Source organism: Paracoccus methylarcula, from assembly GCF_003007735.2.
Lineage (GTDB): Bacteria > Pseudomonadota > Alphaproteobacteria > Rhodobacterales > Rhodobacteraceae > Paracoccus > Paracoccus methylarcula.
The window spans coordinates 1-113,200 of sequence record NZ_PXNQ02000005.1 but is presented as its reverse complement, the minus strand read 5'-3'; the positions used below and the strand labels follow the sequence as shown (position 1 = coordinate 113,200).

Genomic DNA, 113,200 nt, shown 5'->3' with positions numbered 1-113,200 from the left:
AGGCGGGGATGCCGCTTTACGGGCATGACATGGACCAGGCGGTGACACCTGCCGAGGCTGCACTGGACTGGTCGATCCAGAAAATCCGCCGCAAGGGCGGCGAACGTGCCGGTGGCTTTCCCGGTGCGGAACGGATTCTGACCGAATTGGCGGATGGCCCTTCCGTTACCCGCCGTGGCTTGCGCCCCGAATCCCGCGCGCCGATCCGCGAGGCAGTGACCATATTTGCCGGGGAAAGCGGAGGCGAGCCCATCGCACAAGTGACCTCGGGCGGTTTCGGCCCTTCCGTGGGCGGACCCATCGCAATGGCGATGATCGATTCCGCCATTCCGGACGGAACCATTCTTTATGCCGAATTGCGTGGCAAGCGCCTGCCTGTCGCCGTGACCGCGCTGCCCTTCATCACGCCGTCCTACAAACGCTGAGGAGCAACCTATGCTGAAATATACCGAGGACCACGAATGGCTGCGCGCCGAGGGTGACGAGATCGTGGTTGGCATCACCAAACATGCCAGTGAGCAACTGGGTGACGTGGTGTTCATCGAACTGCCCGAAGAGGGCAGGGAGGTCGGATCCGGCGAAGAGATCGTCGTGATCGAATCGGTCAAGGCGCCTCCGACATCACCGCTCCGGTCGCAGGCGTGATCACGGCGGTGAATGGCGATCTGGCCGACAATCCGGGCAATGTGAACGAGGATCCGATGGCGGCCTGGTTCTTTCGGATCAAGCCCGCCGATTCAGGCGTTCTGGACGGGTTCATGGATGAAGGTGCCTATAACGAGCTGATCGGGTGACGGTTTGCCGGGCCATTCGGCCCGGCGATGGATGGGGGCTGCCTGTCCCCGTCGCCGGCAGGTCTCTCGAACCAGCGGCACCCCCGAAGGTATTTTTGCAAAGAAGAAGCCGGATGATCCTTGGCCATTATTCAGTGTCAGGGCGCGTAATTGGAGTTGAAGGCACGCATGACCCGTTGGAATCCCACCGACTATAACCCCGACGATTTCGCGAACCGCCGTCACATCGGCCCATCGCCCGCCGAGATGGCGGAGATGCTGCGGTCGGTCGGGGCCGACAGCCTGGATGCGCTGATCGACCAGACCGTGCCCAAGGCAATCCGGCAAGCGGAGCCGCTCGACTGGCCTGCCTTGTCCGAGGCAGGCTTGCTGGCGCGGATGGAAGAGGTCGCGGCGAAGAACAAGGTCATGACCAGCCTGATCGGGCAGGGCTATTACGGTACCGTGACGCCCCCGGCGATCCAGCGGAATATCCTGGAGAATCCGGCGTGGTACACGGCCTATACGCCCTATCAGCCCGAAATCGCGCAAGGGCGGCTGGAGGCCTTGCTGAATTTCCAGACCATGGTGGCCGACCTGACCGGCTTGCCGGTTGCCAATGCCAGCCTGCTGGACGAGGCGACGGCGGCGGCCGAGGCGATGGCGATGGCCAAGCGGCAGTCGAAATCCAAGGCGGGTGGCTTCTTTGTCAGCGAGGATCTGCATCCGCAGACCATCGCAGTGATCGAGACGCGGGCGGCGCCATTGGGGATCCGGGTGATCCGGGGCAGGCCGGATGACCTGGATCCGACGCAGGTTTTCGGCGCGATCTTCCAGTATCCGGGGACATATGGCCAAATTCGCGACCTGTCCGCCGAATGCACAGCCTTGCATGAGGCCGGGGCGCTGGCCATCCTCGCGACGGATCTGCTGGCGCTGTGCCTGTTGAAAGAGCCGGGTGCGATGGGGGCTGATATCGCCGTGGGATCCGCGCAGCGCTTCGGCGTGCCGATGGGCTATGGCGGCCCGCATGCGGCCTTCATGTCCTGCCGGGATGAGTTGAAGCGGGCGATGCCGGGGCGCATCGTAGGCGTTTCCGTCGATGCGTCGGGCAACAAGGCTTACCGGCTGTCGCTGCAAACGCGCGAGCAGCATATCCGGCGCGAGAAGGCCACCTCGAATGTCTGCACGGCGCAGGCATTGCTGGCGGTGATGGCCTCTTTCTATGCGGTGTTCCACGGGCCGGAAGGGCTGCGCGCCATCGCGCAGCGCGTGCATCTGAACGCCGTGACGGTGGCGAATGCCCTGCGCGCAGCCGGGGCCGAAGTCGAGCCGGACGCTTTCTTCGACACCATCACGGTGCGGGTCGGCGTAGGGCAGGCGGGTATCCTCGCGGCGGCCGAACAGCGCGGGATCAATTTGCGCAAGGTGGGGCGCGACCGGGTCGGGATCTCGGTCGATGAGACCAGTGATGCAGGGGTGATCGCAGGGCTGCTGGACGCTTTCGGAATTGGGGAGGCAGCGGAATCCGCCACCGTTCCGGCGATCCCGTGGGAATTGCTGCGCGAAAGCGACTACCTGACCCATCCGGTCTTTCACATGAACCGCGCCGAATCAGAGATGATGCGCTATATGCGCCGCCTTTCGGATCGGGACCTGGCGCTGGACCGGGCGATGATCCCGCTTGGCTCCTGCACGATGAAGCTGAACGCGGCGGCCGAAATGATGCCGATCACATGGCCGGAATTCGGCGCCTTGCATCCCTTTGCGCCGCGTCACCAGGCGGCAGGCTATACCGAGGCCATCTCCGATCTGGATGAGAAGCTGTGCCAGATTACCGGCTATGACGCCTTTTCCATGCAACCCAATAGCGGCGCGCAGGGCGAATATGCGGGCCTGCTTACGATCCAGGCTTATCACCGCGCCAATGGCGACGATCAGCGCGATATCTGCCTGATCCCGGTCAGTGCGCATGGCACCAACCCGGCCTCGGCCCAGATGGCCGGGATGAAGGTCGTGGTGGTGAAATCGGCACCCAATGGCGATATCGACCTTGAGGATTTCGCCGACAAGGCCGGCAAGGCGGGCGACAGGCTGGCGGCGGTGATGATCACCTATCCCTCGACCCATGGCGTGTTCGAGGATACCGTTCGCGACGTCTGCAAGATCACCCATGATCATGGCGGGCAGGTCTATATCGACGGTGCGAACATGAATGCGCTGGTCGGTCTGGTGAAGCCCGGAGAGATCGGCGGCGATGTCAGCCATCTGAATCTGCACAAGACTTTCGCCATTCCCCATGGCGGCGGCGGTCCCGGCATGGGTCCCATCGGGGTCAAGGCGCATCTGGCGCCGCATCTGCCGGGCGATCCGCGCGAAGATGGATCCGGCGCGGTCAGCGCGGCACCCTGTGGCAGCGCCTCGATCCTGCTGATTTCATGGGCCTATTGCCTGATGATGGGCGGCGAGGGGCTGACACAGGCGACGCGGGTGGCGATCCTGAACGCGAATTACATCGCCAGCCGATTGTCGGCAGCTATCCGATCCTGTTCATGGGCAACCGGGGACGGGTCGCCCATGAATGCATCCTGGATACCCGCCCCTTCGCCGAGCATGGCGTGACCGTGGACGACATCGCCAAGCGTTTGATCGACAACGGTTTCCACGCTCCGACAATGAGCTGGCCGGTGGCGGGAACGCTGATGGTCGAGCCGACCGAAAGCGAAACCAAGGCCGAGATCGACCGTTTCGTCACCGCCATGCTCGCGATCCGCGACGAGATCACCGAGGTGGCCGACGGGCGAATCGCGGTCGAGTCCAGCCCATTGCGCCATGCCCCCCATACGGTCGAAGATCTCGTTGCCGAGTGGGACCGGCCCTATAGCCGCGAGCAGGGATGTTTTCCGCCGGGAGCGTTCCGGGTGGATAAATACTGGCCCCCGGTTGGCCGGGTGGACAATGTCTTCGGCGACCGGAATCTGGTCTGCACCTGTCCGCCGCTCGAAAGTTACGCGGCGGAATAGTTCCGTGTCGAAGCCGACAGATCGATAGGTAGCACCAGTTTTCGCGCCGAAGAAGTGGCATCCGATGCAAGAGCCGGGAACTGCTGTGCCAGCCGCAGTATGAAAAACATACTTGATTGGATCGGAACGGGAATGACCCGATCCTTCTTTTTCATGCAGGAAGGGGCATGCGCCCGCTTGGCAGGCAGCAACCGGCGATTCCGGCAAGGACCGGAGTTGTTTACGCGATTGCCGATCATTCCCGGCCACCCTGCCAAATAGCCATCAGACTTTAGGGGCAAGTGGCAGGGCGGCAGATTGACGCAGGCGTGCCCGCGTCCAAAACTGGCTTCATGGACGAGCTGCGGGGGAGGACTTGACCGTGGCGGATGATCCAGAAGCGGAGGAATACATCCATGAAACGACTATTGAACAGCGCTGCGGTCGCGCTGCTGCTTTCGGGCGCAGCGGCCTATGCGAATGAAAGCGTCACGACCGCGATTGGCGATACCGGCCAATGGGCGATCCAGACCGGCGATTATGCCAATACCCGGTATTCGGAACTGGACCAGATCACCAAGGACAATGTCGGCGATATGCGCGTCGCCTGGACCTTCTCGACCGGTGTGCTGCGCGGCCATGAGGGCGGTCCGCTGATCATCGACGACATCATGTATGTCCACACACCCTTCCCGAACAATATCTATGCCCTGGATCTGAATGATGAGGGCAAGATCCTGTGGAAATACCAGCCGCAGCAGGATCCCGAAGTCATAGCGGTGATGTGCTGCGATACCGTCAGCCGCGGCGTGGCCTATGCGGATGGCATGATCCTGACGCATCAGGCCGACACCACCCTTGTTGCGCTGGATGCCAAGACCGGCGAAGAGAAGTGGAAGGTTAAGACCGGCGATCCGGCGGTAGGCGAGACCAATACCGCCACCGTGCTGCCGGTGGGCGACAAGGTCATCGTCGGCGTGTCGGGCGGTGAATACGGCGTGCGCGGCCGGGTGACGGCCTATAGCCTTGCCGATGGCTCCGAGGTCTGGAAAGCCTATTCGACCGGTCCGGACGAGGAAATGCTGGTCGATCCCGAGAACACCACTGTCCTTGGCAAGCCGATCGGTGCCGACAGCTCGCTGAACAGCTGGGAAGGCGATCAGTGGAAGATCGGTGGCGGCACCACCTGGGGCTGGTACTCCTATGACCCCGAACTGAACCTGATCTATTACGGCACCGGCAACCCCTCGACCTGGAACCCCTCGCAGCGTCCGGGCGACAACAAGTGGTCGATGACCATCATGGCCCGCGATGCCGATACCGGCATGGCCAAGTGGTTCTACCAGATGACGCCGCATGACGAATGGGATTTCGACGGCGTGAACGAGATGATCCTGACCGATCAGGAAGTCGATGGCGAGATGCGCAAGCTTCTGACCCATTTCGACCGGAACGGTCTGGCCTATACCCTCGATCGCGAATCCGGCGAGCTTCTGGTGGCCGAGAAATACGACCCGGCGGTGAACTGGACCAATGGCGTCGATATGGATCCGGAATCCGAAAACTATGGCCGTCCGGACGTGATCGCCGAATTCTCGACCGAGCAGAATGGCGAGGACACCAATACCACCGGCGTCTGCCCGGCGGCACTTGGTTCCAAGGACCAGCAACCGGCGGCCTATTCGCCGGATACCGGGCTGTTCTACGTGCCGACCAACCATGTCTGCATGGATTACGAGCCGTTCCGCGTCGCCTATACCGCCGGTCAGCCCTATGTCGGCGCGACCCTGTCGATGTATCCCGCGCCCGAAAGCCATGGCGGCATGGGCAATTTCATTGCCTGGGACAACATCAATGGCGAGATCAAATGGTCGCTGCCCGAGCAGTTCTCGGTCTGGTCGGGGGCCTTGGCAACCGCTGGCGGCGTGGTCTTCTACGGCACGCTGGAAGGTTATCTGAAGGCTGTGGATGCCGAGTCGGGCGAAGAGCTTTACAAGTTCAGGACTCCCTCGGGCATCATCGGCAATGTCACGACCTACATGCATGACGGCAAGCAATATGTCGCGGTGCTGTCGGGCGTTGGCGGTTGGGCCGGGATCGGCCTTGCGGCTGGCCTGACCAACCCGAACGATGGTCTGGGCGCCGTGGGGGGCTATGCCTCGCTCAGCGACTATACCGAGCTCGGCGGTCAGTTGACCGTGTTCGAGGTTCCGGGTGACGTGGCAGAGGCTCCTGCCGACGAAGCCACGGAGGAAGAGACGAACGAAGGCTAATACTTTCGTTCCGATTGAGCAAAAGTGATCTGTGAAAGGACCGCCCCAGCGATAGACTGGGGCGGTTCTGTCTGAGGAGAGCAGACATTGATTTTTGGAGGACGTCCGACAATGAAAACCATCACCAGCCTTGCGGCGCTGGTCCTTGGCGCAACCGTGGCCGGCTTGGCCTTTGCGCAAGAGGGTACCGGCGAAAACGCTGCGCCAGCCGATGAGGAAGTCGAAATCAAGGAAAACCAGTCCGTCATGCCAAGCGGTCATGACATCACCCCGTCCGAAATGATGGATGGGCGCTGGTACAACGAGGAAGGCATACCGACTTTCAAGATCGAGGATGACGGCACCGTCGACTACGCCACCTTCTCGGGCTTCCGCCGTTACCATGCCGAATGCCATGTCTGCCACGGCCCGGATGGCGAGGGTTCGACCTATGCGCCGGCGTTGAAGAAATCGGTTCTGCGGATGGATTATTACGATTTCCAGGAAATCGTCGCGTCCGGCAAGCAGGAAGTCAGCAATTCCGCGAACCAGGTGATGCCGGCTTTCGGTACCAACAAGAACGTGTGGTGCTATATCGACGATATCTATGTCTATCTGCTTGCGCGTGGCACCGATTCGATTCCGCGGGGGCGTCCGGCGAAAAAGGCGGAAAAATCGGACGATTTCATCGCGCAGGAAGATTCCTGCATGTCGATGTAGCATGAGGTTCGTCGCCTCATACGCTTTCATCGCCTGGCTCTGCGCATCCGGGCTGGCAACCGCGCAGGTGGCCGATCTGCGGTCGACGACGCAGTTCCGCGTCTGCGCGGATCCCGCCAATGCACCGATGTCGGTCAAGGATGGCACCGGTTTCGAGAACGAGCTGGCCGATCTGTTCGGCCAACTCCTGGACAGGCCGGTGACCTATAGCTGGTTTCCCTCGGGCATGGGCTTCATCACCAGGACGCTGCGGGCGGGAACCTGCGACGTGGTGATGGGCTATGCGCAGGGCGACGAGCTGGTGCAGAACACCAATCACTACTACACATCGGTCTATGGGATCGTCACCCGCAAGGATGGCGATCTCGCCTCTGTCGATCACCTCACCGATCCGGCGCTGAAGGATCACCCCATCGGGGTGGTCGCGGGGACGCCGCCGGCCACGATCATGGCGCGGGCAGGATTGGCCAAGGATATGCACGGTGCCGATCTGATGGTCGACCGCCGGGTCGAGGATCCGGTCGGCGATTTGCTTGAGGATGTCCGCAACGGCACGCTGGATGCAGCCGTGTTGTGGGGGCCCATGGCCGGACCAAGGATCAAGGACGATCCCGAGATGCGGTTCATGCCGCTCCTGAAGGAGACAACGGGCCCCAGGATGTTCTACCGCATCACCATGGGCGTGCGTCCCGGCGAACAGGAATGGAAACGGGAACTTAACAGCCTGATCCGCCGCCACCAGGAAGAGATCAACGCCATCCTGAAAGAGGCGGGCGTGCCCCTGGTGGATGATTATGGCAAGGAACTCCTGCCATGATGCGCTGGATGGCCGTTTTCGCGCTTGCCGCCGTCCCGGTTCTGGCCGAGGTGCCCGAGCCGGCGGAATACCGGGGCGCGCCTTACAGGGCCCCGGTTCCGGATACGCTGGCGGGGGCGGAGGTGATCGATGCCGAACGCGCCATCGAATTGCAGGCCGATGGCACCGCCTTCGTCGACGTGCTTCCCCGGACCCGAAAACCCGACAACCTGCCCGAGGATTCGGTCTGGCGGGAACCGCGCCACGATACGATTCCCGGCGCAATCTGGCTATGGGATACCGGTTACGAAGAACTGTCCGAAACCGAGCAGACGCGGCTGAGGGATGGCCTGGAGCGGGCAACCGGCGGCGACAAGGCCGCGCCGGTCGTCATTTTCTGCCGCGCGGATTGCTGGATGAGCTGGAACGCCGCGAAGCGGGCCGTGTCGATGGGTTATAGCCGGGTCATCTGGTTCCCCGGCGGTACGGATGACTGGCAGGCGGCGATGGGTCCTGACCTGGTCAGGGCTGAACCTGTCGCCCCGTGAACTGGCCGAAGGCGCGAGGACCTGCAGGCATCTCGATCTCGGCATTTGTCTTGAGCTTTTTCGCGTCCACCAAGGTCACCGTATCGGAATCCCAATTGGCAACCACGACACCGCTGCCATCGGGCAGGGGGGCTATACCCTCGGGATAATCGCCGGTCTCGATCTCGTCCAGGACCTCCAGGTTTTCCGGATCGAATACGGTCAGGGTGCCATCATATTGATTGCTGATGAAACCGCGCCCTTGCGCGAAGGCGATCCCATAGGGATGCCTGCCGGTTTCGACCCGTCCGACCAGCTTTCCCCCGATTGGATCGATGACGGAGACGACATCGCTCATCACATCGGCGGTCCAGAGCCGTCCATTGTGGAAGGTAATGGCGAAGGGATGCTCGCCCGCGGTTCCGATCCTGCGGATCAGCCGCCCCGTTCCGGCATCGAAGATGCTGACCTGGTTGTCGTCGCGATCCGCGGTGGCGACCAGCAGGCCGTCATGGCTGACGGCGACTCCCGCCGGTGCGGCGCCGGTCTCGGCGATCCATGCCTGTTTCAGCTCGCCATCCAGGCGCATCAGCTTGCCGCTGAACCAGTCGGTGACGAAAACCCCGCCATTCGGCGCCACTGCGACGCCAAAGGCGCCTTCGCCCAGTTCCCTGCGGTCGACGATCCGAGCCTTTTCGTCCAGCACACTCAATCGTCCGGTGTCGGCGGAAATGACATAGGCGCGTCCGGTCTGGGGATCATAGGCGACCGGGGCGGGCGCGCCGTCCAGAGGGGTCTGGGCAACGATCTCGTGGCTGTTCAAATCGAGAATCGAGACCGCATTTCCGTTCTGCGAAGTGATGAAGGCGAGATCCGCGGCCAAGGCGGAAGAGAGCGGCAAGAACAGCGCCAGTATCGAGATCATCGCCCTGCGTATCGTCACAGCCAGTGGCTTGCGCCCTGCGACGGTCGCGGGCCAACCAGCGGCAATCTGCCGCCAGTAGCAGTGCAACGCGGGCTGCCTGCGCCGGGATTGTGTATGCCCTGTGCAGGTGCGGTATGCGGATGTCACGGCCGGGTTCCCAGTGAATGCTCGTCAAGAACGGCTTGCTATTCCATCCGCTGCACCGGCGCAACGCATGATGGCGCAACGCCGCCTATCGGGGCTATTCGAGCTTGCCGAATCGTTCGGCCAGCGCGTCCATACCGGCTTGGTAGATACCCTCGACCGCAGCGACCGCAGCCTCGTCATTCAGTTCCGCAGGAGGGTCATTATTCGGAAAGCCGCGATAGAAGCCCGCTTTCCAGATCACCTCGGCCTTGCCGTCCTTGTCCTTGACCTGCAGCGTCGAGGAATAATTCGTCACCGGCAGAACCTCGACCGCGACATCGGTGATCATGTATTTGTACATGCGCTTTTCCGGATCCCATCCGATCAATTGCTCGGTGATCGTCGGATCGCCCTCATCGGCCTTCAAATGCAGCATGCGGATGGATTCGTCAGGAATATCAACCGGCGCACCCTCGGGTATCATCTCGGTCGAGGCGATGGCGGGGTGCCAGCCCATGTCGTCGAAATGCCCGATCGCCTCCCAGACCTCGTCTGGGCTGGCATCCAGTGTCACGCTCATCTGCGCCTTCTGCCGTGACGGACCATGCGCATTTGCCATCCCCGCCAGGGCGAGAAGCGCGCCAAGGGTGACGGCAAGCAGTTTCAGCTTCATATTCCCAATTCCTCCCGCGAAAGCCCGCGCCACGGGCGGGCGTCTTGATGGGGCAACCATGCCCTGCGCCGCTTTGCCACGTCTATCAGACGAAAGCTGTAGACAAATCTTCCCGCCTGGACCGGGAAGATAATACGGGTTGCCGAAGGACGTCGCGACACTCAACATACGGGCCGGGAGAGGAAAGAAATGTTCAAGGGAATCATAGTACTTTTGGCTGGTATCTGGCTGATCGCCAGCCCGGCCCCGGCGCAGGAACGGCCAGAGCCGACGGTGATCGGCGCCGCGGTTCTGCGCGTGGACAGGCCCGGCCTGCCGCCGATATCCCGGTTGGAACTGCCGGCGGAGGATCTGGGCTTCGCAGGCGCGCGGCTTGCGATCGAGGACAACGACACGACCGGCCGGTTCATGGGCCAGGATTTCGAGGCCGAGGAGGTCGTCGCGACGCCGGAGACCGCGGTGGAGGAACTGGAGCGCCTGATCGGCGAGGGTGTCGCGTTCATCGTGGTCCTTGCCGATGACGAAACCATGCTGGCCCTCGCGGATCAGGCGGGCGACCGGGCGATGCTGTTCAATGCCGCCGCCCGGGGCGACAACCTGCGGGGCGTGGATTGCCGGGCCAACACCATTCATGTCGCACCCAGCCATGCGATGCTCGCCGACGGTCTGGCGCAATTCCTGATGTGGAAGAACTGGCCCCGCTGGTTCCTGATAGAGGGCAGCCATCCCGAGGACGCGGCCTTCGCGGCAGCCCTCAAGCGATCTGCCGTGAAATTCGGAGCCCGGATCGTGGAGGAGCGTGTCTACGAGGATACCGGCGGCGCCCGTCGCACCGATTCAGGCCATGTGCAGGTGCAAAGGCAGATGCCGGTCTTTACCCAACGCGCACCCGGTCACGACGTGGTCGTCGCCGCGGACGAGGCGGATGTCTTCGCCGCCTACCTGCCTTACCAGACATGGGATCCCCGCCCGGTGACCGGCTCCGCCGGGCTGGTGCCGCGCACATGGCATCCGGCGATGGAGGCCTGGGGTGCGACCCAGTTCCAGAACCGCTTCGAGGAATTGGCCAACCGTCCGATGCGGGAAGAGGATTACCAGACATGGCTGGCGCTGCGCATGATCGGAGAGGCAGCGACGCGCAGCCAGTCCGCCGATCCCGAAGTGCTGAAGGAATTCATGCTGTCCGAGAATTTCGAGGTGGCGGGCTTCAAGGGCCAAAAACTGACCATGCGTGACTGGGACCATCAGCTTCGCCAGCCGATCCTGCTGACGACGGGCCTGCTGTTGGCCTCGGTCAGCCCGCAAGAGCAATATCTGCATCGGATCAGCCAACTCGACACCCTGGGGATCGACCGCCCCGAAACCGAATGCGAATTCCGGGAGCCGACATGAAACATATCCTGACCCTTGCCTTGTGCCTTGCCGCCACGCCGGTGCTGGCCAACCGTGTCTTTGTCAGCAACGAGAAGGGCAATGATGTCACCGTTCTGGACAGTGAGACGCTTGAGGTGATCGGCACCTATCCGGTCGGCAACCGCCCGCGCGGCATCACCATCAGTCCCGACGGCAAGGAACTGTATGTCTGCGCTTCGGATGACGACCTGGTGCGGGTCTTCGATCCCGAGACCATGCAGGAACTGCACACGCTGCCATCCGGCCCCGACCCGGAACTGTTCGTGCTGCATCCCTCGGGCAATCCGCTCTATATCGCCAATGAGGACGACAACCTGGTGACCGTGGTGGATACCGAAACCCATCAGGTGCTGGCCGAGATCCCCGTGGGGGTGGAGCCCGAGGGCATGGGGATCAGCCCCGACGGCAAGGTGGTCATCAATACCTCGGAAACCACCAATATGGCGCATTTCATCGATAGCGAAACATTCGAGATTTTCGCCAATGTGCTGGTCGATTCCCGTCCGCGCTTTGCCGAGTACAACCACGATGGCAGCAAGCTTTATGTCAGCGCCGAGATCGGTGGAACGGTCAGCGTGATCGATCCGCAGGCGCAGGAGATCGTCCACAAGATCAATTTCGAGATCCCCGGCGTACTGCCCGAGGCGATCCAACCCGTAGGGGTTCGCGTGACCTCTGACGGCAAGAAGGTCTTCGTGGCCCTCGGCCCTTCGAACCGTGTTGCCGTCATCGATGGAGAGACGGACGAGGTGCTGGATTATCTTCTGGTCGGGCAGCGTGTCTGGCAGATGGCCTTCACGCCGGACGAGAAATACCTGTTCACCACGAACGGCAACTCGAACGACGTCTCTGTGATCGATGTCGAGGCCACGGAAGTGGTGAAATCCGTGCCCGTTGGCCAGCAGCCCTGGGGTGTCGTCGTCGCACCGGAGTAATCGGCGGCCAGCAAGAAATCGAGGAGGAGAACAATATGATCCGTTTGCTGACGATCCTGATGATCATGGCCGGTTTGGCGGTCCCTGCCGCCGCGCAAGAGGCAGCCAGCAATGATGCGAGCGCATCCGAGGCCACTGAAGCCGGGGCCGTCGCGGCCGAAGAGGATGATGATGACGAGGAGGAAGCCGCCGGCGGAGAAGGCGCCTACGAGGCTGCGGGCAAGTATGACTACGGCTTCGCGGGCGTGCTGGCGCGCGACAATCGGACCGATCTGGCGCCGCTGACGCTGGCCTCTGGCCAGCCGGTCGCTGGTGGCGAATATACGTTGAAATCGGGTGGCTATTACCGCATCGACATCAACGCCGATGGCAGCCAGGAACTGGCGCTGTCGGGTGGCGATTTCTTTCGCGCGGTCTGGGTCAACGAGGTTGTCATCAACGATATCGAGATTCGGCCGATAGGTGTGCATAGCCTTGAATTCGACGATGCTGGCACCGCCAGCATGAGCTTTATCGCCATCGTTCCCGGCCGTTACACCTTGTCGATTCCCGGATCCTCTGGCGAAACCCAGCAGGCCGTGTTCAACATCCAATAGGTGAAACAGGTATTTGGACAAAGAAGAAGCCGTGACAGCCGCGCTGGAAATAGATCGGGTCAGCCATAATTTCGGACGCGTGCAGGCGCTGAAGGAAGTCTCGCTGACCGTGCCGCGTGGCGGGTTCACGGCGCTGCTGGGGGTCAACGGTGCGGGCAAGACCACGCTGTTCTCGTTGATTACCCGGCTATACGACAACAGTTCAGGGAGTATCCGCGTTGCGGGCTATGATCTGCGCCGCCAGCCTGCGCAGGCACTGGCCCGCTTGGGCGTGGTCTTTCAAAGTCGCGCCATGGATGCCGATCTGACCGTGCGCCAGAACCTTGCCTATCATGCGAGCCTGCACGGGATATCGCGCCGGGATTCGGCTGCACGGATCGAAGAAGTGCTGGCGCAGGTCGGGCTGAGTGGGAAATCGGGCGATCGCGTCGCGGCCCTTTCGGGTGGGCAGCAACGCCGGGCAGAGATCGCCCGCGCCCTGATCCACAGCCCCGATATCCTGCTTCTGGACGAGGCGACGGTGGGGCTGGACGTGAAGTCCCGCTCCGAGGTGCTGGACCTGACCCGTCGCCTGATCGCCGAAAAAGGGGTTTCGGCGCTTTGGGCGACCCATATCATGGACGAGATCCAGCCCACCGACGATCTTGTGATCCTGCATCAGGGGCAAGTCTTGCGGCAGGGGCGTGCATCGGAGATCACGGAGGGGCAGGGACTGACCCAGGCATTCCTGGATCTCACGGGAGTCGCGATATGAGCGACATCGCCTTCCCCCTTCGAAGTTGGATCACGGCCTTTCTCGGGATCGCTCGCCGCGAAACGCTGCGCTTCGTCAATCAGCGCGGCCGGTTTCTTGCCGCATTGGTCCGTCCCCTGGTCTGGTTGTTCATCTTTGCCGCCGGTTTTCGCGCGGTTCTCGGCCTGTCGATCACCGAACCCTACCAGACCTATGTGCTTTACGAGGTCTATGTGACGCCCGGTCTCTGCGCGATGATCCAGCTTTTCAACGGCATGCAGTCATCGCTCTCGATGGTTTACGACCGCGAAACCGGGGCCATGAGGACGCTGCTGGTAAGTCCCTTCCCACGCTGGTTCCTGCTGGGCTCCAAGCTTGTGGCCGGCGTGGTCGTATCGGTCATCCAGGTCTATACCTTCCTTGCCATTGCATGGTTCTGGGACGTGAGTCCGCCCGCATTGGGTTACCTGACCGTCCTGCCAGCCCTGATCCTGTCGGGGTTGATGCTGGGTGCGATGGGGTTGTTCCTGTCCTCGGCCATACGGCAATTGGAGAACTTTGCGGGCGTGATGAATTTCGTCATCTTCCCGATGTTCTTCGCCTCTTCCGCGCTCTATCCCCTCTGGCGGATGCGGGAAAGTTCGACGCTTCTGCACGATATCTGCGCCGTGAACCCGTTCACCCATGCCGTCGAACTGATCCGTTTCGGGCTCTATATGCAGGTGAACTGGCTGTCGCTGGCCGTGGTCCTAGGCTGTTTGGCGGGGTTCTTCGGGGCCGCCGTGTTCATGTATGATCCGGCCAAGGGGCTTTGGGCCCGCAGAAAGGGAGTGGCATGAAGCATGTCCTGACATTGATCCTTCTTCTGGCCGCGGGACCGGCGCTGGCAGCCAGCGGGACCGATCCGACCTGGCCATGTATCCAGCGCAAGCAGCCTCATCTCTCTCTGGGACAAATCTGGTCCGGTCCGGTTCCGGACGAGACGGCCGGGGAGCTGGCCCGCGACCCGGAGATCGCCGCTCTGGCCGACCGGCTGGAGCAGCGCCGCCTGCCGCTGGAAGAGGCCGAGGCCGAGATCGCCGAATTCGCGAAAGAGGCCGATCCCGAGCAACTCACGGCGCTGATGCTGGCAATCTTCAACCGGATCGAACCGGATCGCAGCGCGCTCATTGCCGGTATCGCGCGCTATGGTCAGAAACAGGTCGAACTGTCCGAAAAGATCGAAAGCCGCCGCGCGAAGATGGCCGAGCTGGAGGCCGCCGACAATCCGGATTTCGATGCGATCGATGCCGAGGAGGAAGCGCTCGATTGGGATCAGCGCATCTTTACCGAGCGCCAGCAATCGCTGACCTATGTCTGTGAAACGCCGGTGATCCTAGAGCAGCGCGCCTTCGCCCTTGCCCGCGCCATCGCCAGCCATCTCGACTGACGGGACCCCTGCGGATTGCAGTAAAGGGAATTCAAATACTGGCCTCGTGGTGAACCTCCTGTTAGGACTCGCTGCAATGCTCATCAGCAACGAGGGCCACTCAAATGGCTTACGAAACGATTATCGTGGAAATCGAGGACGAGATTGCCCTGATTCGGCTGAATCGTCCCGAGGCTCGCAATGCGCTCAACAGCCAGCTGCTTGGCGAGTTGTCAGAGGCGCTGACCAAGGCGGACCGGAACGACAAGGTGCGCTGCATCGTTCTGACCGGAAGCGAAAAGGCTTTCGCCGCAGGCGCGGATATCAAGGAGATGTCCGAGAAGAGCTTTGTCGATGTCTATGGCGAGGATCTCTTCGGCGAAAAGATCGACGCGATCCAGCGCGTGCGCAAGCCGATCATCGCCGCGGTCAGTGGCTACGCCCTGGGTGGTGGCTGCGAACTGGCGATGATCTGCGATTTCATCATCTGCGCCGAGAACGCCAAGTTCGGACAACCCGAGATCAATCTGGGCGTCGTCGCGGGTATCGGCGGAACGCAGCGGCTGACCCGATTCGTCGGCAAGGCCAAGGCGATGGACATGAACCTGACCGGCCGCTTCATGGATGCCGCCGAGGCCGAGCGTTCCGGTCTCGTCAGCCGCGTGGTGCCGACGCCCAAGCTGATTCCCGAGGCAATGGCGGCGGCACGCAAGATCGCCGAAAAATCGGCCATCACCATCAAGGCCGTGAAGGAATCGGTCAATAGATCCTATGAAACCACGTTGCGCGAAGGGTTGTTGTTCGAGCGCCGCACCTTCCATTCGATGTTCGCGACCGAAGACCAGAAAGAGGGCATGGCGGCCTTCATGGAGAAGCGCGAGGCACAGTTCCGCGACAAATAAGTCGCATTTTGACCGCGAACCCGGAGGGGGGAAACAGGGCAGGCAAAAGAATCAGCCAGCAACTGTTGACTTGGAGCGGGGCCGCGCGTAGAAGCGCGGCTTCAAGAATTTACCCGAAAACAGTCGGAACCGCATACACATGGCCAATACGCCCCAATCCAAGAAGCGCGCACGCCAGACCCTGCGCAGCACCGAGGTCAACAAAGCCCGCCGGTCGCGCATCCGTACTTTTGTGCGCAAGGTCGAAGAGGCAATTGCCGCCGGCAATGCGAGGGTGCTCGCGAAGCCCTGAAAACCGCTCAGCCCGAACTGATGCGGGGAGTCACGAAGGGTATCTATCACAAGAATACTGCAGCGCGGAAAATGTCGCGTCTGTCGGCTCGTGTGAAGGCGCTTGCCGCAGCCTGAATCGTGTGTTGCACGATACGCAAAAAGCGCTTTGATACGGCATAGTAAGACCCTGTTTCCAACAACGGGCGTGCAGTCTCCCTGCGCGCCCGCTGTTTGTTTGTGCATCTGCAGAAAGCCATTAAATCATTCATTTTGAACGGTTTTGAATTTTTCACTTATGAGTCAAAGGCCTTGCAGATTCGCTGACCAACAATGCCTGTCAAGCGCATAGTTCAGTTGCACGACGGGCTTCACTGATGCAAATTTTAGTCTGCGATTCACGTCGCTCTTTGGGGGACAGGTCGCGCCGAAAACCGGAAATTGATTCGGTATCTGTGGTGCGATCGGGCGCTGAAAGGGACCATCTCTTCTGCCCTTGGACTCGCGGCGGTCGGCTGCCACCGGCCTCTGTGCGTCCCTGTCGTTTGATTGGTACGGGTAAGGACCCGATCCGGTGACCGCGTTGCGGGCACCCGGTGTTCTATTGCCTATCAAGCTCCCCAAGGAAAAACAGGGAGTCCCGGCCTCCCGATTTGGCTGGGATCAGACAGGATAAAGGCTGGACGAAGAGATGGAAGAAATTTGGGGGCAGGCATGTATCAAACTGGAACAATCCGTCGGACCGAATAATTTCAATCACTGGATCAAGCCTCTCCGTCTGACCGCTCTGGAAGAGGGCGTGGCACGGTTTGCCAGCCCGACACGCTTCATTTCGGATTGGGTAAGCCGTCATTTCGCAAATGACATCATGGGCGAACTTTCACGCCACGGCCAGCATATCGAACGGCTGCGTTTCGACGTTATTCCGCAGGAAAGCGGCGAGCCTCGCCCCGCGAGCGAAAAGGGCGCCTCCCGCCCGGCAACGGCGAAGGCGGCGCGGAATGCCTCCGATGCGGGAAGGCCCGAACTTGGTGCGCCGCTCGACCCGCGCTTTACCTTTGGCAATTTCGTCGTCGGCAAGCCCAACGAATTGGCGCATGCCGCCGCCCGCCGTGTATCCGAGGGCGGCCCGGTCGGCTTCAACCCGCTGTTTCTCTATGGTGGTGTGGGCTTGGGCAAGACCCATTTGATGCATGCAATTGCACATGATTATCAGCAGCGCGATCCCTCGGCGCGAGTGCTGTATCTCTCGGCCGAGCAGTTCATGTATCGTTTCGTGCAGGCGCTGCGTGAAAGCACGATCATGGATTTCAAGGGCATGTTCCGGAACGTGAACATGCTGATGGTGGACGATGTCCAGTTCATTGCCGGAAAGGACAGCACGCAGGAAGAATTCTTCCACACCTTCAATGCATTGGTAGATCAGGGAAAGCAGATCGTCATTTCGGCGGACCGCACGCCGGCGGAAATCAAGGGCCTGGAAGAGCGGATAAAATCACGCCTTTCCTGTGGCCTGATCGTCGATCTGCATCCCACCACCTACGAGCTGCGCCTGGGCATCCTGCAATCCAAGACCGAGGTATTTCGCCAGCAGCAGCCGGATCTGCAGATCGGCAACGGGGTCCTGGAATTCCTTGCAAATCGAATCACCACCAATGTCCGCGTGCTCGAAGGCGCGCTTCAACGGCTGTTTGCCCATGCCAGCCTTCTGCGCCGCGAGATCACGCTGGAAGTGGCCCAGGAATGCCTGACCGACATTCTGCGCACCAATGACCGCAAGATCTCGATCGACGATATCCAGCGTAAGGTGGCCGAGCATTACAATATCCGCCTTGCCGACATGATGGGCCCCAAGCGGGCGCGGAACGTGGCGCGGCCGCGCCAGATCGCGATGTATCTGTCCAAGCAGCTCACCAATCGCTCGCTGCCAGAGATCGGGCGCAGGTTCGGCGGGCGCGACCATACCACCATCATGCATGGCGTGCGCAAGATCGAGGAACTGGCTGGCGAAGACTCGGGGCTGGCGGAAGATATCGCCCTTCTCAGACGGCAACTCGAAGCCTGAAGCAGACAGTGTCATGAAATCCTTGTGACCGCCACGGCAGGCGGTTACAAATCAGGTCCGTGGAATGGGCCGCATGGCCTGAAGGGACAGGGAAGAGCGATGAAATTCTCGATCGAGCGCGCCGTTCTGGTCAAAGCCGTATCGCAGGCCCAATCGGTCGTTGAGCGGCGCAACACAATCCCCATTCTCGCAAATGTCCTGATAGAGGCGAAGCCAGACGGGGTCAGTTTCCGCGCCACCGATCTCGATGTCGAAGTGGTGGACCGCGCGCCCGCTCAGGTCGAGCGGCCCGGCGCGACCACCGTCAGCGCCATCATGCTGAACGAGATCGCCCGGAAGCTGCCCGATGGCGCATTGGTCCAGATCACCTCGGACGATGCGGCGGGGCGGCTGACCGTCGAGGCCGGACGGTCGAATTTCAGCCTCGCCACGCTTCCGCGCGAGGATTTCCCGGTTCTGGCAGCGACCGAATACAGCGCCAATTTCACAGCTCCGGCTTCGGTGCTGCGGCGGCTGTTCGACAAGGCGAAATTCGCCATATCGACCGAAGAGACGCGTTATTACCTGAACGGTGTCTATATGCATGTGGCGCAATCCGAGGATGGTCAGGTGCTGCGCTGCGTGGCGACCGACGGTCATCGGCTGGCCCGTATTGATGCTTTGTTGCCCGAAGGCGCGGCGGATCTGCCTGGCGTGATCGTTCCGCGCAAGACGGTGGGTGAATTGCGCAAATTGCTGGATGACGACGAAGCCGATATCGCGGTGTCCGTCAGCGAGACCAAGATTCGCTTTGCCACGCCCGAGATCACCCTGACCTCTAAGGTCATCGACGGCACTTTCCCGGATTACTCCCGTGTCATTCCCGCGAACAACACCCGCAAGCTCGAGGTCGATGCCAGCGATTTCGCCCGCGCCGTGGATCGTGTGGCGACGGTCAGCAGCGAACGCTCGCGCGCCGTCAAGCTGGCGCTTGAATCCGATCGGCTGGTCCTGTCGGTGAATGCGCCCGATTCCGGTGCCGCCGAGGAAGAGCTGATCGTGGCCTATTCCGATGAACCGCTGGAGATCGGCTTTAACGCCAAATACCTGCAGGAAATCGCCAGCCAGGTCGATCGTGACAATGCGGTGTTCATGTTCAACGGCTCGGGCGACGCCGCGCTGATCCGCGAAGGCAGCGATCAAAGCGCGATTTATGTCGTCATGCCGATGCGGGTGTGACGGTCAGGGATCTGTCGCTGGCGCAGTTCCGGTCCTGGCCACGGCTGGATCTGGAACTTGACCGGCGCCCCATGGCGATCTTTGGCCCGAACGGATCAGGCAAGACCAATATCCTGGAAGCGGTGTCCATGCTGGCCCCAGGGCGCGGGCTTCGGGCGGTTCCCGCCCCCGACCAGGCCCGGCAGGGGCGTGATGCCGGCTGGCGGATCAGGGCGCGCATCGGCGATCATGAGGTCGCTACCACGGCACCGCCCGGCCAGTCCCGCGGAGTCGTGATCGATGACAAGCAGGTGCCGCAAACCACTTTGGGGCGGTTGCTTCGGGTGATCTGGCTGGTTCCGGCGATGGACCGGCTCTGGTCCGATGGGCCCGAAACGCGCCGCAGGTTCATGGACCGGGTCGCGCTCAGCCTGTTTCCGGATCATGCCGAACATGCGCTTGCCTATGACAAATCCATGCGTGAACGGAACCGCCTGCTGAAGGACCAGGTGACCGATCCCGGCTGGTACCGGGCGCTGGAGGCGCAAATGGCTGCGGCGGGCGCTGCCCTGACCCGCAACCGGCAAGCGGCACTGACACGGATCATGGCGGCGCAGGATCAGGACGCAACAGGGTTTCCGGCGGCGGTCCTGACCCTTATGCCCGGCGAAGGGCAGGCCGACGATCCGGACGAAGAGAGCATTGCCGCGAGATTGGCCGCCATGCGGGCGCGAGATCTAGCGGCGGGGCGCAGCCTGACCGGACCGCATCGCGCCGATCTGGGCGCGCATTGGGGGCCGCAGCAGATGCCTGCGGCATTGTCATCGACCGGAGAGCAGAAGGCGTTGCTTCTGTCGCTGGTTCTGGCCAATGCCCGCGCCCTGTCGGATCAGCCGGTGGTTCTGCTGCTGGATGAGGTCGCCGCGCATCTCGATGCGGAGAGGCGCGCGGCATTGTATGACCGGATCACGGCCTTGCCCGCACAGACATTGCTGACGGGAACAGGTCCGGAATTGTTCACCGATTTCGGCGCAAGGACTCGGCGGCTGTCGGTTCGCAAGGATGGCGGCGCGTCCAGCGCCGAGGAGATTGAATGACATTGCAAGCCGAGTCGATCTGGCTTTACGCCATCGCCATGGTCGGGATCTGGTTCACGCCGGGTCCGGTCTGGGTGGCAATCATCGCGCGTGCGCTCGCCTCGGGCTTCAAGGGGGTTTGGCCCCTGGCGATCGGAGTCGCCATCGGCGACGCGATCTGGCCGCTGATCGCGATTTTCGGGCTGGCCGTGATCGTTGCACAAAACGCCATGCTGATCGAGGCGATGCGCTGGATCGCGGCGGCGGTGTTTATCGGCATGGGCATCATGCTGTTGCGCAAGGCATCACAGCCGGTCGAACGCGACTCGCGCCTGACCCGCAGCGGCACATGGGCTGGATTTTCGGCGGGTATCCTGGCCATCGCAGGGAATCCCAAGGCGGCGCTGTTCTATGTCGGTGTGCTGCCTGGTTTTTTCGATGTCACGAAACTGACCGGACCGGATGTCACCACCGTTGTTGTCATGTCCTGCGCAATTCCCTTTTGCCTCAATCTCGGCATGGGTGGAGCGATCGCCGCCGCCCGTTCAAGGCTGTCCAGCCCAACCGGCTTGCGGCGGATGAACCTGGTCTCGGGCGGGCTTTTGATCGCGGTTGGATGCGTCATCGGGCTGGGCCAGATGCTGGCCGGCTGAACCCGGCCGGTGCGGTGGAAAAAACCCAGTGTTCGCCGTGACTTTCCCTTCGCGAATGGCTATATCATCATCAGATTGACAGGAACCATAGCACATGACCAACACCGCCCCGCAGCCAGCAGATTACGGTGCAGATTCCATTAAAGTTCTCAAGGGGTTGGAAGCCGTTCGCAAGCGGCCCGGCATGTATATCGGCGATACCGATGACGGCAGCGGCCTGCATCATATGGTCTACGAGGTCGTCGATAACGGCATCGACGAGGCGCTGGCCGATTATGCCGACTATGTGAAGGTCGAAATCCACGCCGATAACAGCGTCAGCGTCCGTGATAATGGCCGAGGCATCCCGGTCGAGACGCATTCCGGCGAAGGGGTCAGCGCCGCCGAGGTCATCATGACCCAGCTTCACGCAGGCGGGAAATTCGACCAGAACAGCTACAAGGTCTCGGGCGGTCTGCATGGCGTCGGCGTGTCGGTTGTGAACGCGCTCAGCGATTGGCTGGAGCTGCGTATCTGGCGCAATGGCAAGGAACATTACGCCCGCTTCGAGCATGGCGATACCGTTGAGCATCTGCGCGTGGTCGGCGATGCGGCGGAAGGTGAGACTGGAACCGAAGTCCGTTTCCTTGCCTCGGCCAAGACGAACGACCCGAACGGCACCTTCAGCAACCTGGAATACAGCTTCAAGACGCTGGAAAACCGCCTGCGGGAATTGGCCTTCCTGAACAGCGGCGTGCGGATCATCCTGGAGGACAGCCGCCACGCCGATTTGCAGCGCACCGAGTTGTTCTATGAAGGCGGCGTGCGCGAATTCGTGAAATATCTCGACCGTTCCAAGGCACCGGTTATGCCGGAGCCGATTTTCATCACCGGCGAGCGCAACGGCATCGGGGTCGAAGTCGCGATGTGGTGGAATGACAGCTACCATGAAACCGTGCTTCCCTTTACCAACAATATCCCGCAGCGGGATGGCGGCACCCATATGGCGGGTTTTCGCGGGGCGCTGACGCGGGTGATCAACCAATATGCGCAATCCAGTGGGATCGCGAAGAAGGAGAAAGTCGATTTCACCGGCGACGATGCGCGCGAGGGGCTGACCTGCGTGCTGTCGGTCAAGGTGCCTGACCCGAAATTCTCCAGCCAAACCAAGGACAAGCTGGTTTCAAGCGAGGTCCGTCCGGCCGTCGAGGGCATGGTCAACGAGAAGCTGGCTGAATGGTTCGAGGAAAACCCGAACGAGGCCAAGCAGATCGTCGGCAAGATCATCGAGGCGGCATTGGCGCGCGAGGCTGCCCGGAAGGCGCGCGAACTGACCCGCCGCAAGACCGCGATGGATGTTGCCAGCCTGCCCGGCAAGCTGGCCGATTGCCAGGAAAAGGATCCCTCCCTGTCCGAATTGTTCATCGTCGAGGGTGACTCGGCGGGTGGTTCGGCCAAGCAGGGCCGCTCGCGCAAGAATCAGGCGGTGCTGCCCCTGCGTGGCAAGATCCTGAACGTGGAGCGCGCTCGGTTCGACCGGATGCTGTCGTCGGAAACGGTCGGCACGCTGATCACGGCCCTGGGGACGGGGATCGGACGCGACGAGTTCAACCTGTCAAAGCTGCGCTATCACAAGATCGTCATCATGACCGATGCAGACGTGGACGGCGCGCATATCCGGACATTGTTGCTGACGTTCTTCTTCCGCCAGATGCCCGAACTGATCGAGGCGGGGCATCTCTATATCGCTCAACCGCCGCTTTACAAGGTCGGTCGGGGTCGGTCCGAGGTCTATCTGAAGAACGAGGCGGCGCTGGAGGATTACCTGATTCAGCAGGGTGTCGACGGCGCGGCGTTGCGGCTTGGATCGGGCGAGGAAATCGTGGGCAACGATCTTGCCCGGGTCGTGGAAGAAGCGCGCACTGCCCGGCGCATTCTGCGGGCTTATCCGACGCATTACCCGCCGCATATCACGGAGCAGGCCGCGATCGCCGGGGCGCTGATGCCGGGCAGGATCGACTCGGATGCGCAGGGCGCCGCCGATGCGGTTGCCGAGCGCCTGGACATGGTGGCCGAGGAATATGAGCGTGGATGGGGTGGGCGTCCGACCCAGGATGGCGGCATCCGCTTGACCCGGATGCTGCGCGGGGTGGAGGAAAGCAGAACGCTCGACGGCCAGATGCTGAGGAGCGGCGAAAGCCGCCGTCTGGCGGAAATGACGAAGGCCTTGCAGGATGTTTACGGCAAGCCTGCCCGGCTGATTCGCAAGGATCGCGAATTGCCGATCTACGGACCGCTCGGTTTGCTTGCGGCAATCTTCCTTGAGGGAGAGAAGGGCCTTTCCCTCCAGAGATACAAGGGCTTGGGGGAGATGAATCCCGATCAGCTATGGGAAACCACCCTCGATCCGGTTGCACGGACCCTGCTGCAAGTGCGTATCGAGGATGTTGCCGAGGCGGAGGATCTGTTCACCAAACTGATGGGTGATGTCGTTGAGCCGCGGCGGGAATTCATCCAGCAGAATGCTCTAAGTGTTGAAAATCTCGACATCTGAGACCTCGGAGGAACCAGGGTGTTGTAGAACTGTCGCTTGCGACGGCATATTCATGCCAGTTGTCGAATTTGCGGCTATTGCCAGATTGCAATTTGCATTCGCAGGGCGTTATCTGCCCTTACCTTGCCGACATGTTTGCGGGAAATGCGTGGCATGCGGCACCCTAGAGTATTGGAGATTCGAAATGCGTGGAAAATTTCTTGCCACGGTTTGTGCTGTTTCAAGTGTTACGACGTTGATCAGTGGTGTGGCATATGCTGGCGGCTTTGTTGCCCCCGTGATCGAACCAACCCCGGTGGTCGTCGAGCCGACTCCGGTTTCCGATTGGGCTGGTGCATATGTCGGTGGATCGCTGGGCTATGTGCTCGGCAGTGATGATTCTGTTGGATTTGAGAACAGTGACACAGGTGCCCGTGACACGGATCTTGGTGACCTGGATTTGAAAGGCGTCAATGCCGGGCTGCATGCCGGTTATCGCTGGCAGAAGGACAAGTGGGTTTTCGGTCCGGAACTGGGTATCGAGGGTGGCAGTGTCGATGCCAGCGAGAATATCAGCCCGTTCGGCACCGACAGCGAGATCGAGTCCGAACTGAACTATCTCGTTTCGCTGCGGATGAAGACCGGCTACGAGGTCAGTCCGAACACGCTGGTTTATGGAACCTTCGGGGTTGCCCATGGCGACTTCGATTACACGCTTTCGGATGCAAGCAGTTCCCAGACCAAGGGTTTCTCGGATACCGGCGTTGCGGCGGGCTTGGGCGTCGAGCGTAAGCTGAACGAAAACCTGTCGATGTTCGCAGAGTGGGAATACCGCCATTTCGGAAAGACCGATGTCGCTTTCGATACGGACGCGGGCACGCTCAGCACGCGAGCCACTCCGAAGCACCACAATGTCAAAGTCGGTGTGAACTATCGTTTCTGATGGTTTGAACCAGGAAGATTTTGGGCCGGCCGTGTGTTCACGCGCCGGCCCTTTTTCTTGATCTGACCCCTGGCGGGTTTGTCACGGCAATCGCAGGGGACGGCCCTCGAATATGGTCTCCATCGAGAACACGCCGGTGACACGTTCGAGATTCATGTCCTCGATCAGTGCCTTGTAGCATCGGTCATAACCGCTCATCGATGTGGTCACCAGCTTGGCCATATAATCCCACTCGCCGCCGATCCGGTGAAACTCGGTGATTTCCGGTATCGATTCGACGCGGGCGCGAAAGCGATGGGCCCAGGCATCATCATGATGCCGGGTCCGGATCATCACGAACACGGTCAGATGCAACCCGGCCTGTGCGGCATCGATGGAAGCGCGGCTTCCCCGCAGGATCCCGGCTTCGGTCAGCTTTTGCAATCGCCGCCAACAGGCATTCTGCGACAATCCGATTCGTTCTGCCAATTCGCGTTGCGACAGGGAGGCGTCCTGTTGCAGCGCCTTCAGGATATCGTGGTCGATCTGATCTAAATCTGACATAACACCGATCAATTGACACAAAATTTATGAGAAAACCAGAAATAAACAGCACATCATTCGCAAGATCACGTGTCATTCTATAGAGAACGACGGAGGTGACACGTGAATTTCTTCGAAAAATTCCGGGAAGGTTTGGGCGATGTCCGGGCGCTGGATGAGGGGTTGATCGGCCGCGATGCGGTGATCTCGGGACCATTCGGTCCACGCCGATTGATCTATGCCGATTACGTCGCCTCGGGGCGTGCCCTGCGCCAGGTCGAGGAGACCATCATCGAAGAGGTGCTGCCCTGGTATGCCAACAGCCATACCGAGGCCAGCCATTGCGGCGGCATGATGACCCGCCTGCGGCGAGCCGCGCGGGCCGAGATCCTGCGCTGCACTGGCGGTGGCGATGAACATGCGGTTGTTTTTACCGGCTCCGGCGCAACCGCTGCTCTGAATCGGCTGGTTCACATATTCGGTATCGGGCCGGGATGGACGGTCCTGATCGGCCCATATGAGCATCATTCCAATATCCTGCCTTGGCGTGAAAGCGGCGCAAGGGTGGTGGAGATACCCGAAGCGCAGAATGGCGGTCCGGACCTGTCTGCCATCCAGGCGGAGCTCGATCGTGGCGGGCCTATTCTTGGCGCGTTCTCGGCGGCCTCCAATGTCACGGGGGTGGTCACGGACGTGGCTGCGGTAACGCGGCTGATGAAGCAAAACGGCGCCAAGATCCTGTGGGACTATGCGGGCGGCGCGCCATATCTGCCAATCGACATGGGGCTGGGAATGGACGCTGTTGTTGCCTCTCCCCACAAGTTCATCGGTGGACCGGGGGCATCCGGGGTCATGATCCTGCGCCGCGATTCCGTGAGAGCGACGCGGCCGACCCATCCGGGTGGCGGCACGGTTCGCTTCGTCAATGCTGCAGGCCACGATTATGCGTCGGCCGTCGAGGCAAGAGAGGAAAGCGGAACGCCCAATGTGATCGGCGATATCCGGGCGGCCATGGTCTTTGCGCTGAAAGATGCGATAGGGCAGCGGCAGATCGACGAAATCCATTCCCGTTGGCTGAACAAGGCGGCGTGCCTGGATTCGGTTGCCGAGTTGCAGATGCTTGGGCATCCGACGGCGGGGCGACTGCCGATCCTCGCGTTTCGAGTCCGCGACGGTCGGGGCGGCTTCATCCATCAGCAACTTGCGACCCGGATGCTGTCCGATCTCCATGGGGTTCAGGCGCGCGGTGGCTGTGCCTGTGCCGGGCCCTATGTCCATCGGTTGTTGAACATAGACGAGGAAACATCGGCCCGATTGCGAGCAGCGATCCTGCGGGGCGAGGAGGTGGAGAAACCCGGCTTTGTGCGCTTGAACCTGTGCTGGGCAGCCCCCGAGGCCGATATTGACGCGATCCTCGACGCTATTTGCGATCTGGCAAGAAATGCGCCGCAGTATACAAGACATTATTCCTGCGATCCGGCGACGGCGATTTTCCATCCGGTCGCGGCGTGATCGTCACGCGCGAACCGGATGCGCCTTGCGCGTGGCGGCATATTCGCGAACCAGCACCACGCGATGCGGGCGAAAGCTGTTACCCGTGCTGCGCAGGGTCTCGATGCGATTGACATGGAACACGCGAAAATCCATCCGCAAGCGGCAATAGGCCAGGAGCATCAATGTATGCTGCGAATATGACAGGCCAAGCGGCCAGATCGGCCGGCGCGTCGGTGCACCCTTGAGGTCGATATAGTCTATCTCAAGCTCCATCTCATCCCAGCATGCTGAACGGATCACGGAGAGATCTATCCGTGGCGGCGCGCGTTCCGGGCCGGTGTCAAAGCTGCGCATGACGGCGTGCAGGGCCTGCCGTGACTGGCGCTCGGGCAATGTGGCGATGATGCGGGCGAGCGCGTCATGTGCCGCCGAGTTCAGGTCCGGGTCACCGATGCGGCCGAGCGCATCGACCGCCAGCCGCAGCGCCTCGATCTCGAGACGCGAGAAGCTTTGCGGCGGCAGCGCGGGATCTTCGGTCAGGGTATAGCCCAGCCCGGCTTCGCCATCGATCAGCGCGCCGCCGGCCCTCAGCGTTGCGATGTCACGATAAAGCTGGCGCCGTGAAACGCCGGTTTCCTCGGCCAATCTTGTGGCGGTGACGGGTGCCGGAAGCCGGCGTAGCAGATCCATAAGACGCATCAGGCGATCGGTTCGGGCCATGCTGCCTCTTTCTGTCAGTGGGGGTCCGTTAATCCTTGAACATCATTTGCCAAGGAGACAACCCATGCCGACGCTCTATCATGCTCCCAACAGCCGCTCGACCGGCATCGTCCAGTTGATCGAGGAGATGGGGCTGACCGACCAGGTCGATATCGTTTCTGTCACCATCCCCCGGCAGGATGGCTCGGGCAGCCGCGATCCCCGGAACCCGCATCCCGAGGGCAAGGTGCCGTATCTCGTCAATGAAAGCGACTATATCCGGGAACGCGGTGCGATCATCGCCTATCTGACGGATATGTTCCCCGAAAGCGGGCTAGGCCGCTCTGTCGGGATCCGCAGCGGGGCGAATACCTGTCTTGGCTGTTCTATTACCAGGGGGTGATGGAGCCCGTCGCGATCCTGCATTTCGTGCAGCTCAGCCATCCCGCCATCGAGTCGTCACTGCGCGACTACGATACGATGCTGACACGGTTGGACGAGGTGCTCGGCAAGCAGCCCTATCTTCTGGGCGAGAATTTCAGCGCGGTTGACCTGCTCTGTTCCGGGCCTTTCGCCTGGTTCGGGGATCAATTGCCATCGACTCCGGCCATTGATGCATGGGTCGCGCGTTGCCAGGACCGCGAAGCGGTGCGGAGGGTTCAAGCCAGAGACAATTCCTGAACGAAAGCCGCCGCTTTCAAAGGCAGACCCCCGCAGCAAGGCTGCGGGGGTCGCTGAATACGCGTGATCGCGTTGTCTTACAGTGCGCCTTCGCGCTGTGCCTTTTTACGGGCCAGCTTGCGGGCACGGCGAACGGCCTCGGCCTTTTCACGGGCTTTCTTGACCGACGGCTTCTCGAAATGTTGCCGAAGCTTCATCTCGCGGAATACACCTTCGCGCTGAAGTTTTTTCTTCAGGGCACGAAGCGCCTGTTCGACATTATTGTCGCGAACATTGACCTGCATGTGGTTGTCACCACCTTCCTAGGTTAGAGTTGATCTGATTGCAGGAGGCGCTCTTCTAGCAGCGAAGCGCATCCTTGTCCAGATAAAGGCCCGGAAACCATGCAAACAGATCGCGAAGCCCTGCTGAATGCGGCCCTTGACCATGTTCCGTTCGAGGGAATGAACGATCGTGCCCTGCTGGCGGGGGCCGCGGATATCCATATGCCCGAATCACTGGCTCGCGTGCATTTTCCGCAAGGCGGAGCCGGGCTGGCCGCGGCTTATCACCGCCGGGCGGATGCCCGGTTGCGTGAATGGATGGAGACCATGCCACCGCAGGAGCGCTTTCGCGACCGGATAGCGGAGGCAGTCTGGCACCGTCTTTCGCTGGTGCAGCCCGAGCTGGTGCGCGCCGGAGCCGCAACGCTGGCGCTGCCGGGACATGCGGCGCTCGGGACACGCCTGCTATGGGAGACGGCGGATACGATCTGGTCCGGGCTTGGCGACCGCTCGGATGACGCGAATTGGTATACGAAGCGTGCGACGTTATCGGCGGTGATCGGGGCGACGGTCCTGTTCTGGCTGGGAGACGCATCCGCGCATCAGGCAGAGACCCGGGCTTTTCTTGACCGCAGGATCGACGGGGTGATGCGGTTCGAGAAAGCCAAGGCATCGTTGCGCAGGATTCCGGGCGCCGCGTCGCTTGGCGATCTGGCTTTCGGCTGGATACGTGCGCCACGCCGACGTAACCTGCCTGGAAAGATGCAGACAAGATAGGGAAGCGCCATGTTCTCCGACACGATGAAGCTATCGAGATCGCCACGCCGGGTGACGCGGATGCATTGCGAGTGACCGGACGGCCCGTACCGGTGCCGGGGCACGATCAGATCCTGGTCAAGATCGCCTATGCCGGTGTGAACCGCCCGGATGTCCTGCAGCGCCGGGGTGCCTATGCGCCCCCGCCGGGCGCTTCGGACTTGCCGGGGCTGGAGGCGTCGGGTGAGGTCGTCGGGATCGGTGCCGGGGTTACCCGCTGGCGCAAGGGCGACAAGGTGACTGCCCTGCTGCCGGGAGGCGGCTATGCGGAATATGCGGTCTGCAATGCCGATCATGCGTTGGCGATTCCCCGGGGCATGGACCTGCGCGAAGCCGCCTGCCTGCCCGAAACGGCTTTCACCGTGTGGTCCAATGTCGTGACCCGTGGCGGGTTGCAGGCAGGGGAGCGGTTTCTGGTTCATGGTGGCACCTCCGGCATCGGCATGATGGCGATCCAGATCGCGCGTGCGCTTGGCGCGCGCGTTTGGGCGACCGCCGGAAGCGACGAGAAATGCGCGGCGATCAGCAAGATCGGCGCGAACGCGATCAATTACCGGGAAGAGGATTTCGTCGAGAAGGTGACTGCTGAAGGTGGTGCCGACCTGATCCTCGACATGGTCGGCGGAAGCTATATCTCGCGTAATATCAGGGCATTGGCAAATGACGGCCGGTTGGTCATGATCGCCTTTCTCGAAGGTCCCAAGGTCGAGCAGAATTTCGCCCAGATCATGGTGAAACGATTGACCGTCACCGGATCGACCCTGCGTCCGCAATCTGACACGGCCAAAGCCGAGATCGCGCAAGTGCTGCGCGACCGGCTCTGGCCATTGATCGAATCAGGCGCGGTGAATGTAACCATCGACAGCGAATTCGCCCTGAAGGATGCTGCCGATGCTCATCGCCGGATGGAGAGCAGCGGGCATATCGGCAAGATCGTCCTGAAGGTTTCGGACGACTGAGCCGCTACCGTGACCAGCCGTCAGCTTGCTCGGTCCTGTCGAGATAGATGGCAGCCGCCTGTCCCGCTCTCCGCCCGGTGGCGAGGCATCCGGTAATCAGGTAACCACCGGTCGGCGCCTCCCAATCCAGCATTTCCCCGGCGACGAAAACACCGGGAAGTGCCCGCAATTGCAAATCGGCCGTTATGGCGCTTTCGGAAATGCCTCCGGCGGTCGAGATCGCCTGCTCCAACCCCATCGGGCCGTCATGGCGCAGCGGCAGGGCCTTGGCACGTTTCGCCCAATGCGATGCCGTCATGGGCCAGGGCCGACCCCATTCCAGCAACAGCGCGATCTTGACCGGTTCACCAAGCACCCGGCGCAGCCAGTTGCCGATCGAAAGCTTGCCCTTGGGCCTTGCAAAGCGCTGCTCCACGGCGCTTTCATCCAGATCCGGAAACAGATCGACTTTCGCCTCCATCCCGTCCCGGATCCGGGCGGCAACCTCGTAAACCCCGCCGCCCTCGATGCCGGAGCGGGTGATGACCCATTCCCCCCGGGAAACTTGGGTTCCGGCATGGATCGCGACCCCTTTGACGGCCGATCCGAAATGCCGGTCCATGGCGTCCGACCAATGGACCCGCAGCCCCATATTCGCGGGCTGGAACCGGGTAAGCTCCACCCCGGCGGCCTCCAGCAGGGGTTTCCAGCCAGCATCGGAACCCAAGCGCGGCCAGCTCGCGCCACCCAGGGCCAGGACCGTTGCAGACGGGTTCAGCACCCTGTCGCCATCGGGAGTCGAGAACCGGAAGCCGTCCCCGAGACCAACCCATTTCCAGCGCGTCCGCAATTCTACCCCCGCCGCGCGCAATCGCGCCAGCCAGGCGCGCAGCATCGGCGACGCTTTCATGCCGACCGGAAACACACGCCGGGTCGAGCCGGTGAACAGCTCGATCCCCAGCCCTTCGGCCCAGTGCATGACCTCGCTTGGTCCGAAATCGGGTTCCCCGGTATCCCAATATCCCAATGCCTCACGGGCACCGCCACTGAAACGCCCGATGAAATCCGGCATCGGCTCGTCCTTGGTCAGGTTGAGTCCCGATTTGCCCGCCATCAGGAATTTCCGGGCGGGTGTCGGCATGGCCTCGGCAATCACGACATGCCGTCCGGCTTCGGCAAGCTTCTCGGCAGCCATCAACCCGGCAGGTCCGGCGCCGATGACCAGCGCATCGACCTGCTCGGTCACCGCCTGCCCCGATGGCTCATCGCCAACCGGATCAATGTCCGCTCCACCAGGGCCATCTGCGGCGCCCGGCTGGAGCTTCGCAATGTCAGGTCGGTGGTCAGCAGTTGCGAAACCGCTTCTTCCAGCGGGGCCATGCCCCAGTTCTGGGCCTGACGGGCCATTCGCTCGCGCCGGGGGCCGAAAACCGGAGGGCGCATCCGTGACAGGCCGGCTCCAGGCCCTTGCGGGTCGGCCGCGGCCATATGCAAGGCCCGGAAATGCCTGAGCGCGGCAATGCACAGGCTGACCGGTGTTATGCCCTGTCCTTCGATTCGCCGCATCAGGGGGCCGAATTCGTCCGATCGTCCCTCGGCCACCACATGCAGCAACTCGTCGATTTCCGCTTCGATGGTTGCGGGCGCGCTCAGGGCGATTTCGGCGGGGGTCAAGGGCGTCGAATCGCCGTATTTGTAAAGCCCGATCTTCTCGATTGTCTGGCGCATGTCACCGGGATCCAGGGCGCGGGCCAATGTCATCAGATCGCGCATCGCATCGCGCGGCACCTCGCGCAGGCCAGAGGCCTCCAGCCACCGGGTGATTTCTTCCTCGCCGGGCGGATCGTCATAGATCGGTGCGGCGACGGCCTGCTTGTGCGGCTCGAACAATTTGCGAAGGGCCGAGGATTTCGCCAATCCGCCGGCGGTCACCACGATCACCGCGTCACCGGGCTGCCATGCCTCCAAAGCGGCGCGGATCGCTTCGGTCCCGCTATCGGGTGTGTCCTCGACCAACACGACGCGCGGGCCGGGAAAGAAGCCGACTTCCTTGATGGCGTCCATCAGGGTTGCGGGATCCTTTTTCAGCCCCGCCCCGGCCAGCCGGGTCAGCCGCATCTCTTCCTCGGCATTCTCGCCAACCAGCGAGGCAACCGCTTCGGCCCGCTTCAGGGCCACCCGCATCGCATCCTGACCGTAGATCAGCAATGCGGGCCGCGACGGATCGGGTCGCGCAAGGTACCGGGCGATTTCTCCGCCCTTGAGATTCATGTTTCGGGCAATGTGTCGGAGGCAGCCAGCAGGCGTGTGACCACCTGATCGGCGAGCATTCGGGCCAAGCGTTCCCGCGCATCGCGCTCGGCGCTGAGCGTTGCGATGGTGGTTTCGGTGGTCGAGTAAGAGGTAAAGCTGCTGACCCGTCCCGATACCAGCACCTTGCCGGATCTGTCCTTGAGCGAGAAATCCGCAGTTCCGTTCAGCGAGTAGCGGGTGGTGACCTCATCGGTCGTGATCGCTTGCGGCACCACGCCGATGCTGATCAGGTAGTCAAGATCGAAAGGCGCTTGCCCGTCCGGTCCCAGCCTTTCAGCCAATCGGCGATTGAAGGCGAAATCCTCGTAGGTCTTCGGATCGCGGGGCCGGATCTTGCCAAGCAGCCTGTCGCCGGCCCCGCCCGGCCCGTAGACCGGGGTCAGCCCGCAGGCGCCCAGGGCCAGCACCGTCAAGAGGACGGCGCGGCGGGGAAGGAGGTCAGGCGACGACATTGACGATCCGTCCCGGGACGACGATCAGCTTTTTCGGTGCGGCGCCGTCGAGGAACCGTTTCACGGTATCATCCGCCAGCACCAGCGCCTCGATCTGATCCTTGGGCATGTCCTTGGCCACGCTGATCTCGGCCCGGCGCTTGCCATTGATCTGGATGGGCAGGGTCACGGTATCATCCTCCAGCATCGCCGGATCCGGTTGGGGCCATCCGGCATCGACAACCATGCCCTGACCGCCCGCCATTGACCAGACCTCCTCGGCCAGATGCGGCACCATCGGCGCCATCAGCTGCGCCATGATCCGCAGCACCGCCTTTCGCGCCTCACCACCTGCCCGGGATTTGCCTACGGCATTGGCCAGTTCATACAGCTTGGCCACGGCCTTGTTGAACGCGAATCCCTCGATTGATTTCGTCACATCGGCAATTGCCCGATGCGCGGCGCGTGCCAGTTCGGGATCGTCACTGCCATCGCCGCTTTCCTCGGCCAGCCGATAGACGCGGGACAGGAACTTGCTGGCGGCCTCGGCCCCTGCAGCGGTCCATTCCACGTCACGCTCGGGCGGGCTGTCGGACAGCATGAACCAGCGCGCGGTATCGGCGCCAAAGCTGGACACGATATTGACCGGATCGACCACATTCTTCTTGGATTTCGACATCTTGGCCGAAGGAACGATCTCGACCTCGGTTCCATCCGCCAGCTTCCCGTCGGTCACGTCCTCGGGCAAGTGATAGACCGGGCGCCCGCGTTGGTCGTGGGTCCGGTAGATCTCATGCGTCACCATGCCCTGGGTGAACAGCGCATCGAAAGGCTCTTTCGCCGCCTCGGGCAGATGACCCGTCTTGACCATCGCTCGGGCGAAGAAGCGGGAATAGAGCAGGTGCAGGATCGCGTGTTCGATTCCGCCGATATACTGGTCCACGTTCATCCAGTAATCGGCATCCGCCCGTGCCGTCGGCTTATCCGCATGGGGCGATGTGAAGCGGGCGTAATACCACGAGGAATCCACGAATGTATCCATCGTATCGGTTTCGCGCAGGGCTTTGCCCCCGCATTTCGGACAGGTGGCTTGCCGCCATGCCGAGTGCCGGTCCAGCGGATTGCCCGGCTGATCGAAGCTGACATCCTGCGGCAGCAATACCGGCAGGTTCTCCTTTGCCTCGGGCACCGTGCCGCAAGCCTCGCAATGCACGACCGGAATCGGGCAGCCCCAATAGCGTTGACGGGAGATGCCCCAGTCACGCAGGCGGAATTTCGTCACGCCCTCGCCATAGCCGTTCGCTTCGGCATGGGCGATGGCAGCGTCGACGGCCGCCTCTCCTGTCTGATCCGTCTCGCCCGCGAAACCGCGGACATAGGTGACGGGCTCGGATTTCAGCGGGACATAGGGCGCCTTGGCGACCATCGCATCGGCCTGGGCCAGATCCATGCCGCGTTCACCGAAGGTCGCGCGGATCGGCAGGCCGTATTTGCTGGCGAATTCATGGTCGCGCTCGTCATGGGCGGGCGAGCCGAAGATCGCGCCGGTCCCGTAATCCATCAGCACGAAATTCGCGATCCAGATCGGCAGTTTCCATTCCGGATCAAGCGGGTGGCGAACGGTCAGCCCGGTGTCGAAACCCATCTTGGGCGCGGTCTCGATCGCCTCTTCCGTAGTGCCGATGCGGCGGCATTCCTCGCAGAAGGCGCGATATCCGCGTTGTCCCTTGCCAATGCCCTGATCATCGGATGATCCGGCGACAAGGCCAGGAAAGACGCCCCCATCAGCGTGTCGGGCCGGGTCGTGTAGACCTCGATGGAATCAAACCTTCGGGAGCATCCTCGGTGGCAAAGCCGAATTGCAGCCCGCGCGACTTGCCGATCCAGTTCTGCTGCATCAGCCGCACCTTGTCGGGCCAGCCTTTCAGCCCGTCCAGCGCGTCCAGCAATTCCTCGGAATAATCCGAGATGCGAAAGAACCATTGCGTCAGTTCCTTTCGCTCGACCGGCGCGCCCGAGCGCCAGCCCTTGCCGTCGATCACCTGTTCATTGGCCAGCACGGTCATGTCGACCGGATCCCAGTTGACCATGGCCGATTTGCGGGTGATCAGCCCGGCATCAAGGAAATCCAGGAACAAAGCCTGCTGCTGCGCGACATAATCGTCGTCGCAGGTAGCGAATTCCCGGCTCCAGTCGATGGACAGGCCGAGGGGTTTGAGCTGCTCGCGCATGGTGGCGATATTGCCATAGGTCCAGTCGCGCGGATGGCCGCCCTGTTCCATCGCGGCGTTCTCGGCGGGCATGCCGAACGCGTCCCAGCCCATCGGGTGCAGCACGCTGAAGCCCTGGGCGCGCTTGAACCGCGCCACCACGTCGCCCATCGTGTAATTGCGGACATGACCCATATGGATGCGCCCCGACGGATAGGGGAACATCTCCAGCACGTAATATTTCGGCCGCTCGTCGCGGATGGCGGTAAAGCTGCCGGCATCGGCCCAGGCTTTTTGCCATCGGGCTTCGCTGCTGGAGGGATCATAGGGCATATCGGACCTCGGGCGTCGTCATTCACTTGCCGCAGGATGTATACGGCAGGCGAGGTCAGGTCCAGTGGCGCAACTCGGTGCTATAGCCTGCCGTCGCGGATACGCAATTGCCGTGCCCGGGTCAGGATGGCATCCTCGACGGCCCGAACCGTTCCCGGAGCGACCGACGCGCCGCCCGGACCCTGCAGCGACAGTTTGAGCGCGCGGGCATCCATCGCCGGATCGCTGATCTTGACCGTGGCGCGATAGGAGCGTCCGCCGCCCGGCGGGGTGCCATAGCCGGTCACGATGACCCCGGTGAACGGATCGACGGATTGGATCGGCAGGAAGTTCAGCACATCGAGGCTGGCATTCCACAGGTATTTGTTGACCGCGACAGTGGTGTTGGGATTCGTCCTGTTGCCGAAGACATCCCAGATCGTGGTCTGGCGGGCATCGGCACGCATGTCCGGTTCAAGCCGGGCGTTGCTAGTGGTGCCCTGACGGTTGCCGCCGCATGCGGCAAGGCCGAGGCAAAGCGTGGAAACGATCATCAGTTGCGCTGCGCCTGTCGTCTTCATGAAATCCCCCGGTTCTTCGCGTTGAACGCAGCTTTAGCGCGGATTCCCCCCTTGCGACAAGCGCCTTGGAAAAGCGTGATCGGGCCCGCATCCGCAAGATGGCCACGGTGCAACCGGGAAGTGTGGCGCAAGTGCATCACAAAATCCGTTAATCAGTTACCGGAAACGGTGATTCCGTTGCATCGCGAATGTGAAAATAGGAAACACATTGCATACCCAAGGCGGTAATGCCGGTTTGGGCATCAGAGAGACAAGAGGGAACATGACCATGAAAAAGGCTCTTATCGCCTCCACCGCGCTGGTTCTGACCGCCGGCGTCGCCGCTGCCGACGTGACCATCTCGGGCTACGGCCGGACCGGTGTGATCTATTATGAAAACGACACGAATGAGAACGAGTCGCAGATCGTGTCGCGCCTGCGGATGAACCTCGACGCGTCGACTTCGACCGACCAAGGCGTTGAGTTCGGTGGCCGCTTCCGTCTGCAGTGGGATCAGGGAAGCAACACCCGCGGTGATCGTGCGTCGACCAACGCAGGTAAATTGTATGTCACTTCGAACGGCCTGACCGTCGAAGTTGGTAACGTCGATACCGCGTTCGACTCGAACGGCCTGCTCTACGCGACCGAGCTTGGTGCATTTGACCGTTCGGTTGGCTTCAGTGACCGCACAGGGTCGTTCTTCAGCTACAAGTCGGATGCCTATGCCGATGTCGACCGTGTTGGCGTTCGCGTCCTTTATGAAATCGACAACCTGACCGTTCAAGGGTCCTATGTTGACCCCGACCAGTCCGGTCTGAACGAGGTCGCTTTCGGCACCAAAGAAGAATATGGTCTGTCGGTTGACTACACTTGGAACGATCGCCTGGAACTGTCGGCTGCCTATGTCACCGATGGCGCAGGCATCGAAGACAATGACGTGTTCTTCGTCGGTGCCCGTTATGCGGTCATGGACAATGCTCGTATCGGTCTGAACTATGTCGATGCCAGCAACGACTCGGCTGCTGATGACGGCAACACCATCGCTCTGTACGGTGATTATGCTCTGGCCGACGGTCTGACTCAGATCGAAGCCTATATCGCCAACAACGATGCAGACTGGAACGAGACCGACAATGCTTTCGGCGTCGGCGTGAACTACGATCTGGGCGGCGCTCGTCTTGGTGCTTCGCTGCAGCGTGATTATAACGAGAACGTCACTGCCGACATGGGTGTTCGCTTCGACTTCTGATCGAAACAAACACCATTGTTACAAAGAGCGGGCCTTGCGCCCGCTCTTTTCTTTTTGTTTTGTCGCATCATGGAACTGGATGACATCAAGCGCCGCATTGCCGCGGCTGAGCAGGCGGCCGGGCGCGAACCCGGCTCGGTGACGCTGATCGCCGTCAGCAAGGTGCAGCCCGCCGAGCGGGTCGAGGCCGTGCTGAACGCGGGGCAGCGCATTTTCGGCGAGAATTACGTGCAGGAGGCGCAGGGCAAATGGCCCGGCTGGCGTGATCGTTTCAACGGTGTTTCGGTTCACATGATCGGCCCGTTGCAGTCGAACAAGGCGAAAGCCGCCGTGCAGCTTTTCGATGCCATCCATACGCTGGACCGTATCTCGCTGGCCCGCAAGCTGGCCGCGCAGATTGCCGAGCAGGGGAAAAGCCCGCAACTCTTCGTTCAGGTCAATACCGGGAACGAGCCGCAAAAGGCCGGGGTGCTGGCGGATGATCTGCCCGGATTCATGACGTCCTGCCGGGATCTGGGGCTATCGCCACGAGGGCTGATGTGCATTCCGCCGGAAGGCGAGGATCCGGTTCCGCATTTCCGCCTGCTGCGACGCCTGGCGGAAGAGAGCGGCCTTGATTTGCTGTCGATGGGGATGAGCGCGGATTTCGAGGCGGCAATTGCCGAGGGCGCGACGCATATCCGCGTCGGATCGGCCATTTTCGGCGCGCGGGATTACGGCTGAGGCATTCCCCGGCTGCAAGGAAGCGAGGCCGGCACGATCAGCCGCGTGCCGGGGATCGCGCGCTCGGCGATCCAGATGAGATGAGGGCGCGCAAAGGCGATACAGCCTTCGGTGCCGTAACGGGGGCGGCGCCATTGATGCAGGAAGATGGCGGATCCCCTTCCTGGAATTGCCTCGGGCCAGTTCCAGTCCGTGGTCAGGATCAGGTCGTACAAGGGATCGGGGCGGCGCAGGCGTTCATGGCTCGCTGCCAGCGGAGCGCGGATATGCCGATTATAGGCCGGGTGGCCGGGATCATCGCACCAGAGATCGCCGGGACCGATGGGACGCGCCCATGGCGCCGGGCAGGCGATCCGGTCCGGGCGATACCAAAGCCCCGTGATCTGATGCGTTCCGGCGGGGGTGGCGCTGTCGCCCTCGCGCTTGGTTGTCGTCAAACCCGTCTTGCCGATGCTGCATGGGAAAATGCGTCCGAGAAAGCGGAGCCCCGCAGGCGTCAGGACCAGATCCTTCGGGTTCACAGCAGATGCCCCGATTTTCGGGCCTTGGTGTCGAGATAACCGGTATTGAAGCGGTTACGTGGTGTGATCAGCGGCACCCGCTCGGTGACGCCGATCCCCTGACCTTCCAGCATCTCGACCTTGCGTGGATTGTTGGTCATCAGGCGCACGCTGCCGAAACCCAACCGCCGCAGCAATGCCGCGCCGATACGGAAATCGCGCTCGTCATCCTCGAAACCCAACCGATGATTGGCCTCGACCGTGTCGAAACCCTGGTTCTGCAGGTCATAGGCGCGCATCTTGTTGGCGAGACCGATCCCCCGTCCCTCCTGGTTGAGATAAAGCAGCACACCGGCCCCGGCCTGCCCCATTGCCATCAGCGCCGATTGAAGTTGCGGACCGCAATCGCATTTCAGGCTGCCGAGCACATCGCCGGTGAAGCAGGCCGAATGCAGCCGGGTCAGAACGGGCGCGTCACGGGGCGGATCGCCGATCTCGATGGCATAATGCTCGGTGCCGCCGTCATCGGGCCGGAATATATGGAGGCGCGAATGCTCCGCCGCCATGAGCGGCAACCGGGCGGCGGCAACCGGCGCCATCGCGGCCTCTCCGGCCAGTTGCGCGAGCACCGGCCCCGCCGCCAGAACGGTCAGGCCGGGCTGTGCCTTTGCGGGAACCATCAGCATCGCGGGCAGAAGCTGTGCGGATTTGGCCAATGCGAGCGCGGCCTGATGGGGCTGGACCTCTCCGCCGCGCTGCGTGAGCAGGGGACCCTTCATCGGGGTCATTAGGTCGCCCGCAGGATCGGCCAGTGCCCTGAGCCAGTGCAGATCGCCGTCTTGCGGCACCAGAACCCGCGCGAGACCGTCGTCATAGACGCGGGCCTTCAGGGTTTCGGCCCGGCGGCCGGTCAATGCCAGAACGGCCTGACCCAGGGCGCGCATATCAGCAAGCCGCTCTGCCGACAGCGTTTCGACGGCCGCGACAAGGTAGCCGCCAATCACGACCGGCAGCCCCATGCGCAGATCTGCGCGGGCGCGGGAGATGGTCTCGGCAAGGGTCGGTATCAGGCTCATGGCGGGTCATTTTTGAAACATTTTGAAACATAATGCCTTATTCCGACAACTCCATGTGAGAATTCTGACATGAAGCTGGACGGAGCGCAGGCTTGTCCCCACTCCTTTGCGCAATGACGCAAAGGAGGCAACATGCCTGGACTGAAAAAAATCCTGCTGGTCGATGACGAAGACGATCTTCGCGAAGCATTGGCCGAGCAACTGGCGGCCACCGATGACTTCGAAGTGATCGAGGCCGGAACCGGCGCCGAGGCGGTCGAAGCGACGAAGAACGCGATCTATGACCTGGTGATTCTCGATGTCGGGCTACCCGATACCGATGGCCGCGAATTGTGCAAGAAGCTGCGCAAGCTGAATGTCAAATGCCCGGTCGTCATGCTGACCGGCCATGACACGGATGCCGATACGATCCTGGGGCTGGATGCGGGGGCCAATGATTACGTGACCAAGCCCTTCAAGTTCCCGGTCCTGCTGGCTCGGCTGCGTGCCCAGCTTCGCACCCACGAACAATCCGAGGATGCGATCTTCCAGCTCGGGCCCTATACGTTCAAGCCGGCGATGAAGATGCTGATCGATCAGAAGGACCGCAAGATCCGGCTGACCGAGAAGGAAACCAATATCCTCAAGTTCCTTTACCGCGCACAGGACGGCGTCGTGCCGCGCGATATCCTGCTGCACGAGGTCTGGGGATATAATGCCGGCGTGACGACCCACACGCTGGAAACCCATATCTATCGCCTGCGCCAGAAGATCGAGCCCGATCCTTCGAATGCCCGGCTATTGGTGACCGAATCCGGAGCTATCGCCTGATCGCCTGATCCGAAGACGGATACCCGCGCGTGATGGCAAGGTTTCACCAATGACGGGATGGTTGGAACCGAATGGGCGATGCCGCGTTTTGCTGTCGAAGCCCAGTGGTCGGTGGATGCGGCCACATCTCCCTGTCTCTCTGATGCCCCGGTGCTCACGCGCCGGGGTTTCGCTTTTCGGGCCGAAACTTCATGGGCCAGTGACAGGAACCCGATGGGCGGGCCGGGTGTTTCCCTGTCAGGCCAAACGGGAGTCTTGGAAATGGACTATGTGTTCGGGATTATCATCTTCGTGCTGGATGTCTGGGCGATTGCACAGGTTATCAATACGGATGAACCGATGAACAAGAAGATCCTGTGGATCGCCATCATCGCGATACTGCCGATTCTGGGGCTGATCATCTGGTATTTCATGGGGCCAAGATCGAATGTCTCACTCTGAGGCGATCATTTCCGCAGATAGACGTAATAGGCACCCTCGCCGCCATGCCGGTAATGCGCGGCGGTGACTTGCTGAACGACGCTGCCCAGGGGTGCGCCGTGCAGCCAGTGCGGCACCTGATGCCGAAGAGCTCCGGGCCGCGTGGGCAGGGGGCCGTGATCGCCGCGGCCCTTGCCGGTTATGACAAGAACCAGCCGCAATCCATTCGCGTGGCATGACAGGATGAAGCGGACCAGTTCCGGTTGAGCCGCCGCCAGGGTCATCCCATGCAAATCGAGACGGGCTTCCGGGCGCAGCTTGCCCTGTGCCATGCGCTTGTAGACCTTGTGGTCCATACGCAGCGACGATTCCGCCAGGTTCTCAGCCGGGTTGGGCGCCTTGCTATGCATGGCCTTGGGAGGAGGAGGGGCGGATTGTCCGATGCGGAAATGCGGCGCCACGGCCGGTTTCGCCCTGGTGCCGGGATCCGGCTTGGCCAACGGCTCCGGCTGGGGAGGGGAGGCTTTTCCGAGAGGATGCAGGGCTTGGGCAGAGCGGGTGACGCGGGACCATAACTCCCGCTCCTCGGGCGTCAGCCCCCTGCGTCGGCGTGCCATGTCACCCGGTCGCGACAAGCTGCCAGTTCGGGTCGTCCTGCCCCATGCGGCGGCTGAAGGTCCAGACGTCCCGCTGCTTGCGCGAAGCCTTGGGATCGCCCTCGACGACATTCCCGCCGGCATCCCGGGTCGCGACGATCAGTTCTGCCACGAATTGCACCGAGATCTCGGCCGTTGCTGTCGGCCTGTCGAATTCGGCGGTTGAAATGGCCGTTTCACGCGTTCCCAGATATTGCGCTTCGACCGTCTGGCCTTGAGCATTGCGGGAGTCGATAACCGATTGGAACGCGCTCGCCACCTCGTCGGCGAGAAACGGGCGTATGTCGGAAATATCGCCGCGCTCGAATGCGAGCAGGATCATCTCATGCGCGGATTTTGCACCGGTCAGGAAATCTCCGACAACGAAGGAAGGCTCTGCACGCTTCATCGCGGCGAGGGCATCGGCATTGGGGCTGTCAGGCTCGACATGATCGTTTATATCGTGATCGATCTCGCTCGCGCTGCCATCGATCACCTCGAAGGTCCGGCGATCCGTCCGGGGAGGTTCCGGCTTGGTCTGCTCAAACCCGTCGCGCGTGCCCAGCACGTTGCGCAGCCGCAAAATCAGGAAAATCGCGATCGCGGCCAGAACAAGCAACTGGATCATCGGATTTGACATTCAGGGAACCTCAATTCTGTGCGCATCGGTTTGTATCTTCGGACTCCTTCATTATGTAGGGACTAGGCCGGGGCAAGTCCAGTTGCCGCCTCGGCAGGAAAGGGAATTCATATGTGGCTATTCGGGCTTTTCCTTGCTGTTCCGATCATCGAGATCGCGCTGTTCATACAGGTCGGCGGCCTGATCGGCCTATGGCCGACCCTGGGGATCGTCGTGCTGACCGCCGTGGCGGGCAGCACGCTCATGCGCAGTCAGGGGGCCCAGGCCTGGAACGAGGTGAACCGAAGCTTCGCGGAACTGCGTGACCCCACCCGCCCGTTGGCGCATGGGGTCATGATCGTTATCGCGGGCATGCTGCTGCTGACGCCGGGATTTTTCACCGACACGGTCGGCTTGCTGCTGTTGATCCCGGGCATACGCGAACTGGTCATGCGCAAGCTCGCCAGCCGCATTCATGTCGCGCATGTGAACTCCATGGATGGAAGAAAACACCGGGAACCGCATCGCCCGCCTTATGGCGACGGCGTAATAGATGGCGATTACGTGGTCGAGGACGAGCCGAGGCAGAACATGCCCGCGCCACCGGACATTTCGCCTGCGAATGATAAAAAGCGCGGCAGTTCGGGTTGGACACAGCATTGAGGCCGAACAATCCGCCTGCTAGAAGCGCGGCTGAGTCCGAATAGAGAGGTTTACGAATATGGCCGATGAAAGCCAGTCGAATGGCTCCGCCCAAGCGGGACAAGCCCAACAGCCACAGGTGCGGATGCAGGTCCTGGCGCAATATATCCGCGATCTGTCTTTCGAGAATGCGGTGGCCCAGAAAGGTGCGCCGACCGGGGATGTACAGCCCGAGATAAGCGTGCAGGTCAGCCTGGATGCCCGCAAGCGCGGGACCGAGCATCAATATGAAGTGATCTCGAAATTCCGCGTGACCTCGAAGAACAAGGGCGACGGACAAACCCTGTTTCTCGCCGAACTGGATTACGGCGGCGTGTTCCATATCGAAGGCGTTCCCGAAGAGCAGCTGCATCCCTTCCTGATGATCGAATGCCCGCGAATGCTGTTTCCCTTCGTGCGCCGCATCATCTCGGATCTGACCCGCGACGGCGGTTTCCCCCCGTTCAATATGGAGCCGGTGGATTTCGTCGCACTGTATCGCCAGGAATTGGCGCGACGGGCGGAGCAGCAGAAGACCGAACAGCAGGCCGTTGCGGACGGCTCGAAATCGTCCTGACGGGCGAAGGGCGATGCCTGCCAAGCAACGGCGCGCCTGGCAGCGGATGCTGTCCGGGCGCCGCCTTGATCTTCTCGATCCAACACCGGTCGATATCGAGATCGAAGATATCGCGCATGGTCTCGCCTTTGTTGCGCGGTGGAATGGCCAGACGCGCGGTGACTGGCCTTATTCAGTGGCCGAGCATTCGCTACTGGTCGAGCATATCTTCCATCGCCTTAATCCCGAAACCGAACCGGTATGGCGGCTGGCTGCCCTGCTGCATGACGCACCGGAATATGTCATCGGGGACATGATTTCACCGGTCAAGGCGGCATTGGGTCAGGAATACGGCGCCATGGACGAGAGACTGACAATAGCGATCCATCGCCGTTTCGGATTGCCGACCGAAATACCGGTCTCGATCAAGAAACGTATAAAATCGGCGGACCGCATATCCGCACGACTCGAGGCAGTTCAAATCGCCGGTTTCACACCGGGGGAGGCGAAACGGCTGTTTCCGATATCGAACGAGCGAGTTCTAAGCGATCTGGAAATAAAAATACGTCCGCCAGCAGCGGTGCGCGCAGAATTCGCATCCAGTGTTTCCCAGCTTCTTCATGATATTGATCGCGCGAAGCCAGTAAAATAAAAAGCGGTTGCGATGGATGCCGCAACCGCTTTTCTTGATCAAATCAGCAGATCGTCCAGGGATTTGCCTTGTTCCAGCGCCTCCAGAACCCAACGGGGTTTGCGGCCACGCCCGGTCCAGGTCAATGTCGGATCGTCCGGATTGACATATTTCGGGGCTACAGTCCCCGCACGCTTAGGTTTGCTGCCCGTCAACTCGGCCAGGTTGAAGCCATGCTCTCGCGCTGCATTCTCGACAGCCGTCAGGGCTTCACGCCGTTTGCGATCCTCATAGGAATTGATGGCCCGCTCCAATTTCGCTTGCAGGTCGCGCAATTCCTTCAACGACAGTTTATCGAACTCGATATCCATTTTTGTTGTTTCCACACAAATAATCCTCACAGTTTATGCACTATACGATTGAGGTTCTCAAAATCCATTCAATTTATTATCTGGGCCCTCGCTTGGCAAGAATTCGCTGCAATGTCCTTCGATGCATATGAAGTCGGCGCGCAGTTTCACTGACATTCCGATCACATTGCTCGAAAACGCGCTGGATATGTTCCCAACGAATTCTGTCGGCGGACATCGGGTTATTGGGCGGAGGAGGTAGTGCTTCCTTGGTCGAAAGCAATGCAGACGTCACGTCATTTGCGTCCGCGGGTTTCGCAAGGTAATCGGTTGCGCCCATCTTCACGGCGGCAACTGCAGTGGCGATGGCGCCATAACCTGTCAGAACGATGATCCGTGCATCCGGACGGCGTTCGCGCAGATGATCGACGATATCCAATCCGTGGCCATCTTCGAGCCTGAGATCGACCACGGCATAGGCAGGTGGCGCCTCGGCAATCATCTGTTCGGCTTCGGCTACGCTCAGGGCGGTTCGCGGCTTGAAACCGCGCTTCTCCATCGCGCGGCCAAGCCGATTCACGAAAATGGCGTCGTCATCAACCAATAGGAGAGAAGGGTCCGGTCCGATCTTGTCCGAGTTGTTATCCGACATGCGCTGCCTTTGATCGAAGCGAATGGACCCAATCGAGTTGGGCCTCAATCTAGAGACATCATTTATGTCGCGGCGTCAATAAAGCAAGCTGCGCGATCGGCCAGGGTCTCGGGGGATTCGTTGCGCGCAAAGAATTCGACTGTCTCGTTACCCGGCATGACGAGATAGGTGTTCGTCATATGGTCGACCAGGTAATATTCGTCGTCTTCCTCATCGTTCAGTTTGTAGTAATTGCGCCAGCCCTTGTTGACTGCGGCGATCTCTTCCTCGGAACCGGTCAGGCCGATCATGTCGTCCGAAAAGGCATCGGTGAAATCGGCCAATACCTCGGGCGTGTCACGGCGGGGATCGACCGTAATGAACACGGTTTGCAATTCCATGCCGCGATCTTTGAGAATCTCTGCGGTTTCCGCATTACGGGCACTGTCGAGAGGACAGACATCGGGACAGAAGGTATAACCGAAATAAAGCAGTGAGGGTTTCGAGAAAACCTCCTGATCGGTGACACGGTTGCCATCCTGATCGGTAAGCGTGAACGAGGTGCCGAAACTGTCCATGCCACCCGCAACGGTGCTGTTGCTGCATTGCGCGTAAAGATCGCCATTCTTTCCAAGGGTCAGATAGCTGCGCCCGCAACCAGAACGACAATTGCGATGGCGGTTCCCGTCAAAAGGACCTTGCGGTCTACCATTTATCAGCTCCGATCCAGATTGATGCACACATTGATTGCTTATCCGTCGAACAGTATCAAGGAGCGCATTGTCGCACCGGAAAACCTTCATGTCGCAAACCGAGCCAATAAGCATCGCGGAAAAAATTCCCCAGGTCGAGCCGATCCGAATGCGCACATTGGCATTGCTGCGCTGGTTCGCGATCGCGGGCCAATTGACCGCGGTGATCACCGCGTCGAGCATGGGAATGGAGTTTCCCGTGTTCCCGGCATTGCTGCTGATCGCGGTGGCAGGGGGCATGAATCTCTGGCTTTTCCTGCAGGCTCCGGCGCGAAACTCTCCGGATAGCGTGGTATTCCAGCTGCTTTTCGACGTGGCGCAGATCTCGGCATTGCTGGGATTGACCGGCGGCATGGCGAACCCTTTTGCGCTTCTCGTGCTTGCCCCGGTCACGATCGCCGCAACGGCGCTGAACGCCCGGCATACTTTCGCACTGGGCATCGCGACCGTCGCGCTGATCACTTTATCGGCATTGCTGGCCATTCCGGTGCTTTATCCGGATGGAAGCGCCATAGAGCCCGATCCCCTGCTGAATATCGGGCACTGGCTTGCCCTGGTCATCGGGGTATTCTTCTTTTCCGGCTATGCCCATCGTGTCACGGTCGAGCTGTCGGCAACTTCGAATGCCCTGTTTGCCACGCAGATGGCATTGGCGAGAGAGCAGCGCCTGCAGCATCTGGGCGGCGTGGTTGCAGCCGCCGCGCATGAGATGGGCACCCCCCTGGCGACCATCAAGCTCATCACCTCGGAGTTGATCGACGAACTCGACGATCGTCCCGAGCTTGCCGAGGACCTGGCGAGTTTGCGCGACTCCGCCGATCGATGCGCGCATATCCTGCGTAGCATGGGACGTGCGGGAAAGGATGACCTGCTGCTGCATTCCGCGCCGCTCGTCACGATATTGGAGGATGCGGCTGGCCCGCATGCCGATCGGGGCCCCGTGCTGGACATTCACGCCACGGATATCAATATTCGACGGGATCCGGCCATCATTCACGCGCTGCGCAACCTGATTCAGAACGCGGTCGATTTTGCGAACAAGCACGTGGTGATCGAAGCGACACATGACGATCACGCGCTTTCCGTCCGTATCCGGGACGATGGTCCGGGATATTCACCCGGTCTGCTCGCCCGGATCGGCGATCCCTTTCTGACCAGCCGCCGAGCCGGAGCGCAGAGGGAGGGCTATGAAGGGATGGGGCTGGGCCTGTTCATCGCCAAGACATTGCTGGAACGATCAGGTGCGCATCTGAATTTCTCGAATGGCGGGCCGGGAGCCGTCGTCGATGTCGAATGGCCGCTCGACCGGCTGCGCGTCGATGACCGGGCCGCGCTCGGGGAAAATCCGCACCAGCAAAGCTGACCCTTGATTCTTTACCTTCTTTCAACATAATTCATCTTATGGTTGAGTTGTGTTGTTGAAGGAAGTCTCCGTGGATACCTATAGCATCTGGATGGCCGAACTGGCTCTGGTGATCGGGACTCTATCGGTCATATTCGCCGTCGCGTTGATCCGGCTTTGGGATGGCAGGCGCCGCTCTCGCTTCGAGAAGCATGGGAACCTTCATGGAAACGAGTATCCACCAGTCATATTTCTTTTCAAAAACAAAGAACTGATTGATGCAACGCCGTCAGCACGGGGCCTGCTAAGCCATCGATGCGTCCAGGGCGGCGAATGGCATGACCTGCAACGCTGGATCGAGCCCCGTTTCCCGGCGGCAATCGAGAGATTGGCACATCCGGTGTGGCCGGGCCGGATCGAACTGATCGGAAGCAACAGGCCTGACGGTGCAGATATTCGCCTTCTGATTGAATGGTTGGAGCGGGATCTGACCCGAATCACATTGTCAAATATAGGCCGGAATGGACCGGCTCCCCGGCTCGACGCATTGTCACATGAGGCGATGATGGAAGAGCTGGGCCTGTTGCGCGATGTGCTTGACCATACGCCGACGATGATCTGGCGGCAGGATGCCCGAGATCGTGTCACCTGGGCTAACGCGGCTTATCTGGGACGTGCGGAAGAAATGGCCGGTTCCCATGTCTGGCCGCTGCCGTCCCTGTTGAATCTGCCGAAAACGGTTTCGGAAACCGAGACGGGGTTTTGCCGTGCAAAGCTGGAGATCGATGGCCGGATCCTCTGGTTCGATTGCTACAGCCATGAATACGGGGACGAGCGGATATTTTTCGCCCTGCCTGCGGATGCCGCCGTGCGGGCGGAGCGGATCCTGCGCGAATTTGTCCAGACGCTGACCAAGACTTTCGCGGCGCTCCATGCCGGACTGGCGATCTTTGATCATCAAAGAAATCTGCAACTGTTCAATCCGGCACTGGTCGAGTTGACCGGCTTGCCCGTCGAGATGCTGGCCGCACGCCCCGGACTGACCGATTTCCTGGATCAGTTGCGGGAACGGCGCATGATGCCAGAGCCCAGGGATTACCGCAGTTGGCGAAAGCGGATCAGCAATCTCGAAGCGGCTGCCGCAAATGGCCATCACGTCGAGGAATGGTCACTTCCCGGCGGACAGACCTATCGGGTCACCGGCTGTCCCCATCCCGACGGGGCCATTGCCTTTCTGTTCGAAGACATCTCCACGGAAATTTCGACGACACGGGAATTCCGGGGGGAGCTGATGCTGGGCAGGACCGTTCTGGACGGGCTGGATGACGCTCTGGCCGTGTTCGATCCGGGCGGCAAGCTGGTGCTGTCCAATCGGACATATCGCGATCTCTGGGGGGACGAGGCGGAAACGGTGCGCGAGGCCATCGAAGGCTGGAAGTCCCGGATCAAGATCGAGCCGGGATTTGACGCCCTGTGCGAATCCCTGCTGATTCCGGATGATACGAATCCGCGCAACAACGGCGCCATCTCCGGACCGGGGGGGCAACTGATCGGCTGGAGCGTTGTGCAAATCGGCGGTGGGCAGAAGATGCTGCGCTTCCGAGTGAACGAGGTGGCCCGAACGGTATCGATGGAACCCGCGGATGATCCGCTTCCCGAGGCGATCGGCGTCTATTGACGCCACCCGTCCGAGGCGGTTCGCCAGAGGTAATTACCGCTCATGGCGTTTCCGGACGCGGGACGGACGTCCGCTCTCTCCGGAAACGCGTTAGTAATCGCGCTCGAAATAGACACCGATGGTGCTTTCACCATCGCTGGCGACCGAGCCGCGCGCGCGCAGCGTGTCCGAGATGTCCAGGTTCAGGTTCAGGGTGCTCTTGCCGCCATCATCGACCGAGACATCGGTATAGAGATTGTCGGTCAGGTATTTACCGGCCCGGACCTGGACATTGCCTTCGTCATCCGTCGCCAGGTCCAGATCGTCGAGTCCGACCTGGTTGCGCAGGCGTCCGACGATACCGTCACCGGCCCGGCCCGCCAGAACGGCGATTGCATTCGCAAGCTGGGCGGCCTGAAGTGGGCTGATATTGTCCAGCCCGCGCCCGAACAAGAGCTGTGACAGAACCTCTTCCTCGGGCATCTCGGGGGAGGATAGGAAGGTGATGTCGGGGTCGCGCGCCTCGCCGTCTATGATGATCCGGGTGGTCACCCCGTCCTGCGTGGTCTCCGCGACCAGCCGTATCACCGGCACCAGGCTGCCCTGCATCTCGACCAGCCCCTCGGTCAGCGTGAAGCGTTTGCCGAGCAGGTCGACCCGGCCGCGGATCAGTTCCAGATGGCCGATGGGAATGACATTCCGCGTCGTGCCCGTGACGCGCAGATCTCCGCCCATCTCGGCATCGACGCCGCGGCCGCGGATGAATATCTGGTTCGGCGCACTGATGAACAGGTCCAGCTTCGGAGGATTGGCCGGAGGAGTAGCTGGCGGCCCTCCCAACCCGGCCTCTCGCGATGCGGGGCTGCCGAATGGCTCAAGCCCCGCTTTCGCTCGCGTCGAACGGGGTGGGCGCTTGTCGCCGATATGCTTGATATCCGGGATCGACTTGGCCCCGCCCAGCCCGGTCGAAGGTATGCGGATCTCGGTCCGGCCCACATCGATCCGGCCCGAGATCAACGGGCCGTCAGCATTGCGGCCAGCCATACGGACATTGCCCGAGAGCGTGATCTCGTAGAGGTTGGGATCGCGCGCGACGACATTGTCCAGCGTCACGCCGATATCCAGCGTCCCGGCGCGCAGATCGACCGGGCCGCTCACCGCGATCCGTCCGCCCGCGGCGACGTTACCGGCGCCATCGACCTGGATCCGCCCGTTCTGCAGATCGGCGGTCACGTCCAGCCCTTCGATCCGAAGCCCAAGGCCGGGCTCTGCGACATCCCCGTTCTGCAGATGCACCCGCCCGCTGACCGCTTCCAGCGAGGGCGGCCCATTCACTTGCAGGTCAAGCGTAATTGGTCCTTCGATGCTGCGCGTCCGAATGGCGCTGTTCGCGATCGAGGCATTGGTGCTGCCGGTGATGCCGATATCGGTGGTGGAAAAATCCCGCGCGGCCGAGCCTGCGATCCGCATCTGCGTGTTTCCCGGAGCGGTAACGCCCAGATCGACCACGAAGTTCTGGGCGGTCTCGCGCACCGTGCCCCGCATTTCGACCGGACCGGGAAAGCCCGGCTGGATCAGCGCCAGGTCGTTCAGCCTTGCGTCGATATTCAGCGCCTCGGCTGGATTGCCGGTCGCACCGATCCGAAGCTGCGGATTGGCGACATCCAGACGCTGCAATGAAATTCCGGATTCCGATTGCGTGGCGGCAAGGTCAAAGCTGGTCTGCCCGCGCAAGACCGGATCGATCTTCTCCTGCCCGATCGACAGGTTGTTCGCGCGGCCGGTTGCCGAGATCCGGCGCACCCCGCCCTCTTCGACCAGTTGCGCTTCGGCATCCACCGAGCCGCTGATACCGTTCCCCAGGAAACTCAGATCGCCCGCGTTCAACGCGGCGGCAATATCCGTCACGCCCTTTCCAAGCTTGCCCGAGGCGCTGGCATTCAGCCGTGGGTTCTCGACCTGCGCCTGGCCGATCTCGAAGATCCCGTCACGCTCGGTCCCGGTGATCTTGAGTCGCGTCTCACCGGCCAGCGCGTTATCCACCTGCGCCTGCCCAAAGGCGAGATCGCGGCCAATCCCGTTGACCTCGACCTGCCGGGCGCCGTCATCCGTATCGCGCAGGCTGGCATCGGCGCTCAACGAGCCATGCCATCCGGCAAGTAGCGGTGTCAGCGACGAAATATCGAGCCTGGCGGAAAGATCCGTGACGCCCTCTCCGTAAACGCCGGTCGCGGTGGCATCGATCTGGTCATTCGTCAGCTGCACGTCACGCAGGGTGATGACGCCGGATTTTTCCTCGGCTTTCACGCGCAGATCGGTCGCGCCCATCGATGCCGTGTCCGTCCCTTGCTGGCCGAAGCCAGATTATCGCTCTTGCCGGTCAGATCGATGAAACGGGTGCCGTCGGCTTCGGTCAACTCGGCCGTGGCGTTTAGATTGCCGGACCAGCCGGGCTGGATCACCGACAGGTCAGGGATCGAGAAATTGGCCGTCGCATCCAACGCGTTCCGGATGAAATCCCCTTCGGCCTCTGCCTTGAGCTGCGGATTGGCGAGCTGGAAATTCTTGATCACATAGCCATTCTCGACCTCGCCCGCCAGAAGCGTCAGGTTGGTGCGCCCCTGCAAGGCGCGGTCAAGCGCGTCGATGCCGATTCTCAGGTCCTCTGCATCGCCGCTTAGCGAAAGCTGGCGCTCGCCCTCGGCCCCGTTCAGCTTGGCCTCGGCCAGCAGCGAACCCGCATAGTCAGACCCGATATCGGCAAGCGAGGGCATCGAGATCTGTGCCGTGACATCGCTGGAATTGCTGTTCAGATATCCCCGTGCCTCGCAGTCAGCCCATGCGCGTTGACCGAAAAATTGCGCAGATCGATCCCCGTCTCGTCCCGGCGGGCCCCCAGGACGATTCGGGATTGCCCCGCAAGCAGGTTGTCCAACTGTTCCTGATCGACCGATATATCGTTGCCTTCGACCCTTGCATCGATATCGAAAGCCTTGGTCAGGATGGTGTAATAGCCGGAAATCGAGGCATCCGCCCGGCCTGACATCGGACGCCCGGCCAGCGTCGAGAGCCGTCCCAGATCCTGGTAACGGGCCTCCATATCCAGTGATAGCAGCAGCCCGCCGGTCAGGTCGGACAGAAGGCTATAGCCCGACAGGCCGTAATCGGCGCCGTGCACCGCAAGTTCGCTGACCTCAAGCTGACCGCCGCCATAGGTGAATACGGCGTCGCCCGTGATGGCTTCGCCCACCGCTTGCGCGAGCCCGGCATCCTCGAATTCCATCTGCCGGGCGCCGAAATCCAGCGCGCCGGTGATCTCGGACAGGGCATTGTCCTCATCCAGCACCACCTGTCCGGCGCCGTCCAATGTCAGCCGACCGATTTTCACCTTGCCCTGGTCAAGCTGGCCGACATATCCATCCAATGTCCAGCCTTGGCCCTCGGCGGCATCATATTGCAGTTCAAGCCGTCCGGATTCGACCGTGGCATTCTTTCCCCCGCCCGGCAGCTTGACCGGGACATCGCTTGCGCCCGCGTCCCTGCCAAGCGTCATCAGCAGCACCGCGCTTTGCGGCGCGCCCTGCGGATTGGTGGCGACCGAGCCGGAAAGATTCAGCGCGTCGGTATCGATCATCAGCACCGGCACGTTAAGGCGCCCATCGTCACCGCGCCAACCCTCGGCCAGAAGCTGCGTGTTCGGGCCAAAGAATGTGCGGTCGTCGGGTGGCAGAAGCGAGGCGATATCGCCGCCCAGTTCCAGGCGAAAGGCGCGGCCCGGCGCCCCGTCTTCCGAGGCTTCGGCCGTCAGCGAGGCATTCCCGGTCACGCGCGGCTGGCCGCTTGTCGCCAGCCGCAGATTGGCGGTGAACCCGTCCAGCGGCCCCTCGCCGCTGATCTGCGCCGAAACCGAGGGCTTGTCGTAAAGATCGATCAGGTTGACCAGCAGGCCATCGGCGGCCTCGTCCAGCGACAGGTTGAGGCTCAGCACCTTGGTTTCATTGACATAGCCGGCGCTCAGGACAAATGCGCCGCGCGGGCCGTCCAGCCGGTCGATGGTCAGGTCCGCCTTGCCTTCGCCACCCGCAAGACTCATGCTGCCCGCCACCGAGATCGCTGCGGGCAGGCCGATCACCGGCTCACCCAATTCCACACGGTCGGCCTGTATCTTGTCGATATTGACCGATACCGGCAATTCAGGCAGCGCGAATTCCTTGGCTTCCGCCTGGGGCTTTTTCTCGCCGCCCGCGCCGGGCAGGCGCGGCAGCAGGATTTCCGAGGCGGAAAGCTCGGCGATCTCGACGCTGCCGCGCAGCAGCGCCGACCGGTTCCACTGGATCGCCCCCTTGTTCAGCGTCAGCCAGGTGCCGTCGGCATCGGCGATGGTGATCTGTTCAAAGGTCGCGCGCGAAGACAGCGCCCCCTCGAACCCCTTGATGATGACCTGCCGGCCAGCGCCGGACAGGTTGTTCTCCAGCAACCGGGTCAGGAAGCCCCGGTCATCCTCGGCCTGTTCCGAGATCTCGGCGGCGCTTTGCGCCAGCACCGCGAGCGGAAAGAGAATGGCGAAGAGGAGGATGAATATCTTGCGCATCAGAATGCCTGCCCGAGGCCGAGATAAAGTTGCACGCCATTGCCGGTGTCGCCCCCGGTCGGGCCCGCGACGTCGAAACGCAGCGGCCCGATCGGGGTGTTGTAACGGATGCCGATCCCGGCGCCGGAATGCCAGTCGCTATCACCGCCGAAACCGCTTTCGGCCCAGACCTTGCCATAATCGGCGAACAGCACCAGCCCGATCTTTTCGCGGACTTGCCAACGAAATTCAGCGTTGAGGTTCGCAACGCTCATCCCGCCGGTCTTGATCTTGCCGTCGGGGCCGGAAATCTCGCGCACGCCGAGCGATTCATAGGGCTGGCCGCGCACCGTCCCGCCGCCGCCCGAAAAGAACAGGTAATTGCGCGGTGTTCGTTCGATCTCGGTTCCCGCGATCGCGCCAAGCCGGGCGCGGCCCGCGAAGGTGAACCTGTCATCCTCTCCGACAGAGCGGAACGCCCGCAGCTCGCCAAGCGCCCTGACACCCGATCCGGTATCGCCGAATCCCTTGAAGGGCCGTGCCTCGCCGGACAGGTAAAAGCCGTGCTTGGCATTGTTGGAATCGTCGCGCCTGTCCCATGTTCCCGCCATCGGGAAGGAAAGCACCTTGAAATCCGTGCGGCCATTGGCGTCCGTGACCCGCGAAACCTCGTATTCAACGGCGATATCGGCTGTCAACTTGTCGCTCTCCTCGTCACGGAAGATGTGATTGAAGCCCAGGGCGACACCGATATTGTCGGAATCGTAATCCTCTTCGCGCATCCGCTCGAACGTGGTCTCGACATAGGCGGTGGTGTCGGGCGTGATCGTGGCGGGCCGGTCGATGCGAAAGGTCAGTTCCTCGTCGCGGCCGCTGGTATCCGAACCGATATCGGAAACCTCGGCATCGATCCGCAGCCTCTCACCGCCGCCCAGAAGGTTGCGGTGCATCCAGTAGGCCGACACCATGGCACCATCGGTATTCGACAATTCGAAGCCCGCACCGATCCGCCGGGGCTTCTGCTCGACCACCGCAAGGCTGACATCCATCGAGTTGTCCGGCGCCAGCAGATCGGCCTCCTCCAGCGTCATGGCCGAAAAGACCCCGGTGCGGCGCAGGCGCTTGCGGACGGTCTCCAGCTTTTCCGGGTCGAACCGCTCCCCGGTGGGGAAGCCCGCGATCTTGCGCAGCCGCCGCAGGTTCATCCGCTCCTGGCCCGAGATATGGAGCTCGCCAAAGGTGACCACCGGGCCGGGGGCAAGCTCGACCTGGCTGTCCACGCTGTTCTGGTTGTGATCCGCCACGATCTCCTGCCCGCTGACATCGGCCTTGGCATGGCCGTATTCGCGCCAGCCATCGACCGCCGACAGCGCCTCGGACTTGATCACGCCCGTCCCGGCCGTCTCGCCCCGACGGTAATCGTCAGAGGCTTGTCTGCCCGGTGCCAGGGGGCCGATAGCAGCGCGCGAGAACTTGAATACCGGGCCGGGATCGACCGAAACCACCACGGATCGCACCACTTCCGGCGCGTCGAGCGGCGCGATTTCGGCCGCTTCGACCCCGTCCAGGGTGATATCGATGACCGCCGAATAATGACCCATGTCGTAAAGCGCGCCCAGGATGCGGGCATAATCGGCGCGGGCAGCGGCCAGCAGGTCCTGTCCGCTGATACGATCCTCGGCAAGCGCGCCCGACAAGAGCGAGGTGTTGCGGATGGTCTTCTCGATATCGCTCTCATCCCCGGCAACGCGGAAATCGAGCGAAACCGGCCCATCCTCGGTCTTGCCGCCGAACAGTCCCGAGAACGGCGAGGATGATTGGGCCAGCGCGATGCCGCAAAACCCCAAAGCCGAGCCTGCAACAAGCATGGCCTTCAGATATGCCCGCATCTTCACGCTCCGCCCCCGGTTCCTTGCTGCAATATGAACAGCTATAGACGTGAAGATCCAGCAATTGGCCATCGTTTTTTTGTCAACGGGACCATCGGACCAGTCACGGCAGGACCCTTACGACAATGCCGCCAGGCATCCATGCAGCGCCGCCATGTCGTCGCGGATCAGGAAAATCGGCGTGTTTTCCGGGATATGACGCATATAGGATTCGGCCAGGAAGGCGGGTTCGAAACGGTCCATGCGATCGGCAATGCTCCGCCCGACGCTGCCGGCGAGGAAAAGCCCCTCCAGCGGCATGAAGCGCAGGGTCAGTTCGCGGCACAGCAGCCCCACCAGTTCCGTGAACAGGTCATATGTCGCCACCGCTTCTGCATCGCCGCGTCCGGCGGCTTCGGCGATGGCCTCGCTGCGGATCGGATCGGTCCCGGTGCGCATCGCATGCAGCCGCGCCAGCCCGCGCCCGGCAAAGGTTTCCTCGGTCGAAAAGAACGCCTCGGCGCCTTCGCGTCCAAGCAGGTCGACCAGCCGCTGATGGATATTGGAGGGCAGCCGGGTATGGCCCTCTTCGGCTTCCATGGCCATCACAGCGCCACCGGGCAGGGCGCGGACGGCACAGACATTGAAGCCGGTGCCCAGCCCCACCACCAGGGCCTGACCGTTGCGGGCGCGATCCTCGGGTGCGTCGCGAAGCACGGACAATCCGTCCCCGCGCAGCGCCGGAGTTGCGTAACCAAGGGCGGTCAGGTCGTTGATCAGCCTGACATGATCGGCATCGGTCAGCCGCGCCAACCGGTCTTCGGAGAATCCCAGTCACGATTGGTCAGCGAGGCCTTCCCGCCGCTGACCGGGCCAGCGACGGCGATACAGACCGAGGAAATATGGGGATTGTCCTGCTCCTGCAGGAATTGCCGCACGACATCCTCAAAGCTTTGATAATCGTCGCCGCGAAACCGTGTCACCGTTGCATTGTCGATCACCCCGTTCCGCGCGACTGCCAGCCGCGCATTGGTGCCTCCGACATCTCCCAGCAGCATTGCCATCGAACCAGTCCCCCAGATCAATTCCGTCCATGATTAATCTTTAGGCGAGTTGCCGCGCTCTGGCGAGGGGTGAATGATAGCGGAAACATCCTTACCCGGGATCTCTGAGTCCCGCGATGGCCGGGGGGCGCTTGCCCCTCCCGGAGGTATTTCGGGCAAAGAAGAAGAAAGCGTTTCGTTCCGGGATGCGGTTTGTCAGCCGTCGCTTGACATCGCCGCCGCGATCAACGCCTGTCTTCCGGGTCCGCAGGCATCAAGCAGTTCCCGGTGTTCCCGGCGCGTCAGGGTGTCGGTCCTGCGTGAAGGTTCCCGCGGAAATGTCTGGGCAAGGTCGAGCCAGTTCCCGGGCGCCGATCCGGTCAGGAACCGTCCCAATCGTTCGATTTCGCTCCGTGGGTCGAGACATAAGTCTTCGTAATGCAGCACGAGGGGTGAAGCGCCTCGAAGGCCATCCAGACCAGTTCTGGTGACTGCGGACCAGAAGGCGCCGGTGTCATGGAGACTGGGCCGATATTCGAGGATTCGGGAGACACCCAAGCGCCCGCCGATGGCCGAGATCAAAGGCCAGATGCCGCCGCGCCCGAAATGATGCCGTGGATGCAAGAGATCGATGCCGAAGCGGCGCAGTTTCTTCCACATCCAGATAGCCAGCCGGGCTGCGGGGTAATCCCGCATCGACAATGCTGCTTCGGGGCCGTCGCGCAGCAGCAGGACCGGACGCGCCTCGGGGAACATCGCGCGCAGCGTGCCCGCTGCGGCGAGCGACCCGCCGGAGCGTTCGACCCACACCCTGCGTCCGCCGAACCGTTCCGAGAGATCGGCGAACATGGCGCGATAGTGATCCTCCAACCCCATCTCACCGCGCTGTCCGACCGTCGTTTCGAGATACCGGAACAAGGCATCGGGCTCGTTGCTCAGATGCGGCAGGGTGATGGCGAGGATTGGCGGGCAGAAATAGGGATCATGCTCTGGCCCGCCATACAGGAATTCCGTGGGGGCGAGGGTCGGATTGCCTACCTGCGACAGCGCGCGCGAAGGCGTTGCCAGATGCGACCAGAAGCGTGTGCCGTCCAGCTTGTCCGGACGAAAGGCCCATGGGCCGACGGTAGAGAACAGCTCGGAAATGGACAGGATATCGGGGTGACTGCGCAGGATCCGCGAAACGAGGGTGGAGCCGCATCGCGCGGAGCCCAGGATCAGCCCACCGGCCATCGGGGCGGATATGCTCATCTCCTGTCCACCTCGATCCAGTTGAGCATCCGTTCCACGGCTGAGCGGGCAAGGCTGTGCGGATCCTGCGTGGTGACCAGATCCAGCCTCTCGATGGCGGCGAGAGCGACGACTCCGTGAACCGACAGGAAAAGCTCCTCGGCCAGCAGGCGGGCCGAAGCCCGGGGCTGCAATTGCGCGATCGGCGCCGCGATCCGGTCAATCAGTTCATCGATCAGCGAGGTGTACCAGCCCGGAAAGGTGTCGGTCTGGTGTGGTCCCTCGAACAATCCGCGCCAGACAACCCGCCGCGCCAGCATGAAATCGACATAACCATCCGCCAGGGCCAGCAAGCGATCCCGGGGCGCAGCAGGTGGCGCGGCATCGATCATCTGCGCCAGTTCGGTGAATGTCCGGCGGTTCACTTCGTGCAGAACCGCGTTCATGTTGCTGAACAGGTTGTAGATCGTGCCCGGCGTCGTGCCGACCGCTTTCGCAAGCGCGCGCGCGGTCAGGGCCGCAGGCCCTCCCTCTTCCAGAAGCTTGCGGGCGGCCTCGATGATGGCCGTTCGGAGCTCGTCATGGTCATAGTGTCGTGGTCGGGCCATTTCATTAATCCTGAACGATGTTCAAAAATATACTTGACGGATCTGATCTCGCTTGTCAATGGTAGTGAACAACGTTCAAAAACGTAGGTTCCCATGTCTGCGACAAACACCGATCCGATCAACCTGACCATCCGCGGAACCGGTAGCTACCGGCCGCGTCAAACGCTCGAATCGTCACAGATCGATATCCGTTTCGACTGGGCGCCGGGCACATGCCTCAGCCGCTACGGGATCGAGACGCGGCATGTCGCGGCAGAGGATGAGACGACCTCGTTCATGGCGGCAGAGGCGGCGAAACTTGCGTTGGACATGGCCGGTTACAGTGCGTCCGACCTGGACATGATCCTGGGCGGCTGCGGTGTGATGGAGCAGCCGATACCCTCCACCGCAGTCCTGGTGCAGGATCGGCTCGGGCTCGGACGGTCGGGCATTCCGGCCTATGATGTGAATGCCACCTGTCTCGGTTTCCTGCAGGCGCTTGATTTGGCCGCGATGCAGATATCCTGCGGCCGTGCACGGCGGGTATTGGTGTTCTCGTCTGATATCGCATCGGTGGGGCTGGACTGGTCGCATCCCGAGGCGGCCGCCATCTTCGGAGACGGCGCGGCGGCGGTGGTCGTCGAGGCCGGTGGTAACGGCGCGGTGCTGGCCAGCGATTTCCGGACCTATGGCGAAGGTCGCGACGCCTGCGTGCTGGCGGCGGGGGGAACCCGCGTGAACCCGGCGCGTGGGATCAAGCCGGGCGAAGACCGGTTCCGCATGGATGGCGCGCAGGCCTATCGCGTGGCCTCGCGCCATCTGCCGCGCTTCGTCGCGCGCCTCTTGCGCCGGGCGGACAAGGCGATGGATCAGCTCGATTGCGTCATTCCCCACCAGGCCAGCGCCCTGGCCCTGGAACACGCCGCCGAGATGTTGCGCCTCGCTTCGGGCCGGGTCGTGGACATCTTTGCCGGAACTGGCAACCAGATCGCCGCCTCGATTCCGACTGCACTGGATCACGCGGTAAGATCCGGCCGGTTCAAGCGGGGCGATACCGGGCTGCTCATCGGCACCTCGGCGGGCATCTCGATCGGCGGCGCGGTGGTGCGGCTCTGATGCGCGCGCTGGTGACAGGGGCGAGCGGTTGCCTGGGGCGGGCGCTGGTGGAGGAATTGTGCCGGCAGGGCCATGATGTCGTGACCACGGCGCGCGCGAGGGTGGATTTGCCCGCATTCATCGCCGCCGATCTGGTGACGGATGATCTGCGGCCCCTCGTTGCCGGGATCGACAGGGTCTTTCATTGCGCTGCGCTGAGCTCTGCCTGGGCCAGCAGACCGGAATTTCAAGCGGTCAATATCCGCGCGACCAAGCGATTGGTTGAGGCATCCGAGGCCGCCGGGGTCGGGAGGTTCGTCTTCGCCTCGTCGCCCAGCATCTATGCCGATGGGACCGATCGGCTGAACCTGGCCGAGAACGCGGCACTGCCGACACGCTGCATGTCGCTTTATGCCCAGAGCAAGCGGGAAGCGGAACGGATCGTGCTGAACCACGAAGGAGCGATGCAATGCACGGCGATCCGCCCCCGAGCCATCTATGGGCGCCATGACCGGGCGCTGTTGCCGCGCCTGATCGATGCGATGCGACGTGGAAAGGTTCCGATGATCGCCGGAGGGCGGGCATTGATCGATGTGACGCATCGCCGGGACGCGGCGCGGGCGATGATCCTGGCGGCGGACGGGCCTGGCGGACATGTGTGGAACATCACCTCCGGCGAGGCCTTCACCTTCCGCGAACTGGTCGGGATCGCGGGTCGGCGGAGCGGCATCGCCTTCCGGACCATCCCGATCCCCTATCATGTCGCCAAGGCGCTGGCCGTTCTTTCCGAAACCCTCGCGCGCGTTGGCGGTGGCAAGGAGCCTCGCCTGACCCGGCAGGCGGTCGCCTCACTGGGGCGCAGCCTGACCCTGGATATCTCGGCGGCCCGGCGTGACCTGGGTTACCGGCCTTCCGTTTCCTTCGAACAGGGAGTGGCGGAATGCTTCGAGTGACCACCCTGAAGATAGGGGAATGCCGCGCGCCGGGCTGGGGCGCGGGGATGGGCGGGCTTGCGGCCATCCGGTTCCCTGCCCTGGCGACTTTGATCGAGACGGATGACGCCACGATATTGGTCGATACCGGATACGGTCCGGCCTTCTTTACCGCGACCGATGGGTTTCCCGCGCGCATCTATCGCTGGCTGACTCCCGTGACATTGCCCGAGGGCGAGACACTATTGCGGCAACTGCCCCGTATGCCGGACCTGGTCATGCTGACCCATATGCATGGCGATCACGTCTCGGGGTTGATGGATTTGCCTGCGGATATGCCGGTGATCGCCTCCGGTAAGGCGATCGCGCATCTGTGCGGGCTCACCGACCATGCAGCCATTGCCGCCGCCTGCCCCCCGCTGCTGCGTGACGGGGTGCTGGCGCGCAAGCCGTCACCCATCGAGACGCGCGCCCATGTCGCCACCGGCTTGCCCGGGTTCCCGGCTGGTCATGACCTGTTGGGCGATGGTCGCCTGCTGGCGGTAGAACTTCCGGGCCATGGCGTGGGACAAACGGGGCTGTGGATCCCCGAGATCGCCCGTTTTCTGATCGCGGATGCCGCCTATGGCCGCGCCGCCCTGCGTTCGGGCCGAATGCCGCCGGGGCCGGTGCTCGCGCGTCTCGGCGACGCGCATGCCTATCGGCGGACATTCGCGGCGCTGCGGAACCTGATGCGCTCGCGCCCGGACATCACCTTCGATCCCTCCCATTGCCACGAGACCATGCCATGAGCCTGCCTGTATTCCTGACCTCGCGCTATGGCGGCGGTTTCGCCTCGCGCGAAGAGATCACCCGGCATCAGGAGCGCGCCTTCGCCCGCTTTCGCAAGCGGATCATGCCGCGTTCCCCGTTCTACCGCGAACTGGCGGATACACCGCTCGACCGGTTGCCGCGCATGAACAAGGCGCGGCTGATGGAGAATTTCTCGGTCATCAACACCTGCGGGATCGAACGTGACGAAGCCATCGAGATCGCCTTGCGGGCCGAACATAGCCGCGATTTCAGCCCCCTGGTCGGGGATGTCGCGGTCGGGCTTTCGACCGGCACCTCGGGTCAACGGGGCCTGTTCCTTGCATCCTCGCGGGAAAGACGGCTCTGGGGGGCGATCATGCTGGGACGCTATTGGCCCGAGCTCTGGCGCCGGCAACGGGTGGCGTTCTTCATGCGGGCGGATAACGCACTTTACCGGAGCCTGTCGAATCCGCTGGTCCGTTTCGAGTTCTTCGATCTTCTGAGGTCTTTCGAGGGTCATGTGGCGCGATTGGAGGCGTTGGATCCGACGGTCCTGATCGCTCCTGCCCGGATCCTGACCGAATTGGCGGGCCTGCAAGCCCGTGGCGAGCTTTCGCTTGCGCCGCGTCGTGTGATCTCGGTGGCCGAAACCTTGTCCGAAGATGACAGGGCTGCCATTCACGAGGCGTTCGGACGGCCGGTCGATCAGGTCTACCAGGCGACCGAAGGTGTTCTGGCGATGACCTGCCCGGCGGGCAACCTGCATCTCAACGAAGGATGGATGCGGATCGATGCGGATGTGATTGATCCCGCGACCGGTGCGTTCTGTCCGATCATCCACGATTTCACCCGCGAAAGCCTGCCGATCCTGAATTACCGCCTGGACGATGTGCTGATCCCCGATCCCCGTCCCTGTCCCTGCGGCTGCGCAAGCAGGCGCATCGCGCGGATCGAGGGGCGCGAGGACGATATGCTGTGGTGGCAGGGCGCGCGGGGCAGGATCCTGGTTCCCGCCGAGGCGCTTCGCACGGCCATCGCCTGCCTTCCATGCCGGATCCGCGATTACCGCGTGATCCAGCGCGGCGATGAGCTGGAGATCTGGCTCGATGGTGCGGAGAATGGCGCAGAGGCGCTGCTTGCAGACCGGATGGACATGATCGGGCGGCAATTGCATTGCCAGCCGCCCCGGCTTGTCTTTCGCCGGGGGCTGCCCGACCTTCCGGGCGAGAAGCGCAGGCGTATCGTCGTATTACCCCCGTTGATCCAGAGCGCGGCCGAATAGCCACCGCTTCGCGCGCGGCCGAATCTTCGGACACTCGGGCCTTGCGAAAGATCGGATTTCCCGATGGCCGAAGTGAAGCAGAGGCTCAGGTTGCGGCGCGGTCGGCCTTGGCCTTCAGAACGGTTTTCATCACCGGAACCAGGATCAGTCCAAGCGTCGCGATGACGAAACCGCAGGCGATGGGACGTTCCAGGAAGATCATCGGATCACCGCGCGAGATCAGCATGGCGCGCCGCAGGTTGGTCTCGATCAGCGGGCCGAGCACGAAGCCCAGCAACAGCAGCGCCGGGCTGAACGAGGCCAGCGCCAGCGCATAGCCGACGGCGCCGATCCCCGCGACCATGGCGATGTCGAAGACCGATCCGCGCACCGAATAGACACCCAGGCAGATGAATACGATGATTGCCGGGTAAAGCCAGCGGAACGGGATGCGCAGCATCGACACCCAGATGCCGATCAGTGGCAGGTTCAGGATCAGCAGGAACAGGTTGCCGATACCGAAGCTGGCGACCAGCCCCCAGAACATGTCGGGCCGGGCTTCAAGCATCATCGGGCCGGGCTGGATGCCGTGGATGATCAGGCGCCCAGCATCAGCGCCATGATCGGGTCGCCGGGAATGCCAAGGGTCAATGTCGGGACGAATGCGGTGATCGAGGCCGAGTTGTTTGCCGCTTCCGGTCCCGCGACCCCTTCTATCGCGCCCTTGCCGAACCGCTCGGGATTGCGGGAAACACGCCGCTCCAGCGCATAACTGAGGAAGGAGGAGATCGTCGAACCCGTGCCCGGCAATGCGCCGAAAAAGCCGCCGAGCGCGGTGCCCCGGGTGATCGGCGCGACCATCCGGCCAAGATCCTGCCGCGTCGGGATCAATTGCCGCAACGTGACCCGGTCGGGCGGACCATGCCGGTCGGCATCGCGGATATTCGAAACGACCTCGGCCACGCCGAACAGCCCCATCGCCAGCGCGACAAGGTTGATGCCGTCCATCAGTTCGGTTCGCCCGAATGTCAGGCGCTGCACGCCGGAATTCACGTCGGTGCCGACGCAGCCGAGGATCAGGCCGACGACCACCATGGCGAGGCTCTTGCTTGGCCTTGCAGAGCCGATGGTCGATGCTGCGACCAGTCCCATGATCATCATCGCGGCATACTCCGCCGCGCCGAATGCCGTGGCCATGCCGGCCAGCCATCCGGCCAGCAGGACCAGTATCACGATGCCGAGGATCGAGCCCGCGAAGGACGAGATCATCGCCGTGAACAGCGCCACGCCCGCCCGGCCTTGCCGGGCCAGCGGATAGCCGTCCAGCGTCGTCACCGCCGATTGTGGCGTTCCGGGCAGGCGCAGCAGGATCGAGGCGACCGCACCGCCATATTGCGCGCCGTAATAGACCCCGGCCAGCATGACCAGCGCCGCCTCGGACGAGATGTAATAGGTGATCGGCAAAAGCAGGGTGATCGCGGCCATCGCCCCGATTCCCGGCAACACTCCGACGAAGGTGCCCAGAAGCGCGCCGAACAGGCTGTAGAGCAGGATATCCGGCTGCAAGGCGACCGACAGGCCATGGCCCAGACCTTCGAGTGTCGTCATGTCAGCGGCTCCATGGCCAGACGGGGATGGTCATTTCCAGCGCCAGGACGAACACCGCCCATGTGAGCAGGGTGACGATTGCTGCCAGAACAAGGCGCCAGAGGATGCCGGGCCGCGGCGCGGCGGCACTGGCCACCAGCGTCACCAGGGCCGTTGTGATCACGATACCGGCGCGGTTCATCAGCAGGGCAAACAGCAGCAGCGCGGCGATGATGCCCAGCAATTCGCGCCCGGCAAAGGGTCGCAGCTCACCCCTGCGCCAGCAGGCGGGCAGGGCGATGGCGGCGCCAAGTGCTGCCAGGATCATCCCCAACGAGACCGGAAAGAATCCCGGTCCCATCCGGCGAAGGCTGCCCAGATCGTAGTGGATGGCGGCATAACCCGCCACGCCAAGGCCAAGAAGGGCGAGGAACCCGCCCCACAGGATATCGTGGTAATCGCGCCGCATCCGCTCGTGCTGCTTATTCCTGGGCTTCGGTCTTGTCGATCACGGCGCCCCAAAGGGCCGTATCCTCTTCGATCCGGGCGGCGAATTCCTCGGGTGTGCTTGGTTCGGCCTTCCAGCCGATGGCCAGCAGCTTGTCCTGAATCTCCGCGTCTCCAAGGATCTTGACGATTTCGCTGTTCAGCCGCTCGACGATCTCGGGATCGGTTCCGGCGGGGGCGATGAAGGCATCCCACAGCTCGGCGCGGAAATCATCGGGCAACCCGGCCTGACCGGCCAGCACCGGCACGTCGGGAACCTGCGGGAAGGGTTCGGCCGAGGTGATGCCGAGCATCTTCATCTTGCCCGCCTCGACATGCGGGAGCGCGGCGGACGGAGCCATGAAACCGGAATCGATCTCGCCGCCCAGGATCGAGGTCGTGACCTCGGCATAGCTTTGGAACGGAATGTGGAACAGCTCGACCCCCGCCTCGCTGGCAAAGAGTTCCGCGGTCAGATGCGCACCCGATCCCTGGCCGACCGAACCATAGCTGATATCGCCGGGGCTGGCCTTGGCGGCCTCGATGAAACTTGCGGCATCTTCGGCGGGATTCTCGCTGGATACCGCCAGGACCAGCGGGGTCGTCGCGATCAGGGCGACCGGCGCGATATCGGTGGCGGGATCATAGCCCAGATCCGGGATCAGCCGTTGCGCGGTCGTCAACGGACCGTTGATCGTCACGCCAAAACTGTGCCCGTCGTCCTTCTGCGCCAGCATCTGCTGCACGCCGATTACCCCGCCTGCGCCGGGCTTGTTCTCGATGACGACGGGCTGGCCCAATGCTTCGGACAAGGGATCCGCGATCAGCCGGGCAATCGTGTCGGGCGAGGAGCCTGCCGGGAAGCCGACATAGACATGCAACGGACCCGAGGGCCATTCCTGCGCGAATGCGGGTGTGGTTGCTGCAGCGATGCTGATGGCGGCTGCGAAAAGGCCCCGGCGGCTGATATGCTTGATCATGGCGAAACGTCCCTCCTTCGTTGCGGACCTCTTGTTCCGCCTTTGCAGGGCAGCGTCAATGCCCTTCCAATCGGCACGACAGGATGGGATGCTCATGACGCGCGGCCACACGGCGTCATGGGTTTCGCCATCGGCGCTTGATCCGATGATGCTCCAATGGCAGCTCCTCCAACCATGTGCTGTTGGAAAGCAAGGCCGGGACAGGCCGCATCCGCTGCGGTATCGGCAGCAGGTCCGGCTTTCCGGCCACCTTGTCACCATGGCAGCCCCTCATCGACTGAAATCAGCAGGTTCTGGCGCTAGCAGATCTCCGGGAGTTTCGACCTGATGCCCTGGTCCATATCGACAGCCTTGCCGGTCACGGCGGATTCCTGTGCGGCGAGTCCCATCAATACGGCCTTTATACCGTCTTCGGCGGTCACTTCGACAGGCTGGTGCCCCGACAGGGCCGCCCTGAATCTCCGATGCTGATAGAAGGTGGAGCCGTAGTGATCTCCTGCCTCCAGCAGGGCCGGATCAACCGGGATCTCGATTGCAACCGGCCCTCTCGGCGCACGCGGACTTTCGATCAGCTGCGCGATGGGCGGTGGACCCAGATGGCCGGGCCAGAAGCGTCCGGGGCCGGGAACCAGCGCCTCGATCTTGCCGGCAGGTCCAACGGCCGAGATTTCCTCCTGGTAACGCGCGCCTTCCGCGAACATGCACAGTTCAAGCATCGCCCGCGCGCCATTGGCGAAATCGACGATGACATAGCCGTTGTCCCAGATGTCGGGCGTTCTTCCGTCATATGTTTCGTCGAAATGATTGACGGCCTGTCCTGCGCTGGCCATCACGCGGACCGGCTCCGATCGGATCGCCAGCCTCATCAGGTCGAAGAAATGGCAGCATTTCTCGACCAGCGTGCCGCCCGAGCTGCGATTGAAGCGGTTCCAGGCGCCAACCTTGTGAAGGAAGGGAAAGCGATGCTCGCGGATGGTCAGCATTTTCAGCCCGCCGGTCGCCTCGTCGAGCCGTTCGAGAAAACGCGCAATGGGCGGCATATAGCGATATTCCATCGCCACCCAGATGGGGGCGGGGTAATCGCGCATCAGTTTTTCAATGCGGGGCCGATCTTCCGGATGGATGAAAAGCGGCTTCTCGACCAGAACCGGAAGGGGGCGGAGCTGGGCCATCTGCTCCAACTGCCCGACATGCGCCATGTTCGGCGAGGCGATGACGATGCAATCCAGCGCCTCGATATTCAGCAATGCTTCGGTCGAATCGACAAGCATGGCCTCGGGTGCGATCTTGGCGGCAGCCCGGCGCATCTGTTGATCCGGTTCGTAGATTGCCGCTATCCTCGTATCCGGCAGGAGCATGATGTTCCGCAAATGCTCGCGCCCCATCATGCCACAGCCGATAATGCCGTAATTCACCTTCCGAGCCATTCTGATCCTATCTAATCCGCGCGACGTAACGCGCCTTGGTCGTGTCGAACCAGTTTCGCGAGTATTCGGCACGCTGATTGTGCTGCGCATAGCCGATGCGTTCGAAATAACCGGTATCCGCGCCGATGGCGGGTTCGAATTCTTCCGGTTTCCAATCCGGCACCCTGCCAATGGTGACGCTGTCCTCGACATGCGCGATCCAGAGGTTCAGTTCTTCCCGGTAATAGAGATAAAGCGACTCGGACAGATCCCCCGGTGTGATATGGTCGGCATAGCTGCCATCCAGCCAGATTTCCTCAAGCACGCAGGGATCGTCATTCAGATAGCGCAGGCGCCGGATTCGGTGACCTTCATCCGATGTCCCGAAACGCGGCAGATCGGCGGGCTTGCGGACCCGTTTCACCGACAGAAGCGTGGCACGGGGCAAGCCACCGCCCCGCAGGGATTCGATGCGGAAGAAAGCATAGATGTTCTGTGCGGTGGTCTTGGCACTGACATAATTGCCCGATCCCTGCCGCCGTTCCAGCAATCCCTGTCTCGTCAATTCGGCCAGGGCCTTGCGCAGCGTTCCGACCGAAATGCCCAGCCTGGCGGCCATATCGCGTTCAGGGGGCAGCTTTTCCCCGTCAAGCAGATGGCCAGCGGCGATCTCGCGGGCCAATAGCTCGCTGATTTGGAGATAGAGGGGAAGGGCGGAATGCGTTTCCATCTGTCCTTCGATGCAAATTGATACACTATTGATCTACATGATCAAGACTGATACGCAAGGGGAAATTTAACCGGAGGAGAGTGGGCATGAGCGTGGTTCCGATAGCGTCTCCGGATTTGCGGGCTGTTGAGCTGTCCTGGTTCTCCGCGCTTTGTTCGGACGATTATCGCTACCTTGGGGTGCCCGACGGTGCGCTGCGCTCCAGTTGGGAGCATTGCTCGGACATCGTCAGAACCGCCGAGAGGCAAGGCTTCCGCAATATCCTCTGCCCGTCCTCCTACCAGGTCGGGCAGGATACGCTGAGCTTCGTTGCCGGCTGTGCGCCGATCACCGAACGCATCAACCTGCTGGCGGCGGTGCGTTGCGGTGAGATGCAGCCGATCATGCTGGCGCGGACCATCGCGACGCTGGACCATATGCTGAAAGGGCGGCTGACGGTGAATATCATCAGCTCGGACTTTCCCGGCGAAAAGGCCGAAAGCGCCTATCGCTATCAGCGCTCGCGCGAGGTGGTCGAGATCCTGAAACAGGCATGGACGCGGGACGAGATCACCTACAAGGGCGAGATCTACGATTTCGAAGGCGTCCCCACCGACCCGGCCAGGCCCTATCAGCAGAATGGCGGACCGCTGCTGTATTTCGGCGGCTACAGCCCCCCGGCGCTGGAACTTTGCGGGCAACATTGCGATGTCTACCTGATGTGGCCCGAAACCAAGGAAGAGCTTGCGGGCCGGATGAAGGCCGTCAACGCGGTGGCCGAAAGATATGACCGCAGGCTGGATTACGGGCTGCGCTGTCATGTGATCGTCCGCGATACCGAGGCCGAGGCGCGCGAATATGCGCGGGAACTGGTCTCGAAACTGGATGACGAGAAGGGCGAAGCGATCCGGGCCCGGGCGCTGGACGCGGCCTCGCTTGGGGTGTCGCACCAGGCCCGGAACCGCGAGCTTGCGGATATGGAGGGCTTCATCGAGCCGCATCTCTGGACCGGGGTGGGGCGCGCCCGTTCGGGTTGCGGCGCGGCGCTGGTCGGCTCGGCCGACCAGGTGCTGGGCGAGCTGGAGGAATATCGCAAGATGGGGATCCGGGCCTTCATCTTTTCCGGATATCCGCATATCGAGGAATGTGAGCATTTCGGACGATTGATCATGCCGCATATCGAGACCTGTTCGCTGCCGCATGAATATGGCCGGATGCCGGGTAACGTGCCGGACACACCCCTTGGAGTTGGAGAGCGCAAGTGATGGAACGCGTCAGCCTGAATGCCGATCTGGAACTTAGCCGCATCGTCTATGGCATGTGGCGTCTGGCAGATGACGCGGATACCGGCGAAAAACATGTTCGGGCCAAGATCGAGGCCTGTCTCGAACAGGGGATCACCAGCTTTGACCAGGCCGATATCTATGGCGATTACGAAAGCCAGATCGTGCTGGGCCGGGCGCTGAAGGCGGCGCCCGACTTGCGCGACCGGATGGAGATCGTCACCAAATGCGATATCGCCCTGGTTTCGGACAAGTTTCCGAACCGGCGTGTGCAGCATTACGACACCAGCCGGGAACATATCGAGGCATCGGTGGATCGCTCGCTGGCCGAGATGAATATCGAGCGGATCGACCTGCTGCTGATCCACCGTCCCGACCCGCTGATGGATCAGCACGAGACCGGGGCCGCGTTGGACGGGCTTGTGGCCAGCGGCAAGGTGCGGGCCATCGGCGTCTCGAATTTCAAGCTGCATGACTGGACTTTGCTGCAATCGGCGATGCAGACGAAACTGGTCACCAACCAGGTCGAGATGAGCCTTCTGGACAGCAGCGCGTTCCGCAATGGCGACCTGGCCTTCATGCAGGAGCGCGGCATTCCGCCGATGGCCTGGTCACCCCTTGGCGGCGGGGCGCTGTTCGGTGGTGAGCACGGTGCCCTGCGGGCCCGGCTGGCGGAACTGGGTCAAAAGGCGGGGATGGATGAGGCTGCGATTGCCATCGCATGGCTTTTGCGGCATCCCGCGCGTATTCTTCCGGTTCTGGGAACCAATAATCTCGGCCGGATCAAGGCGCTTTCCGCAGCGATGGATGTCGTTCTGGATCGCGAAACCTGGTTTGAGCTTTACAGCCTCGCCAATGGCCATGACGTGCCCTGAGGAGGCGCAGGATCCGATGCAAGCAATGCATAGTTTCACCCCATCCCCTGAAAACAGCCGTGAGTTCCGCGATGCGCTCGGGCGTTTCGGCACCGGCATTACCGTGGTGACGGCGGCTTCGGGTGAGGGGCCGGTCGGAATGACCGTCAACAGCTTCTCTTCCGTTTCGCTGGATCCGCCGCTGGTCCTGTGGTCTCCCGCGAAATCGTCGCGCCGCTTCGCGCATTTCCAGGCGGCCGAGCATTTTGCGATCCACGTTCTGTCGCACCGGCAAGAGCAGATCTGCCATGGTTTCAGCCGCTCGGCCTATGCTTTCGACAAGCTGGACTGGGTCCGGAACGAGCAGGGCGTGCCACTGATCGAAGGTTGCCTCTCGCGGTTCGAATGCAGGCGCCGTGCGACATATGAGGGAGGTGATCACATGATCGTCGTGGGAGAGGTGATGCGGGCTTCGACAACCGATGGCGCGCCGCTGCTTTTCTATCGGGGGAGCCTGGGCGAATTCTTGCGCCGGGACTGAGTCCCAGGGTGTGCGGCCCGAAGCCGGGGAGGATCGGCGGAACGGGCAGGGAGGGAAGATGGGTTCGTTTCTGCTGGCCGTTCAGGCCGTGCTGCACTGGATCAACAACCGCCTGCTGGCGGTCGGGGTCGTGCTTGCATCCACCGCGCTCGCGGTGATGGTTCTGGCGATATTGTTGCAGGTGTTCTTTCGCTACGTACTGAACAATGCCCTGCCCTGGCCCGAGGAGGCCGCGCGTTTCCTGATGCTGTGGATGACCGGGCTTGCCGCGCCCGCAGCCTATCGGCGCGGCGGTTTCGTGGCGATCGACATGCTGGAATATGCTCTGCCCCGGCGGGCCGCCGCCGCGTTGTCGTTGGTGCAGCTGATCATATCTTTCGCGGTGCTGGCCGTGGCGGTGCAACTGGGCTGGAATCATATAGGCTCGGGCTGGCTGTTCAATTCCTCCTCGCTGAAACTGCCGCTGGATCTGATCGGGTTTCAGGCTGTGAGGGTCAAGCTTGCCTGGATGTATATGTCGGTCTTCGCGGGCTTTGTGCTGCTGAGCGTCGTGAATATCGAGCTGATGCTGCGAGCGCTGCTGCGATTGCTGGGCCATGAAGACGATCTCGCCCCGATTCCGGGACTTCCCATGGCGGAGGCCGAGTGATGCTGATCTGGTTCCTGCCGCTCTTTCTGTTTCTCTTGCTGATCGGTCTGCCGGTCTTTTTCGGGCTTCTTGCCGCACCGGGGATCATGCTGTGGCTGAACGAGCAGGAACGCGATGTCGCGCTGCTATACCGCAATCTCTATAACGGGATGGACAGTTTCCCGCTGATGGCCATCCCCTTCTTCATGCTTGCCGGCGAGTTGATGAACCGCGGCGGCATCACCCTGCGGCTGGTCGAGTTCAGCCAGGCCCTGATGGGGCATCTTCGCGGTGGGCTGGCGCATGTGAATATCCTGTCCTCGATGCTGTTTGCGGGGCTGTCGGGCTCGGCGGTGGCCGATACCTCTGCGCTCGGCTCGATGCTGATTCCGGCGATGGAGAAACAGGGCTATACGCGCCGTTTCGCCGCAGCGATCACTGCCGCCTCCAGCGTGATCGGGCCGATCATCCCACCGTCGGGGATCATGATCATCTATGCCTATGTGATGGGCGAAAGCGTCGCCGCGCTGTTCCTGGCCGGGATCGTGCCGGGCATCCTGATCGGATTGTCGCTGATGGTCATGGTCCGGATCATGGCCGACAGGTATGATTTCCCGGTCGCCAGCGCCCGGACGAGCTGGCGCCAGCGCGGACAGGCCAGCCTCAAGGCGTTCTTTCCGCTGATGACGCCGGTGATCATCATGGGCGGCATCCTTCTGGGCATCTTCACCCCGACCGAGGCCGCCGCCGTTGCCGTCGCCTATGCCGTGCTGATCGGGATGTTCGTGATGCGCACGCTGCGTCTGCGCGATCTGCCCGATGTCCTGTCGCGCTCGGCCGCCACCTCGGCGGTGGTATTGTTGCTCGTGGGCGCCGCGATGGCGTTCAAGACGGTCGTCAGCCTGTCCCACGCGCCGGAAATCCTTGCCGACATCATCCTCGGCCTGTCCGAGAACCCGTTGGTCCTGCTGCTTCTGATCAACCTGTTGCTATTCGTCATCGGCATGTTCCTGGATGCCGGTCCGGCGATCATCATCCTGGGCCCGGTGCTGGGTCCGGTATTCACCGGTCTCGGCGTCGATTCGATCCATTTCGCGGTCATCATGTGCGTCAACCTGACCGTCGGGCTGGCCACGCCGCCGATGGGGCTTGTGCTGTTCGTCGCCTCTTCGGTCTCGGGCGAGCGGGTCGAGACGATCGCCAGGGCGATCCTGCCATTCCTGCTCATGGAGGTTCTGGTGATACTCCTCGTTACCTTCATCCCCGGCCTGTCGATGACGATCCCACGGCTGACCGGCTTCGCGAATTAAGATGAACATACGATCCAAGGGAGGATAACATGCTGAAGAGAACTTGTGCTTCGCTGGCCTTGATGGCCGTGCTCGGCCTGGCCGGGCAGGCTGCGGCAGCCGAATACACGCTGCGGGCGACCGCGAATTCCAACGAGGAGGACGAGGATTACGACGGTCTGGTCGTGTTCAAGGATTACGTCGAAAAGGCCTCGAATGGCGCCATCGAGGTGGAGCTGTTCATCGGCACCCAGCTTTGTTCGAACGGGGCCGAATGCCTGCAGGGACTCGCGGATGGTTCGATCGACATCTTCATCTCCACCTCGGGCGGGGCGGCGGGGATCTTTCCCTATGTCCAGGTGCTGGATCTTCCCTATGTCATGTCGGACGACCGGATCGCCGAACATGTGCTGAGCGGGGATTTCACCCGCACGATTCGCGACATGGCGCTGGAGGATAGCGGCGGCAAGATTCGCCTGATGACAATCGGAAATACCGGCGGCTGGCGCAACTTTGCGAATACCCAGCACCGGGTACAAACCTCCGCCGATCTGGAGGGGCTCAAGATCCGCACGGTGGTTGCCGATCTGCCGCAGGAACTGGTTCGCGCCCTCGGGGCCGCTCCGACACCGATCCCGTGGCCGGAACTGTTCACCTCGTTCCAGACCGGGGTGGTCGAAGGGTCCAAGAACGGCATCACCGATATCATGAACATGAAATTCCCGGATGCCGGCCTGAAATACATGACGCTGGATCGTCACGCCTATATGGGCGCGTTATGGTTCATGTCCAATGACAGTTTCATGGCCATGCCGGAAGACATGCGGCAAGTCGTGGTGGACGGGTTCTACCAGTTGCAGCAGGCCACCTTCGCCAGCCCCAAGCGCAAATCCATTCAGGCTTACAAGGATTTTGTTGCGGCGGGCGGGGATCTTTACGTGCCTACCCCCGAAGAGAAGGCGGGTTTCGCGGAGGCGGCGGAGCCGGTTTACGAATGGTTCAAGCAGAATGTCGATGGTGGCGAGGAAGCCTTCAACGCGCTGACCGAAGCCGTGACGCTGGCCGAGCAAGAGGTCAGTGCCGCGCGCGCTGCGGATATCCAGTAGCGAATACCTGTTCGCGGTGGCTTGCCCCGGCGCGGTGGGGCTTTTAGACTCTGTCCGTCTGGTGCCATGGCCCCTTGCAGGGCCGGGAGAATCGGGAACGCGGTGCGAATCCGCGACGTGCCCAACGCTGTGAGGTGGATGGTGCGGCAAGGCCACTGACCTTTCGGTCGGGAAGGCGCCGCATCGCGAGAAACCGAGTCAGAAGACCGGCCAGGCAGGATGGACCTTTCCCGTGCGGACGACGGGCGGGTCGCCGATGTTGCCGAGACTGGGGAGTATGTCATGCAGCAATCCTCCGCCCCCGCCCCCGCGGGCCGATTTTCCGATGATGAGCGTGACGCGGTGTATCGCGCGATTCATACCCGCCGCGATGTCCGCGGCCAGTTTCTTCCCGATCCGATCCCCGACGATCTGCTGCGCCAGTTGCTGCTGGCGGCGCATCACGCGCCCTCGGTCGGGTTGATGCAGCCCTGGAATTTCATCGTGATCGAGAATCCATCGGTGAAATCGCGCATCCGGGAGGCTTTCGAACGCGCCAATCAGGACGCGGTCAGGCTGTTCCCGGCAGAGCGGCGCGCGCTTTATTCGCGGCTCAAGCTGGAAGGTATTTCCGAGGCGCCGGTGAATCTCTGCGTTACCTGTGACCGCTCACGCGGTGGGGACGTTGTCCTGGGACGGACCCATAACCGCGACACGGATATCTATTCCACCGTCTGTGCGGTGCAAAATCTCTGGCTTGCCGCGCGGGCCGAGGGGATCGGCCTCGGTTGGGTCAGCATCTTTGATGACGCCGATCTGCGGTCGATCCTGCATCTGCCCGATCACGTGATGCCCGTCGCCTATCTCTGCCTCGGCCATGTGGCGGAGCTTTACGAGGAGCCCGAATTGCAGGCGCGGGGCTGGGCGTCCCGGCTTCCCCTGGATGACCTGATCTTCCGCGACAGATGGGGCGAAGCGCGATGAGACGGGGCGCGGGCGCGAGAATGTCCAGCGCGCGAGATCGGCTTATGGGGAGTCCGGCTCATCCGGTGAGCCATGAATGGCGAATTGCTCCAGCCCGGCTTCCCTGGTCTCGATGACGCGATAGGTCTCTCTCACCCCGGCCTGGGTCAGCTCACGGGCGACGGTCAGCAGGGTATTGGGTGGATGATCCGCGCATAGATCGGCCATCTGGGCGATTTCCTCGGCGGCGACCGGGCGGGCCTGATCTACCGAGGGGGCGCCGTAATAGGTGACGAAATGCTCAGCCAGCATATCGGTCAGGGCGGCTACCTCGGACGGCTCGACCGCGGTGACCGCGACAAAGGTCACCCGACCGCCGGTTTCCAGCCCCAGCCAGCCATTGGCGAATGCCTGCCGCGCCTTGCCGGTCAGATCGGCTTCGGTCCAGTCGGAGAACTCGAAGCGCCGGAAATGCACCATTCCCCGGTCCTCGCCGGGTTGCCATAGACGCGCTGATCGCTTTCGTCGAAATGGATTGCTCGGGCAAGGTTCACGGGGCGGCCTCCAGCAGATCGGTGAGCGGGATCAGATGGGTGCTGTCACCGTCACGCAGCAGCATGCCGAAATCCGCGTCGATCCCGACAAAGACGCCGTGATGCCCGGATTGGCTGGTCTGCTCTCCCAGCCCATGCGCGAGCGCCTCCCAATCGGCATGCAGGGGACGGTTGCCCTCATCCTCCCAACGGGCGATCCAGTTCAGGCAATGACGCGCCCAGGCCTCGAGCAAGGCGGCGGGCGAAAGATCGGCGCAACCTTCGACATAGAGCCATGTGCGGTCGGGCGTGTCTCCGGGGCGGTCGGTGGCGGGGATCAGCGGCAGGGTGAAACCGATCACCAGCCAATCGGGCACTGCCCGAGGGTCAGTTCCCGGGGAAATCGCCCGGAACCGGCCACAGCTTGCACCGTTGATCCGGATGCCGCCGTCCCAGTCCAGGTGAACCGCGATCTCCGGCGGGGCGAGGGCGCCGAGGGCATTCTGAAACCCGACCCCGCATAGCGGCAACATCGCCATGGCCTGCGCCAACGGCACTTCGGGGGCAAAGACGAGGGCGGCTTGCAATTCATCCATAGCCAGCCGGTAACAGACCAGCCCCGCATCGCAGCCTTCGGCGGCGCGCAGGCAGGCATGCCGGATGGCATCGCCGGTTGCCAACTCACCCCGCAGCAGCGGGGGAAAGGAAAGGTCCTCGACCGCAGTCACGCCACCTCCCTGGTGACGAGCGCAGAGGCAATGTCATGAAACGCCCTCGCCTGTGCGCTGTCGGGCTGACTGACGGTGATTGGGGCGCCGCCATCCGAGGCCAGCCGGATTTGCAGATCCAACGGCACCTCGGCAAGCAGGGGAACATTCAGCTTCGCGGCTTCGGACGCCACGCCGCCATGCCCGAAGACATGTTCCTCGTGGCCGCATCGTGAGCAGATATGCGTGCTCATGTTCTCGACCATGCCCAGGATGGGCACTTTCATCTGGCGGAACATGTCGATCCCCTTGCGGGCATCCAGCAACGCGATGTCCTGCGGAGTCGAGACGATGATCGCGCCGTCAACCTGCGCCTTTTGGCACAGCGTCATCTGGACATCACCGGTCCCCGGCGGCAGATCGACCAGCAGGATATCGAGCGCGCCCCATTGCACCTGTGTCAGCATCTGCTGCAATGCGCCCATCAGCATCGGGCCACGCCAGACCACGGCCTGGTCCTCGTTGGTCATCAACCCGATCGACATCATGGTGACGCCGTGATTGCGCATCGGCAGGATGGTCTTGCCGTCCGGGCTGGCCGGGCGGCCCGAGACGCCCAGCATCCGAGGCTGCGAGGGGCCGTAGACATCCGCATCCAGCAACCCGACACGCCACCCCTGTTGCGCCAGGGCACAGGCCAGATTGGCCGCAACGGTCGATTTGCCCACACCGCCCTTGCCACTGGCGACGGCGATGATCCGGGCGATGCCGGGGATAGGCTCCGGTCCTGCCGGCTCGGGTTTGCGGGCGCGAAGTTCCGGTGGAGCTTTCTCGGTATGCCCGGTCATGACGATGGACACGCCCGTCACCCCCTCTTGCGCCTGCAATATTGCCTCGGCTCTGGCCTTGACTGCTTGATAGGCCTCGGCATGGCGGGGGGGTATCTCAAGGACGAAGCGAACGGCACCGGCCTCGTTGACGTTGAGCGCACGCATCACGCCGCTGGCGACGATATCGCCGCCCGCGATCGGATCGGCAACGGATTTCAGGACAGCGAGCACCGCCTCTCGGCTGATCGGCACGGCCTAGTCCTGTCCCTTGATCTCGCCGGTCACCTCATGGCGCAATCCAAGCTCGTCGATGGTGATGACGGCCTTGACGGCAAAGCTCTTGCCCGCCGTGTCGGTCCCGCGCATCGCCTCTTCTATGGCTTGTTGCGAGGTGACGCCGACCTGTTTCAGGAACTTGCGCATGGACATATTTGCATCGTCGGTCATTCGATCTTCCTTTCAGTGGTCGCGCCGCTTGCTCAGGTAGTCGTCAGTGACGCGTGGGCGCGGACGTTCTCCCTGGGCAAAAGGGTTGTTCTGGGAATGATACTGCGCGTTCACGCGGCAATTGTCACACATCTGGATCATCCGCAGCTTGTCATCGCCTGCAAACATCGCATGTCCCCGCAGCTTTTCGGTAATCCGTTCGACGGTCGATTTCACCCCGAACAGCGCACCGCATTCGATACAGGCGAAGGGTTCTTCCTCGTGCAGCACCCGCTGGCTCAGCGCGGCATCAGTAAGGTCGAGCCGGGGTTCATAGCCGATCGCATCCTCCGGGCAGATATTGGCGCAAAGGCCGCATTGCAGGCAGGCGTCCTCCTGAAAGCGAAGCTGCGGCAGGTCGGGGTTGTCGCCAAGCGCCCCCGACGGACAAAGCGAGACGCAGGACAGGCAAAGCGTGCAGGCCTCGGTATTGACCAGCACCGCGCCATAGGGGGCGTCATCGGGCAGGGCAAGCTGCTGCTTGCCCGGATGCAGGGCGCGGGCCGCCTGCCGGGTGATCTGCCGTCTTGTGCCCATGGGACGGACCGGGCTTGCCACCGGTGCGGGAGCGATCTCGTCGTAAAGCCTGTCGGACATGGCGTCGGGATCCGAGATGTCCAGAAGATGCACACGGTCCCCGCCGCCGATGACCTGCGCCAGCGCGACTTGCGCGGCCAATGCATCGCGATCCGCTCCCGGTCCGGGAAGGAGGCTCACCGAGGCAAATCCCGCCGCCAGCGCCGCAACCGCCTCGGCATGGCCGAAGGCACCGATGGCCCTGATTTCAAGCGGGATGACATCGGCGGGCAATCCGCGCCCATGGCGGGCCGAAAGGCGGATCATCTCGGCACCGTGGCCGTCATGGACCAGCAGGCGCGGCGCCATACCACCGGCATCGAGATAGGCTTTCGCCAGGGTCTGAACCCGACGAAAGACCAGATCGACCGGCGGCGCGTCATATCCTATGGCGCCCGAAGGACAGGCGGCAGAGCATGCGCCGCAACCGGCGCAGATCATCGGATCGACCGCGACATGATCGCCATCGGGCCTGATCGCCCCCGTCGGGCAGAGATCGAGACAGCGGGTGCAGCCGGTCTGACCGGCGCGGGAATGGGCGCATAGCAGCGGCTCGGTCCGGACATAAAGCGGTTTCTCGAATGTGCCCACAAGATGGGAGGCCGCCAGTACCGCCGCCGCCACCGCAGCGGGATGACCGGGATCGGCGCGCAGATAGCCCTCGCGCTTGTCATGCGCGGGAAAGAGCGGCGTGCCGCCCCGCAGATCAAGGATAATGTCGCATTCCGACATGCCGCCGTCCCGCGGGGCCGCCAGGGTGAAGCCACCCCGTCCGCCCGGTTCAAGCTGTTGCAAGGCGTCGATTGTCACGCGGAACCCGCCAAGGGCTCCACTGGCCTGGCGAAGCTTGCCGGCGATCAGGTCGAAATCGCGCGTGTCGGGTATATCCTTCGCATCCTCAAGCAGGACGGTCACACCGAGATAGTCGGAGAGCTGCGTGGCCGCCTCAAGCGCGATACGCGGCGGGCCGAGGATAAGGCACAGCCCCTCGGAGACGACATCAAGGGCCTTCTCCGGTGCCGCGGGCAGCAGGGCCTCTGCAATCAGGGCTGACATCTTGGGCAGCTTGCTTGCCGGATCGTCCGACCAGCCAGCGCGGTCGCGCAGGTCCAGCAGTGGTGCGGGATCAACGCCCAGCTCTGCCGCCAGCGCCTCGAAGCTGCGCGATTCCTGGGTGCAGCAGAAAATCGCGTCGCCATCGGCCAGTGCATCCGCAGCCAGTTGCAACCGAGTGGTGCACAGCGCCGAACAGGGCGGAGCGATCTTGAGACCGGTCGCCTGCGAGAGCGCCTTTGCGTCGATGGTCTGGCTGCCTGAACAATCGCATGTTACCAGTGTCTTGACCATGTCGTATTCCTCGCCGAACGGACCGTTTCACGGCCGGATGAGCATTCGGTCAAGCCAAGGCTAGACCCAAATCGCCACGGCATACAACCGGTTTCGGCCGGATCGGCAACTTGGCCCGGCCCGATTCGCGAGGCGCGAATTCGCACGAAAAGACTCGGGTTGAGGAAAGTATCGCATAAGCTCCTTCGTCTCGAAATCGCGGGACGAAAATTCCCGGACAAGGCAGAAATTGTGAAGATTTTCCTTTGCTCATCCGATGTCGCAGAGCATAGTATCGGCCTGGGAGGAATAACTGCCGTGTCGGTCAGCCCGAAAAGCAATCGCGCCATACCGCTTGGGATTGTGCTCCGCCGGACGCCGGGTGTGACCCGTTGGGCGAGGTGGTCCTGGAAGGCCGTGGCGGTCCTGCCCGGGGCGGGTTCGGCCGACTGGCGGGAATTGCGCCGCGACGGCGATGTGATCGAATACCATGCCGCCACCCGGACCCTGGAACTCTATGCCGCCGAGACCGAGGCATATATGCATGGATTGGCCGCCCGCATCCCGAGTGTCTACGTGGTCATGCGGCCCGTTCTCGGCCAGCATCCATTCGATATCCTGCTGGTGACGGCCTCGCCTTTCGAGGCGCAGGATTATTCCGACAGTGCAGAGGACATCGTCGAGAAAGTGCCGATGACACCGGGGCTGGTTGCCTGGGTCGGGGAATTCGTTGATCTGTTTCACAGGGGCGAGTCCTTCGTGAAGCGACAGCGGGACAAGCGGCGGGTCGATCTGCGCCAGGACGGCATCGGCGACCCGCGTATCGGCAAGGCCGCCGATGTCTACGCCTCTCCACGCCTGATGCGGAGCCGGTTGTCGTGAGCGGTTTCTGGGCACGTCGAAAGGCCGCCGTCGAGGCCGAGGCGCGCGCAGAGGATGCGGCGGCCTGTGCCGCCGAACAGGCGGCGCAAGAGGCAGAGCTTGCTGAACGCAGTGACGAGGAACTGTTGCAGGAATTGGGTTTGCCTGCGCCGGAGGCCATAGACGGTGCCGACATGGTTCGCCGCTATTTGCGCGCGGCCTTGCCGCAGCGGCTCAAGCAGCAGGCGTTGCGACGGCTCTGGACCATGAACCCGGTGCTGGCCAATCTTGACGGGCTGGTCGATTATGCGGATGATTTTACTGTCAGCGCATCTGCGGGCAAGCCATTCCAGACCAGTTACCAGGTGGGCAAGGGGTTGCTGGCTCATGTAGAGGCGATGTCGGCGGCCCGTGACGGGGCCGGGGCGGACCGGATAGCGCCTGTTGCAGCTGCCGGGACGGATGAGGCGGCGATACCCCTGCCGGAATCCCCGCCGGAGCAGAATGTCTGCCCATCGCCGGAAGAGGAGGCGCAGCCCTCCGAAGCGATGGCGGTCCGGCGTCGGATGAGTTTCCGGTTCGAGGCAACCGAAGATGGATGATCGACGAATGAATGTCGCCCGCGAGATCCGGATCGCCGAGGAAGATCGCCTGAGGGCCGATCTGTATAACTTCCTTGGCCTTGTATTGGCGCGTCCACCCGACGCGGCGTTACTGCCGCAGATCGCCGGGCTGACCGGCGATGACAGCGAGATCGGCCGGGCCACGATCGCGCTGGCGAAACTCGCCCGGCGGACCGGTCAGGCGACTGTCGAGGCCGAGTATAACCGGCTCTTCATCGGATTGGGCCGGGGTGAGCTGCTGCCCTATGCCAGCTATTACCTGACCGGTTTCCTGAACGAGAAGCCGCTGGCGATGTTGCGGCGGGACATGGCCGCGCAGGGTCTTGCCCGGGCCGAGAATGTTTTCGAACCCGAGGACAATATCGCCAGCCTGATGGAGATGATGGGCGCGCTGATCTCCGGCCAGTTTTCCGCGCCGGCCGATCTGGCCACGCAAGGGGATTTCTTCAACCGGCATATCGCGCCATGGGCGGCACATTTCTTCACCGATCTGGAAGCTGCCGGGAACGCGGTCTTCTATGCCCCGGTCGGCAGGATCGGCAGGGCATTCATGGAAATCGAAGCCGAGGCGTTCCGCATGGGCGCTTTGCAATCGTCATCGCCGGCGGACAGCCGCCGGGACAACAGGGGAGAATCTCTATGACCGGGAAAAGCGACGAGGCGACCAGCCGCCGCGACTTCCTGAAACTGGCCGGGACGACGGCGCCCATCGCGGCGGTCGCCACCCTGGCCGGTGGAACGGAGGCAGAGGCGAATGAAGCCGACCTGTCATCGGACAGGATGCAGGATACCGCGCATACCCGCGCCTATTACAACTCTGCCCGGTTCTGAACGGACGGGAAGGGTATAACCGACCAGCAAGCAACGCCTTCGCGGCGAAGCCAGCAAGGGAGATGACAGATGTTGAGGAAAAAGACCAACGGGGTTGCACGGCGCCCCCTGCGGGCAAGTATCCTTTCCGAGGTGGGCCATACTTCGGTTGATCGCCGCGCCTTCCTGCGCGGCTCGGGGCTGGCGATCGGCGGATTGACGGCAATCGCGGCCACGGGCGGCTCGATCACCAGGGCAAACGCGCAGACCGCTGCCGAAACGGCCGTCGAGATCAAGAAATCCGTTTGCACGCATTGCTCTGTCGGTTGCACGGTCATGGCCGAGGTGTCGGATGGCGTCTGGATCGGGCAGGAACCGGGTTGGGACAGCCCGTTCAACCTTGGTTCGCATTGCGCCAAGGGCGCCTCGGTCCGCGAACATGCCCATGGCGAGCGCCGCCTGAAATATCCGATGAAGAAGGAAGGCGGCGAGTGGAAGAAGATCACATGGGATCAGGCGATCGATGAGATCGGCGACCAGATGATGGCGATCCGCGACGAAAGCGGGCCGGACAGCGTCTATTGGCTGGGCAGCGCCAAGCACAGCAATGAACAGGCCTACCTGTTCCGCAAGTTCGCCGCCTACTGGGGCACGAACAATGTCGATCACCAGGCCCGGATCTGCCATTCGACCACGGTTGCGGGGGTCGCGAATACATGGGGCTACGGCGCCATGACCAATTCCTACAACGATATCCACAATTCGCGGGCGATCTTCATCATCGGCGGCAACCCGGCCGAGGCGCATCCGGTCTCTCTGCTGCATGTGCTGAAGGCCAAGGAAGAGAACAACGCCCCGCTGATCGTCTGTGATCCCCGCTTTACACGGACGGCGGCCCATGCGGACGAATATGTCCGCTTCCGGCCCGGGTCCGACGTGGCGATGGTCTGGGGGCTTTTGTGGCATATCTTCGAGAATGGTTGGGAGGACAAGGAGTTCATCCGCACCCGTGTCTGGGGAATGGAGCAGATCCGCGAAGAGGTCGCCCGCTGGACGCCGGAAGAGACCGAGCGGGTCACCGGCGTTCCCGGCAGCCAGATGGAACGGGTGGCAAGGACGCTTGCGAATAATCGTCCCGGCACGGTGATCTGGTGCATGGGCGGCACCCAGCACAGCAACGGTAACAACAACACGCGGGCCTATTGCATCCTTCAGCTCGCGCTCGGGAATATGGGGGTCGCGGGCGGCGGCACCAATATCTTCCGCGGCCATGACAATGTGCAGGGCGCGACCGATCTTGGCGTGCTGGCCGACACGCTGCCCGGCTATTACGGGCTGACGCCGGGGGCATGGGCGCATTGGGCGCGGGTCTGGGAAGAAGAACTTGACTGGCTCAAGGGCCGTTTCGTCAGCATGGAGGGGGCGGACGGCGCGGAAGTTCCCATGATGGAGCAATCGGGAATCCCGGTCAGCCGCTGGATCGACGGCGTGCTTGAAGCCAAGGAGAACCTCGAACAGCCAGACAATACGCGGGCCATGGTGTTCTGGGGTCACGCCCCGAATTCGCAGACCCGGCTGAAGGAAATGAAAACGGCGATGGAAAAGCTCGACCTTCTGGTCGTGGTCGATCCATATCCGACCGTTTCGGCGGTTCTGCATGACCGCGAGGACGGGGTCTACCTGCTGCCCGCCTCGACCCAGTTCGAGACGCGGGGCTCTGTCACGGCCTCCAACCGGTCGTTGCAATGGCGCGAACAGGTCGTCGCCCCGCTGTTCGAGAGCCTGCCCGACCATGTCATCATGGCGAAATTCGCGAAGAAGTTCGGCTTTGCAGACCGGATGTTCCGCAATATCGCCATGGATGGCGAAGAGCCGAGCATCGAGGACATCACCCGGGAATTCAACCGGGGCATGTGGACGGTCGGTTATACCGGCCAATCGCCCGAGCGGCTGAAGCTGCACATGGAAAACCAGCATACATTCGACCGCACGACCCTGCGTGCCGTGGGCGGTCCGGCGGATGGGGATTTCTACGGCATGCCATGGCCCTGCTGGGGAACGCCCGAGATGAACCATCCGGGCACCGCCCTGCTTTACGATATGTCGATCCCCGTGGCCGAGGGGGGGCTGACTTTCCGCGCCCGTTTCGGGGTGGAGCGCGACGGCGACAACCTGCTGGCAGAAGGGGTCTATTCGGCAGGATCGGAGATCCAGGACGGTTATCCCGAGTTCACCATGCAGATGCTCCAGGACCTGGGTTGGGATGGCGACCTGACGCCCTATGAACGGCGAATGATCGAGTATGTTGCCGGGTTCGTTGAAGAACTCCCGGCGGCAGACGCCGAAGTGGGCGAACAATCGCAAACTGGCGAATACCCATCCGATTGGACCGACAAGATCGGAGGCGTAAACTGGAAAACGGATCTTTCAGGGGGCATCCAGCGCGTGGCGATCGCGCATGGCTGCGCACCGTTCGGCAATGCCAAGGCCCGTACCGTGGTCTGGACCTTCCCCGATCCGGTGCCCCTGCATCGCGAGCCTCTTTATACCAATCGCCGCGACCTGGTGGCGGATTATCCGACCTATGAGGACAAGACCTTCTGGCGTGTGCCGACCATGTATGCCTCGATCCAGAAGAACGACTTCTCCAAGGATTATCCGATCATCCTCACCTCGGGCCGGCTGGTCGAATACGAGGCGGCGGCGATGAGACACGCTCCAACCCCTGGCTGGCCGAGTTGCAGCAGGACATGTTCGTCGAGATCAATCCCCGCGATGCCAATAACCTGGGGGTGCGGGACGGCCATCAGGTCTGGCTCGAAGGCCCCGAGGGCGGCAAGGTCAAGGTCATGGCGATGGTGACCGAACGGGTTGGCGAGGGCGTGGCCTTCATGCCCTTCCATTTCGGCGGACATTTCGAGGGCGAGGATCTGCGCTCGAAATATCCTGACGGGGCCGATCCGATCGTGCTGGGGGAATCCTCCAACACGGCCCAGACCTATGGCTACGATTCAGTTACCCAGATGCAGGAGACCAAGGCGACTCTCTGCAAGATCATGCCGGCGTAAGGAGATTGGGACATGGCAAGAGCTAAATTCCTGTGCGACGCCGAACGCTGCATCGAATGCAATGCCTGCGTGACGGCCTGCAAGAACGAACATGAGGTGCCCTGGGGGATCAACCGGCGCCGCGTGGTGACGATCGAGGACGGCAAACCGGGCGAGCGTTCGATCTCGGTCGCCTGCATGCATTGCTCCGACGCGCCCTGCATGGCGGTCTGCCCGGTGGATTGCTTCTACCAGACCGAGGATGGCGTGGTCCTGCATTCCAAGGACCTGTGCATCGGCTGCGGTTACTGCTTTTACGCCTGCCCCTTCGGTGCGCCGCAATATCCGCAGGCGGGCAATTTCGGATCGCGCGGCAAGATGGACAAATGCACATTCTGTGCCGGTGGACCCGAGGAAAACAACTCCGCCGCCGAATTCGCCAAATATGGCCGCAACCGGATCGCGGAAGGTAAATTGCCGATCTGCGCCGAGATGTGCTCGACCAAGGCACTTCTGGCAGGGGATGGCGATACCGTGTCCGAGATCTATCGCGAAAGGGTGGTGGCCCGCGGCTTCGGATCGGGCGCATGGGGCTGGGGCACCGCCTATGAACGCAAGGCGCCCTGATGTCCTGTCGGGAGAGTTGACCATGCTGCGCCATCTGCTGGCCGTTCTCGCGATCATCATGCTGGTCCTGCCTGCCAGCGCCCCCGCGCAGGAGGCCGAGATCGACCGCTCCGCCACCGGCGGGGCGCAGACGCTGGATGACATTCTGCGCAGGCAGAACCAGCAACCTGTCGATGACAGTTTCCGAAGCGACAATATCGGCGGCGATGCCGCGACTGTGCCGGAACTCGGCCCCTTGGGCGGCGCATCGGATTCGGACCTGTGGCGGGCGGTGCGTTACGGCAAGGCCGATATCACCGTCTCGACCCGGAACCAGACCGGCAAGATCCTTGTGCAGGACGGCGGCATGTGGTGGCTGGAATTCCGGCAGGGGCCGCTGGTGAAATATGGAAGCTGGCTGCTTTTGGGCACCATCGTCCTGCTGGCGGTCTTCTACCTGCTGCGCGGCCGGGTAAGGGTCGAAGGCGGCATGTCCGGCCGCACCATTACCCGGTTCAAATTCGTGGAACGCATGGCGCATTGGCTGCTGGCCGGGTCATTCATCCTTCTGGGACTGACCGGCCTGCTCAGCCTGTTGGGCCGGATGTTCATCGCGCCCTTTCTGGGCCGCGAGGTCAACGCGACGCTGCTGCTCGCGTCGAAATTCATCCACAACAATGTCGCATGGGCCTTCATCCTTGGCCTCGTGATGGTGTTCGTCATGTGGGTCTGGCACAACATCCCGAACCGCCTTGACCTGACATGGTTTCGCCATGCAGGAGGCATCATCGGCAAGAGCCATCCCCCGGCGAAGAAGTTCAACGCCGGTCAGAAGATCGTTTTCTGGTCGGTGATCCTGCTGGGCGGATCGATCTCGCTTTCCGGCCTGTCGCTGCTGTTTCCCTTCGAACTGCCGCTATTTGCCAAGACCTTCGGTATCCTGAACGATATCGGCCTGCCGGGCTGGCTTGGTATGGATCCCCTGCCGGTCCGGATATCTCCGCAGGAAGAGATGCAATATGCCCAACTCTGGCACGCCATCGTCGCATTCGGCCTGATGGCGGTGATCATCGGGCATATCTATATCGGCACGCTCGGCATGGAGGGTGCCTTCGACGCGATGAAGGACGGCGAGGTTGACGAGGCCTGGGCGCATCAGCACCATTCGATCTGGCTCGAGGAAGAAAAAACCAGGGCGGCAGGCGCCGCCACGCCTGCGGAGTAGATTGCCATGAAAGCCATTCTGGCCGGGTTCATCGTGATGATCGGCGTCAGCCTTGGCGCGTGGCTGGTGCTTGGAGAAACGGGATTCTCGTCGCAAGAGGTCTATTCCGGCCCGAATGTCCGGCTGGATTGAGGGTTGGCCCTCATGAATGAAAGCCCTGCTTCTTCTTCATGAAAATATCCCGCGGGGGTCCGGGGGGCGCGAAGCTCCCCGGTCATCGCGGGACGCAGGCTCCCCGTGCCTTACGCCGCCGTCACCTTCACGGCGGCGAATTTGAACTCCGGTATCTTGCCATAGGGATCCAGCGCCGGGTTGGTCAGGATATTGGCCGCCGCCTCGACATAGGCGAAGGGCAGGAACACCATGTCCGGTGAAACCGCGCGGTCGGCACGGGCCATCAGGGTGATCTCTCCGCGCCGGGTTGCCAGCCGCACCGAACCACCCGCCTCCACGCCCAGCTTGCGCAGGGTCGAGGGATGCAGCGAGCAGTTGGCCTGCGGTTCGACCGCGTCCAGCACGCGCGAGCGGCGGGTCATCGAGCCGGTATGCCAATGCTCAAGCTGCCGCCCGGTGGTCAGCACCATCGGATATTCGGCATCTGGTTGCTCGTCCGGCGGGATGACGCTGGCCGGGGTGAAACGGGCGCGGCCGCTCTCGCGCGGGAAACCGTCGCCAAAGACGATGCTCTGCCCCGGATCCTCGGGCGAAAGGCTGGGATAGGTCACCGCATTCTCTACCTCCAACCGGTCCCAGGTGATATTGTCCAGCGATGCCATGCCCAGCTTCATCTCGGCGAAGATCTCGGAGGGATGGCTATAGTTCCAGTCCAGCCCCAGCCTTTGGGCAAGATCGATGGTGATCTGCCAATCCTCGCGCGCTTCTCCCGGCGGGGTAGCGGCAGCGCGGCCCATCTGAACCTGCCGGTTCGTGTTGGTGACGGTGCCGTTCTTTTCATAAAAGGCGGCTGCGGGCAGGATGACATCGGCGTAATTGGCGGTCTCGGTCAGGAAGATGTCCTGCACTACCAGATGCTCCAGCTTGGCGAGCGCATCGCGGGCATGGGTCACGTCTGGATCCGACATGGCCGGGTTCTCGCCCAGGATATACATGCTCTTGATCCTGTCGTCATGGATCGCATCCATGATCTCGGTCACGGTCAGCCCCTTCTGGGCGCTGAAATCCCCCGATTGCCAGATCTCGGTGAATGCAGAGCGCACGCCATCATCCGTCACATCGCGGTAATCGGGCAGGAACATCGGGATCAGCCCGGCATCCGACGCGCCCTGCACATTGTTCTGGCCGCGCAAGGGGTGCAGCCCGGTGCCCGGCTTGCCGACATTGCCGGTCATCAGGGCAAGGTTGATCAGGCAGCGGGAGTTGTCGGTGCCGTGGATATGCTGCGACACCCCCATGCCCCAGAAGATCATGCCCCGTTCCGCAGTGGCGAAATCGCGCGCCGCCGCCCGGATCGACGCGGCATCCACCCCGGTCAGATCCTCCAGCGTTTCGGGCGCGAAACCGGCGAGATGCTGCTTCTCGACCTCCCAGTTCTCGGTGAAGCCGTCGATATAGTCCTGGTCGTAGAGCCCCTCTTCGACGATCACGCACATCATCGCGTTGAGCAGCGGCACATCGGCGCCGGGGCGGAATTGCAGCAGATGGGTGGCGAAGCGTTTCAGCGATTGCGCGCGCGGGTCCAGGACGATCAGCTTGCCGCCGCGCTTGGTGAACTGCTTGAAGAAGGTCGCGGCGACCGGATGGTTCTCGATCGGGTTCGCGCCGATGACGATGGCGACATCGGCATTCTCGATCTCGTTGAAGGTGGCCGTCACCGCGCCGCTGCCGACATTCTCCATAAGTGCCGCCACCGACGAGGCGTGGCACAGCCGGGTGCAGTGATCGACATTATTGTGACCGAAGCCCTGCCGGATCAGTTTCTGGAACAGGTAGGCTTCCTCGTTGGTGCATTTGGCGCTGCCGAAACCGGCCACCGACTCGCCGCCCTCGGAATCGCGCAGCCGCGCCATGCCGCCCGCCGCGAAATCCAGCGCCTCTTCCCAGCTTGCCTCGCGGAAATGGGTGAAGGGGTTGGCCGGGTCGACATTCAGCCCCTTCTCTACCCCCTCAAGCCGGATCAGGGGCTTGGTCAGGCGATGCGGGTGGTGGATATAATCATAGCCGAAGCGGCCCTTGACGCAGAGCCGGCCCTCATTCGCGGGGCCGTTGAGGCCCTCGACATATTTGACCTTGCCGTCCTTGAGCTTCAGCGAGACCTGGCAGCCGACGCCGCAGAAGGGGCAGATCGACTGCACCTCTTCATCGAAATCGCGGCTGTCGCCATGCTGCCTGTCATCCAGAACCGTGGCGGGCATCAGTGCGCCGGTCGGGCAGGCCTGGACGCATTCGCCGCAGGCGACGCAGGTGCTGTCGCCCATCGGATCGTCCATGTCGAAGCTGGGGAAGCTGTCATGCCCGCGCCCGGCCATGCCGATCACGTCATTGACCTGGACATCGCGGCATGCGCGGACGCAGAGATTGCACTGGATGCAGGCATCCAGGTTGACCCGCATGGCGACATGGCTGTCGTCCAGAAGCGGGATGCGGCTCTTTTCCATCTTCGGAAAACGGCTTTCCTCGACCCCGTTCAGTTCCGCCATGTCCCACAGATGGCTGCCGGAATCATGGGCCTCGGCGCGGTCGGGCTGATCGGCCAGCAGCAGTTCCATCACCATGCGCCGCGATTTCTCGGCCCGGTCGCTGGCAGATTTCACCACCATGCCATCAGCGGCGGCACGGCAGCACGAGGCCGCCAGCACCCGCTCGCCCTCGACCTCGACCATGCAAGCACGGCAATTGCCATCGGGCTGATAGCCCGGCGCGGGCTTGTGGCACAGATGCGGGATGGTGATGCCACGACCATGCGCGGCTTCCCAGATGGTGGTGCCTTCGGGGACGGTGACTTCTTCGCCGTCGAGCGTGAAAGTCACCTGCTTGATGTCGATATGATCCTTCATGCCTTGCCCCCATCTTTCCGGCTGCCGCCGACTTCATCCGCGAAATGCTCCATCACCAACCGGATCGGGTTGGGCGCAGCCTGGCCCAACCCGCAGATCGAGGCATCGATCATCACGTCGCAAAGGTCATTCAGCAGCGGCTGGTCCCATTGATCCGCCTGCATCAGCTTGACCGCCTTTTCGCAGCCCACCCGGCAAGGGGTGCATTGCCCGCAGCTTTCCGATTCGAAGAAACGCAGCATGTTGAGCGCAGCTTCCTTGGCGCTGTCCTTGTCGGACAGGACGACCACCGCCGCCGAGCCTATGAAGGTGCCATGGGGCTGCAAGGTATCGAAATCCAGCGGCACATCGTCCAGCGAGGCGGGCAGCAGGCCCGAGGAAGGCCCGCCCGGCTGATAGGCCTTGAACTCGTGACCTTCGGCCATGCCTCCGGCGGCCTCGATCAGTTCGCGGATGGTGGTGCCGGCGCGCAGGAAGTAGACGCCGGGATTGGCGACCCGGCCGGACAGCGAGTAACTGCGCATCCCCTTGCGGCCGTTATGCTCGACCGAAGAGAAGATTTCAGGCCCCTCGCGGCAGATGCGTGCGATCAGGTGCAGGGTCTCGACATTATGCACCAGCGTTGGCCGCCCGAAAACGCCGTCCTGAGCCACATAAGGAGGCCGTAGCCGGGGTAGGCCGCGCTTGCCCTCTATCGACTCGATCATCGCGGATTCCTCGCCGCAGATATAGGCTCCGGCGCCGCGGCGCAGGTCGATGTAACCCGGTTCCGCGATACCTGCCTGTTCGAGCGCAGCGATTTCCTTTTTCAGGATTTTCAGCACGGCGGGATATTCGTCGCGCATGTAGATGAAACATTTCTCTGCCTCGACGGCCCATGCCGCGATCAGCATGCCCTCCAGCATCAGATGCGGCTGGCGTTCGAGGTAATAGCGGTCCTTGAATGTGCCCGGTTCGCCCTCGTCGCCGTTCACGGCAAGGTAGCGCGGTCCCGGATTGGCGCGCACGAAGCCCCATTTCTTGCCCGAGGGGAATCCGGCACCGCCCATCCCGCGCAGTCCGGCATCCAGCAATTCCTGCTGCACCTCCTGCCAGTCGCCGCCATCGCGCAGCTCGGCCAGCCTGGTGTAGCCGCCACCGGCGCGGTAATCCTCGAAGCCCTCATAATCCGGGACGACGGGGTGCAGATCACCGCCGGCAATAACCTGGTCGATCCGTTCCGGCGTGGCGAAATCGACATGGCGGTGCCCGATCTCTGCCACCGGGGCGGTATCGCAGCGGCCCATGCAGGGCGCGCGCAGCACACGGATTCGTGACGGGTCATGGCCCGATTGCAGCGCCTCCAGCAAGGCCTCGGACCCGGCCAGCTCGCAGGACAGCGAATCGCAGACGCGGATGGTCAGGTCGGGCGGAGGGGTTTCGTCCTCGGTGATCGGGTCGAAATGGGCGTAGAAGGTGGCGACCTCCCAGACCTCGGCCATCGATAGCCGCATTTCCTCGGCCAGGGCACGCAGATGCGGGGCCGACAGATGACCGTATTCGTCCTGTATCAGGTGCAGGAACTCGATCAGCAGGTCACGGCGGCGCGGCCGGTCGCCCAGAAGCGCCCTGACCTGATCCCATGCGGTATCATCCAGTTGGCGGCCCTTGGGTGTGCCGCGCCCCTTGCCGTTTCCGCGGCCCGAGCTCCAGATGCCTTTTTGTTGATCGAGTGCCATGTTTTCCTGCCGTTGCGGGTGGGACGTCGTGGGTTTGTGAGACATTATACCACGGTTGGTCAATATCGACTTTCCGTTGTTTGATAGAAATTCTCTATCGAGCCGGGGTTATGGACAGCCTCGACGACCGGGCCTATCAGTGATCCCATGACATGGGATCAAGAACTCGATGCGCGGGGCCTTCTATGCCCGTTACCGGTCCTGAAGGCGCGCAAGCGCCTGCAGGGCATGGCGACGGGAGAGATATTGCGCGTAGTGGCGACCGATCCGGCTGCGGTGATCGACATACCCCATTTCTGCGCGGAGTCCGGGCATGAATTGCTTGAACAGCAGGATGAGGGCGAGGCGCGGGCCTATCTGATTCGCAAAGGATAGGGTTCAGACCAATCCGAACGAAGCGTAGGGGATATATCTGACCGGGACGCCCGGCTCGATCTCGGCGGCCCCGTCATGCAGTTCCACCAGGCCATCGGCCCAACTCAGCCCGCTGATCCGGCCCGAGCCTTCCGATGCAAACACCTCGGCCCGGCCCTCCGCGTTCAGCCGGGCGCGCAGATATTCGCGCCGCCCGGGTTTCTTGCGCTTGGCGAAGGCGGCGGGCACGGCAAAGCCCTGTGGCTCCGTCCAGCCCGCTCCGGCCAGCAGCGAAAGGGCGGGACGGGCGAAAATCAACGAACAGACAAGCGCGGCGACCGGATTACCCGGCAATCCGAAAACCGGCACGCCCTCCCATGTCGCCAAGGCGAGCGGGCGTCCGGGTTTGAGCGCGATACGCCAGCTTGACAGGGTGCCATGCGATTTCAGCAGCGCCGAGACATGATCCTCGTCCCCTGCCGAGGCGCCGCCCGAGGTCAGGATGACATCGGCACGCCGCGCACCATCGTCCAGGCGCTCCCTGACGGCATTGTCGCTATCCGGTGCATGGCCGAGATCCACGGGCTCATATCCCCAACCGGCTGCCAGCGACAGCAGCATGGGGCGATTGGCGTCCCAGATCTGATGTGGCAGGGCGGGCAGATCGGGCGCGGCGATGATTTCGTCACCTGTCGAGAGCACCCCGACCCGCAACGGGCGATGCACCGTCACATGCGCGATCCCGACCGCCGACAGCAATGCCAGATCGGGCGCGCGTAGCTTGTGACCGGCGGGCAGGGCGGGGCTGCCCTCGGTGACGTCCTCGCCTGCCTCGCGGGTATTGCTACCGCGTTTGACCGGACCGTCGAAACTGACCGCCGATCCGTCGATGGTGGTGTCCTCCTCCAGCACCACGGTATCGACGCCTTCGGGCAGGGTCGCCCCGGTCAGGATGCGAATCGCCCTGCCTTCGGGAACCGGCTGCGCCCGTGGCTGCCCGGCGGCGGCGCGCCCTTCGACCAGCGGCAGGCGTTGCGGTCCGTCTCCGGTGGCGGCATGGGCGAAGCCATAGCCGTCAACGGCGGAATTGGGCTGCGGCGGGTTGGAGCGGCGGGCGATGCAGGCATCGGCCAGAACGCGGCCCGCCGCCTGCGCCGTTGCCAGGGTCTCGGTGCGGGCCAGCGGTTGCAGGATATCGCGCAACCGGCCCAGGGCGGTATCGACCGGGATCCAATCCACCCCTTGCGGCATGGCGAAATTGTCAGTCTTCATCGTTCAACCTCGCTCAGGATGAAATCGGCAATGGCGATGGTGTCATCAAGGTCGAAAACCGGCAACGCGGTGTCAACCGGCCCGTCGGCGGCAATGGCATGGATGGTTTCGATCTTCGAGGCAAGCAGCGGGCGGTCGATGACCTGGCGATAAGCCTCGATCTTCGGGTGTGGCTCATGCTTGTAGCCCTCGATCAGAACCAGATCGACCGGGGAGAGACGAGGCAGTAAATCGGCCAGCGAGGGCTCGTTGGTATCGCGCAACTCGTGCATCAGGGCCCAACGGCGCGGTGTGGACAGCAGGACCTCTTGTGCCCCCGCCTCGCGATGGCGATGGCTGTCGCGGCCGGGCTGGTCGATATCGGTATCGTGATGGGCATGCTTGATCGTCGATACGGTCAACCCCCGTGAGGCGATTTCCGTAACCAGACGCTCCATCAGGCCGGTCTTGCCCGCGTTTTTCCAGCCGGTGATACCGTAAAGCTTCATGTCGCAGCCTCATTCGCCAGGGCTTCGGCACGTGCCAGATCCTCGGGCGTGTTGACGTTGAAGAACGGATCGAAAGGATCTGCGGGGAACAATGCCTCGGCAGCATCGTGGCGATCGGTCCACAAGACGACCTTGCGCAATCCGTCATGCAGGGCTGCACGCAGGTCATCGCGCAGGGCCACGGGCCAGAGCCCGAAAGTGGGATGGCGGTTGATGTGCTTGCCTCCGGATTTCAGCGCTTCGCCTTCCTCGCGCGGGGTTATGGCCATGGCGAGAGGATGGTCTTTGCCCTTGGCAGCCAGCAAGAGCCGTGGCACCAGATCGGCGGGGAAAAAGGGCGTATCGGCGGCGGCCGTCACGATCGCGTCCGCGCCCTTGCCGGCTGCCCAGTCCAGCCCGGCCAGCACCCCGGCCAGCGGACCCGGAAAGCCGCCGATGCCGTCGGGCAGAACCGGCAGGCCGTAATCGGCGAAGCGGGCGGCATCGCCATTGGCGTTCAACGCAATGCCAGAGACCTGCGGCTCCAGCCGCGCAATCACCCGGGACAGCAGCGACTGCCCCCGATCCGCAGCAGGCCCTTGTCGCCGCCGCCCATCCGGGTTGCGAGCCCACCCGCCAGGATAACGCCAAGCGGGCGCTCATGTCGCGGCCTTGCGATGCAGCTTGCGATCCTCTTCGGGGATGCTTTTCGGATCGGCATCGCGGATCAGGCGCTCTTCGCCGCTGAGACAGGTAAAGCGCTGGCCGCGCATCCGTCCGATCAGGGTCAGCCCGACGCGGCGCGCGATCTCGACCCCCCATGCGGTGAAGCCCGAGCGCGAGGCCAGCGCGGGAATCCCCATCAGCGCCGTCTTGATGACCATTTCCGAGGTCAGCCGCCCGGTGGTATACAGGATCTTGTCGGCGGCCGCGATATCATGGCGGAACATGAATCCGGCGATCTTGTCCACCGCGTTGTGGCGGCCGACATCCTCCATATAGACCAGTGGCCTGTCGCGCTGGCACAGCACCGTTCCGTGGATCGCCCCGGCTTCGAGGTAAAGCGAGGGCGTGGTGTTGATCTCTTTGGCCAGCGCGTAGAGCCAGCTCGTGCGGATCTCGGATTGGGGCAGGGTCAGGCCGTCCAGCCCCTCCATCATGTCGCCGAAAACCGTACCCACCGCGCAACCGCTGGTGCGGGTCTTCTTCTGCAGTTTCTCTTCGTATGACGTCTCGCGTTCGGTCCGCACGACGACGGTTTCGATCTCGTCGTCGTAATCGATCCCGGTCACGTGGTCATCGGCGCGCAACATGCCCTGGTTGCGCAGGAAACCGAGGGCCAGATACTCGGGATAATCGCCGATCGTCATCGCGGTGACGATTTCCTGCCGGTTGAGATAGATCGTCAGCGGCCGTTCCTCGACCACTGAAAGCGTGGTTTCCGCGCCCGTCTGATCTGTGCCGGTGATGCGCCGGGTCAGGCGGGGGTCATGCGGGTTGGGCAGTAACGGAAAATCGGGCATGATGTCGATGCAGCGCCTCCTTTGGGCTGAGCGACGTTATCATCCATGCTGGCGGGCCGAGTTGCAAGGCCGCGGACCCGGTGCAACCGGGGCTTGCCGGATGTCACCCCGCAAGACAGCCCGGATATAACCAAGGCTCATGCCTCGCCATATATCCCCGTATGGATGCCGCCATCCGCATCGGACCATGCGCGATACATGCCGGGACTGTTGAAGGGCAGGCAGATATTGCCTTTTCGATCCACCGCGATCAGCCCGCCGGAGCCGCCGATCCGGCCCAGTTCCGCGACGACATCCCCGGCGGCTTGCGCCAGTGCCTGACCGCCCCAACGCATGCGGGCGTCGATTTCATGCCCGACCGCCCAACGGATGAAATATTCCCCATGCCCCGTGGCAGAGACCGCGGCGGTCTCGTCATCGGCCCAGGTGCCGGCGCCGATCACCGGGCTGTCACCGACCCTGCCGGGTATCTTCGCCGTCATGCCGCCGGTCGAGGTCGCCGCCGCCAGATGGCCGGAACGATCCAGCGCCACCGCGCCGACCGTCCCATGCTTGCGCGCCGGATCGCCGTCGTCAGGCTGGCCGAGGCGGCGACGTTCCAGTTCGGCCTGCAGCGCGGCACGGCGTTGTTCGGTTCCGAACCAGCCCGGCTCCATCATCTCCAGCCCCGAAGCCTCGCAAAAGCGGCGGGCGCCATCGCCGGACAGAAGCACGTGATCGGTTTGCTCCATCACCGCGCGGGCGGCCAGAACCGGGTGACGCGGCCCGCAAATCCCCGAGATCGCGCCGCATTCCCGCGCTGCTCCGTCCATTACGGCGGCGTCCATCTCATGCGTGGCATCCGAGGTGAAAACCGCGCCCCGTCCGGCATTGAACAGCGGATCCTCTTCAAGCGCCATCACCGAGGCGGTTACCGCATCCAGCGCCGTGCCGCCCTTTTGCAGCACCTCCAGTCCCGCCGCCAGGCAGTTGCGCAGCCCGTTGTGAAAGGCGGCCTCACGCTCGGGCGTCATGCGGGATTTCAGGATGGTCCCGGCGCCGCCATGCAGCGCGATGACGGGGGTGATATAGGTCATGAAGCGGACTCCTTTCAACGCAGGGCGAAACTCATGGCGGACAGGGCGGCCATCCAGCCGATTACCTCGGCCATGGTGGCACAATCGAAACCGATCGTCATTGCATCGATCCGCCGCGAAGGCGGCAGCACCGACATCTGGTCGGCCAGCGCGGCATTGCCCATGACGAATTCGGCGCGGAACGGTCCCTGCCACCGGGCCGGCTTCATCTCTCCGGCCCGTTTCACTGCGCGGATCGCCCCCTCCTTCAGCATGGCATGGGCCCGGGAAACCGAGACCTGCCGTGCCGCGCGATGGCCATAGGCATGCTTGACCGTCACGAATTCCGCCTGCGGAAAGATCGGCGCGTTCTCGTCCCGCGTGCAATCATCGCCCGAGATCAGCCCGACCGGCACTCCCAGTTCCCCGGCATAGGCGCCATAGATCGCCGGTTCGCCGCAGGGTGTTCCATTGATGCGGATCTCGCGAAAGGCAAAACCGTTGGTCGTATGAGCCAGCACCCCGCCCTTTCCCGCCATGGAGTGATGCCCGGTCATGAAGATCAGGTCGAATTCGCCCGTCAGACCGCAGGCCATGTTCATCGGCTTGGGCTTTCCAAGGATCAGGTCCGCAGCGGGATGCAGGCGCTGCGGCAGAAGATTGGTCATCGGTCCATGGGAATCGTTGACGAGAATTTCCGTCGCCCCGGCCTCGACCAGCCCTTCAACGACCGCGTTGACCTCTGCGGCCATCAACTCCCGCGCCTTTTCGTATTCGGGATGACCGGCCTGTCCCTGCGCGGGCGAAATCACGCCCGCCACGCCCTCGATATCCGCCGAGATGTAAATCCGCATCGCCAGTTTCCCTCACATGCTGCGCCCGGTCGTCGACTTGTCCGAGCCGGATTCCCCCACCACGGCCAGCGTCTCGCCCGGAGCGAAGCTGAAGGACAGGTTCCTGATCGCGCGAAAGCTACCTTCCTCCCCGTCGAAATCGACGCTGACATTCTCGACGCTGACGATGGGCGTCCGGGCAGATTCCTGGAGGCTTACTGGCATCTGGATTCCTTCGGATAGGGCCTGTCGCGACCCGGTATTTCCATTCGCGGCAGGGGCGGCAGAAGCGTCACGCACCGGCATGGAACCAATCCGACAAAAGCGGGCGGCTCGCCCCGTCCCGTCCTTCGACCGCGGTTGCCGCGCAAAGCGCGTTCAGCACCGCCTCTTCGGTCGCCTCGCAGGCAGCACGGAACATGTCGTCGATATGGCTGTCATGCAGGCGCCGGATCGCGAGGAAATCGCTTTCGGCGTCATGCGGAACGCGGTTCGCTGTGGTAAAGCCCAGCACGATATCCCCGCTGCCATGGCCCCAAAAGGCCCCGAGCCGGGCGATCCCCGCCCCCGCGCGGCGGCAAATCCGCTGCAACTGGCGCTGATCGACCGGCATGTCAGTCGCCAGCACCACGATGACCGAACCCTTCTCGGGACGGGATGGCTGGCGCGGATCGGGGCGGCGGCCATCGGGAAGGACCAGGTCCCCTGCGCGCCCGAAATTCGCCAGCACCAGAGCGCCCAAATGCCGCGTTTCGCCCGATATGTTCACTTGCCGCGAAGCGCTGCCGATCCCGCCCTTGAAGCCGAAACAGGTCATCCCGGTGCCCGCGCCGACCGATCCTTCGGCGAAATCCGTCCCGGCGGCATCCATGGCTGCGATGGCGTCGGCCTCGGTCACGGCCATTGCCTGGATGTCCGACAGGACACCGTCGTTGCACTCGCCGACCACCGCATTCAGCGTCGAGCTTTCGCGCCCTATATCGGGGTTTTCGCTGATCGCACGCCCGATCAGCGCATCGACGCAGCGCCCGACCCCGAAAGTGTTAGTCAGCAGGATCGGCGTTTCCAGCAGGCCCAGTTCGGCCAGTTGCACCAGCCCTGCGCTCTTGCCGAAACCGTTCACGACCTCGGCGGCTGCAGTCAGCTTCTGCCGGAACAGATTGCCCGGTTGCGGGATGATCGCGGTCACGCCGGTATTCACCGCGCCGCCACGGATCGTCCGATGGCCGACGGTGACTCCCGGCACATCGGTGATCGCGTTACGCGCGCCCGGAGACATGAGCCCCGGCCCCACAGCGAAATCCCGATAGCGCGCCATCTTGTTCCCTTCTGCCGACCGATCCGATTGCAAGCCTGCTCCGTGATTCATTCAACCGGTTCAACCCGTATTCCTGCCGCCTGCAGGTAGAGTTCCTGAAGGTGCCGGGTCACGGGGCCGGGATGCCCGTCGCCGATCACCTGCTCGCCGATCCGGACGACCGGCTGAACCAGGCTGGAGGCGCTGGTCAGGAAGGCTTCGGCCGCGTTCTGCGCCTCGGCGATGGTGAAGGGCCGCTCCTCGAAACGCAGCCCGCGCGTCTCGATCAACCGCAATACCGCTTGCCGCGTGCAGCCGGGAAGCGTGGCATGGGAATTGGGCCGCGTCACGATCGCACCCGCGGCAGTCAGGATGAAAGCGGTCGAGGATGCGCCTTCGGTGATCAGCCCATCCTCATGCAGCCAGACATCGTCAAAGCCCAGGGCATGGGCGGCCTGCTTGGCCAGCACCTGTCCCAGCAGCATGCTTGTCTTGATGTCCCGGCGATCCCAACGCGGATCCGGCATCAGGGCAACCGCGATCCCGTTGCGCAAAGCGGGCGTGTCGCGCAGGTTCCTGGGCTGGGTGAAAGCCACGAAATTCGGAGCGATCCCGGCGTCGGGCAGGAAATTCCGTTCGGCCGTCCCGCGCGAGACCTGCAGATAGATGGTGCCATCGCGCATGCCGTTGCGGCGGATCAGTTCGGCCTGCACCTCGCGGATTCCGTCCAGGGGCAATGGCATCGGGATGTCGATTGCGGCCAGCGAGCGTTCCAGCCGCGCAAGATGCAGGTCATTGTCTATGAGGCGCCCGTCGATCATCGCGGTCACTTCGTAGATCGCATCCCCGAACAGGAAACCGCGATCCATGACGGGAATGACAGCTTCGCTTTCGGCCAGATAAGCCCCGTTCACATAGATTTGCCGCGTCATTCCTGCCCCTTGCTTCGAAGTCTCGCGATAATCCAGCCTTGGACAAGGATTGGCCAATGCCAGTTCCGGCAAAGAGCATTCCAATTTTGCATAGATGTTATTAATCAAGGGGTAACGCAGATGAAACCGCATCCGGAGGTTCGAGGTGGAACTGAAATGGCTGGAAGATTTCGTCATGCTCGCGAACACGGCCAGTTTCTCGCGCGCGGCCGAGGCGCGGCATGTCACCCAATCCGCGTTCAGCCGTCGAATCAAGCAGCTTGAGGCATGGGTCGGGGCGTCATTGGTCAGCCGCGCCAGCCTTCCGGCCGAACTGACCGAGGAGGGGCGGAAATTTCTGTCCGTCGCACAGGAAACGATCCGCGCCTTGCACAATCTGCGCGACAATCTGCATCCCGAACAGGAGGCGCGGGAAAAGCGGATCACCTTTGCCGCGTTGCATACATTGACGGTGACCTTCCTGCCCGAGCTGCTTGAACAGGTGCGAGGGATGCTGCCCGATCTGCTGAGTGCGATCATCCCCGATCGGGGAGGGATCGAGGCGAATCTCGATGCGCTGGTCAGCGGCGAGGTCGATCTGTTCCTGACCTATGCCCATCCTTTCGTGCCGATGCTTTTGGATCCGACCGCATTCGAATGGCGCGTCTTGGGAACCGAAACCCTGGTTCCGGTCGCGGCACCGGGGCTCGGGCTGGCTGCGGGTCCGTGGGAGGATGGTGAGGGCCTGATCGAACTGGCGATCCGGCTCGGGGCGCCGCTCCCCTATCTGGATTATGGCAGCAGTTCCTTTTTCGGTGTCGCCCTGCAAAAGATATTCTCTCGCTCGCCCGGGATGCGATGGCAGGTCGTTCATCAAAGCACCATCAGCGACGGTCTGAGGCAATGCGCCCTGGCGGGGTGGGGTGTCTGCTGGCTGCCGGAGGCGCTGATCCGCCGTGATCTCGAACTTGGACGGCTGGTCCGTGCCAGCAACCGTCCCGAATGGACCCTGCCTCTCGAGATCCGCATTTATCGTCACCGCGACACGACCCGGGCGATTGTCGATGATTTCTGGAGGCTGATCCCCTGAGCCGAGCCGCATGGACCCGTCGCGACCGCATTGTCAGCCCGGCGGTCTCGCCGGGCTGACAGCGCCGGAAAGTCACATGAAATCGCGCGCGACACGCTTCTCGTAGGTCTTGTGGAAAAGCTGGTCATCGCCTTCGAACGCGGTCACCGATGCCTCGATCAGCCATTTGTCCCGGGTGCAAGACAGTCGCGTTTCAATTTCGGTGCGCACGGACCAGCCGGGTCGCTGAAGATGGCAGACCCATGACGCCTCACCGGTCATGGAAAGCGGATCACCCTGTCGGATGGACCAGATCTCGTCGCGAATTTCACGTGTCGCGAGGTGATTGTCGGGATGTTCCTCCAGCCCGGTATCCTCGTGGATCCGGTAACGGGTTACTCCCGCGCCCATGTCACGCTCGACCGTTCGCCGTGTTTCACCCGGCAGATGCTCGATATATTCGGGCAGCGGGTCGGGATTTTCAGGTGCGGGCAGATCGATCCTCTGATGCGCGCCCAACATGGGCATGGCCAGGGACAGGCTGGCGGTGTCGATGTTCAGGCCCGGATCATCGGCGGCGGGCAGGATGATCGGCCAATAGGAAGTCGATAGCGACAGGCGGATACGGTGGCCCGGTGCAAAGCGATAGCCGCAGGCATCGAGCAGCATTGCGATTGGCACCGTCTTGCCTTTCGGCATCGGCTCCGGTGCCGCGTTCCCCTTGCGATGCGCCAGGTTGAGGGTGCCGTAAGTGACCCGGGTTGCGGTTCCGTCGGGATGCACATCCACGATCCGGGCGACAAGATTGGCGGAAGGTGCGTTGCAACGCAGGCAAAGCGCCAGTTCCGGCTGGCCGAGATAGAGATGCTCTTCCTGCAACGGCGCAGTCTCGAAGACCAGCGATCCGCTGTCGTCGATCCGCTGATCCCCGGCCATCTCCGCATCGGGCTTGAGCGTGAACCATTCGCCCGCCGCGGTGCCGGTATCAAGCGGCGACCGGATGAACATCTCGCCGATACCGTCCCGCGCGCACTGTTTCAGGGAGCCGAAAGCGTCGATGCCGAAATTTTCCCGCTCCGGAGCCGTCCAGTCCGGCTTGGCGATCCAGAAACCCGGATCCGCCTCGCGCCGCAGGGCCGGGCGCGGCCCGTCCAGGATATAGGCGCGCATTTGCGGCAGCTTCTCCGCGCCGTTCGGCTCGTCCCTCAGCCAGCGGTTCCACCAGGCGATGGCCTCGCCGTGGAAATCCGCGCGGGGCTTGGGCCATGCGAAATGCGGGTATTTATGGACCCAGGGGCCGATCAGCGCCTTGGCCTTGCTTCCCAACCCCTCGATCGCCTTGATCGGCGTGTTGCGATAGCCGTCCGCCCAGCCCGCGATCACCAGCGCCGGCACCGGGAAACCGTCGAAATCCTCGCAGATCGAGCCATGTTCCCAAAAAGCGTCCCGCCGCTGATGGTCCAGCCATTCCTCCATGAAGAAGGGCTCGCCCTCCAGCCGCTCCAGCCACATCTCGCGCCAGCTTTCGCCGACGATCTCGGGATCGGGCGAGCGCGACTGATAGGCCAGCATGGTCGCCGCCCAGGAAAGCTGTGCCGACAGGTGGCAGCCATTCTTGTAATGGATGTCGTCATTGTAGCGATCGACGGTGGAGGCGATGGAAATCACCGCCTTCAGCGCCGAAGGTTTCAGCGCTGCGACCTGCAGGCAGTTGAAGCCGCCCCAGGAGATCCCCATCATCCCGACATTACCGTTCGACCAGGGCTGCGCGGCGATCCATTCGATAATCTCGCAGGCATCGGACAGCTCTCGCGGCGTGTATTCGCCTTCGATCACCCCGTCGGATTCCCCTGAGCCACGGATATCCACGCGCACCCCGGCAATCCCTGCCCCGGCAAAAACCGGATAGGTGGATTCGTCGCGCGGATCGGTGCCGCCGCGCTTGCGATAGGGCAGGAATTCCAGCACCGCCGGCACCGGCTCCTGTCCGGCATTGCCGGGCATCCAGATGCGGGCGGCCAGCCGGGTGCCGTCCTTGAGGGTGATCCATTCATTCTCGATCACGGAGAAAGCCTGTTGTGACATGACGATCCTTGCAGCTTGGGGTGGTTGCTCTCGATCAATGCGCGTTGGAACCGGGTGGAAATATTGACTGACCAGTGCCGAATCCGTGAATTGGTTCTTCTTCATGCAAATATCCCGGCGGCTCGGCGGCCCGCAGGCACCGCCCCCGAACCTAATGTCCGGCGCTTTCGCGGCGGCGGGTGGCGAGGATCCGTTCCAGCCAGCCGATCTCCAGTTCGGGGACGGATTTCAGCAGCAGGTCGGTGTAATCGTCAAAGGGCGGGGCCAGCGCGCGGGATTTCGGCCCGAACCGCACCAGCCGCCCGCCATGCATCACCGCGACCGAATCGGCGATGGCCCGGACGATGGCGATGTCATGGGTGATGAAGATATATGACAGCCCCTGCTCTTCCTGCAGCCGCAAGAGCAGCTTCAGAATGCCGTCGGCCACAAGCGGATCGAGCGCCGAGGTCGGTTCGTCGCAGATGATCAGCTCGGGCTTTGCCGCCAGCGCACGGGCAATAGCGACGCGCTGCTTCTGCCCGCCGGACAGTTCGGCCGGGTAGCGGTCGATGAAGCCGCTGCCCATCTCGATCTGATCGAGCAGTTCCTTGACCCGCGCCACCCGTGCCGATCCGCGCAGGCCCTCGTAGAAGGTCAGCGGCCTGCCGATGATCTCGCGCACTGTCTGGCGCGGGTTCATTGCCGTGTCGGCCATCTGGTAGATCAGCTGCAACCGCCGCAGATCATCGCGCGAGCGGGCCTTGCGCGCCGGCGGCAGGACCTGCCCGCCAAACTCGATCCGGCCCGCGCTTGGCGGCAGCAAGCCGGTCGCCACCCGCGCCAGAGTCGATTTGCCGGAACCGGATTCCCCGACGATGGCAAGGGTCTGACCCCTCGGCACATGCAACGAGATATCGTGCAGCACCGGAACCCCGTCGCCATAGCTGGCGCTGATATTCTCCATCCTCAGCAAGGCGCCCGACTGGTCCGGCGCCTCGTCGTGCCGGATGCTGCGCATATTCACCAGTGCCTTCGTGTAATCCTGCACGGGCTGCTCGATGATCTGCCGCACAGGGCCATGTTCGACCATGTCTCCGTGCCGCAGCACCATGATCTCGTCCGAGATCTGCGCGACCACCGCCAGGTCATGGGTGATATAGAGCGCCGCCGTCCCGGTTTCCTCGATTGCATGCTTGATCGCCGCAAGCACGTCGATCTGCGTGGTCACGTCAAGCGCCGTGGTCGGCTCGTCGAAAACGATCAGGTCGGGTTTCGGGCATAGCGCCATCGCCGTCATGGCCCGCTGCAACTGCCCGCCCGAAACCTGGTGCGGATAGCGGCGTCCGAAACTCTCGGGATCGGGCAGGCCGAGCATGCGGAACAGATCAAGCGCCCGTTTGCGTGCGGCGTCCCGGCTCAGCAGGCCATGCCGCAATGTCGCCTCGATCACCTGATCGCCCAATCGATGCGCCGGGTTGAAGGCCGCGGCGGCGGATTGCGCCACATAGCAGATCCGGCGTCCACGCAGCCCGCGAATGCCGGATTTTCCCAGTTTCAGGATGTCGGTGCCGTCCAGCGTCACCTCACCCCCGGTGATCTCGACCCCGCCACGGCCATAGGCCAGCGCCGCCAGCCCGATGGTCGATTTCCCGGCTCCGGATTCACCGATCAGGCCCAGCACCCGGCCCTTTTCCAGATCGAAGGAAACGCCATTGACGATGGAGATCCGTCGCGGAGGCTCGCCGGGTGGATAGCTTGTCGCCTCGATCTTCAGATCTCGCACCGAAAGCAGCTTACCCATCGCCACGCCCTCCCTTGAGGCTGGATGTCCGCCGCAGCAGCCAGTCCACGACAAGGTTGACGCAGATGGTCAGCGCGGCGATCGCCGCCCCCGGCAACAGTGCCGCCGAGACACCGAAGATGATGCCGTCCTTGTTATCCTTGACCATGCCGCCCCAATCGGCAGTCGGCGGCTGGATGCCAAGGCCGAGGAAGGACAGCGTCGAGACGAACAGGATCGCGAAGGCGAAGCGCAAGCCGAACTCGGCCAGCAGGGGCGACAGCGTGTTGGGCAGGATCTCGCGAAAGACGATCCACAGCTTGCCCTCGCCGCGCAGCTCCGCCGCCTCGACGAAATCCATCACCGCGACATCGAGCGCCACCGCGCGGCCAAGGCGAAAGACGCGGGTCGTTTCCAGCGCGGCGATGACAAGGATCAGCACGGTCAGGCTTTGCGGCAGCACGGCCAGCACTACGAGCGCCAGGATCAGCGTCGGGATCGACATCATCAGGTCATTGAGCCGCGACAGGACCATGTCGATCATCCCGCGCGAGACCGCCGCGATGAAGCTGAGGGCGATGCCGACCGAGAAGGCCAGAACGGTTGCGCTGAGCGCCACGAACAGCGTCGTGCGGGCGCCATAGATCAGCCGCGAGAGCAGGTCGCGGCCCAGATTGTCCAACCCCAGCAGGAATTGCGCATCGGCGGGCTGCCAGACATCGCCGACGATCTCGGTCTCGCCATAGGGCGCGATCCAGGGGGCGAAGATGGCGCAGATAAAGGCCAGCAGGATGCCTGCAAAACCGATCCAGGCGGTCAGGGGAATACTGCGCCGGTTCATCGCGGATGCCTCAGGCGCGGATTGGCGATGATGGCAAGGATGTCGGCGGTCATGTTCAAAAGGATGTAGATCGCCGCAAAGATCAGCCCGCAGGCCTGCACCACCGGCAGGTCGCGGACAGTGACGGCATCGACCATGTATTGCCCCATGCCCGGATAGACGAAGACCACCTCGACCACCACGACGCCGACGATCAGATAAGCCAGGTTCAGCGCGACGACATTGATGATAGGCGCAAGCGCGTTCGGCGCCGCGTGATGGGTGATCGACCGCAGCGCGCCCAGCCCCTTGAGCTCTGCCGTTTCCATATAGGCCGAAGACATCACGCCCAGGATCGCGGCGCGGGTCATGCGGATCATATGCGCAAGCACGACCAGCACCAGCGTCGCCACCGGCAAGGCGATCACCTGCAGCCGTTCGATCAGGCTCATGCTGTCATAGACCGTCGCCGGGAAGGCTGCGGCGCTGGTCTTGACCACGAAGAACATGATCAAGAGATAGCCGACGAAGAATTCCGGCAGCGAGATCGCCGCCAGCGACAGGATATTGATCAGCCGGTCGGGCAGCCGGTCGCGGAACCGCACCGCCACCACGCCCAGCCCCACCGCCAGCGGCACCGCGATCAGCGCCGAGACCGCCGCCAGGAACAGCGAGTTGCCCAAGCGGTTGCCGATCTGCTCGCTGACCGAGTTCCCGCTGGCCCAGGAAGAACCGAAATCGCCTTGCAGCGCATTGCCCAGCCATTCGAAATAACGGCTGGTCACGGGCTGATCGAGGCCGAATTCGGCGCGGATATTCGCCACCGCCTGCGGCGTCGCGGACTGGCCGAGATAGGTGGTGGCGAAATCTCCCGGCAGGGCCTCGACACCGGCGAAGATCAGCACCGATACCGTCAGCAGCAGCAGGATGCTCAGCAGCAGCCTTTCGGCGATGCGGGCCAGAAGCGGAAAGCGCCGCCGCAGCCACAGGCGGGGCCGCGGCAAAGTTGCAGGAAACCCGGTCATGCGATGCGATCAGCCTTCCAGCCAGACGCGGCTGGCGACATAGCCGTTCGAGATATCGTTCCCGATATCATGCACATAGCCTTTCACATCCTTGGTCGCCGCGTTCAGGTAATCGTTGAACACGGGCAGGATCGTGCCGCCCTCGTCGCGTACCATCACTGCCATCTCGCGATACAAAGCCGCCCGCTTGTCATTGTCGAGCTCGGAGCGCGCCTGCAGCAGCAGCTTGTCGAAATCCTCGCGCTTGAACCGGGTGTCGTTCCATTCCGCCGTGGACAGATACGAGGTCGAATAACGCAGGTCCTGCGTCGGACGCCCGCCCCAGTAAGAGGCACAGAAAGGCTGGACATTCCACACATTCGACCAGTAGCCATCCTCCGGCTCGCGCTTGACGTCAATCTCGATGCCGGCCTTCTTGGCGCTTTCCTGGAACAGGGTCGCCGCATCGACGGCGCCCGGAAATGCGGCATCCGAGGTGCGCAGCAGGATTTTCCCCTCATGACCGGATTTCTTGTAATGGAACGCCGCCTGCTCGGGGTCGTAGGCGCGTTGCTCGATGCCGGTCGGGGCCAGCGCGTAGCTTTCATTGACCGGATAATCGTTGCCAAGCATGCCATAGCCGCCGACGACGCGTTCCAGGATGGCCTCGCGGTCGATGGCGAGCTTCAGCGCCATGCGCAGGTCGTTATTGTCGAAAGGCGCCGTGTCGCAATGCATCAGGAAACTGTAAAAGCCCTTGCCGGGCGTTTGCAGGATCTGGACATTGGGTGCGCGCTCCAGAAGCCCGACGGTCTTGGGTTCGACGAAATTGATGAAATGAACCTGCCCCGAGGACAGCGCGGCGATCCGCGCCGTGTTGTCGTTCATGACGATGATCTCGACATTGTCGACATAGCCGCGATCCGAGCGCCAGTCGTCCTGGTTCTTCTCGAATGTCGCACGCACGCCGGGCTCGTGGCTCAGGAGCTTGTAGGGTCCGGTGCCGATGGCCGCGTTGGGATCGTCCATGCCGCCATTCGGCTGGATGATCAGGTGGTAATCGGTCAGGATCAGCGGCAGGTCGGCATTGCCCTCTTTCAGGGTGATGACCAGGTCGCCGCCCTTTTCCTCGATCCGGTCGAGCGAACCCAGAAGCCCGAGCGCACCGGATTGGGAGGCCTCGTCGGAATGGCGTTTCAATGTCGCGACCGCGTCTGCGACCGTCAATGCCATGCCATCGTGGAACCTGACATCCTTGCGGATCCTGAATGTCCATTCAGACGCATCGGCAGAGGTTTCCCATGACTCGGCAATCGCGGGCAGGGGCTCGCCGGTTTCGGGATGCGATTCGACCAGCGTATCGCCCCAGCAATGCCCGACGACGAACAGGACCGACCCGCTATAGGTGGCCGGATCCAGCGCGTCCGTGGTCGCACCACCCCGAAGCCCGAGCTTGAGATGCCCGCCGTGCTTGGGTTCCTGTGCCCGGGCGGATGGAGAAAACATCGTCGCGGCGGAACCCGCTGCAAGACCAAAGGCTGCCGCCTGTCCCAGGACCTGGCGGCGGTTGTAGCCCTGGTTCGCAAGGCCCGCGAAAGGCCGTCTGATGAGCGTCATGTTTTTCTCCCCTTTTTTGTTCTGTTCTGCCGGCTATCCCCACGGTCGGGGCGGACGGTGTTTCGTGGTGCTCGCGGGCTGGATTTCCGCCGAGAGCCGCTTTTGCGGGTTTTCCATCGCCGTAGCGGCTTGATCGACCCCTGGTCAACTTCGCGACTTGACGCTGATTTAAGCTTGTTTACGCTATCATGATAACCATCAGGCCCGACCCATGAAAGATCCGGCATTCGTCGAAAACCTCAGATTCGCCTGCAGCACGCGGCCATCGGTGTCGCAGATATGCCGGGAGATCGGCGTCAACCGGCAGCAGTTCAATCGCTATATCAGTGGCGAGACCCTGCCTTCAGCCTATAATCTCGCCCGTATCGCGGGTTATTTCGGCATGGAGGCGAAAAGCTTTCGACTCAGGCCCGAGATATTCCGTGATCGTTTCAACCAGCCGGGCGGTAACTTGTCGGGAGACAGGGTGCTGAATGATGGATTCCCGGGTGATATCGACGGCTTGCGGCGCCACCTGGGATTCTATCAGACCTATCACCGGTCGATGTCCTGGCCCGATCACGTCGTCTGCTCCTGCGCGCGCCTCTATGAGCGTGACGGTTCCGTGCATGTGAAATCCATCGAGCGCATCAATGATCCCGAAAACGAAATCCGCCAGTTTTCCAGGTATGTCGGCCTGGCCGCATTCTGGCGGCAGCGGATATTCGTGGTGGAACGGACGACAGGCCCGCAATCGATGATCGCGGAAACCATTCTGACACCATTTGGCGAGCATCAGCGTGTCTATCTGAAAGGCATCACGATCGGCGTTTCATGGCGCAAGGAAAACCTCCCCTATAGTTCGCGGATGATCTGGCGATACCTGGGACGAGATGTCGATTACCGAATCCTGTTGCGAAACTGCGGCATCCTGCAGGCCGACTCGCGTCACTTGCCGCCGACGGTGCGGAAATTCCTGAACGCGCCGCTTTCGGAATGCCAGACGATTCCGACCATGTGATAAGATGCCGATGACGCCCCGCCCCGGAACGGCCGCCAACATGCAGGGCGGGAAGGGCGGCAATCAGCCCTTGTAAGAGATCCCGTTCGGCTGGAAGAAATGTGAAAGGGGGAGTGCCGCCGCACCAAGGACGCGGGCCGTTCGTCCCATGCTGCCCTCGATGACTTGCGGGCGGTCAATTCCCTCGGCGGGAAGCGTGGCCAATGCCTCGCGCGTGGCTTCGACCAGGCGGGTCCGGGTTGCGGGCGGGATCGCGCCGTCGATGACCACCAGGGGCAAATCCACGATCGAGACTGCGGTCAGTGCGGTGAAGGCCAGTGCCTGCCCCGCCTCCCTTGCCCATTCGGATTCGATCGCTTCGGGCGGGTTCCATCCCGAGTCGTCCGGCGGTAGCGACCTGCCGAGCCGGTGCTCCAGCCTCGCGACGGAGGCCCGGTCCAGCAGTTGTTCGCCGCCGGGCAGCAGGGTCGAGCCCAGAGCCGCCGCGTTCCGCCTTGGCCCGAACCGCAGGTTGCCGTCCAGAACGATTCCGCCGCCGGGAAAATGCGCCATGTAGATATGCAGGAAATCGGCGGGAAGGTCGCGCCGCCCGAAAATCAGCTCTGCCCCGCAGGCTGTCGTGGCGTCATTTTCCAGGAAGATCGGGAAAGGCAGATCGCGCCCCAGCTCATCGCGAAGATCGAACCCGCGCCAATCGGCCATTTCCTTACCCCAATCCCAGAGCCGGAAGGGGGTGGCGATCCCCAATCCCGCGATTCGCTTCTGCATCTCGGGCGACAAGGAGGACTGGAACGTGGCGATTCCGTGATGGGCAAAGTTCAGGACCCGATCTGGCGTCAGATTCGATAATACCTCCTGACGGTGGAATTTTATCTGTCCGGCAAAGTCCACCAAGGCAAGCTCGACAAGTTTCCGCCCCAGCTTCAGGCCGAGGAACAAGGCACCGTCGGGGGCGAGGGAAAGCGGTGTGGATGGTTGCCCCACCTTTCCCCTGACAACGTCCTGTTCTGCCAGTAAACCATTTTTTATCAGCTTCCTGGTGAGGTTTGTCATGGCCTGCGCCGAGACGCCCGTTGCATGCGCCAATGACGCGCGGGGCATCGGGCCATGTCGTCGGACAAGCGCGAGGATCAAGCGCTCGTTCCGGCTGAGCTCGTCGAGACGGTCGCGATCATCTGGCATGTTTGAGCCTCCCTTTTGTCTATTAATAAACGTAATTGAGTTATTGACAAGCCATGCCCTGTAGTGCTTATTCCTGACAGATCGGGCAGCCAGCCCGCTTGTGGTGGAGGAGATCACGTCATGCATAAATCAACCGTTATTCGCCTGTCTCTGGCGGCATCCATGCTTGCGGCGGGCGCGGGCCTCGCCCATGCGCAGGAGCCTGCGAAGGCCTGTCTGATCACCAAGACGGATACCAATCCGTTTTTCGTCAAGATGCGCGAGGGCGCCAGCGCCAAGGCCGAGGAGCTCGGTCTCGAACTCGATACCTTCGCCGGCAAGCTCGATGGCGACAATGAAACGCAGGTCGCCGCGATCGAGACCTGCATTGCCGGTGGCGCCAAGGGGATCCTGATCACGCCGTCCAACAGCTCGGCCATCGTCGATTCCGTCCAGCAGGCGCGCGATGCCGGTATCCTGGTCATCGCCCTGGATACACCGCTCGATCCGATCGATGCGGCCGACATGACCTTTGCGACCGACAATTTCCTGGCCGGTGAACTGATCGGGCAATGGGCGAAGGCGACGATGGGGGATGCGGCTGCCGATGCCAAGATCGCGCTGCTCAACATCGACATCGCCCAGCCAAGCGTCGGTGTGCTGCGTAATCAGGGCTTCCTGACCGGCTTTGGCATCGATGTCGGCGATCCGGACAAATGGGGCGACGAGGAGGATCCGCGCATCGTCGGCAATGACGTGACGCAGGGCAACGAAGAGGGGGGCCGCAAGGCGATGGAGAACCTGCTCGTGCAGGAGCCTTTCATCGACATGGTCTATACCGTCAACGAGCCGGCAGCGGCCGGTGCCTATGAGGCGCTCAAGGCTGTCGGGCGCGAAGGTGAGGTGACTATCGTGTCGGTGGACGGGGGCTGCCCCGGCGTGGAAAATGTCGAGGCCGGCGTGATCGGAGCGACCTCGCAGCAATACCCGCTGCTGATGGCCTCCAAGGGCATCGAGGCGATTGCCGCTTTCGTCGAGGACGGCACCAAGCCTGAGGCGACGGAAGGCAAGAATTTCTTCGATACCGGGGTCGAGCTGGTGACCGACGCGCCCGCCGAGGGGATCGAGTCGATCTCTGTCGCCGAGGGCAAGGACCTTTGCTGGGGCTGATGCCGCGAGCCCGATAAATCCAAACGCCATGGGTATTGGAGGCAGGCCTCCGCTTGCCCCCTTTACGCAACCGTTCCGCCGCGGCGCAGGCCGCGGACAGAAGGGAGGAACGCATGTCGGATAACGAGAATTACGAGGCTGCCGTGCAATCGGCTTCGACCGAGGTCGCCAGCTTCGAAGAACAGGGCAAGGGCCTGCTCGGCCATTTCCATCATGCCCTGCATGCGACGCCGTCACTGGTGCCGCTGATCGTGCTTCTGTCCTCGATCGTCATCTTCGGGATCGTCGTGGGCAGCAATTTCTTCTCGGCCTATGCGCTGACACTGATCCTGCAGCAGGTGCAGATCGTCGGTGTGCTGGCGGCTGCCCAAACGCTGGTGATCCTGACCGCCGGGATCGATCTTTCGGTCGGCGCCATCGCGGTGTTCATCTCGGTCATCATGGGGCAGTTCACCTTCCGATACGGTATCCCCGCCCCGGCCGCGGTGATCTGCGGCCTGGCCATCGGCACGGGAATCGGCGCCATCAGCGGCTGGCTGGTCAGCCGCGTCAAGCTGCCGCCCTTCATCGTGACATTGGGCATGTGGCAGATCGTCCTGGCGGCCAATTACCTGTATTCCGCCAACGAGACGATCCGTTCACAGGATATCGCGACCGACGCGCCATTCCTGCATTTCCTCGGCCGCACCTTCGAACTGGGCGGCGCCAAGCTGAACCTGGGGGTGGTGCTGATGGTGATCCTGGTCGCGGTCCTGGCCTACTGCCTGCGATCAACCGCGTGGGGCAGGCACGTCTATGCCGTCGGTGACGATCCCGAGGCCGCCAAGCTCGCGGGCGTCAATGTCAACCAGACGCTGATGTCGGTCTATATGCTGGTCGGCTTCATCTGCGCGCTGGCTGGCTGGGTCATGATCGGGCGCTTCGGTTCAGTATCGCCATCGGCCACCACCGGCACATTCGGCAATATCCAGTCGATCACCGCCGTCGTGATCGGGGGGATCTCGCTATTCGGCGGCCGCGGCTCGATCCTTGGCGCCTTCTTCGGTGCGCTGATCGTGGGCGTGTTCGAACTGGGCCTGCGCATGGCCGGTGCGGATGCGCAATGGACCTATCTGCTGATCGGTGCGCTGATCATCGGTGCGGTGACCGTGGATCAATGGATCAGAAAGGTGTCTGCGTGATGGAACCCATTCTCAAGGCTCGCGGGCTGGTCAAGCGTTATGGCAAGGTGACCGCGATCAACCACAGCGATTTCGACCTGATGCCGGGAGAGATCCTGGCGGTGATTGGCGATAACGGCGCGGGGAAATCAAGCATCGTCAAGGCATTGTGCGGTGCGGTCATCCCTGACGAGGGAGAGGTCTGGCTGGAAGGCAAAAAAGTCAATTTCTCGTCTCCCATCGATGCCCGCGATGCCGGGATCGAGACGGTCTACCAGACCCTGGCCATGTCGCCCGCGCTTTCCATCGCCGACAACATGTTCATGGGGCGAGAGCTGCGCAAACCCGGCTTCATGGGGAAATGGCTGCATCAGTTGGACCGGCCGGCGATGGAGAAATTCGCCCGTGAGAAACTGTCGGAACTTGGCCTGATGACGATCCAGAACATCAATCAGGCGGTCGAGTCCCTTTCGGGCGGTCAGCGGCAGGGCGTGGCAGTGGCGCGTGCCGCGGCCTTCGGCTCCAAGGTGATCATCCTCGACGAGCCGACCGCCGCGCTTGGCGTCAAGGAAAGCCGAAAGGTGCTGGAACTGATCCAGGACGTGCGCTCGCGCGGGATCCCGATCATCCTGATCAGCCACAACATGCCGCATGTCTTCGAGGTCGCGGATCGGATCCATATCCATCGGTTGGGCCGCAGGCTCGCCATCATCGACCCCAAGCAGCATTCGATGTCGGACGCGGTCGCCTATATGACCGGCGCACAGGTGCCTGACGGGGTCGCCGCGTAAATCATTCCGGCGCCGGGGCGAAACCCCCGGCACCGGCCCTACGGGAAGATCCGGGTCTTCCCGCCGCTGCCCGCCCGGTTCCGCTATCGGATCGGACCCCCGGAGATGGAAGACCGTTTCGCGACAGAGTTGCATCATGCCCCGCCTGATGCGATCACGTAGCCGGACCATTTCCAAGCGAGGCCATCCTGTGACGCATTTCGACTTTCTTTCGGGACGCCGCCCACCCGGCTATGCCAGCCGCGCGATGATCGCGACCTCGCATCCTCTGGCCACTTCGGCGGGCCTTGGCGTGCTTGCCGAAGGCGGCAATGCGGCCGATGCGGCGATATGCGCCTGCGCGGTGCAATGCGTTACGGATTCGCATATGACCGGGATCGGCGGCGATTGCTTCGTGCTATATGCGCCGGCGGGTGGCGAGGTGCGGGCCCTGAACGGATCCGGGGTGGCTCCTGCCGCCGCAACCCCGGATGCGCTGCGCGAAAGAGGGATCACCGAGCTGGCCCAGACCAGCCCGCATTCCGTCACCATCCCCGGGGCGATCTCGGCATGGTGCCTGCTGCATGACGAATACGGGACATTGCCGCTGGACCGGCTCTTTGCCCCGGCGATCCGCTATGCGGAGGAGGGGTTCCCGATCACGGCCCGGGTGGCACGTGACTGGGCCATGTCGTGCGACACCCTGAAACCGGGCGACCACGCCGCGCGATTGTTCCTGCCCGGCGGCCATGCTCCACGGGCCGGTGCGATCATGCGGCAGCCATTGCTTGCCGCGCGTCTGCGCGAGATCGCTGCGAAGGGGGCGGCGGGGTTCTATACGGGCGAGACGGCCGCGAAGATGAGCCGCTACCTGCGGGAACTGGGCGGGCTGCATCGCGAGCAGGATTTTCACGACTCGATGTCCATCGCCCGTTGGGAAAAGCCGATTTCCGCCTCTTACCGAGGCCACGAGGTGCTGGAATGCGGACCGAACGGGCAGGGGCTGGCCGCCCTGCTGATCCTGCGTATCCTGGAGGGGTTCGAGATGGGCGCGCAGGTTCCTCAAGCGGACCGCATCCATCTGCTGGCCGAGGCGACCAAGCTGGCCTACCACCATCGCGATGCGTTGATCGCCGATCCCGCGCATTGCGAGGGGATCGCGCAGCAACTGCTTTCGGATCAGGTGGTGGACGGGCTGAGATCGCGCATCGATCCGTCGCGCGCGACCGAGCCGGTCCTGTGGACCGAGGCCGAGCACAAGGATACGATTTATCTTTGCGTGGTCGATGCGGAAGGAAACGCGATTTCCTTTATCAATTCGATCTTCCACGCTTTCGGGTCAACGCTGCTCGATCCCGAAACCGGGGTGCTGTTCCATAGCCGCGGCTCTTCCTTCCGGCTCGATCCGTCCCATCCGAATGCCATTGGTCCGGGCAAGCGCCCGATGCATACGATCATTCCGGGCATGCTGCGGGAGAACGGCCGCGTGACGATGCCTTTCGGGGTGATGGGCGGGCATTACCAGGCGGCGGGTCATGCAAGTTTCCTGTCGGCGGTGCTGGATCGGGGCCTGGACATCCAGGCCGCGATGGAAGAGCCGAGGACTTTCGCCTTCGACGGCGAATTGCAGTTCGAACCCGGATTGCCCGACGATGTCCGCCGGGATCTGGAGAGTCGCGGCCATCGCCTTGTCCGGGCGCCCGGACCGATCGGCGGAGCGCAGGCCATCCGGATCGATGGTGAAACCGGGGCACTGATCGGGGCTTCCGACAGTCGCAAGGATGGAATGGCGGCGGGTTACTGAAGTCTTGGGGCAGGGCCGTCCTTTAGAGCAGTTTGCGCTTAATCGAGTCCACCCCGGCCCATTTCTTCTTCATGCAAGTATCCCGGGGGTCCGGGGGCAGCGCCCCCGGCCATCGCAGGATGCTACTCGCAGCCGAACCTGATCAAC

General features: G+C 62.6%; 102 protein-coding genes, 10 pseudogenes and 1 riboswitch (1 of these 113 cut by a window edge). Of the genes and pseudogenes, 61 read left to right on the top strand and 51 right to left on the bottom strand.

Annotation, left to right across the window (positions count from 1 at the left end; all coding sequences use genetic code 11):
* The 7 genes and pseudogenes from gcvT to A7A09_RS09445 form a co-directional block, all read left to right on the top strand.
* Positions 1-425, top strand: the final stretch of a protein-coding gene (gcvT, locus tag A7A09_RS09475) for a glycine cleavage system aminomethyltransferase GcvT (protein ID WP_106691172.1). 700 nt of this gene lie to the left of the window's left edge; 425 of the gene's 1,125 nt are visible here — the last part of the coding sequence; the start codon falls outside the window, past its left edge; its stop codon occupies positions 423-425.
* 13 nt (positions 426-438) lie between these two features.
* Positions 439-794, top strand: a pseudogene (gene gcvH / locus A7A09_RS09470) (glycine cleavage system protein GcvH).
* A gap of 168 nt (positions 795-962) precedes the next feature.
* Positions 963-3,796 (top strand): annotated as a pseudogene (gene gcvP, locus A7A09_RS09465) (aminomethyl-transferring glycine dehydrogenase).
* A gap of 395 nt (positions 3,797-4,191) precedes the next feature.
* On the top strand, positions 4,192-6,048 hold the full coding sequence (locus A7A09_RS09460) for a methanol/ethanol family PQQ-dependent dehydrogenase (RefSeq protein ID WP_106691171.1): 1,857 nt from the start codon (positions 4,192-4,194) through the stop codon (positions 6,046-6,048).
* Between the two features lie 111 nt (positions 6,049-6,159).
* The gene (locus tag A7A09_RS09455; RefSeq protein ID WP_211341089.1) at positions 6,160-6,747 is read left to right on the top strand and encodes a c-type cytochrome, methanol metabolism-related; all 588 of its coding nucleotides are present in this window, start codon (positions 6,160-6,162) and stop codon (positions 6,745-6,747) included.
* A 1-nt stretch (position 6,748) separates the two neighbouring features.
* Positions 6,749-7,564, top strand: a complete 816-nt coding sequence (locus A7A09_RS09450; RefSeq protein ID WP_106691170.1) for a substrate-binding domain-containing protein — start codon at positions 6,749-6,751, stop codon at positions 7,562-7,564.
* Positions 7,561-8,091: a PQQ-dependent catabolism-associated CXXCW motif protein gene (locus A7A09_RS09445; protein ID WP_106691169.1), complete on the top strand. Its 531-nt coding sequence runs from the start codon at positions 7,561-7,563 to the stop codon at positions 8,089-8,091. Before A7A09_RS09450 ends, A7A09_RS09445 begins: the two co-directional genes overlap by 4 nt.
* Here the strand turns inward: A7A09_RS09445 and A7A09_RS09440 are convergent.
* Together A7A09_RS09440 and A7A09_RS09435 are read right to left on the bottom strand one after the other, a co-directional pair.
* A complete protein-coding gene (locus A7A09_RS09440; protein ID WP_106691168.1) occupies positions 8,066-8,995 on the bottom strand; it encodes a YncE family protein in 930 nt (309 codons plus the stop codon). The genes A7A09_RS09445 and A7A09_RS09440 overlap by 26 nt on opposite strands.
* Before the next feature lie 241 nt (positions 8,996-9,236).
* Positions 9,237-9,794 (bottom strand): SRPBCC family protein, encoded by a 558-nt coding sequence (locus tag A7A09_RS09435; protein WP_106691167.1) that lies wholly within the window; start codon positions 9,792-9,794, stop codon positions 9,237-9,239.
* A 189-nt stretch (positions 9,795-9,983) separates the two neighbouring features.
* Here A7A09_RS09435 and A7A09_RS09430 point away from each other — a divergent pair, with 189 nt between their 5' ends.
* From A7A09_RS09430 to A7A09_RS09365, 14 genes and pseudogenes are all read left to right on the top strand, one after another.
* A complete protein-coding gene (locus A7A09_RS09430) occupies positions 9,984-11,186 on the top strand; it encodes an ABC transporter substrate-binding protein (protein ID WP_106691166.1) in 1,203 nt (400 codons plus the stop codon).
* On the top strand, positions 11,183-12,142 hold the full coding sequence (locus A7A09_RS09425; RefSeq protein ID WP_106691165.1) for a YVTN family beta-propeller repeat protein: 960 nt from the start codon (positions 11,183-11,185) through the stop codon (positions 12,140-12,142). The genes A7A09_RS09430 and A7A09_RS09425 overlap by 4 nt, the downstream gene beginning before the upstream one ends.
* Before the next feature lie 35 nt (positions 12,143-12,177).
* Positions 12,178-12,738: a cupredoxin domain-containing protein gene (locus tag A7A09_RS09420; RefSeq protein WP_106691164.1), complete on the top strand. Its 561-nt coding sequence runs from the start codon at positions 12,178-12,180 to the stop codon at positions 12,736-12,738.
* A gap of 31 nt (positions 12,739-12,769) precedes the next feature.
* Positions 12,770-13,492 (top strand): ABC transporter ATP-binding protein, encoded by a 723-nt coding sequence (locus A7A09_RS09415; RefSeq protein ID WP_106691330.1) that lies wholly within the window; start codon positions 12,770-12,772, stop codon positions 13,490-13,492.
* Entirely contained in the window at positions 13,489-14,310 is an 822-nt protein-coding gene (locus tag A7A09_RS09410; protein WP_106691163.1) for an ABC transporter permease, read from the top strand. The genes A7A09_RS09415 and A7A09_RS09410 overlap by 4 nt, the downstream gene beginning before the upstream one ends.
* Positions 14,307-14,900, top strand: a complete 594-nt coding sequence (locus tag A7A09_RS09405) for a hypothetical protein (protein ID WP_106691162.1) — start codon at positions 14,307-14,309, stop codon at positions 14,898-14,900. Before A7A09_RS09410 ends, A7A09_RS09405 begins: the two co-directional genes overlap by 4 nt.
* Before the next feature lie 104 nt (positions 14,901-15,004).
* Entirely contained in the window at positions 15,005-15,781 is a 777-nt protein-coding gene (locus A7A09_RS09400) for an enoyl-CoA hydratase (protein ID WP_106691161.1), read from the top strand.
* Positions 15,782-15,920: 139 nt separating this feature from the next.
* Positions 15,921-16,189: pseudogene (gene rpsT / locus A7A09_RS09395) on the top strand (30S ribosomal protein S20).
* Positions 16,190-16,742: 553 nt separating this feature from the next.
* Positions 16,743-18,116, top strand: coding sequence for a chromosomal replication initiator protein DnaA (gene dnaA / locus A7A09_RS09390; RefSeq protein WP_106691160.1), 1,374 nt, complete (start codon positions 16,743-16,745; stop codon positions 18,114-18,116).
* Between the two features lie 99 nt (positions 18,117-18,215).
* Positions 18,216-19,334 carry a DNA polymerase III subunit beta gene (dnaN, locus tag A7A09_RS09385; protein ID WP_106691159.1) on the top strand — a complete coding sequence of 373 codons (1,119 nt, stop codon included), beginning with the start codon at positions 18,216-18,218 and terminating at the stop codon, positions 19,332-19,334.
* Positions 19,331-20,410 (top strand): DNA replication/repair protein RecF, encoded by a 1,080-nt coding sequence (gene recF / locus A7A09_RS09380; protein ID WP_106691158.1) that lies wholly within the window; start codon positions 19,331-19,333, stop codon positions 20,408-20,410. Before dnaN ends, recF begins: the two co-directional genes overlap by 4 nt.
* Positions 20,407-21,042 carry a LysE family translocator gene (locus A7A09_RS09375; RefSeq protein ID WP_106691157.1) on the top strand — a complete coding sequence of 212 codons (636 nt, stop codon included), beginning with the start codon at positions 20,407-20,409 and terminating at the stop codon, positions 21,040-21,042. Before recF ends, A7A09_RS09375 begins: the two co-directional genes overlap by 4 nt.
* Positions 21,043-21,136: 94 nt before the next feature.
* Entirely contained in the window at positions 21,137-23,575 is a 2,439-nt protein-coding gene (gene gyrB / locus A7A09_RS09370) for a DNA topoisomerase (ATP-hydrolyzing) subunit B (protein ID WP_106691156.1), read from the top strand.
* Positions 23,576-23,759: 184 nt separating this feature from the next.
* Positions 23,760-24,497, top strand: coding sequence for an outer membrane protein (locus A7A09_RS09365; protein WP_170167064.1), 738 nt, complete (start codon positions 23,760-23,762; stop codon positions 24,495-24,497).
* 81 nt (positions 24,498-24,578) lie between these two features.
* On the opposite strand, the gene A7A09_RS09360 is transcribed toward A7A09_RS09365, so the two are convergent.
* Entirely contained in the window at positions 24,579-25,040 is a 462-nt protein-coding gene (locus tag A7A09_RS09360; RefSeq protein ID WP_106691154.1) for an Lrp/AsnC family transcriptional regulator, read from the bottom strand.
* A 102-nt stretch (positions 25,041-25,142) separates the two neighbouring features.
* Here A7A09_RS09360 and A7A09_RS09355 point away from each other — a divergent pair, with 102 nt between their 5' ends.
* Positions 25,143-26,531, top strand: coding sequence for an aminotransferase class V-fold PLP-dependent enzyme (locus A7A09_RS09355; RefSeq protein ID WP_106691153.1), 1,389 nt, complete (start codon positions 25,143-25,145; stop codon positions 26,529-26,531).
* A 3-nt stretch (positions 26,532-26,534) separates the two neighbouring features.
* Here the strand turns inward: A7A09_RS09355 and A7A09_RS09350 are convergent, their stop codons facing one another.
* Complete coding sequence (locus A7A09_RS09350) at positions 26,535-27,233, bottom strand: helix-turn-helix transcriptional regulator (protein ID WP_106691152.1); 699 nt, start codon at positions 27,231-27,233, stop codon at positions 26,535-26,537.
* A 64-nt stretch (positions 27,234-27,297) separates the two neighbouring features.
* Here A7A09_RS09350 and A7A09_RS22080 point away from each other — a divergent pair, with 64 nt between their 5' ends.
* Positions 27,298-27,615: a glutathione S-transferase N-terminal domain-containing protein gene (locus A7A09_RS22080; protein WP_366465751.1), complete on the top strand. Its 318-nt coding sequence runs from the start codon at positions 27,298-27,300 to the stop codon at positions 27,613-27,615.
* Positions 27,615-27,893: a glutathione binding-like protein gene (locus tag A7A09_RS22075; RefSeq protein WP_366465749.1), complete on the top strand. Its 279-nt coding sequence runs from the start codon at positions 27,615-27,617 to the stop codon at positions 27,891-27,893. Before A7A09_RS22080 ends, A7A09_RS22075 begins: the two co-directional genes overlap by 1 nt.
* Positions 27,894-27,970: 77 nt before the next feature.
* On the opposite strand, the gene rpsU is transcribed toward A7A09_RS22075, so the two are convergent.
* Positions 27,971-28,177 carry a 30S ribosomal protein S21 gene (gene rpsU / locus A7A09_RS09340; protein WP_022705914.1) on the bottom strand — a complete coding sequence of 69 codons (207 nt, stop codon included), beginning with the start codon at positions 28,175-28,177 and terminating at the stop codon, positions 27,971-27,973.
* 99 nt (positions 28,178-28,276) lie between these two features.
* Between rpsU and A7A09_RS09335 the strand changes: the two genes are divergently transcribed.
* Positions 28,277-28,933, top strand: coding sequence for a COQ9 family protein (locus tag A7A09_RS09335; RefSeq protein WP_106691151.1), 657 nt, complete (start codon positions 28,277-28,279; stop codon positions 28,931-28,933).
* Positions 28,930-29,931 (top strand): NAD(P)H-quinone oxidoreductase, encoded by a 1,002-nt coding sequence (locus tag A7A09_RS09330; protein ID WP_106691150.1) that lies wholly within the window; start codon positions 28,930-28,932, stop codon positions 29,929-29,931. The genes A7A09_RS09335 and A7A09_RS09330 overlap by 4 nt, the downstream gene beginning before the upstream one ends.
* A 4-nt stretch (positions 29,932-29,935) precedes the next feature.
* On the opposite strand, the gene A7A09_RS09325 is transcribed toward A7A09_RS09330, so the two are convergent.
* From A7A09_RS09325 to A7A09_RS09305, 5 genes and pseudogenes are all read right to left on the bottom strand, one after another.
* A complete protein-coding gene (locus A7A09_RS09325; protein ID WP_170167063.1) occupies positions 29,936-31,156 on the bottom strand; it encodes a BaiN/RdsA family NAD(P)/FAD-dependent oxidoreductase in 1,221 nt (406 codons plus the stop codon).
* Complete coding sequence (gene holA, locus A7A09_RS09320) at positions 31,153-32,181, bottom strand: DNA polymerase III subunit delta (RefSeq protein WP_106691149.1); 1,029 nt, start codon at positions 32,179-32,181, stop codon at positions 31,153-31,155. The genes A7A09_RS09325 and holA overlap by 4 nt, the downstream gene beginning before the upstream one ends.
* The gene (gene lptE / locus A7A09_RS09315; RefSeq protein ID WP_106691148.1) at positions 32,178-32,675 is read right to left on the bottom strand and encodes an LPS assembly lipoprotein LptE; all 498 of its coding nucleotides are present in this window, start codon (positions 32,673-32,675) and stop codon (positions 32,178-32,180) included. The genes holA and lptE overlap by 4 nt, the downstream gene beginning before the upstream one ends.
* Positions 32,662-35,197: pseudogene (gene leuS, locus A7A09_RS09310) on the bottom strand (leucine--tRNA ligase). Before leuS ends, lptE begins: the two are co-directional and overlap by 14 nt.
* An 80-nt stretch (positions 35,198-35,277) precedes the next feature.
* Entirely contained in the window at positions 35,278-35,757 is a 480-nt protein-coding gene (locus A7A09_RS09305) for a DUF3576 domain-containing protein (protein ID WP_106691147.1), read from the bottom strand.
* A gap of 262 nt (positions 35,758-36,019) precedes the next feature.
* On the opposite strand from A7A09_RS09305, the gene A7A09_RS09300 reads away from it, so the two are divergent.
* Together A7A09_RS09300 and A7A09_RS09295 are read left to right on the top strand one after the other, a co-directional pair.
* Complete coding sequence (locus A7A09_RS09300) at positions 36,020-36,985, top strand: porin (protein WP_106691146.1); 966 nt, start codon at positions 36,020-36,022, stop codon at positions 36,983-36,985.
* 69 nt (positions 36,986-37,054) lie between these two features.
* Complete coding sequence (locus A7A09_RS09295; RefSeq protein ID WP_106691145.1) at positions 37,055-37,708, top strand: YggS family pyridoxal phosphate-dependent enzyme; 654 nt, start codon at positions 37,055-37,057, stop codon at positions 37,706-37,708.
* Here the strand turns inward: A7A09_RS09295 and A7A09_RS09290 are convergent.
* Together A7A09_RS09290 and ribA are read right to left on the bottom strand one after the other, a co-directional pair.
* The gene (locus A7A09_RS09290) at positions 37,699-38,229 is read right to left on the bottom strand and encodes a L,D-transpeptidase family protein (RefSeq protein WP_106691144.1); all 531 of its coding nucleotides are present in this window, start codon (positions 38,227-38,229) and stop codon (positions 37,699-37,701) included. The two genes, A7A09_RS09295 and A7A09_RS09290, sit on opposite strands and share 10 nt — an antisense overlap.
* Entirely contained in the window at positions 38,226-39,284 is a 1,059-nt protein-coding gene (gene ribA, locus A7A09_RS09285) for a GTP cyclohydrolase II (RefSeq protein ID WP_106691143.1), read from the bottom strand. The genes A7A09_RS09290 and ribA overlap by 4 nt, the downstream gene beginning before the upstream one ends.
* Before the next feature lie 132 nt (positions 39,285-39,416).
* Between ribA and A7A09_RS09280 the strand changes: the two are divergent.
* Both A7A09_RS09280 and A7A09_RS21420 read left to right on the top strand, forming a co-directional pair.
* Positions 39,417-40,102 (top strand): annotated as a pseudogene (locus A7A09_RS09280) (response regulator transcription factor).
* Positions 40,103-40,151: 49 nt separating this feature from the next.
* Positions 40,152-40,535 carry a PLDc N-terminal domain-containing protein gene (locus tag A7A09_RS21420; RefSeq protein ID WP_245999248.1) on the top strand — a complete coding sequence of 128 codons (384 nt, stop codon included), beginning with the start codon at positions 40,152-40,154 and terminating at the stop codon, positions 40,533-40,535.
* A gap of 5 nt (positions 40,536-40,540) precedes the next feature.
* Here A7A09_RS21420 and A7A09_RS09270 read toward each other — a convergent pair whose 3' ends face one another.
* A complete protein-coding gene (locus tag A7A09_RS09270) occupies positions 40,541-41,131 on the bottom strand; it encodes a Smr/MutS family protein (protein WP_106691140.1) in 591 nt (196 codons plus the stop codon).
* Position 41,132: 1 nt separating this feature from the next.
* On the bottom strand, positions 41,133-41,789 hold the full coding sequence (locus A7A09_RS09265) for a Tim44/TimA family putative adaptor protein (RefSeq protein ID WP_106691139.1): 657 nt from the start codon (positions 41,787-41,789) through the stop codon (positions 41,133-41,135).
* 111 nt (positions 41,790-41,900) lie between these two features.
* Here A7A09_RS09265 and A7A09_RS09260 point away from each other — a divergent pair, with 111 nt between their 5' ends.
* The 3 genes from A7A09_RS09260 to A7A09_RS09250 are packed head-to-tail and all read left to right on the top strand — an operon-like array spanning position 41,901 to position 43,657.
* Positions 41,901-42,431 carry an FxsA family protein gene (locus tag A7A09_RS09260; protein WP_106691138.1) on the top strand — a complete coding sequence of 177 codons (531 nt, stop codon included), beginning with the start codon at positions 41,901-41,903 and terminating at the stop codon, positions 42,429-42,431.
* A 58-nt stretch (positions 42,432-42,489) separates the two neighbouring features.
* A complete protein-coding gene (gene secB / locus A7A09_RS09255; protein WP_106691137.1) occupies positions 42,490-43,026 on the top strand; it encodes a protein-export chaperone SecB in 537 nt (178 codons plus the stop codon).
* A 13-nt stretch (positions 43,027-43,039) separates the two neighbouring features.
* Positions 43,040-43,657: an HD domain-containing protein gene (locus tag A7A09_RS09250; RefSeq protein ID WP_106691136.1), complete on the top strand. Its 618-nt coding sequence runs from the start codon at positions 43,040-43,042 to the stop codon at positions 43,655-43,657.
* A 38-nt stretch (positions 43,658-43,695) separates the two neighbouring features.
* Here A7A09_RS09250 and A7A09_RS09245 read toward each other — a convergent pair whose 3' ends face one another.
* The 3 genes from A7A09_RS09245 to A7A09_RS09235 all read right to left on the bottom strand — a co-directional run bounded on the left by A7A09_RS09245 (position 43,696) and on the right by A7A09_RS09235 (position 45,552).
* Entirely contained in the window at positions 43,696-44,007 is a 312-nt protein-coding gene (locus A7A09_RS09245; protein ID WP_106691135.1) for an H-NS histone family protein, read from the bottom strand.
* A 76-nt stretch (positions 44,008-44,083) separates the two neighbouring features.
* Complete coding sequence (locus tag A7A09_RS09240; RefSeq protein WP_106691134.1) at positions 44,084-44,638, bottom strand: ActR/PrrA/RegA family redox response regulator transcription factor; 555 nt, start codon at positions 44,636-44,638, stop codon at positions 44,084-44,086.
* 62 nt (positions 44,639-44,700) lie between these two features.
* A complete protein-coding gene (locus tag A7A09_RS09235) occupies positions 44,701-45,552 on the bottom strand; it encodes an SCO family protein (protein WP_366465742.1) in 852 nt (283 codons plus the stop codon).
* Between A7A09_RS09235 and A7A09_RS09230 the strand changes: the two genes are divergently transcribed.
* Positions 45,479-46,732, top strand: coding sequence for an ActS/PrrB/RegB family redox-sensitive histidine kinase (locus A7A09_RS09230; RefSeq protein WP_366465739.1), 1,254 nt, complete (start codon positions 45,479-45,481; stop codon positions 46,730-46,732). The two genes, A7A09_RS09235 and A7A09_RS09230, sit on opposite strands and share 74 nt — an antisense overlap.
* A 544-nt stretch (positions 46,733-47,276) precedes the next feature.
* Positions 47,277-48,389 (top strand): PAS-domain containing protein, encoded by a 1,113-nt coding sequence (locus A7A09_RS09225; protein WP_170167062.1) that lies wholly within the window; start codon positions 47,277-47,279, stop codon positions 48,387-48,389.
* Positions 48,390-48,479: 90 nt separating this feature from the next.
* Here A7A09_RS09225 and A7A09_RS21415 read toward each other — a convergent pair whose 3' ends face one another.
* The 7 genes and pseudogenes from A7A09_RS21415 to A7A09_RS09200 all read right to left on the bottom strand — a co-directional run bounded on the left by A7A09_RS21415 (position 48,480) and on the right by A7A09_RS09200 (position 57,687).
* Complete coding sequence (locus A7A09_RS21415) at positions 48,480-50,696, bottom strand: translocation/assembly module TamB domain-containing protein (RefSeq protein WP_245999247.1); 2,217 nt, start codon at positions 50,694-50,696, stop codon at positions 48,480-48,482.
* On the bottom strand, positions 50,672-51,142 hold the full coding sequence (locus A7A09_RS21410; RefSeq protein WP_245999246.1) for a hypothetical protein: 471 nt from the start codon (positions 51,140-51,142) through the stop codon (positions 50,672-50,674). The genes A7A09_RS21415 and A7A09_RS21410 overlap by 25 nt, the downstream gene beginning before the upstream one ends.
* A 35-nt stretch (positions 51,143-51,177) precedes the next feature.
* Entirely contained in the window at positions 51,178-52,959 is a 1,782-nt protein-coding gene (locus A7A09_RS21405) for a translocation/assembly module TamB domain-containing protein (protein ID WP_245999244.1), read from the bottom strand.
* Positions 52,959-54,827, bottom strand: coding sequence for an autotransporter assembly complex protein TamA (locus A7A09_RS09215; RefSeq protein WP_106691130.1), 1,869 nt, complete (start codon positions 54,825-54,827; stop codon positions 52,959-52,961). Before A7A09_RS09215 ends, A7A09_RS21405 begins: the two co-directional genes overlap by 1 nt.
* 117 nt (positions 54,828-54,944) lie before the next feature.
* A pseudogene (locus A7A09_RS09210) lies at positions 54,945-55,864 on the bottom strand (glucokinase).
* A gap of 201 nt (positions 55,865-56,065) precedes the next feature.
* Positions 56,066-57,100: a sulfotransferase family protein gene (locus A7A09_RS09205; protein ID WP_245999243.1), complete on the bottom strand. Its 1,035-nt coding sequence runs from the start codon at positions 57,098-57,100 to the stop codon at positions 56,066-56,068.
* Entirely contained in the window at positions 57,097-57,687 is a 591-nt protein-coding gene (locus A7A09_RS09200) for a TetR/AcrR family transcriptional regulator (protein WP_106691128.1), read from the bottom strand. The genes A7A09_RS09205 and A7A09_RS09200 overlap by 4 nt, the downstream gene beginning before the upstream one ends.
* A 93-nt stretch (positions 57,688-57,780) precedes the next feature.
* Between A7A09_RS09200 and A7A09_RS09195 the strand changes: the two genes are divergently transcribed.
* From A7A09_RS09195 to A7A09_RS09180, 4 genes are read left to right on the top strand one after another with little or no spacing between them, the layout of a single operon-like run.
* The gene (locus A7A09_RS09195; RefSeq protein WP_106691127.1) at positions 57,781-58,782 is read left to right on the top strand and encodes a 3-oxoacyl-ACP synthase III family protein; all 1,002 of its coding nucleotides are present in this window, start codon (positions 57,781-57,783) and stop codon (positions 58,780-58,782) included.
* Positions 58,782-59,714, top strand: coding sequence for an NAD-dependent epimerase/dehydratase family protein (locus tag A7A09_RS09190; RefSeq protein ID WP_106691126.1), 933 nt, complete (start codon positions 58,782-58,784; stop codon positions 59,712-59,714). Before A7A09_RS09195 ends, A7A09_RS09190 begins: the two co-directional genes overlap by 1 nt.
* Positions 59,702-60,484, top strand: coding sequence for an MBL fold metallo-hydrolase (locus tag A7A09_RS09185; protein WP_106691125.1), 783 nt, complete (start codon positions 59,702-59,704; stop codon positions 60,482-60,484). Before A7A09_RS09190 ends, A7A09_RS09185 begins: the two co-directional genes overlap by 13 nt.
* Entirely contained in the window at positions 60,481-61,767 is a 1,287-nt protein-coding gene (locus tag A7A09_RS09180) for a F390 synthetase-related protein (protein WP_106691124.1), read from the top strand. Before A7A09_RS09185 ends, A7A09_RS09180 begins: the two co-directional genes overlap by 4 nt.
* 85 nt (positions 61,768-61,852) lie before the next feature.
* On the opposite strand, the pseudogene A7A09_RS09175 reads toward A7A09_RS09180, so the two are convergent.
* The 5 genes and pseudogenes from A7A09_RS09175 to A7A09_RS09155 all read right to left on the bottom strand — a co-directional run bounded on the left by A7A09_RS09175 (position 61,853) and on the right by A7A09_RS09155 (position 66,935).
* A pseudogene (locus A7A09_RS09175) lies at positions 61,853-63,354 on the bottom strand (tripartite tricarboxylate transporter permease).
* Position 63,355: 1 nt separating this feature from the next.
* Positions 63,356-63,802 (bottom strand): tripartite tricarboxylate transporter TctB family protein, encoded by a 447-nt coding sequence (locus A7A09_RS09170; protein ID WP_106691123.1) that lies wholly within the window; start codon positions 63,800-63,802, stop codon positions 63,356-63,358.
* Between the two features lie 13 nt (positions 63,803-63,815).
* Entirely contained in the window at positions 63,816-64,799 is a 984-nt protein-coding gene (locus A7A09_RS09165) for a Bug family tripartite tricarboxylate transporter substrate binding protein (RefSeq protein WP_170167061.1), read from the bottom strand.
* A 299-nt stretch (positions 64,800-65,098) separates the two neighbouring features.
* Positions 65,099-66,226 carry a Gfo/Idh/MocA family protein gene (locus A7A09_RS09160; protein ID WP_106691121.1) on the bottom strand — a complete coding sequence of 376 codons (1,128 nt, stop codon included), beginning with the start codon at positions 66,224-66,226 and terminating at the stop codon, positions 65,099-65,101.
* Between the two features lie 7 nt (positions 66,227-66,233).
* Positions 66,234-66,935, bottom strand: coding sequence for a GntR family transcriptional regulator (locus tag A7A09_RS09155; RefSeq protein WP_106691120.1), 702 nt, complete (start codon positions 66,933-66,935; stop codon positions 66,234-66,236).
* Positions 66,936-67,021: 86 nt separating this feature from the next.
* On the opposite strand from A7A09_RS09155, the gene A7A09_RS09150 reads away from it, so the two are divergent.
* The 7 genes from A7A09_RS09150 to bluB all read left to right on the top strand — a co-directional run bounded on the left by A7A09_RS09150 (position 67,022) and on the right by bluB (position 73,578).
* Entirely contained in the window at positions 67,022-68,179 is a 1,158-nt protein-coding gene (locus A7A09_RS09150; RefSeq protein WP_106691119.1) for an LLM class flavin-dependent oxidoreductase, read from the top strand.
* Positions 68,179-69,072: an aldo/keto reductase gene (locus A7A09_RS09145; protein WP_106691118.1), complete on the top strand. Its 894-nt coding sequence runs from the start codon at positions 68,179-68,181 to the stop codon at positions 69,070-69,072. The genes A7A09_RS09150 and A7A09_RS09145 overlap by 1 nt, the downstream gene beginning before the upstream one ends.
* A gap of 25 nt (positions 69,073-69,097) precedes the next feature.
* Entirely contained in the window at positions 69,098-69,592 is a 495-nt protein-coding gene (locus tag A7A09_RS09140) for a flavin reductase family protein (protein ID WP_170167060.1), read from the top strand.
* Positions 69,593-69,650: 58 nt separating this feature from the next.
* On the top strand, positions 69,651-70,241 hold the full coding sequence (locus A7A09_RS09135; RefSeq protein WP_106691327.1) for a TRAP transporter small permease: 591 nt from the start codon (positions 69,651-69,653) through the stop codon (positions 70,239-70,241).
* Entirely contained in the window at positions 70,241-71,530 is a 1,290-nt protein-coding gene (locus tag A7A09_RS09130; RefSeq protein WP_106691117.1) for a TRAP transporter large permease, read from the top strand. Before A7A09_RS09135 ends, A7A09_RS09130 begins: the two co-directional genes overlap by 1 nt.
* 29 nt (positions 71,531-71,559) lie before the next feature.
* Complete coding sequence (locus tag A7A09_RS09125; protein ID WP_106691116.1) at positions 71,560-72,615, top strand: TRAP transporter substrate-binding protein; 1,056 nt, start codon at positions 71,560-71,562, stop codon at positions 72,613-72,615.
* 42 nt (positions 72,616-72,657) lie between these two features.
* Positions 72,658-72,844: riboswitch (cobalamin riboswitch) on the top strand.
* Positions 72,845-72,897: 53 nt separating this feature from the next.
* Positions 72,898-73,578, top strand: a complete 681-nt coding sequence (bluB, locus tag A7A09_RS09120; RefSeq protein WP_106691326.1) for a 5,6-dimethylbenzimidazole synthase — start codon at positions 72,898-72,900, stop codon at positions 73,576-73,578.
* 42 nt (positions 73,579-73,620) lie between these two features.
* Here bluB and A7A09_RS09115 read toward each other — a convergent pair.
* The 5 genes and pseudogenes from A7A09_RS09115 to A7A09_RS09095 form a co-directional block, all read right to left on the bottom strand.
* Positions 73,621-74,111, bottom strand: a pseudogene (locus A7A09_RS09115) (DUF6505 family protein).
* The gene (locus A7A09_RS09110; RefSeq protein ID WP_106691115.1) at positions 74,108-74,818 is read right to left on the bottom strand and encodes a biotin/lipoate--protein ligase family protein; all 711 of its coding nucleotides are present in this window, start codon (positions 74,816-74,818) and stop codon (positions 74,108-74,110) included. The pseudogene A7A09_RS09115 and the gene A7A09_RS09110 overlap by 4 nt, the downstream one beginning before the upstream one ends.
* Positions 74,815-75,879 carry an Mrp/NBP35 family ATP-binding protein gene (locus A7A09_RS09105; RefSeq protein WP_106691114.1) on the bottom strand — a complete coding sequence of 355 codons (1,065 nt, stop codon included), beginning with the start codon at positions 75,877-75,879 and terminating at the stop codon, positions 74,815-74,817. Before A7A09_RS09105 ends, A7A09_RS09110 begins: the two co-directional genes overlap by 4 nt.
* Positions 75,880-75,882: 3 nt before the next feature.
* Positions 75,883-76,074: a DUF6494 family protein gene (locus tag A7A09_RS09100; RefSeq protein WP_106691113.1), complete on the bottom strand. Its 192-nt coding sequence runs from the start codon at positions 76,072-76,074 to the stop codon at positions 75,883-75,885.
* Positions 76,075-76,086: 12 nt separating this feature from the next.
* The gene (locus A7A09_RS09095; protein WP_106691112.1) at positions 76,087-78,036 is read right to left on the bottom strand and encodes a 4Fe-4S binding protein; all 1,950 of its coding nucleotides are present in this window, start codon (positions 78,034-78,036) and stop codon (positions 76,087-76,089) included.
* 327 nt (positions 78,037-78,363) lie between these two features.
* Between A7A09_RS09095 and A7A09_RS09090 the strand changes: the two genes are divergently transcribed.
* The 8 genes and pseudogenes from A7A09_RS09090 to A7A09_RS21835 all read left to right on the top strand — a co-directional run bounded on the left by A7A09_RS09090 (position 78,364) and on the right by A7A09_RS21835 (position 85,319).
* Positions 78,364-78,897 (top strand): DUF3305 domain-containing protein, encoded by a 534-nt coding sequence (locus A7A09_RS09090; RefSeq protein ID WP_106691325.1) that lies wholly within the window; start codon positions 78,364-78,366, stop codon positions 78,895-78,897.
* Entirely contained in the window at positions 78,894-79,478 is a 585-nt protein-coding gene (locus A7A09_RS09085) for a DUF3306 domain-containing protein (RefSeq protein ID WP_106691111.1), read from the top strand. Before A7A09_RS09090 ends, A7A09_RS09085 begins: the two co-directional genes overlap by 4 nt.
* Complete coding sequence (locus A7A09_RS09080; RefSeq protein WP_245999242.1) at positions 79,471-80,142, top strand: TorD/DmsD family molecular chaperone; 672 nt, start codon at positions 79,471-79,473, stop codon at positions 80,140-80,142. Before A7A09_RS09085 ends, A7A09_RS09080 begins: the two co-directional genes overlap by 8 nt.
* Positions 80,139-80,330, top strand: coding sequence for a twin-arginine translocation signal domain-containing protein (locus A7A09_RS09075; protein WP_106691109.1), 192 nt, complete (start codon positions 80,139-80,141; stop codon positions 80,328-80,330). Before A7A09_RS09080 ends, A7A09_RS09075 begins: the two co-directional genes overlap by 4 nt.
* Before the next feature lie 69 nt (positions 80,331-80,399).
* Positions 80,400-83,377, top strand: a pseudogene (locus tag A7A09_RS09070) (formate dehydrogenase subunit alpha).
* A gap of 12 nt (positions 83,378-83,389) precedes the next feature.
* Positions 83,390-83,983, top strand: a complete 594-nt coding sequence (fdh3B, locus tag A7A09_RS09065) for a formate dehydrogenase FDH3 subunit beta (RefSeq protein ID WP_106691108.1) — start codon at positions 83,390-83,392, stop codon at positions 83,981-83,983.
* 22 nt (positions 83,984-84,005) lie between these two features.
* Complete coding sequence (locus tag A7A09_RS09060; RefSeq protein WP_106691324.1) at positions 84,006-85,187, top strand: formate dehydrogenase subunit gamma; 1,182 nt, start codon at positions 84,006-84,008, stop codon at positions 85,185-85,187.
* Positions 85,188-85,193: 6 nt separating this feature from the next.
* Positions 85,194-85,319 (top strand): hypothetical protein, encoded by a 126-nt coding sequence (locus A7A09_RS21835; RefSeq protein WP_281277460.1) that lies wholly within the window; start codon positions 85,194-85,196, stop codon positions 85,317-85,319.
* Between the two features lie 110 nt (positions 85,320-85,429).
* Here the strand turns inward: A7A09_RS21835 and fdhF are convergent, their stop codons facing one another.
* Together fdhF and A7A09_RS09050 are read right to left on the bottom strand one after the other, a co-directional pair.
* The gene (gene fdhF, locus A7A09_RS09055; RefSeq protein ID WP_106691107.1) at positions 85,430-88,201 is read right to left on the bottom strand and encodes a formate dehydrogenase subunit alpha; all 2,772 of its coding nucleotides are present in this window, start codon (positions 88,199-88,201) and stop codon (positions 85,430-85,432) included.
* A complete protein-coding gene (locus A7A09_RS09050) occupies positions 88,198-89,919 on the bottom strand; it encodes an NAD(P)H-dependent oxidoreductase subunit E (protein WP_106691106.1) in 1,722 nt (573 codons plus the stop codon). Before A7A09_RS09050 ends, fdhF begins: the two co-directional genes overlap by 4 nt.
* A 147-nt stretch (positions 89,920-90,066) precedes the next feature.
* Between A7A09_RS09050 and tusA the strand changes: the two genes are divergently transcribed.
* A complete protein-coding gene (tusA, locus tag A7A09_RS09045) occupies positions 90,067-90,294 on the top strand; it encodes a sulfurtransferase TusA (RefSeq protein WP_106691105.1) in 228 nt (75 codons plus the stop codon).
* A 3-nt stretch (positions 90,295-90,297) separates the two neighbouring features.
* Here tusA and A7A09_RS09040 read toward each other — a convergent pair whose 3' ends face one another.
* From A7A09_RS09040 to A7A09_RS09000, 9 genes and pseudogenes are all read right to left on the bottom strand, one after another.
* Positions 90,298-91,545, bottom strand: coding sequence for a molybdopterin-binding protein (locus tag A7A09_RS09040; RefSeq protein WP_106691104.1), 1,248 nt, complete (start codon positions 91,543-91,545; stop codon positions 90,298-90,300).
* On the bottom strand, positions 91,542-92,033 hold the full coding sequence (mobB, locus tag A7A09_RS09035; RefSeq protein ID WP_106691103.1) for a molybdopterin-guanine dinucleotide biosynthesis protein B: 492 nt from the start codon (positions 92,031-92,033) through the stop codon (positions 91,542-91,544). The genes A7A09_RS09040 and mobB overlap by 4 nt, the downstream gene beginning before the upstream one ends.
* Positions 92,030-92,628, bottom strand: a pseudogene (mobA, locus tag A7A09_RS09030) (molybdenum cofactor guanylyltransferase MobA). Before mobA ends, mobB begins: the two are co-directional and overlap by 4 nt.
* A gap of 43 nt (positions 92,629-92,671) precedes the next feature.
* Entirely contained in the window at positions 92,672-93,535 is an 864-nt protein-coding gene (locus A7A09_RS09025) for a formate dehydrogenase accessory sulfurtransferase FdhD (RefSeq protein ID WP_106691102.1), read from the bottom strand.
* 137 nt (positions 93,536-93,672) lie between these two features.
* Positions 93,673-94,611 (bottom strand): isoaspartyl peptidase/L-asparaginase family protein, encoded by a 939-nt coding sequence (locus A7A09_RS09020; protein ID WP_106691101.1) that lies wholly within the window; start codon positions 94,609-94,611, stop codon positions 93,673-93,675.
* Between the two features lie 14 nt (positions 94,612-94,625).
* Entirely contained in the window at positions 94,626-95,444 is an 819-nt protein-coding gene (locus A7A09_RS09015) for a M55 family metallopeptidase (RefSeq protein WP_106691100.1), read from the bottom strand.
* Between the two features lie 12 nt (positions 95,445-95,456).
* Complete coding sequence (locus A7A09_RS09010) at positions 95,457-95,648, bottom strand: hypothetical protein (protein ID WP_211341088.1); 192 nt, start codon at positions 95,646-95,648, stop codon at positions 95,457-95,459.
* Between the two features lie 67 nt (positions 95,649-95,715).
* Positions 95,716-96,741, bottom strand: coding sequence for a DmpA family aminopeptidase (locus A7A09_RS09005; RefSeq protein ID WP_106691099.1), 1,026 nt, complete (start codon positions 96,739-96,741; stop codon positions 95,716-95,718).
* Positions 96,742-96,788: 47 nt separating this feature from the next.
* A complete protein-coding gene (locus tag A7A09_RS09000; RefSeq protein ID WP_106691323.1) occupies positions 96,789-97,652 on the bottom strand; it encodes a D-amino-acid transaminase in 864 nt (287 codons plus the stop codon).
* A gap of 145 nt (positions 97,653-97,797) precedes the next feature.
* On the opposite strand from A7A09_RS09000, the gene A7A09_RS08995 reads away from it, so the two are divergent.
* Positions 97,798-98,721: a LysR substrate-binding domain-containing protein gene (locus tag A7A09_RS08995; protein WP_106691098.1), complete on the top strand. Its 924-nt coding sequence runs from the start codon at positions 97,798-97,800 to the stop codon at positions 98,719-98,721.
* A 72-nt stretch (positions 98,722-98,793) separates the two neighbouring features.
* Here the strand turns inward: A7A09_RS08995 and A7A09_RS08990 are convergent, their stop codons facing one another.
* The 5 genes from A7A09_RS08990 to A7A09_RS08970 are packed head-to-tail and all read right to left on the bottom strand — an operon-like array spanning position 98,794 to position 105,988.
* On the bottom strand, positions 98,794-100,890 hold the full coding sequence (locus tag A7A09_RS08990) for a CocE/NonD family hydrolase (protein ID WP_211341087.1): 2,097 nt from the start codon (positions 100,888-100,890) through the stop codon (positions 98,794-98,796).
* Between the two features lie 46 nt (positions 100,891-100,936).
* Complete coding sequence (locus A7A09_RS08985) at positions 100,937-102,568, bottom strand: ABC transporter ATP-binding protein (protein ID WP_106691096.1); 1,632 nt, start codon at positions 102,566-102,568, stop codon at positions 100,937-100,939.
* Positions 102,561-103,388, bottom strand: a complete 828-nt coding sequence (locus A7A09_RS08980) for an ABC transporter permease (RefSeq protein ID WP_106691095.1) — start codon at positions 103,386-103,388, stop codon at positions 102,561-102,563. The genes A7A09_RS08985 and A7A09_RS08980 overlap by 8 nt, the downstream gene beginning before the upstream one ends.
* Positions 103,385-104,392, bottom strand: a complete 1,008-nt coding sequence (locus A7A09_RS08975; RefSeq protein ID WP_106691094.1) for an ABC transporter permease — start codon at positions 104,390-104,392, stop codon at positions 103,385-103,387. Before A7A09_RS08975 ends, A7A09_RS08980 begins: the two co-directional genes overlap by 4 nt.
* 9 nt (positions 104,393-104,401) lie before the next feature.
* On the bottom strand, positions 104,402-105,988 hold the full coding sequence (locus A7A09_RS08970; RefSeq protein WP_106691093.1) for an ABC transporter substrate-binding protein: 1,587 nt from the start codon (positions 105,986-105,988) through the stop codon (positions 104,402-104,404).
* Positions 105,989-106,256: 268 nt separating this feature from the next.
* Between A7A09_RS08970 and A7A09_RS08965 the strand changes: the two genes are divergently transcribed.
* A complete protein-coding gene (locus A7A09_RS08965; RefSeq protein ID WP_211341086.1) occupies positions 106,257-106,988 on the top strand; it encodes a helix-turn-helix domain-containing protein in 732 nt (243 codons plus the stop codon).
* 63 nt (positions 106,989-107,051) lie between these two features.
* On the opposite strand, the gene A7A09_RS08960 is transcribed toward A7A09_RS08965, so the two are convergent.
* Positions 107,052-108,170 (bottom strand): ROK family transcriptional regulator, encoded by a 1,119-nt coding sequence (locus tag A7A09_RS08960; protein WP_170167059.1) that lies wholly within the window; start codon positions 108,168-108,170, stop codon positions 107,052-107,054.
* 120 nt (positions 108,171-108,290) lie between these two features.
* On the opposite strand from A7A09_RS08960, the gene A7A09_RS08955 reads away from it, so the two are divergent.
* From A7A09_RS08955 to A7A09_RS08940, 4 genes are all read left to right on the top strand, one after another.
* Positions 108,291-109,319, top strand: a complete 1,029-nt coding sequence (locus A7A09_RS08955; protein ID WP_170167058.1) for a sugar ABC transporter substrate-binding protein — start codon at positions 108,291-108,293, stop codon at positions 109,317-109,319.
* A 113-nt stretch (positions 109,320-109,432) separates the two neighbouring features.
* A complete protein-coding gene (locus A7A09_RS08950) occupies positions 109,433-110,500 on the top strand; it encodes an ABC transporter permease (protein ID WP_106691322.1) in 1,068 nt (355 codons plus the stop codon).
* The gene (locus tag A7A09_RS08945) at positions 110,500-111,270 is read left to right on the top strand and encodes an ATP-binding cassette domain-containing protein (protein WP_106691089.1); all 771 of its coding nucleotides are present in this window, start codon (positions 110,500-110,502) and stop codon (positions 111,268-111,270) included. The genes A7A09_RS08950 and A7A09_RS08945 overlap by 1 nt, the downstream gene beginning before the upstream one ends.
* Before the next feature lie 190 nt (positions 111,271-111,460).
* A complete protein-coding gene (locus A7A09_RS08940; protein ID WP_366465720.1) occupies positions 111,461-113,053 on the top strand; it encodes a gamma-glutamyltransferase family protein in 1,593 nt (530 codons plus the stop codon).
* Positions 113,054-113,200 lie beyond the last annotated feature (147 nt).

Excerpts from the sequence above, each read along its gene's own strand:
- A7A09_RS21410 (WP_245999246.1), bottom strand. The coding sequence starts at position 51,142 with ATGCCCTCGCTTGCCGATATCGGGTCTGACTATGCGGGTTCGCTGCTG.
- A7A09_RS09300 (WP_106691146.1), top strand. The coding sequence starts at position 36,020 with ATGACCATGAAAAAGGCTCTTATCGCCTCCACCGCGCTGGTTCTGACC.
- A7A09_RS09155 (WP_106691120.1), bottom strand. The coding sequence starts at position 66,935 with ATGGAAACGCATTCCGCCCTTCCCCTCTATCTCCAAATCAGCGAGCTA.
- A7A09_RS09450 (WP_106691170.1), top strand. The coding sequence starts at position 6,749 with ATGAGGTTCGTCGCCTCATACGCTTTCATCGCCTGGCTCTGCGCATCC.
- A7A09_RS09205 (WP_245999243.1), bottom strand. The coding sequence starts at position 57,100 with ATGAGCATATCCGCCCCGATGGCCGGTGGGCTGATCCTGGGCTCCGCG.
- lptE (WP_106691148.1), bottom strand. The coding sequence starts at position 32,675 with ATGTCGTCGCCTGACCTCCTTCCCCGCCGCGCCGTCCTCTTGACGGTG.
- A7A09_RS08955 (WP_170167058.1), top strand. The coding sequence starts at position 108,291 with ATGCATAAATCAACCGTTATTCGCCTGTCTCTGGCGGCATCCATGCTT.
- A7A09_RS09455 (WP_211341089.1), top strand. The coding sequence starts at position 6,160 with ATGAAAACCATCACCAGCCTTGCGGCGCTGGTCCTTGGCGCAACCGTG.
- tusA (WP_106691105.1), top strand. The coding sequence starts at position 90,067 with ATGACATGGGATCAAGAACTCGATGCGCGGGGCCTTCTATGCCCGTTA.
- A7A09_RS09335 (WP_106691151.1), top strand. The coding sequence starts at position 28,277 with ATGCAAACAGATCGCGAAGCCCTGCTGAATGCGGCCCTTGACCATGTT.
- A7A09_RS09350 (WP_106691152.1), bottom strand. The coding sequence starts at position 27,233 with ATGGCCCGAACCGATCGCCTGATGCGTCTTATGGATCTGCTACGCCGG.
- gyrB (WP_106691156.1), top strand. The coding sequence starts at position 21,137 with ATGACCAACACCGCCCCGCAGCCAGCAGATTACGGTGCAGATTCCATT.
- A7A09_RS09365 (WP_170167064.1), top strand. The coding sequence starts at position 23,760 with ATGCGTGGAAAATTTCTTGCCACGGTTTGTGCTGTTTCAAGTGTTACG.
- A7A09_RS09295 (WP_106691145.1), top strand. The coding sequence starts at position 37,055 with ATGGAACTGGATGACATCAAGCGCCGCATTGCCGCGGCTGAGCAGGCG.
- ribA (WP_106691143.1), bottom strand. The coding sequence starts at position 39,284 with ATGAGCCTGATACCGACCCTTGCCGAGACCATCTCCCGCGCCCGCGCA.
- A7A09_RS08960 (WP_170167059.1), bottom strand. The coding sequence starts at position 108,170 with ATGCCAGATGATCGCGACCGTCTCGACGAGCTCAGCCGGAACGAGCGC.
- A7A09_RS08980 (WP_106691095.1), bottom strand. The coding sequence starts at position 103,388 with ATGAACCGGCGCAGTATTCCCCTGACCGCCTGGATCGGTTTTGCAGGC.
- A7A09_RS09215 (WP_106691130.1), bottom strand. The coding sequence starts at position 54,827 with ATGCGGGCATATCTGAAGGCCATGCTTGTTGCAGGCTCGGCTTTGGGG.
- A7A09_RS09060 (WP_106691324.1), top strand. The coding sequence starts at position 84,006 with ATGCTGCGCCATCTGCTGGCCGTTCTCGCGATCATCATGCTGGTCCTG.
- A7A09_RS09305 (WP_106691147.1), bottom strand. The coding sequence starts at position 35,757 with ATGAAGACGACAGGCGCAGCGCAACTGATGATCGTTTCCACGCTTTGC.
- A7A09_RS08990 (WP_211341087.1), bottom strand. The coding sequence starts at position 100,890 with ATGAAGAAGAACCAATTCACGGATTCGGCACTGGTCAGTCAATATTTC.
- A7A09_RS09410 (WP_106691163.1), top strand. The coding sequence starts at position 13,489 with ATGAGCGACATCGCCTTCCCCCTTCGAAGTTGGATCACGGCCTTTCTC.
- A7A09_RS09130 (WP_106691117.1), top strand. The coding sequence starts at position 70,241 with ATGCTGATCTGGTTCCTGCCGCTCTTTCTGTTTCTCTTGCTGATCGGT.
- A7A09_RS09075 (WP_106691109.1), top strand. The coding sequence starts at position 80,139 with ATGACCGGGAAAAGCGACGAGGCGACCAGCCGCCGCGACTTCCTGAAA.
- A7A09_RS09150 (WP_106691119.1), top strand. The coding sequence starts at position 67,022 with ATGAGCGTGGTTCCGATAGCGTCTCCGGATTTGCGGGCTGTTGAGCTG.
- A7A09_RS09230 (WP_366465739.1), top strand. The coding sequence starts at position 45,479 with ATGCGCACATTGGCATTGCTGCGCTGGTTCGCGATCGCGGGCCAATTG.
- A7A09_RS09050 (WP_106691106.1), bottom strand. The coding sequence starts at position 89,919 with ATGGCACTCGATCAACAAAAAGGCATCTGGAGCTCGGGCCGCGGAAAC.
- A7A09_RS09265 (WP_106691139.1), bottom strand. The coding sequence starts at position 41,789 with ATGTCAAATCCGATGATCCAGTTGCTTGTTCTGGCCGCGATCGCGATT.
- A7A09_RS22075 (WP_366465749.1), top strand. The coding sequence starts at position 27,615 with ATGGAGCCCGTCGCGATCCTGCATTTCGTGCAGCTCAGCCATCCCGCC.
- holA (WP_106691149.1), bottom strand. The coding sequence starts at position 32,181 with ATGAATCTCAAGGGCGGAGAAATCGCCCGGTACCTTGCGCGACCCGAT.
- A7A09_RS09270 (WP_106691140.1), bottom strand. The coding sequence starts at position 41,131 with ATGGCACGCCGACGCAGGGGGCTGACGCCCGAGGAGCGGGAGTTATGG.
- A7A09_RS09400 (WP_106691161.1), top strand. The coding sequence starts at position 15,005 with ATGGCTTACGAAACGATTATCGTGGAAATCGAGGACGAGATTGCCCTG.
- A7A09_RS08985 (WP_106691096.1), bottom strand. The coding sequence starts at position 102,568 with ATGGGTAAGCTGCTTTCGGTGCGAGATCTGAAGATCGAGGCGACAAGC.
- A7A09_RS09225 (WP_170167062.1), top strand. The coding sequence starts at position 47,277 with ATGGAAGAGCTGGGCCTGTTGCGCGATGTGCTTGACCATACGCCGACG.
- A7A09_RS09015 (WP_106691100.1), bottom strand. The coding sequence starts at position 95,444 with ATGCGGATTTACATCTCGGCGGATATCGAGGGCGTGGCGGGCGTGATT.
- A7A09_RS09195 (WP_106691127.1), top strand. The coding sequence starts at position 57,781 with ATGTCTGCGACAAACACCGATCCGATCAACCTGACCATCCGCGGAACC.
- A7A09_RS09425 (WP_106691165.1), top strand. The coding sequence starts at position 11,183 with ATGAAACATATCCTGACCCTTGCCTTGTGCCTTGCCGCCACGCCGGTG.
- A7A09_RS22080 (WP_366465751.1), top strand. The coding sequence starts at position 27,298 with ATGCCGACGCTCTATCATGCTCCCAACAGCCGCTCGACCGGCATCGTC.
- A7A09_RS09375 (WP_106691157.1), top strand. The coding sequence starts at position 20,407 with ATGACATTGCAAGCCGAGTCGATCTGGCTTTACGCCATCGCCATGGTC.
- rpsU (WP_022705914.1), bottom strand. The coding sequence starts at position 28,177 with ATGCAGGTCAATGTTCGCGACAATAATGTCGAACAGGCGCTTCGTGCC.
- A7A09_RS09235 (WP_366465742.1), bottom strand. The coding sequence starts at position 45,552 with ATGCTCGACGCGGTGATCACCGCGGTCAATTGGCCCGCGATCGCGAAC.
- A7A09_RS09170 (WP_106691123.1), bottom strand. The coding sequence starts at position 63,802 with ATGCGGCGCGATTACCACGATATCCTGTGGGGCGGGTTCCTCGCCCTT.
- A7A09_RS09420 (WP_106691164.1), top strand. The coding sequence starts at position 12,178 with ATGATCCGTTTGCTGACGATCCTGATGATCATGGCCGGTTTGGCGGTC.
- A7A09_RS09140 (WP_170167060.1), top strand. The coding sequence starts at position 69,098 with ATGCATAGTTTCACCCCATCCCCTGAAAACAGCCGTGAGTTCCGCGAT.
- A7A09_RS08945 (WP_106691089.1), top strand. The coding sequence starts at position 110,500 with ATGGAACCCATTCTCAAGGCTCGCGGGCTGGTCAAGCGTTATGGCAAG.
- A7A09_RS09445 (WP_106691169.1), top strand. The coding sequence starts at position 7,561 with ATGATGCGCTGGATGGCCGTTTTCGCGCTTGCCGCCGTCCCGGTTCTG.
- A7A09_RS09435 (WP_106691167.1), bottom strand. The coding sequence starts at position 9,794 with ATGAAGCTGAAACTGCTTGCCGTCACCCTTGGCGCGCTTCTCGCCCTG.
- A7A09_RS09005 (WP_106691099.1), bottom strand. The coding sequence starts at position 96,741 with ATGGCGCGCTATCGGGATTTCGCTGTGGGGCCGGGGCTCATGTCTCCG.
- A7A09_RS08975 (WP_106691094.1), bottom strand. The coding sequence starts at position 104,392 with ATGACCGGGTTTCCTGCAACTTTGCCGCGGCCCCGCCTGTGGCTGCGG.
- A7A09_RS09080 (WP_245999242.1), top strand. The coding sequence starts at position 79,471 with ATGGATGATCGACGAATGAATGTCGCCCGCGAGATCCGGATCGCCGAG.
- A7A09_RS09040 (WP_106691104.1), bottom strand. The coding sequence starts at position 91,545 with ATGAAGACTGACAATTTCGCCATGCCGCAAGGGGTGGATTGGATCCCG.
- A7A09_RS09185 (WP_106691125.1), top strand. The coding sequence starts at position 59,702 with ATGCTTCGAGTGACCACCCTGAAGATAGGGGAATGCCGCGCGCCGGGC.
- A7A09_RS09000 (WP_106691323.1), bottom strand. The coding sequence starts at position 97,652 with ATGACGCGGCAAATCTATGTGAACGGGGCTTATCTGGCCGAAAGCGAA.
- A7A09_RS08970 (WP_106691093.1), bottom strand. The coding sequence starts at position 105,988 with ATGACGCTCATCAGACGGCCTTTCGCGGGCCTTGCGAACCAGGGCTAC.
- A7A09_RS21420 (WP_245999248.1), top strand. The coding sequence starts at position 40,152 with ATGGTTGGAACCGAATGGGCGATGCCGCGTTTTGCTGTCGAAGCCCAG.
- A7A09_RS09135 (WP_106691327.1), top strand. The coding sequence starts at position 69,651 with ATGGGTTCGTTTCTGCTGGCCGTTCAGGCCGTGCTGCACTGGATCAAC.
- A7A09_RS09095 (WP_106691112.1), bottom strand. The coding sequence starts at position 78,036 with ATGGTCAAGACACTGGTAACATGCGATTGTTCAGGCAGCCAGACCATC.
- A7A09_RS09020 (WP_106691101.1), bottom strand. The coding sequence starts at position 94,611 with ATGACCTATATCACCCCCGTCATCGCGCTGCATGGCGGCGCCGGGACC.
- fdhF (WP_106691107.1), bottom strand. The coding sequence starts at position 88,201 with ATGAAGGATCATATCGACATCAAGCAGGTGACTTTCACGCTCGACGGC.
- A7A09_RS09440 (WP_106691168.1), bottom strand. The coding sequence starts at position 8,995 with ATGATCTCGATACTGGCGCTGTTCTTGCCGCTCTCTTCCGCCTTGGCC.
- A7A09_RS09405 (WP_106691162.1), top strand. The coding sequence starts at position 14,307 with ATGAAGCATGTCCTGACATTGATCCTTCTTCTGGCCGCGGGACCGGCG.
- A7A09_RS09145 (WP_106691118.1), top strand. The coding sequence starts at position 68,179 with ATGGAACGCGTCAGCCTGAATGCCGATCTGGAACTTAGCCGCATCGTC.
- dnaA (WP_106691160.1), top strand. The coding sequence starts at position 16,743 with ATGGAAGAAATTTGGGGGCAGGCATGTATCAAACTGGAACAATCCGTC.
- A7A09_RS09250 (WP_106691136.1), top strand. The coding sequence starts at position 43,040 with ATGCCTGCCAAGCAACGGCGCGCCTGGCAGCGGATGCTGTCCGGGCGC.
- bluB (WP_106691326.1), top strand. The coding sequence starts at position 72,898 with ATGCAGCAATCCTCCGCCCCCGCCCCCGCGGGCCGATTTTCCGATGAT.
- secB (WP_106691137.1), top strand. The coding sequence starts at position 42,490 with ATGGCCGATGAAAGCCAGTCGAATGGCTCCGCCCAAGCGGGACAAGCC.
- A7A09_RS09260 (WP_106691138.1), top strand. The coding sequence starts at position 41,901 with ATGTGGCTATTCGGGCTTTTCCTTGCTGTTCCGATCATCGAGATCGCG.
- A7A09_RS21405 (WP_245999244.1), bottom strand. The coding sequence starts at position 52,959 with ATGCGCAAGATATTCATCCTCCTCTTCGCCATTCTCTTTCCGCTCGCG.
- fdh3B (WP_106691108.1), top strand. The coding sequence starts at position 83,390 with ATGGCAAGAGCTAAATTCCTGTGCGACGCCGAACGCTGCATCGAATGC.
- A7A09_RS09430 (WP_106691166.1), top strand. The coding sequence starts at position 9,984 with ATGTTCAAGGGAATCATAGTACTTTTGGCTGGTATCTGGCTGATCGCC.
- A7A09_RS09125 (WP_106691116.1), top strand. The coding sequence starts at position 71,560 with ATGCTGAAGAGAACTTGTGCTTCGCTGGCCTTGATGGCCGTGCTCGGC.
- mobB (WP_106691103.1), bottom strand. The coding sequence starts at position 92,033 with ATGAAGCTTTACGGTATCACCGGCTGGAAAAACGCGGGCAAGACCGGC.
- A7A09_RS09200 (WP_106691128.1), bottom strand. The coding sequence starts at position 57,687 with ATGGCCCGACCACGACACTATGACCATGACGAGCTCCGAACGGCCATC.
- A7A09_RS09025 (WP_106691102.1), bottom strand. The coding sequence starts at position 93,535 with ATGCCCGATTTTCCGTTACTGCCCAACCCGCATGACCCCCGCCTGACC.
- A7A09_RS21415 (WP_245999247.1), bottom strand. The coding sequence starts at position 50,696 with ATGGGCGCGACCGATCTGCGCGTGAAAGCCGAGGAAAAATCCGGCGTC.
- A7A09_RS09190 (WP_106691126.1), top strand. The coding sequence starts at position 58,782 with ATGCGCGCGCTGGTGACAGGGGCGAGCGGTTGCCTGGGGCGGGCGCTG.
- A7A09_RS09180 (WP_106691124.1), top strand. The coding sequence starts at position 60,481 with ATGAGCCTGCCTGTATTCCTGACCTCGCGCTATGGCGGCGGTTTCGCC.
- A7A09_RS09160 (WP_106691121.1), bottom strand. The coding sequence starts at position 66,226 with ATGGCTCGGAAGGTGAATTACGGCATTATCGGCTGTGGCATGATGGGG.
- dnaN (WP_106691159.1), top strand. The coding sequence starts at position 18,216 with ATGAAATTCTCGATCGAGCGCGCCGTTCTGGTCAAAGCCGTATCGCAG.
- A7A09_RS09240 (WP_106691134.1), bottom strand. The coding sequence starts at position 44,638 with ATGTCGGATAACAACTCGGACAAGATCGGACCGGACCCTTCTCTCCTA.
- A7A09_RS09245 (WP_106691135.1), bottom strand. The coding sequence starts at position 44,007 with ATGGATATCGAGTTCGATAAACTGTCGTTGAAGGAATTGCGCGACCTG.
- A7A09_RS09010 (WP_211341088.1), bottom strand. The coding sequence starts at position 95,648 with ATGCCAGTAAGCCTCCAGGAATCTGCCCGGACGCCCATCGTCAGCGTC.
- A7A09_RS09100 (WP_106691113.1), bottom strand. The coding sequence starts at position 76,074 with ATGACCGACGATGCAAATATGTCCATGCGCAAGTTCCTGAAACAGGTC.
- A7A09_RS08950 (WP_106691322.1), top strand. The coding sequence starts at position 109,433 with ATGTCGGATAACGAGAATTACGAGGCTGCCGTGCAATCGGCTTCGACC.
- A7A09_RS09360 (WP_106691154.1), bottom strand. The coding sequence starts at position 25,040 with ATGTCAGATTTAGATCAGATCGACCACGATATCCTGAAGGCGCTGCAA.
- A7A09_RS09460 (WP_106691171.1), top strand. The coding sequence starts at position 4,192 with ATGAAACGACTATTGAACAGCGCTGCGGTCGCGCTGCTGCTTTCGGGC.
- A7A09_RS09165 (WP_170167061.1), bottom strand. The coding sequence starts at position 64,799 with ATGATCAAGCATATCAGCCGCCGGGGCCTTTTCGCAGCCGCCATCAGC.
- A7A09_RS21835 (WP_281277460.1), top strand. The coding sequence starts at position 85,194 with ATGAAAGCCATTCTGGCCGGGTTCATCGTGATGATCGGCGTCAGCCTT.